99 protein-coding genes (2 of these 99 only partly in view) are annotated in these 115,343 nt (G+C 71.8%); 43 read left to right on the top strand and 56 right to left on the bottom strand.

Features of this window, described 5'->3' with window-relative positions; all coding sequences use genetic code 11:
• The 12 genes from QEZ54_RS05435 to QEZ54_RS05380 all read right to left on the bottom strand — a co-directional run.
• Positions 1-317, bottom strand: the 5' portion of a protein-coding gene (locus tag QEZ54_RS05435; RefSeq protein ID WP_281303338.1) for a hypothetical protein. Its footprint begins 169 nt before the window's first position; the window shows 317 of its 486 coding nt (coding positions 1-317); it begins with the start codon at positions 315-317; the stop codon falls past the left edge of the window.
• 199 nt (positions 318-516) lie between these two features.
• Positions 517-1,596 carry a hypothetical protein gene (locus QEZ54_RS05430; protein ID WP_281303337.1) on the bottom strand — a complete coding sequence of 360 codons (1,080 nt, stop codon included), beginning with the start codon at positions 1,594-1,596 and terminating at the stop codon, positions 517-519.
• Positions 1,593-1,916 (bottom strand): PadR family transcriptional regulator, encoded by a 324-nt coding sequence (locus QEZ54_RS05425; RefSeq protein WP_281303336.1) that lies wholly within the window; start codon positions 1,914-1,916, stop codon positions 1,593-1,595. Before QEZ54_RS05425 ends, QEZ54_RS05430 begins: the two co-directional genes overlap by 4 nt.
• 79 nt (positions 1,917-1,995) lie before the next feature.
• Positions 1,996-2,901, bottom strand: coding sequence for a Ppx/GppA phosphatase family protein (locus tag QEZ54_RS05420; protein ID WP_281303335.1), 906 nt, complete (start codon positions 2,899-2,901; stop codon positions 1,996-1,998).
• An 83-nt stretch (positions 2,902-2,984) separates the two neighbouring features.
• Positions 2,985-3,488, bottom strand: coding sequence for an amino-acid N-acetyltransferase (locus tag QEZ54_RS05415; RefSeq protein WP_281303334.1), 504 nt, complete (start codon positions 3,486-3,488; stop codon positions 2,985-2,987).
• Between the two features lie 14 nt (positions 3,489-3,502).
• Complete coding sequence (locus QEZ54_RS05410) at positions 3,503-4,027, bottom strand: DUF501 domain-containing protein (protein WP_281303333.1); 525 nt, start codon at positions 4,025-4,027, stop codon at positions 3,503-3,505.
• Between the two features lie 104 nt (positions 4,028-4,131).
• Positions 4,132-4,650 carry a septum formation initiator family protein gene (locus QEZ54_RS05405; RefSeq protein ID WP_281303332.1) on the bottom strand — a complete coding sequence of 173 codons (519 nt, stop codon included), beginning with the start codon at positions 4,648-4,650 and terminating at the stop codon, positions 4,132-4,134.
• Between the two features lie 203 nt (positions 4,651-4,853).
• Positions 4,854-6,146 carry a phosphopyruvate hydratase gene (gene eno / locus QEZ54_RS05400; RefSeq protein ID WP_281303331.1) on the bottom strand — a complete coding sequence of 431 codons (1,293 nt, stop codon included), beginning with the start codon at positions 6,144-6,146 and terminating at the stop codon, positions 4,854-4,856.
• Between the two features lie 150 nt (positions 6,147-6,296).
• Positions 6,297-6,890, bottom strand: coding sequence for a hypothetical protein (locus QEZ54_RS05395; RefSeq protein WP_281303330.1), 594 nt, complete (start codon positions 6,888-6,890; stop codon positions 6,297-6,299).
• A 143-nt stretch (positions 6,891-7,033) separates the two neighbouring features.
• A complete protein-coding gene (locus QEZ54_RS05390) occupies positions 7,034-8,650 on the bottom strand; it encodes a DUF885 domain-containing protein (protein WP_281303329.1) in 1,617 nt (538 codons plus the stop codon).
• Between the two features lie 166 nt (positions 8,651-8,816).
• Positions 8,817-9,770 carry a MazG family protein gene (locus tag QEZ54_RS05385; protein WP_281303328.1) on the bottom strand — a complete coding sequence of 318 codons (954 nt, stop codon included), beginning with the start codon at positions 9,768-9,770 and terminating at the stop codon, positions 8,817-8,819.
• Positions 9,767-10,432 (bottom strand): hypothetical protein, encoded by a 666-nt coding sequence (locus QEZ54_RS05380; protein WP_281303327.1) that lies wholly within the window; start codon positions 10,430-10,432, stop codon positions 9,767-9,769. Before QEZ54_RS05380 ends, QEZ54_RS05385 begins: the two co-directional genes overlap by 4 nt.
• A gap of 124 nt (positions 10,433-10,556) precedes the next feature.
• On the opposite strand from QEZ54_RS05380, the gene QEZ54_RS05375 reads away from it, so the two are divergent.
• Positions 10,557-11,729: a hypothetical protein gene (locus QEZ54_RS05375; RefSeq protein ID WP_281303326.1), complete on the top strand. Its 1,173-nt coding sequence runs from the start codon at positions 10,557-10,559 to the stop codon at positions 11,727-11,729.
• A 216-nt stretch (positions 11,730-11,945) separates the two neighbouring features.
• Here the strand turns inward: QEZ54_RS05375 and QEZ54_RS05370 are convergent, their stop codons facing one another.
• Together QEZ54_RS05370 and mfd are read right to left on the bottom strand one after the other, a co-directional pair.
• Positions 11,946-12,428, bottom strand: a complete 483-nt coding sequence (locus QEZ54_RS05370) for a methylated-DNA--[protein]-cysteine S-methyltransferase (protein ID WP_281303325.1) — start codon at positions 12,426-12,428, stop codon at positions 11,946-11,948.
• Entirely contained in the window at positions 12,425-15,997 is a 3,573-nt protein-coding gene (mfd, locus tag QEZ54_RS05365) for a transcription-repair coupling factor (RefSeq protein ID WP_281303324.1), read from the bottom strand. The genes QEZ54_RS05370 and mfd overlap by 4 nt, the downstream gene beginning before the upstream one ends.
• A 350-nt stretch (positions 15,998-16,347) precedes the next feature.
• Between mfd and ppc the strand changes: the two genes are divergently transcribed.
• A complete protein-coding gene (gene ppc / locus QEZ54_RS05360) occupies positions 16,348-19,149 on the top strand; it encodes a phosphoenolpyruvate carboxylase (RefSeq protein WP_281303554.1) in 2,802 nt (933 codons plus the stop codon).
• 177 nt (positions 19,150-19,326) lie between these two features.
• The gene (gene cysC / locus QEZ54_RS05355) at positions 19,327-20,844 is read left to right on the top strand and encodes an adenylyl-sulfate kinase (protein WP_281303323.1); all 1,518 of its coding nucleotides are present in this window, start codon (positions 19,327-19,329) and stop codon (positions 20,842-20,844) included.
• Here the strand turns inward: cysC and QEZ54_RS05350 are convergent.
• Entirely contained in the window at positions 20,841-23,435 is a 2,595-nt protein-coding gene (locus QEZ54_RS05350) for a hypothetical protein (protein ID WP_281303322.1), read from the bottom strand. The genes cysC and QEZ54_RS05350 overlap by 4 nt on opposite strands.
• Before the next feature lie 263 nt (positions 23,436-23,698).
• Here QEZ54_RS05350 and QEZ54_RS05345 point away from each other — a divergent pair, with 263 nt between their 5' ends.
• The 7 genes from QEZ54_RS05345 (at position 23,699) to QEZ54_RS05315 (ending at position 32,340) form a co-directional block, all read left to right on the top strand.
• Positions 23,699-25,381 carry a lipopolysaccharide biosynthesis protein gene (locus tag QEZ54_RS05345; protein ID WP_281303321.1) on the top strand — a complete coding sequence of 561 codons (1,683 nt, stop codon included), beginning with the start codon at positions 23,699-23,701 and terminating at the stop codon, positions 25,379-25,381.
• Positions 25,378-26,757: an O-antigen ligase family protein gene (locus tag QEZ54_RS05340; protein ID WP_281303320.1), complete on the top strand. Its 1,380-nt coding sequence runs from the start codon at positions 25,378-25,380 to the stop codon at positions 26,755-26,757. The genes QEZ54_RS05345 and QEZ54_RS05340 overlap by 4 nt, the downstream gene beginning before the upstream one ends.
• Positions 26,758-26,883: 126 nt before the next feature.
• Positions 26,884-28,140: a hypothetical protein gene (locus QEZ54_RS05335; RefSeq protein WP_281303319.1), complete on the top strand. Its 1,257-nt coding sequence runs from the start codon at positions 26,884-26,886 to the stop codon at positions 28,138-28,140.
• Between the two features lie 31 nt (positions 28,141-28,171).
• A complete protein-coding gene (locus QEZ54_RS05330) occupies positions 28,172-29,044 on the top strand; it encodes a sulfotransferase domain-containing protein (protein WP_281303318.1) in 873 nt (290 codons plus the stop codon).
• Positions 29,041-30,624: an MATE family efflux transporter gene (locus tag QEZ54_RS05325; RefSeq protein ID WP_281303317.1), complete on the top strand. Its 1,584-nt coding sequence runs from the start codon at positions 29,041-29,043 to the stop codon at positions 30,622-30,624. The genes QEZ54_RS05330 and QEZ54_RS05325 overlap by 4 nt, the downstream gene beginning before the upstream one ends.
• 19 nt (positions 30,625-30,643) lie before the next feature.
• Positions 30,644-31,396, top strand: a complete 753-nt coding sequence (locus QEZ54_RS05320; RefSeq protein ID WP_281303316.1) for an SAM-dependent methyltransferase — start codon at positions 30,644-30,646, stop codon at positions 31,394-31,396.
• Positions 31,396-32,340: a glycosyl hydrolase gene (locus tag QEZ54_RS05315; RefSeq protein WP_281303315.1), complete on the top strand. Its 945-nt coding sequence runs from the start codon at positions 31,396-31,398 to the stop codon at positions 32,338-32,340. The genes QEZ54_RS05320 and QEZ54_RS05315 overlap by 1 nt, the downstream gene beginning before the upstream one ends.
• A 186-nt stretch (positions 32,341-32,526) precedes the next feature.
• Here the strand turns inward: QEZ54_RS05315 and QEZ54_RS05310 are convergent, their stop codons facing one another.
• Both QEZ54_RS05310 and QEZ54_RS05305 read right to left on the bottom strand, forming a co-directional pair.
• Entirely contained in the window at positions 32,527-32,760 is a 234-nt protein-coding gene (locus tag QEZ54_RS05310; protein ID WP_281303314.1) for a DUF397 domain-containing protein, read from the bottom strand.
• A 450-nt stretch (positions 32,761-33,210) separates the two neighbouring features.
• Positions 33,211-33,987, bottom strand: a complete 777-nt coding sequence (locus tag QEZ54_RS05305) for a WecB/TagA/CpsF family glycosyltransferase (RefSeq protein ID WP_281303313.1) — start codon at positions 33,985-33,987, stop codon at positions 33,211-33,213.
• Between the two features lie 121 nt (positions 33,988-34,108).
• Between QEZ54_RS05305 and QEZ54_RS05300 the strand changes: the two genes are divergently transcribed.
• The 6 genes from QEZ54_RS05300 (at position 34,109) to QEZ54_RS05275 (ending at position 40,175) form a co-directional block, all read left to right on the top strand.
• Positions 34,109-35,107, top strand: a complete 999-nt coding sequence (locus QEZ54_RS05300; RefSeq protein ID WP_281303312.1) for a sulfotransferase domain-containing protein — start codon at positions 34,109-34,111, stop codon at positions 35,105-35,107.
• The gene (locus QEZ54_RS05295; protein ID WP_281303311.1) at positions 35,104-36,123 is read left to right on the top strand and encodes a glycosyltransferase family 2 protein; all 1,020 of its coding nucleotides are present in this window, start codon (positions 35,104-35,106) and stop codon (positions 36,121-36,123) included. Before QEZ54_RS05300 ends, QEZ54_RS05295 begins: the two co-directional genes overlap by 4 nt.
• An 82-nt stretch (positions 36,124-36,205) precedes the next feature.
• Positions 36,206-36,964 (top strand): DeoR/GlpR family DNA-binding transcription regulator, encoded by a 759-nt coding sequence (locus QEZ54_RS05290; RefSeq protein WP_281303310.1) that lies wholly within the window; start codon positions 36,206-36,208, stop codon positions 36,962-36,964.
• Positions 36,965-36,974: 10 nt separating this feature from the next.
• Positions 36,975-38,006, top strand: a complete 1,032-nt coding sequence (galT, locus tag QEZ54_RS05285; RefSeq protein ID WP_281303309.1) for a galactose-1-phosphate uridylyltransferase — start codon at positions 36,975-36,977, stop codon at positions 38,004-38,006.
• A 10-nt stretch (positions 38,007-38,016) separates the two neighbouring features.
• Complete coding sequence (locus QEZ54_RS05280; protein ID WP_281303308.1) at positions 38,017-38,856, top strand: alpha/beta hydrolase; 840 nt, start codon at positions 38,017-38,019, stop codon at positions 38,854-38,856.
• Positions 38,853-40,175 (top strand): hypothetical protein, encoded by a 1,323-nt coding sequence (locus tag QEZ54_RS05275; protein WP_281303307.1) that lies wholly within the window; start codon positions 38,853-38,855, stop codon positions 40,173-40,175. Before QEZ54_RS05280 ends, QEZ54_RS05275 begins: the two co-directional genes overlap by 4 nt.
• Before the next feature lie 281 nt (positions 40,176-40,456).
• On the opposite strand, the gene QEZ54_RS05270 is transcribed toward QEZ54_RS05275, so the two are convergent.
• On the bottom strand, positions 40,457-41,674 hold the full coding sequence (locus tag QEZ54_RS05270) for an NADP-dependent isocitrate dehydrogenase (RefSeq protein WP_281303306.1): 1,218 nt from the start codon (positions 41,672-41,674) through the stop codon (positions 40,457-40,459).
• A 205-nt stretch (positions 41,675-41,879) separates the two neighbouring features.
• Here QEZ54_RS05270 and QEZ54_RS05265 point away from each other — a divergent pair, with 205 nt between their 5' ends.
• Positions 41,880-43,862: an SPFH domain-containing protein gene (locus QEZ54_RS05265; protein WP_281303305.1), complete on the top strand. Its 1,983-nt coding sequence runs from the start codon at positions 41,880-41,882 to the stop codon at positions 43,860-43,862.
• Between the two features lie 40 nt (positions 43,863-43,902).
• On the opposite strand, the gene QEZ54_RS05260 is transcribed toward QEZ54_RS05265, so the two are convergent.
• Positions 43,903-44,577 (bottom strand): uracil-DNA glycosylase, encoded by a 675-nt coding sequence (locus QEZ54_RS05260; RefSeq protein ID WP_281303304.1) that lies wholly within the window; start codon positions 44,575-44,577, stop codon positions 43,903-43,905.
• A gap of 86 nt (positions 44,578-44,663) precedes the next feature.
• Here QEZ54_RS05260 and QEZ54_RS05255 point away from each other — a divergent pair, with 86 nt between their 5' ends.
• Complete coding sequence (locus tag QEZ54_RS05255) at positions 44,664-45,128, top strand: MSMEG_6728 family protein (RefSeq protein WP_281303553.1); 465 nt, start codon at positions 44,664-44,666, stop codon at positions 45,126-45,128.
• Between the two features lie 45 nt (positions 45,129-45,173).
• Here the strand turns inward: QEZ54_RS05255 and mdh are convergent, their stop codons facing one another.
• Together mdh and QEZ54_RS05245 are read right to left on the bottom strand one after the other, a co-directional pair.
• Positions 45,174-46,124 (bottom strand): malate dehydrogenase, encoded by a 951-nt coding sequence (mdh, locus tag QEZ54_RS05250; protein WP_281303303.1) that lies wholly within the window; start codon positions 46,122-46,124, stop codon positions 45,174-45,176.
• A gap of 125 nt (positions 46,125-46,249) precedes the next feature.
• Positions 46,250-47,113 (bottom strand): bifunctional methylenetetrahydrofolate dehydrogenase/methenyltetrahydrofolate cyclohydrolase, encoded by an 864-nt coding sequence (locus QEZ54_RS05245; RefSeq protein ID WP_281303302.1) that lies wholly within the window; start codon positions 47,111-47,113, stop codon positions 46,250-46,252.
• Positions 47,114-47,739: 626 nt separating this feature from the next.
• On the opposite strand from QEZ54_RS05245, the gene QEZ54_RS05240 reads away from it, so the two are divergent.
• From QEZ54_RS05240 to QEZ54_RS05220, 5 genes are all read left to right on the top strand, one after another.
• The gene (locus QEZ54_RS05240; protein ID WP_281303301.1) at positions 47,740-49,368 is read left to right on the top strand and encodes an ABC transporter substrate-binding protein; all 1,629 of its coding nucleotides are present in this window, start codon (positions 47,740-47,742) and stop codon (positions 49,366-49,368) included.
• Between the two features lie 148 nt (positions 49,369-49,516).
• Positions 49,517-50,446, top strand: coding sequence for an ABC transporter permease (locus tag QEZ54_RS05235; protein WP_281303300.1), 930 nt, complete (start codon positions 49,517-49,519; stop codon positions 50,444-50,446).
• Positions 50,447-50,456: 10 nt separating this feature from the next.
• On the top strand, positions 50,457-51,440 hold the full coding sequence (locus QEZ54_RS05230; protein ID WP_281303299.1) for an ABC transporter permease: 984 nt from the start codon (positions 50,457-50,459) through the stop codon (positions 51,438-51,440).
• Positions 51,441-51,445: 5 nt separating this feature from the next.
• Positions 51,446-52,474 carry an ABC transporter ATP-binding protein gene (locus QEZ54_RS05225; protein WP_281303298.1) on the top strand — a complete coding sequence of 343 codons (1,029 nt, stop codon included), beginning with the start codon at positions 51,446-51,448 and terminating at the stop codon, positions 52,472-52,474.
• A complete protein-coding gene (locus tag QEZ54_RS05220) occupies positions 52,458-53,501 on the top strand; it encodes a dipeptide ABC transporter ATP-binding protein (RefSeq protein ID WP_281303297.1) in 1,044 nt (347 codons plus the stop codon). The genes QEZ54_RS05225 and QEZ54_RS05220 overlap by 17 nt, the downstream gene beginning before the upstream one ends.
• Before the next feature lie 149 nt (positions 53,502-53,650).
• Here the strand turns inward: QEZ54_RS05220 and purH are convergent, their stop codons facing one another.
• Together purH and purN are read right to left on the bottom strand one after the other, a co-directional pair.
• Positions 53,651-55,246: a bifunctional phosphoribosylaminoimidazolecarboxamide formyltransferase/IMP cyclohydrolase gene (gene purH / locus QEZ54_RS05215; RefSeq protein ID WP_281303296.1), complete on the bottom strand. Its 1,596-nt coding sequence runs from the start codon at positions 55,244-55,246 to the stop codon at positions 53,651-53,653.
• Complete coding sequence (gene purN, locus QEZ54_RS05210; protein ID WP_281303295.1) at positions 55,243-55,848, bottom strand: phosphoribosylglycinamide formyltransferase; 606 nt, start codon at positions 55,846-55,848, stop codon at positions 55,243-55,245. The genes purH and purN overlap by 4 nt, the downstream gene beginning before the upstream one ends.
• A gap of 201 nt (positions 55,849-56,049) precedes the next feature.
• Between purN and QEZ54_RS05205 the strand changes: the two genes are divergently transcribed.
• Complete coding sequence (locus QEZ54_RS05205) at positions 56,050-56,997, top strand: DUF4190 domain-containing protein (RefSeq protein ID WP_281303294.1); 948 nt, start codon at positions 56,050-56,052, stop codon at positions 56,995-56,997.
• Positions 56,998-57,138: 141 nt separating this feature from the next.
• Complete coding sequence (locus QEZ54_RS05200) at positions 57,139-57,417, top strand: CD225/dispanin family protein (protein WP_281303293.1); 279 nt, start codon at positions 57,139-57,141, stop codon at positions 57,415-57,417.
• A gap of 72 nt (positions 57,418-57,489) precedes the next feature.
• Here QEZ54_RS05200 and QEZ54_RS05195 read toward each other — a convergent pair whose 3' ends face one another.
• On the bottom strand, positions 57,490-59,142 hold the full coding sequence (locus tag QEZ54_RS05195; protein WP_281303292.1) for a DUF6350 family protein: 1,653 nt from the start codon (positions 59,140-59,142) through the stop codon (positions 57,490-57,492).
• Positions 59,143-59,404: 262 nt separating this feature from the next.
• Here QEZ54_RS05195 and QEZ54_RS05190 point away from each other — a divergent pair, with 262 nt between their 5' ends.
• Both QEZ54_RS05190 and QEZ54_RS05185 read left to right on the top strand, forming a co-directional pair.
• Positions 59,405-59,653 (top strand): hypothetical protein, encoded by a 249-nt coding sequence (locus QEZ54_RS05190; protein ID WP_348650517.1) that lies wholly within the window; start codon positions 59,405-59,407, stop codon positions 59,651-59,653.
• Between the two features lie 18 nt (positions 59,654-59,671).
• The gene (locus QEZ54_RS05185; protein WP_281303290.1) at positions 59,672-60,040 is read left to right on the top strand and encodes a DUF4190 domain-containing protein; all 369 of its coding nucleotides are present in this window, start codon (positions 59,672-59,674) and stop codon (positions 60,038-60,040) included.
• Positions 60,041-60,101: 61 nt separating this feature from the next.
• Here the strand turns inward: QEZ54_RS05185 and sucD are convergent, their stop codons facing one another.
• From sucD to QEZ54_RS05165, 4 genes are all read right to left on the bottom strand, one after another.
• The gene (gene sucD, locus QEZ54_RS05180) at positions 60,102-60,989 is read right to left on the bottom strand and encodes a succinate--CoA ligase subunit alpha (RefSeq protein WP_281303289.1); all 888 of its coding nucleotides are present in this window, start codon (positions 60,987-60,989) and stop codon (positions 60,102-60,104) included.
• A gap of 7 nt (positions 60,990-60,996) precedes the next feature.
• Positions 60,997-62,175 (bottom strand): ADP-forming succinate--CoA ligase subunit beta, encoded by a 1,179-nt coding sequence (gene sucC, locus QEZ54_RS05175; protein WP_281303288.1) that lies wholly within the window; start codon positions 62,173-62,175, stop codon positions 60,997-60,999.
• A gap of 178 nt (positions 62,176-62,353) precedes the next feature.
• Entirely contained in the window at positions 62,354-63,037 is a 684-nt protein-coding gene (locus tag QEZ54_RS05170; RefSeq protein ID WP_281303287.1) for a hypothetical protein, read from the bottom strand.
• Between the two features lie 279 nt (positions 63,038-63,316).
• Positions 63,317-63,724 (bottom strand): cobalamin B12-binding domain-containing protein, encoded by a 408-nt coding sequence (locus tag QEZ54_RS05165; protein ID WP_281303286.1) that lies wholly within the window; start codon positions 63,722-63,724, stop codon positions 63,317-63,319.
• 345 nt (positions 63,725-64,069) lie between these two features.
• Here QEZ54_RS05165 and QEZ54_RS05160 point away from each other — a divergent pair, with 345 nt between their 5' ends.
• Both QEZ54_RS05160 and QEZ54_RS05155 read left to right on the top strand, forming a co-directional pair.
• Positions 64,070-64,762: a M23 family metallopeptidase gene (locus QEZ54_RS05160; RefSeq protein WP_281303285.1), complete on the top strand. Its 693-nt coding sequence runs from the start codon at positions 64,070-64,072 to the stop codon at positions 64,760-64,762.
• 291 nt (positions 64,763-65,053) lie between these two features.
• Complete coding sequence (locus tag QEZ54_RS05155; protein WP_281303284.1) at positions 65,054-65,821, top strand: M23 family metallopeptidase; 768 nt, start codon at positions 65,054-65,056, stop codon at positions 65,819-65,821.
• 122 nt (positions 65,822-65,943) lie between these two features.
• Here the strand turns inward: QEZ54_RS05155 and pcrA are convergent, their stop codons facing one another.
• Positions 65,944-68,328, bottom strand: coding sequence for a DNA helicase PcrA (gene pcrA, locus QEZ54_RS05150; protein WP_281303283.1), 2,385 nt, complete (start codon positions 68,326-68,328; stop codon positions 65,944-65,946).
• A 159-nt stretch (positions 68,329-68,487) separates the two neighbouring features.
• Between pcrA and QEZ54_RS05145 the strand changes: the two genes are divergently transcribed.
• Both QEZ54_RS05145 and QEZ54_RS05140 read left to right on the top strand, forming a co-directional pair.
• A complete protein-coding gene (locus QEZ54_RS05145) occupies positions 68,488-70,335 on the top strand; it encodes a bifunctional metallophosphatase/5'-nucleotidase (RefSeq protein ID WP_281303282.1) in 1,848 nt (615 codons plus the stop codon).
• A gap of 234 nt (positions 70,336-70,569) precedes the next feature.
• Positions 70,570-70,854, top strand: coding sequence for a chorismate mutase (locus tag QEZ54_RS05140; protein WP_281303281.1), 285 nt, complete (start codon positions 70,570-70,572; stop codon positions 70,852-70,854).
• A gap of 983 nt (positions 70,855-71,837) precedes the next feature.
• Here the strand turns inward: QEZ54_RS05140 and QEZ54_RS05135 are convergent.
• The 7 genes from QEZ54_RS05135 to QEZ54_RS05105 form a co-directional block, all read right to left on the bottom strand.
• Entirely contained in the window at positions 71,838-72,848 is a 1,011-nt protein-coding gene (locus QEZ54_RS05135; protein ID WP_281303280.1) for a dipeptide ABC transporter ATP-binding protein, read from the bottom strand.
• Complete coding sequence (locus tag QEZ54_RS05130) at positions 72,841-73,875, bottom strand: ABC transporter ATP-binding protein (protein ID WP_281303279.1); 1,035 nt, start codon at positions 73,873-73,875, stop codon at positions 72,841-72,843. The genes QEZ54_RS05135 and QEZ54_RS05130 overlap by 8 nt, the downstream gene beginning before the upstream one ends.
• Before the next feature lie 4 nt (positions 73,876-73,879).
• Complete coding sequence (locus tag QEZ54_RS05125; RefSeq protein WP_281303278.1) at positions 73,880-74,857, bottom strand: ABC transporter permease; 978 nt, start codon at positions 74,855-74,857, stop codon at positions 73,880-73,882.
• Entirely contained in the window at positions 74,850-75,884 is a 1,035-nt protein-coding gene (locus QEZ54_RS05120; RefSeq protein WP_281303277.1) for an ABC transporter permease, read from the bottom strand. The genes QEZ54_RS05125 and QEZ54_RS05120 overlap by 8 nt, the downstream gene beginning before the upstream one ends.
• A 96-nt stretch (positions 75,885-75,980) precedes the next feature.
• A complete protein-coding gene (locus QEZ54_RS05115) occupies positions 75,981-77,609 on the bottom strand; it encodes an ABC transporter substrate-binding protein (RefSeq protein WP_281303276.1) in 1,629 nt (542 codons plus the stop codon).
• Between the two features lie 250 nt (positions 77,610-77,859).
• Positions 77,860-78,507 (bottom strand): response regulator transcription factor, encoded by a 648-nt coding sequence (locus QEZ54_RS05110; protein WP_217395104.1) that lies wholly within the window; start codon positions 78,505-78,507, stop codon positions 77,860-77,862.
• Positions 78,508-78,515: 8 nt separating this feature from the next.
• Positions 78,516-79,742, bottom strand: a complete 1,227-nt coding sequence (locus QEZ54_RS05105; RefSeq protein ID WP_281303552.1) for an ATP-binding protein — start codon at positions 79,740-79,742, stop codon at positions 78,516-78,518.
• A 146-nt stretch (positions 79,743-79,888) separates the two neighbouring features.
• Here QEZ54_RS05105 and QEZ54_RS05100 point away from each other — a divergent pair, with 146 nt between their 5' ends.
• From QEZ54_RS05100 to QEZ54_RS05090, 3 genes are all read left to right on the top strand, one after another.
• On the top strand, positions 79,889-81,232 hold the full coding sequence (locus tag QEZ54_RS05100) for a PspC domain-containing protein (protein ID WP_281303275.1): 1,344 nt from the start codon (positions 79,889-79,891) through the stop codon (positions 81,230-81,232).
• Positions 81,229-81,459 carry a hypothetical protein gene (locus tag QEZ54_RS05095; RefSeq protein ID WP_281303274.1) on the top strand — a complete coding sequence of 77 codons (231 nt, stop codon included), beginning with the start codon at positions 81,229-81,231 and terminating at the stop codon, positions 81,457-81,459. Before QEZ54_RS05100 ends, QEZ54_RS05095 begins: the two co-directional genes overlap by 4 nt.
• 101 nt (positions 81,460-81,560) lie before the next feature.
• The gene (locus QEZ54_RS05090; RefSeq protein ID WP_281303273.1) at positions 81,561-82,808 is read left to right on the top strand and encodes a phosphatidylserine decarboxylase; all 1,248 of its coding nucleotides are present in this window, start codon (positions 81,561-81,563) and stop codon (positions 82,806-82,808) included.
• Between the two features lie 180 nt (positions 82,809-82,988).
• On the opposite strand, the gene QEZ54_RS05085 is transcribed toward QEZ54_RS05090, so the two are convergent.
• The 8 genes from QEZ54_RS05085 to QEZ54_RS05050 form a co-directional block, all read right to left on the bottom strand.
• Entirely contained in the window at positions 82,989-83,882 is an 894-nt protein-coding gene (locus QEZ54_RS05085) for a CDP-alcohol phosphatidyltransferase family protein (protein ID WP_281303551.1), read from the bottom strand.
• Positions 83,883-84,180: 298 nt separating this feature from the next.
• Positions 84,181-85,107, bottom strand: coding sequence for an NUDIX domain-containing protein (locus QEZ54_RS05080; RefSeq protein WP_281303272.1), 927 nt, complete (start codon positions 85,105-85,107; stop codon positions 84,181-84,183).
• Between the two features lie 22 nt (positions 85,108-85,129).
• The gene (locus tag QEZ54_RS05075; RefSeq protein WP_281303271.1) at positions 85,130-86,095 is read right to left on the bottom strand and encodes an NUDIX domain-containing protein; all 966 of its coding nucleotides are present in this window, start codon (positions 86,093-86,095) and stop codon (positions 85,130-85,132) included.
• A gap of 198 nt (positions 86,096-86,293) precedes the next feature.
• Positions 86,294-87,847, bottom strand: coding sequence for a glutamine-hydrolyzing GMP synthase (gene guaA / locus QEZ54_RS05070; RefSeq protein WP_281303270.1), 1,554 nt, complete (start codon positions 87,845-87,847; stop codon positions 86,294-86,296).
• A 27-nt stretch (positions 87,848-87,874) separates the two neighbouring features.
• A complete protein-coding gene (locus QEZ54_RS05065) occupies positions 87,875-88,660 on the bottom strand; it encodes a DUF3152 domain-containing protein (RefSeq protein ID WP_281303269.1) in 786 nt (261 codons plus the stop codon).
• 72 nt (positions 88,661-88,732) lie between these two features.
• Entirely contained in the window at positions 88,733-90,382 is a 1,650-nt protein-coding gene (locus QEZ54_RS05060; RefSeq protein ID WP_281303268.1) for a GMC family oxidoreductase, read from the bottom strand.
• 127 nt (positions 90,383-90,509) lie between these two features.
• Complete coding sequence (locus tag QEZ54_RS05055; RefSeq protein ID WP_281303267.1) at positions 90,510-91,952, bottom strand: M1 family metallopeptidase; 1,443 nt, start codon at positions 91,950-91,952, stop codon at positions 90,510-90,512.
• Between the two features lie 214 nt (positions 91,953-92,166).
• Complete coding sequence (locus QEZ54_RS05050) at positions 92,167-93,318, bottom strand: GuaB3 family IMP dehydrogenase-related protein (protein ID WP_281303266.1); 1,152 nt, start codon at positions 93,316-93,318, stop codon at positions 92,167-92,169.
• A 274-nt stretch (positions 93,319-93,592) separates the two neighbouring features.
• Here QEZ54_RS05050 and QEZ54_RS05045 point away from each other — a divergent pair, with 274 nt between their 5' ends.
• Positions 93,593-93,970: a DUF5319 domain-containing protein gene (locus QEZ54_RS05045; protein ID WP_217395120.1), complete on the top strand. Its 378-nt coding sequence runs from the start codon at positions 93,593-93,595 to the stop codon at positions 93,968-93,970.
• Between the two features lie 76 nt (positions 93,971-94,046).
• On the opposite strand, the gene QEZ54_RS05040 is transcribed toward QEZ54_RS05045, so the two are convergent.
• Entirely contained in the window at positions 94,047-94,811 is a 765-nt protein-coding gene (locus QEZ54_RS05040; protein WP_281303265.1) for a helix-turn-helix transcriptional regulator, read from the bottom strand.
• Positions 94,812-95,012: 201 nt separating this feature from the next.
• Between QEZ54_RS05040 and QEZ54_RS05035 the strand changes: the two genes are divergently transcribed.
• Positions 95,013-95,384 carry a WhiB family transcriptional regulator gene (locus QEZ54_RS05035; protein WP_281303264.1) on the top strand — a complete coding sequence of 124 codons (372 nt, stop codon included), beginning with the start codon at positions 95,013-95,015 and terminating at the stop codon, positions 95,382-95,384.
• On the opposite strand, the gene QEZ54_RS05030 is transcribed toward QEZ54_RS05035, so the two are convergent.
• From QEZ54_RS05030 to groES, 3 genes are all read right to left on the bottom strand, one after another.
• Complete coding sequence (locus tag QEZ54_RS05030) at positions 95,365-96,858, bottom strand: molybdopterin-dependent oxidoreductase (RefSeq protein ID WP_281303550.1); 1,494 nt, start codon at positions 96,856-96,858, stop codon at positions 95,365-95,367. The two genes, QEZ54_RS05035 and QEZ54_RS05030, sit on opposite strands and share 20 nt — an antisense overlap.
• A gap of 208 nt (positions 96,859-97,066) precedes the next feature.
• A complete protein-coding gene (groL, locus tag QEZ54_RS05025; protein ID WP_281303263.1) occupies positions 97,067-98,704 on the bottom strand; it encodes a chaperonin GroEL in 1,638 nt (545 codons plus the stop codon).
• A gap of 65 nt (positions 98,705-98,769) precedes the next feature.
• Positions 98,770-99,084, bottom strand: coding sequence for a co-chaperone GroES (groES, locus tag QEZ54_RS05020; RefSeq protein WP_203692166.1), 315 nt, complete (start codon positions 99,082-99,084; stop codon positions 98,770-98,772).
• A gap of 305 nt (positions 99,085-99,389) precedes the next feature.
• Here groES and QEZ54_RS05015 point away from each other — a divergent pair, with 305 nt between their 5' ends.
• From QEZ54_RS05015 to QEZ54_RS04985, 7 genes are all read left to right on the top strand, one after another.
• Positions 99,390-100,244 carry a hypothetical protein gene (locus QEZ54_RS05015; RefSeq protein ID WP_281303262.1) on the top strand — a complete coding sequence of 285 codons (855 nt, stop codon included), beginning with the start codon at positions 99,390-99,392 and terminating at the stop codon, positions 100,242-100,244.
• 3 nt (positions 100,245-100,247) lie between these two features.
• Positions 100,248-101,411: a methyltransferase domain-containing protein gene (locus tag QEZ54_RS05010; RefSeq protein WP_281303261.1), complete on the top strand. Its 1,164-nt coding sequence runs from the start codon at positions 100,248-100,250 to the stop codon at positions 101,409-101,411.
• A gap of 362 nt (positions 101,412-101,773) precedes the next feature.
• A complete protein-coding gene (gene ybaK, locus QEZ54_RS05005; protein WP_281303260.1) occupies positions 101,774-102,253 on the top strand; it encodes a Cys-tRNA(Pro) deacylase in 480 nt (159 codons plus the stop codon).
• A gap of 353 nt (positions 102,254-102,606) precedes the next feature.
• Complete coding sequence (locus QEZ54_RS05000) at positions 102,607-103,698, top strand: substrate-binding domain-containing protein (protein WP_281303259.1); 1,092 nt, start codon at positions 102,607-102,609, stop codon at positions 103,696-103,698.
• A gap of 117 nt (positions 103,699-103,815) precedes the next feature.
• Complete coding sequence (locus tag QEZ54_RS04995) at positions 103,816-104,586, top strand: ATP-binding cassette domain-containing protein (protein ID WP_281303258.1); 771 nt, start codon at positions 103,816-103,818, stop codon at positions 104,584-104,586.
• Positions 104,583-105,842: an ABC transporter permease gene (locus tag QEZ54_RS04990; RefSeq protein WP_281303257.1), complete on the top strand. Its 1,260-nt coding sequence runs from the start codon at positions 104,583-104,585 to the stop codon at positions 105,840-105,842. The genes QEZ54_RS04995 and QEZ54_RS04990 overlap by 4 nt, the downstream gene beginning before the upstream one ends.
• A 28-nt stretch (positions 105,843-105,870) precedes the next feature.
• On the top strand, positions 105,871-107,055 hold the full coding sequence (locus QEZ54_RS04985; RefSeq protein WP_281303256.1) for an ROK family protein: 1,185 nt from the start codon (positions 105,871-105,873) through the stop codon (positions 107,053-107,055).
• Between the two features lie 190 nt (positions 107,056-107,245).
• On the opposite strand, the gene QEZ54_RS04980 is transcribed toward QEZ54_RS04985, so the two are convergent.
• The 8 genes from QEZ54_RS04980 to tsaB form a co-directional block, all read right to left on the bottom strand.
• Positions 107,246-108,985 carry an ABC transporter ATP-binding protein gene (locus QEZ54_RS04980; protein ID WP_281303255.1) on the bottom strand — a complete coding sequence of 580 codons (1,740 nt, stop codon included), beginning with the start codon at positions 108,983-108,985 and terminating at the stop codon, positions 107,246-107,248.
• The gene (locus QEZ54_RS04975; RefSeq protein WP_281303254.1) at positions 108,985-110,694 is read right to left on the bottom strand and encodes an ABC transporter ATP-binding protein; all 1,710 of its coding nucleotides are present in this window, start codon (positions 110,692-110,694) and stop codon (positions 108,985-108,987) included. Before QEZ54_RS04975 ends, QEZ54_RS04980 begins: the two co-directional genes overlap by 1 nt.
• Positions 110,695-110,790: 96 nt before the next feature.
• Positions 110,791-111,477, bottom strand: coding sequence for an HAD-IA family hydrolase (locus QEZ54_RS04970; RefSeq protein ID WP_281303253.1), 687 nt, complete (start codon positions 111,475-111,477; stop codon positions 110,791-110,793).
• 71 nt (positions 111,478-111,548) lie between these two features.
• Positions 111,549-113,171 (bottom strand): alkaline phosphatase D family protein, encoded by a 1,623-nt coding sequence (locus tag QEZ54_RS04965; RefSeq protein ID WP_281303252.1) that lies wholly within the window; start codon positions 113,169-113,171, stop codon positions 111,549-111,551.
• A gap of 56 nt (positions 113,172-113,227) precedes the next feature.
• Entirely contained in the window at positions 113,228-113,482 is a 255-nt protein-coding gene (locus tag QEZ54_RS04960) for a hypothetical protein (RefSeq protein WP_281303549.1), read from the bottom strand.
• 26 nt (positions 113,483-113,508) lie between these two features.
• Positions 113,509-114,558: a tRNA (adenosine(37)-N6)-threonylcarbamoyltransferase complex transferase subunit TsaD gene (gene tsaD / locus QEZ54_RS04955; protein ID WP_281303251.1), complete on the bottom strand. Its 1,050-nt coding sequence runs from the start codon at positions 114,556-114,558 to the stop codon at positions 113,509-113,511.
• 2 nt (positions 114,559-114,560) lie between these two features.
• Positions 114,561-115,001 (bottom strand): ribosomal protein S18-alanine N-acetyltransferase, encoded by a 441-nt coding sequence (gene rimI, locus QEZ54_RS04950; RefSeq protein ID WP_281303250.1) that lies wholly within the window; start codon positions 114,999-115,001, stop codon positions 114,561-114,563.
• A protein-coding gene (gene tsaB, locus QEZ54_RS04945; protein ID WP_281303249.1) for a tRNA (adenosine(37)-N6)-threonylcarbamoyltransferase complex dimerization subunit type 1 TsaB crosses the window boundary here: on the bottom strand, positions 114,998-115,343 show its 3' end. 368 nt of this gene lie beyond the right edge of the window; 346 of the gene's 714 nt are visible here — the last part of the coding sequence; the start codon falls outside the window, past its right edge; its stop codon occupies positions 114,998-115,000. The genes rimI and tsaB overlap by 4 nt, the downstream gene beginning before the upstream one ends.

Genomic DNA, 115,343 nt, shown 5'->3' with positions numbered 1-115,343 from the left:
GCGCAGTCCACGACCTTGGCGTCATCGACGTTCTTGTAGCTGTTGAGGCAGTCGCCGACCTCGGCGGTCTGCACGGCGCCGGTGAGGTTGTCCCAGATGCTGCCCAGGCCCCAGCCGGCCCCGAACTTGCAGAGAAGGATGATCGCGCCGACCAGGATCACACCGAGGATGCCGGCGATCTTGCCGCCCTTCTTGGGCTCCTCGGCGACCGGCGGAACGGCCGGGACCGGCGCGACACCCTCGCCGGCAGCCGGCGCCTGGTAGGCCGGGGGCTCCGAGGCCGAGGGCTGCTGGTTGGGGTTGTCCTGCTCGCTCATGTGCTTCTTCCTCCAGGGGTGCGCCCGCTGGCGCACATCGGCCCCCGCAGGCGAAGAGTTCTCACGCTGGCGCGGAGACCGGCACACCTTAGCGTTTGCTGTACGCGTTGGGAAAACCGGATTTGCCGATCATCCGAAGGTCCAGCAACTGGGACGCGAGCAGGACTTATATTGATACGCCCCGCTCGCGTCCGATCGCTCAGCGTGTCGAGGAGGGCCGGGGCGTCGGCGTGCCGGCGGCCCCGGCAGTCGCCGTCGGCGCGGCGGTCGCCGTCGCTGCGGGCGTCGCCGTCGGCTTCGCCCACGGCAGCGGCTGGGGCTGCCCCGGCAGCCAGCCGACCGGCGGCACGGAGCCGTCCTCGCAGGACGGGTAGTCGACCCGCCAGGCGAGCCGGCTGTAGTCGCCGACGTCGTAGTAGTCCTCGGGGTGCCAGGTCACGACGGTGCGCTGGTCGCCGCCGAGCCCCATCTGGTACAAGGCCGCATTGGGGTTGGCCCGCAGCTGGGCGCAGTCGCCGAGCAGCACCGGGTCGCCGTTCTGGTCGATCAGGCGCACTCCCGGGATGACCTGCCCGTCCGGGCCGACCGCCCAGACGTCGCGGATGTGGGCGTACGGGTTGCTGTAGTCGGCCATCGGCTGGTAGTCGCGGCCGCTGAGCTCGCCGTCGGCGATGCCGTAGTACACGAACCCGAACCCGGCCAGGAACAGCGACACGGCCAGCAGCGCCAGCCGCGCCGGACGCCGCCGCACCCGGCCGCCGCGGCCCAGCCGGACCGAGGCGATCACGCAGCCGGCCAGCAGGAGCAGTCCGATGACCACCTCGCCGCCCACGCGCGGCACCAGGCCGAACCGGGACCCGGTGCCGAGCTGGGCCAGGAAGACGGCCGCCAGCCAGCCGCGCAGCACCCACCAGGCCGGGCGCAGCAGCCGCAGGAACTCGGCCAGCCGCTCGTAGCCGAGCACCGGCCCGAGCCTGCCGTCGAGTCCGCGCAGCCGCCGGCGCGCCCCCGCCACCAGGCGGGACGCGCGCAGCGCGGCGCCACTGGGACCCCCCGTGTGTCCCAGTGAGGCGCGCAGCTCCGCCGCGTACGCCGTCGGGGCGCCCAGGCGGTCCGCGAGGTCTGCGCCGCCGCCCTCCGCCTCGATCTCGGCGGCCACCTCGGCCAGGTGCGCGGGCAGGTCCTCCAGCAGTTCCGCGCGCGCCTGCTCGGGCAGGTCGGCCAGGGCCGCGCCTACCGCGGCGACGTATCTGTCGAGGTCAGCCTGTTCGATGGTCATGCCGGCTCCCGTAGCAGCGACTCCATGGTGGACGCGAACTCGCGCCAGACCTCGCCGCCCTGCTTGAGCTGGGACCGGCCGGCCGGGTTGAGCGCGTAGTACTTGCGGTGCGGTCCCTCTTCGGACGGCACCACGTAGGTGTTGAGGTAGCCCGCGGCGAACAGGCGGCGCAGGGTGCCGTAGACCGACGCGTCGCCGATCTCGGAGAGCCCGGCGGTGCGCAGGCGGCGCAGGATGTCGTACCCGTAGGCGTCGTCCTCGCGCAGCACCGCGAGCACGGCGAGGTCGAGCACGCCCTTCAGGAGCTGCGTGGTATCCACGCACTGAACAGTACTGTCTTATGCGCAGTAGTGCAACGAGGTGCCGCCCGGGCGCCCTCGGCACCGCGTGGACCTGCGGTTACGCCGGGTCGGCCAGCGAGGTGGCGATGCCGTCGAGGATGTCGTGCTCCGACACCACCAGCTCCGCGCTGCCGGTATGCCGCATGATCTGCCGCAGGATCAGCACCCCGGCTCCGATCACGTCGACCCGGCCCGGGTGGATCGCCTTGATCGCGGCGCGCCCGGCGTGGTCCAGCGAGGTCAGCCGCTGCGCGATCTCCTCGACGGCGGCCAGCGGCACCACCGCGTGGTGGGTGAGCTCCGGCCGGTACGACTCCAGCCCCAGCGCGATGCCCGCCACCGTGGTCACCGTGCCCGCGACGCCGACCAGCGTGACCGGCCCGGTCCCGACGACCCCCAGCGCGTGCCGCACCGCCGCGTCGATGTCGGCCGTCGCCGCGGCCAGCTCATCGGCGGTCGGCGGATCCGTGCGCAGGTGACGCTCGGTCATCCGGACCGAACCGATGTCCATGCTGATGGCGGCCAGCACCTCGCGGGTGCCCCGGACGAACTCGGTCGAACCGCCGCCGATGTCGATGACCAGGCGCTCGCCGCCGTCAGGCAGCCCGTCGACCGCACCCCGGAACGACAGCGCCGCCTCCTCGTCCCCGCTGATCACCTCGGCGGGGCGGCCCAGCGTGGCGCGCACCATCTCGTGGAAGTCGGCGGCGTTGGCCGAGTCGCGCGTGGCGCTGGTGGCGACCATGCGTACGCGGTCCACGTCATGGCGCTTGATCAGCTCGACGTACTCGGCCAGCGCGACCCGGGTGCGCTCGATCGCGGCGGGGTCGAGGCGGCCGGTGCGGTCCACCCCGGCGCCCAGCCGCACGATGTGCATCTCGCGTTCGAGGTCGCGGCCGTCGTCGGTGATCAGCAGGCGGATCGAGTTGGTGCCGCAGTCGATGGCGGCGACAGGGTTCCCCACGCCGCTCACCCTACGCCCGCAAGGAAGGGCCCCTTGTTATCGCTTTCCGTAGCAGAAGGGCCCCTTCTTAACGCGGGGCCGGCTCAGAGGTGCACGAGCATGCGGGTGTTGCCGAGGGTGTTCGGCTTGACCCGCTCCAAGCCCAGGAACTCCGCCACACCCTCGTCGTACGAGCGCAGCAGCTGCTCGTACACCGGGGGCGGGACCGGGGCGCCGTCGATCTCGGCGAAGCCGAACGAGCCGAAGAACGCGGTCTCGAAGGTGAGCACGAAGATGCGCCGCACGCCCAGCTCGCGGGCGTCGTCCAGGAGCGACGCCACGATGCGGTGGCCGATGCGCTGCCCCCGGCAGGTGGAGTCCACGGCGACCGTGCGGATCTCGGCCAGGTCCTCCCAGAGCACGTGCAGCGCGCCGCAGCCGACCACGGTGCCGTCCTCGCGCACCGCGACCCGGAACTCCTGCACGTCCTCGTAGATCGCGACGGTGGCCTTGCTCAGCAGCCGCCGCTCCCCGCTGTACGTGTCGATCAGCCGCCGGATGCCGCGCACGTCGGCGGTACGCGCCTTACGAACCTCGATCTCACCCAACGCCGCCTGCCCCCTCACTCGGTCTCGACGCAAGGACCGGCCGTCCACCACGGCTCGACCAGCGCGATCACCTCGTCGCCGAACGGGTTCACCCCCGGGCCGACCGCCAGCGCGTGCCCCAGGTGCACATGCAGGCACTTGACCCGGTCGGGCATGCCCCCGGCCGACACGCCCTCGATCTCGGCCACGTGGCCGACCGCCTCCCGGCGGGCCAGGTACTCCTCGTGCGCGCGCAGGTAGTCGGCGCGCAGCTGCGGGTCGTTGCGCAGCTGGTCGTTCATCTCGCGCATCAGCCCCGACGACTCCAGCCTGCTGCACTCCGCGGTCGCCCGGGGGCAGGTCAGGTAGAACAGCGTCGGGAAGGGGGTGCCGTCGGGCAGTCGGGGCACCGTCTCCACCACGTCGGGCTTGCCGCACGGGCACCGGTGCGCCACCATCGCGGTGCCGCGCGTCGGGCGGCCCAGCTGCGCGCGTACGGCGTCGAGGTCGGCCTGCTCGGCCGGTTCCCGCACCGGTGGCGGCACCAGCTCGCGTTCCATGTCAGCCTCCTGTGGCTCGGTGGACGTATCGATGGTTCAGGCGGCTGCGGGCACGGCGCGCGGACTCACTCCATCAGCTGACGAGGAGAGCGCACGGTGGAGTGCTACGGGGCGGCCGGGTCCAGGCGGGACCAGACGCTGCCGTACCAGGTGGTCGGCTGCGGCGGCGGCGCGGGCTGCCGCCCGGCGTCATGGTCGGCGGCGTGCTCGTCCCAGACCGGCACGAGCGGCGTCTGCCCGGGGTGGACCCAGAAGAACCGGCGCCGCACCTGCGCCTTGATGTACTCGTCGTCTTTCCACTTCTCGGCCTGGCGCTCCAGCCCCGTGATCCGGTCGGCCTGCTCCAGCTGCGACTGCTGCAGCGCGTCGATCTCGGCGAGCTGGGTCAGGTAGACCCGCACCGGGTAGGCGTAGCCCAGGGCGAGCACGGCCAGCACGATCAGCAGCACGGTGGCCCGGCCGGTCAGCCCGTTCGGGTTCGGGGCGGTGGTCCGCTTCGCGGCACCCGCCGCGGCGGCCCGCCGGGCGGCCGCGGGGCGGCTCAGGGAGCGGTCGCCTTCGCGGACCGCGCGCGCACCCGCGCTGCCGCGGGCGCCGCGGGCACCGTCCCGGGGCCGCCGCACCGGTCCCTGCCCGCCAGGCTGTCGCCGCTGCACCACCCCTCCCGTCCCGCGGATGACCCTCCCGCGATGGTCGAAGCCCCCTCCAAACCGTTGCCACGGCTGAAAGGAGCTTCGACCACATGCTAGGCGCTACCGCGCCTTCGCGTCATATTCCGACGTCAAACCGCAGATGAGTCCTTTTCAACGGCCCGCCGGAACGATCCTTACTTCCCGGCGCTGTACCGCGGGAAGGCGCCCGCACCGGCGTAGCGGGCCGCGTCGGCCAGCTCCTCCTCGATGCGCAGCAGCTGGTTGTACTTCGCGACCCGGTCCGACCGCGCCGGGGCACCGGTCTTGATCTGGCCGCAGCCCATCGCCACCGCGAGGTCGGCGATGGTGGTGTCCTCGGTCTCGCCCGAGCGGTGGCTCATCATGGTGCGGAAGCCCGCCCGGTGGGCCAGCTCGACCGCGTCGGTGGTCTCGGTCAGCGAACCGATCTGGTTCACCTTGACCAGCACCGCGTTGGCGGCGCCCTCGGCGATGCCGCGGGCGATGCGGGTCGGGTTGGTGACGAACAGGTCGTCGCCGACGATCTGGATCTTGTTGCCGAGCTGCGCGGTCAGCGCGGTCCAGCCGGCCCAGTCGTCCTCGGCCAGCGGGTCCTCGATCGACACGATCGGGTACGACTCCGCCAGCTTCGCGTAGTACGCGATCATCTCGTCGCGCGACTTCGGCGTGCCCTCGAAGGTGTACGACCCCGACACCTCGTCGTAGAACTCGGTCGCCGCCACGTCCATCGCCAGCACGATGTCGGTGCCCAGGGTGTAGCCCGCCGCCTGCACCGCCTCGGCGATCAGGTCGAGCGCCGCCGCGTTGGTGGGCAGGTTCGGGGCGAAGCCGCCCTCGTCGCCCAGGCCGGTGGACAGGCCCTTCTTCTTCAGCACGCTCTTGAGCGCGTGGTACACCTCGGCGCCGGAGCGCAGCGCCTCGCGGAAGCTCGGCGCGCCGATCGGGGCGATCATGAACTCCTGCACGTCGACGTTGGAGTCGGCGTGCGCGCCACCGTTGAGGATGTTCATCATCGGCACCGGCAGCAGGTGGGCGTTCGGTCCGCCGACGTAGCGGAACAGGCTCAGCTCCGCGCTCTTGGCGGCGGCCTTCGCCACGGCCAGCGACACGCCCAGGATGGCGTTGGCGCCGAGCACGGACTTGTCCGGGGTGCCGTCCAGCTCCAGCATCTTCTGGTCGATGAGGCGCTGCTCGCTGGCCTCGTACCCGATCAGCTGGTCGACGATCTGGTCCTCGATGTTGGCGACCGCCTTCTCGACGCCCTTGCCGAGGTAGCGCTGCTTGTCGCCGTCCCGCAGCTCCAACGCCTCGTAGGCGCCGGTCGAGGCGCCGGAGGGCACCGCGGCGCGGGCGATGGTGCCGTCGTCGAGACCCACCTCCACCTCGACGGTCGGATTGCCGCGGGAGTCGAGGATCTCCCGGGCGACGAAGCCTTCAATGGTGGCCACGTGTGCTCCCTCATTCGTGTGCGCGCCGGGGCCGAACGTGCCCTCGCTGGCACCTCCGCCGGACGCGTCCGGCTCTACGTGGGCAGCCTAACGAGTGCCCGGACCCGCCGCGCCACGTCCCCGCCGGGTTGAACGCTCGCTAAGGGCAGGTCACGGCTTCGGCGTGGCGTTCGGCCTGCGATCCACCACGCGCGCGCCGCTCGGCACCGCGAACGCGTCGGCGGGCGGGGCCGCCGACAGGCGCAGCAGCGCCTGATCGATCTCCACCCCGTCGAGCACCCCGGTGAAGCTGGCCAGCACCCCGTCGGACGTGACGCAGACGGTGAACCCGGCCGCGGCGGTCTCGATCAGCCCCGACACCTCCAGGCAGGTCGCCTGCCGCCCGGCCACGGTCGTGTCGTGCGCCTCGACGGTCGCCTGGGTCTGCACCTCGACCACGCCCAGCAGCTCGTCCAGCACCGGGGCGGTGACCAGCCCGTGCTTGACCAGTTCGGTGTACGGCGCCAGCCCCAGCGGGCCCGGCTTGGGCACCGGCCGGATCTGGCAGCGGGCCGGGCGCACCGCGGTCACGCACGAGGTCAGCCCGTCGGCGGCGGCCACCAGCCGGCCGCCCGGGTAGCCGTACGCCGCCTGGCTGGGCCGGGCATGCTGCGAGATCTCGCCCCGCACCCCCTCGTCGAGCAGGTACTCCGCGTGGTAGGTCCGCTCGCCCGCGCGGTGCACCTGGGCGATCATGTCGCTCACCAGGCGGCCGCGATCCATCGGCGCGCCGCCATCGGGGATCACCTGGCAACCCGTCGTGAGCAGCACTGACGCGCACATGAGGGAGGCGAGGGCGGCACGCATGCCGGACAGCCTCCCCCATCGGCCCGACCTCGCGCAAACCCCTACAGGCCGAGCAGGGTGCGCAGGTGGCGCGGCGGCGGGCAGCCGAACGACAGCATCCGGTCGTGCCAGTCGCGTACGCCGACACCGGCCGGGCGCGCCCGTCCGATCTCCGACACCTCCGCCCAGCCCACGAAGTACGTCGACAGCTGCGCCGAGCTGAGCAGTGACCGGCGCCACTTGCCCGCCGCCTCGCCGTCCTCCTGGAAGCCCTGCTCCAGCATCAGCGCCATGCCGTCGGCCTCGGACAGGTCCTCGCAGTGCACGAGCTGGTCCAGGATCGCGTTGATGCTCATCCGCAGCTGCATCTTGAGCTGCTGGGCGCGCACCGCCAGGCCGCCGTAGCCGTTGGCCACCATCAGCTCCTCGGCGTACACCGCCCAGCCCTCGGTGAACGTGCCCGAGTGGCCCAGGGCCCGGACCCGGGTGCTGCCCCGGTACCGGCGGGCGTGCGCGAGCTGGAGGAAGTGCCCCGGCATCGCCTCGTGCACGGTCAAGTTCTTGATCGAGTGGTGGTTGTACTCGCGGTAGAACGAGCGCACCCGCTCCGGCGACCAGCCCGCCGGGGTCGGCGAGATGCAGTAGAACGTCGGCAGCTCGGCGGTCTCCAGCTTGCCCGGCGGGTCGCAGTACGCCACCGCCACGCCGCGGGCGAACTCCGGCATCTCCTCGATCACCAGCGGATCGTCGATGAGAGTGACCAGGTCGTGCTCGCGTACGAACGCGGTCGTCTCGGTGACCGCCGCCCGCGCCGCGGCCAGCACCGTCGTGTCGTCGGGGTGGCTGTCGGCCAGCCGGTCCAGCGCCCGGCGCACCGTGGCGTCGTCGGCCGCGCCGCCCTCCAGCGCCACCGCCACCTCGCGCAGCTCCTCGGTGACCCGGCGCAGGTTCTCCTGCGCCCGCTTGAGCACCTCGGCCGCGCTCAGCTCGGTGTCCAGGGCGTACCAGAGCTTGGCCTCCCACAGGCGGCGCCCCAGTCGGGGGCTGCGGCCCTCACCCTGCTCGGCCTGCCGCGCGCACCAGGCCGAGAAGTCGTCCAGCGCCAGCACCGCGGTCGCCGCCAGCGGCTGCACCTGGTCGGCCAGCCCCGGCTCCTCGGCCAGCAGCCGCGGCAGCTCGGCGCGGACCAGCGCGGCCGTGCCCGCGAACTGGCCGGCCGCGGTCTCCAGGTGGATCCGCGGGCAGTCGCGCAGCACGCCGCGCGCGGTCGCCAGCATGTCCGGCACCTGCGCCAGCCGTCCGGCCAGCGCGTGCAGCCGCTGCTCGGCGGGGGCGAACGGCCGGGCCAGCAGGGCGTGCAGCAGCGCGCCCGGGTTGTACCGCAGCGGGCTCCACTGGTGCGTCTTCAGCTCGGTCAGCTCGAACAGCTGCCGGTCGACCAGGGCGCTGAGGATGGCGTGGTCGACCCGCTCGGCCTCGTCGAGGTCGTCGGCGTCCACCTGGGACAGGGCTCCGGCCGCGTCGCGCAGCATGTTCACGTCGGCGGTGACGCCGTCGGGCGACAGGTCCGGCAGCCGGTCGTCGAACCGGTGGTCCCCCGCGTCGGCGGCCAGTTCCGGGGACGATTCCAGCAGCGCATCGGCGATGTGCTCAGCCAGCGGCGCGAACTCCAGCGTCATGCGCCCAGACGTTACCCTGCCACCCGCCCTGTCCACCGCATCGCGGCCCCCACCTTTTTATAGACGTTGGCCTATGACGAAGAAAAAACGTAGATCATCTTCTACGTAATAGGCCAACGTCCATGGACGAACGGAGCACCGAGGTGCGCGTCGCCGGTCGACCGGGTCAGGCAGACGGATCGAGGGACTCGGCGTAGCGGTGCAGTTCCGCGCGTAGGGCCGCTTCCGGGTCGGGGTCCGGCCCGGCCCCGGCGACCAGCGCCAGCAGCCGCCCGCCCAGCGTGTCCGAGGGCCGCGGCTCGGGCAGGCCATGGCGGCGCGCCTTGACCAGCAGCTTCGCCGCGAGCGCCAACGCCGGCAGCGACCAGCTCACGCCCTCGATCGGCGACCGCCGGACCCGCTCCTGGCTCTTGACCAGCTCCCAGTTGGCGATGATCTCGTCGATGTCGGCGACCGGCGTGTCGGCGAACACGTGCGGGTTGCGGCGGATCATCTTCGCCACGTAGTCGCCCGCGACGTCGTCGACGTCCCAGCGCTCGTCCTCGGGCAGCTCCTGGGCCAGCTGGGCGTGGAAGAGCACCTGCAGCAGCACGTCGCCCATCTCGTCGCGCAGGGCGGCGTGGTCGCCCGCGACGATCGCGTCGTACGCCTCGTACGCCTCTTCCAGGAGGTACTTGGCCAGGGTGCGGTGGGTCTGCTCGCGGCGCCACGGGTCCTGCGCCTGGAGCCGGTCGGTGACGGCGACCGCGTCGAGCAGGCGGGCACCGCGCGGGTCCCAGGAGCCGTACATCAGCTCCAGCTCGGCCAGGCCCGGTTCGCGAGCCAGGCGCAGCCCCAGCTCGCGGGCCAGGTGCTCGTCGCCGGCGGGGCCGGACAGCCACACCACGGTGCCGTCGGGGGCGGCCAGCGCGGCGTCCAGCAGGTCCTGGGCCACGGGCCGGTCGAGCACGCGCACGTCCGCGCCGTTGGCGCGCAGCGCGGCCACCGCCTCGCCGTCGGCGGGCGCGAGCACCGGGTGCGCGCGGACGAGATCCCAGGCGGGCGCGGTGAGCAGGCCCGCCGGGATGCGCGGAGAGGTGACGAGCAGGACGATCCGGCGTACGGGTGCGGCCGCCGTCACTGCGGCAGCGCCTCCGGGCTCGGCTCGGCGATCCGGTCCACCACCGCTTCGGAGGCGGGCTGACCGAGGATCGCGCTGATCGCCGGGCCCTGCTGGAACGACAGCAGCGGGAACTGCAGCGAGCGGTAGCGGGGGTTGACCGACACGTCGGCGGCCTTGGCCGCGTCGGTCAGCACCTTGCGCTTGCCCAGCGCCGTGGCGACCTCGCCGCCCGCGCCGAGCCGGTCCTTGAGCTTCTCGAACGACTGCTCCGGGTCGGCGGGCACGATCGCACCGACGGCCACGCCGTTGTCGTACACCTCGCGCAGGTCGGCCTCGGTGGGCTGGACCGGCGCGGCCTGCAGCGACTCGTTGCAGGTCTGCACCCGCTGGCTGATCGTCCCCAGGTCCTCCGGGCCGGCCGGGGCGGGCGCCGCGGCCTTGTTGACCCGCTGGCAGAGCTGGTCGAGCACGAGCAGCTGCACCACCTGGGTGCGGTTGGGCAGGCTGGACGGGTCCGCACCCGCGCCCTGCTGCTTCTTCAGATCGTCGAGCAGCTGCGTCACCTGAGCCTCGGTGAACTGCCGGTCACCGACGTACGCGGCGACGTCCGGGTTCGAACGGCAGGCGGCCAGGGCCAGCAGAGCGGTCGCGATTCCGGCGGCGGCGGTCAGACGGCGCACGAGGTCCTCCTGTGACGGGCGTACGGTCCCAACTCTCTCACGGGTGCGGGATCCGGGAGATCTCAGGGTGGATTCAGGTGTTCGGGGGGTCCGAAAGTAGTCCTGACACGGCAGAATTCCGGCCGTGACGACGCAGACGCTTCCTCGATCCCCCGAGGCCTGGGTGGGGATCGTACGCTCCGGACCCGCCCCGGATCAGGCCCCGGCCGTGGTCACCGCCGTCTACCGGCTGTGGCTGCTCGCATTCACGCTGAAGATGCTGGGCTCGACCTGGGACATGTCCTGGCACTTCAAGTGGCTGCGCGACGACTTCGCCCCGCCGCACCTGCTCAACACCGCCGGCACGGTGCTGGTGGTGGCGCTGGTGCTGTTCCAGGCGTACCACAGCGTCGGGGTGGACGCCCCGGCCAAGCGCCTCATGATCGGCGGCACGGCCACCTTCCTGGTGGCCATCCCCATCGACATCCTCAACCACCGCATCAACGGCCTGGACATCACCGCCTGGAGCGCCAGCCACGCGCTGCTGTACATCGGCACGGCGTTCATGCTGCTCGGCGCCGCCCGCGGCTACTGGATCTCCACCCCTCCCAGCCGCGCGCGCATCGTCGTCAGCGCCGTGCTCTGGGGCTTCTTCCTGGAGAACGTCCTGTTCCCGAACCAGCACCAGGAGTACGGCGTGCTGTCGCTGCAGTCCTGGGAAGCGGGCACGCCGACCGCCGAGCCGAGCCTGCTCGAGTTCGCGGCGGGCCAGATCGGGCGCGCCGTCGACCACATCGCCGTGCAGGGCTTCGCGCTGCCGGTCGACTCCTGGGTGTACCCGTCCTGGCTGGCCGGGGCGGCGCTGCTGACCCTGGTCGCGGCCCGGCTGTTCGTCGGCGCCCGCTGGACCGCGACCGCCATCGCCGCAGGCTACCTCGGCTACCGCCTGTTCGCCTGGATGCTGCTGGCCGGCACCGGCTTCCCGAAGTCGATCCCGCCGCTGCTGCTGCTCGCGGGCGCGATCGCCATCGACGTGGTGTTCCTGGCCCTGCCCACCACCGCCGCCCCGGTCGTCACCCCACTGGACGGCGTGGTGACCGCCCGCCCGGCCACCGCCCCGGGCACCGGCCGCGCGCTGCTGGTCGCCGTGTTCGGCGCGGCGCTGGCCACCGCGTCGCTGGCGGGCGCGGCCTGGCTGCAGGACTTCTTCATCGGCGCCCCGCCGATCGACTACCCGGCCTTCGTCTGGGGCGGCCTCGTCCTGGCCGCCGGGTGGGCCGTCCTCGCCCTGGCCACCCGCCCCCGCCACACCGCCTGACCGCTTCGCCACGCCGCGATGGCCGCCGCCCCGCCCGGGACGGCGGCCATCGCCGTCTCCACCGACAGCGCCCCGACCTCACCCACCGCGCCCGAGTCCCCCGAGGCGCCCCCAGGCCCTCGACGGCGCCGACTTAGCATTGACGGTGGCCTATCTAGAGCACGATTCTCGCGATTTCGTCCTCTGGATAGGCCAGCGTCAATTCAAGAACGGGGGTCAGGCGAGCCAGTCGTGCTCCATGCGGACGCGGGCTTCGAGTTCCAGGAGCTGGCGCTTGCGGGGCAGGCCCCCGCCGAAGCCGACCAGCTTGCCGCCCGCGCCGACCACCCGGTGGCACGGCACCACCACCGCGACCGGGTTGCGGTTGCAGGCCACGCCGACCGCCCGCGCCGCGTCCGGCTCCCCGATCGCGCGGGCCACCTCCCCGTACGTCAGCGTCTCGCCGTACGGGATGCGCGACAGCTGCGCCCACACCGCCCGTTCGAAGTCGCTGCCGCGCCGGACCGACACCGGCAGCGTGAACTCGACCAGCTCCCCGGCGAAGTACGCGTGCAGCTGCCCGGCGACCGCGTCCAGCCGCCGGTCGGCGTCCACGACCACGTCCAGCTTGCCGAACTGCAGCGCGCACAGCCCGAGGTCGTCGACCGCGCAGCTCAGCGGGCCGATCGGCGTGTCCACCACGGTCCAGCGCACGGTCATGAGCCGAGCACGTCCTTGAGCAGCTGCACGCACCAGTCGAGCAGCTGCTGGTCGCGCAGCGGCTCGCCGCCGACCCGGCGGTTGGTCGGCACGGGCACGCTGACCTGCCCCGCGACCTGCTTGTACACGGCGTCGGGGTGGTACCGCTTGAGCCGCAGCTGGCGGGAGTCGGGCAGTTCGAGCGGGCTGAACCGGATGTGCCGGCCCTGCATCGAGATCTCGGTCAGGCCGTACTGCCGCACGGCCAGGCGCAGCTTGGCGACCGCGACCAGGTTCGCCACCGGGGCGGGCGGCTCGCCGTAGCGGTCGGTCAGCTCGGCCACCACCTCCTGCAGCGCCACCTCGTCGCGGGCCGAGGCCAGCTTGCGGTAGATCTCCAGGCGCAGCCGCTCGGAGTCGATGTAGTCGTGCGGCAGGTGCGCGTCGACCGGCAGGTCGATCTTGACTTCGGCCGCCTCCTCCTCGCCCTTGCCGCCGCCCTTGAACTGCTGCACCGCCTCGCCGACCATGCGCACGTACAGGTCGAAGCCGACGCCCTCGATGTGGCCGGACTGCTCGCCGCCGAGCAGGTTGCCCGCGCCCCGGATCTCCAGGTCCTTCATCGCCACGTACATGCCCGCGCCGAGCTCGGTGTGCTGGGCGATGGTGGCCAGGCGCTCGTGCGCCTGCTCGGTGAGCGGCTTCTCCGGCGGGTAGAGGAAGTAGGCGTAGGCGCGCTCGCGGCCCCGGCCGACCCGGCCCCGGATCTGGTGCAGCTGGGCCAGGCCGAGCAGGTCGGCCCGCTCCAGGATCAGGGTGTTGGCGTTCGGGATGTCGATGCCGGACTCGATGATGGTGGTGGCGACCAGGACGTCGTACTCCTTCTCCCAGAAGCCGACCATCACCTTCTCCAGCGCGTCCTCGCCCATCTGGCCGTGCGCGGCGACCACGCGCGCCTCGGGCACCAGCTCGCGCAGGCGCCGCACCGCCTTGTCGATCGTCTCGACCCGGTTGTGCAGGTAGAAGACCTGGCCGTCGCGCAGCAGCTCGCGGTGGATCGCGGCGGCGACCTGCTTGTCGTCGTACGCCCCGACGTAGGTGAGCACCGGGTGGCGCTCCTCCGGCGGCGTCGTGATCTGGGACATCTCGCGGATGCCGGTGATCGACATCTCCAGGGTGCGCGGGATCGGCGTCGCCGACATGCTCAGCATGTCGACGTTGGTGCGCATCTCCTTCAGGCGCTCCTTGTGCTCGACGCCGAACCGCTGCTCCTCGTCGACGATGACCAGCCCGAGCTTGCTGAACCGGGTGCTCTTCTGGATCAGCCGGTGGGTGCCGATGACGATGTCGGCGCGGCCGTCGGCCGTCATCGCCAGCGTCTCCTCGGCCTCCTTCGGGGTGGCGAAGCGCGACAGCTGCCGCAGCACCACCGGGAACTGCGCCATCCGGTCGGAGAACGTGTTGTAGTGCTGCTGGGCCAGCAGCGTCGTCGGGACGAGCACGGCGACCTGCTTGCCGTCCTGCACCGCCTTGAACGCCGCCCGTACCGCGATCTCGGTCTTGCCGTAGCCGACGTCGCCGCAGATCAGCCGGTCCATCGGGGCCGTCTTCTCCATGTCGGCCTTGACCTCTTCGATCGCCGACAGCTGGTCCGGCGTCTCCTGGTACGGGAACGCGTCCTCCAGCTCGCGCTGCCAGGGCGTGTCGGGGCCGAACGCGTGGCCGGGCGCGGCCTGGCGCGCGGCGTACAGCTGGATCAGCTGCGCGGCGATCTCCTTGACCGCCTTGCGGGCGCGCGCCTTGGCCTTCTGCCAGTCCGCGCCGCCCATCTTGTGCAGGGTCGGCTGCTCGCCGCCGACGTAGCGCGACAGCTGGTCCAGGGCGTCGGTGGGCACGAACAGGCGGTCGCCGGGCTGGCCGCGCTTGCTGGAGGCGTACTCGATGACCAGGTACTCCCGGTCGGCGCCGTTGACCTTGCGCTGCACCAGCTCGACGTACTTGCCGATGCCGTGCTGCTCGTGCACCACGAAGTCGCCCGCGCGCAGCTCCAGCGGGTCGATGGTGTTGCGCCGGCGCGAGGGCATCCGGCCCAGCTCGCGGGTGGCGCTGCCGCGCCCGCCGGAGATCTCCGACCCGGTGACCACGGCCAGCTTCGCACCCGGTGCGACCAGGCCCTGCCGCAGCGGGCCGCAGGAGACGAGCACCTGGTTCGGCGGCGGGACGTCGGCGATCTCGTCGACCAGCACCGCGCCCAGGCCCGCGTCGCGCAGCACCTCGACGGAGCGGTTGGCCGGGCCGTGGCCCTCGAAGACCAGCGCCACCCGCCACCCCTCGGCCAGCCAGCCGCGCAGGTCGGCGAGCACCTTCGCGGTGTCGCCGTGGTACAGCTGCGGCTGGGTGGCGGCCCAGGTCAGCACGGTGGCGGTGTCCGGGGCGACGTGCACCTCGGGCGCGTCCAGCCACGGCTCGTCGGCCGCCCCGGCCGGGCGCTCGGTCTCCACCAGGCCGAACGGGGACACCGTCCACCAGGGCAGGCCCAGGTCGGCGGCGTGCTGCCGTACCTCGGCGAGGGTCTTGAAGGCGGCGGCGCCGAGGTCGATCGGGGCCTTGCCGCCGACGGCGGCCGCGGCCCAGCTCGCCTCCAGGAACTCCGCCGAGGTCCGGACCAGGTCGTGGGCGCGGGTGCGGATCCGCTCCGGATCCGCCAGCAGCACCAGCGTCTCCGCCGGTACGCAGTCCAGCAGCAGCTGCATGCTGTCGCCGCCCGCGTGCAGCGCCGGGGACAGCGACTCCATGCCCTCGACCGGGATGCCCTCGGCGAGCTTGGTCAGCATCTCCTCCAGCGCCGGGTGGTCGGCGGCCAGCCGCGCCGCGCGGGCCCGCACGTCCGGGGTGAGCAGCAGCTCGCGGCACGGCGGCGCCCACAGCCGGTCGACCTTGTCGATGGTCCGCTGGTCGGCCACCGCGAAGGTGCGGATCTCCTCCACCTCGTCGCCCCAGAACTCGACCCGGGACGGGTGCTCGTCGGTGGGCGGGAAGACGTCGAGGATGCCGCCGCGCACCGCGAACTCGCCGCGCTTGGTCACCAGGTCGACGCGGGCGTACGCGAGGTCGTGCAGGGTGTGGGTCAGCTCGTCCAGCGGCGCCGAGTCGCCGGGGCGCAGGTCGATCGGGTTCAGGTCGCCCAGGCCCTTGAGCTGCGGCTGAAGTGCGCTGCGGACCGGCGCGACGACGATGCGCAGCGGTCCGGCGTCCGCGGGGTGGGCCAGGCGGCGCAGCACGGCCAGGCGGCGGCCGACGGTGTCCGAGCGCGGCGACAGGCGCTCGTGCGGCAGCGTCTCCCAGGCCGGGTAGACCGCGACGGTGTCCCGGTCGACGAACGCGCCGAGCGCGTCGGCCAGGTCCTCGGCCTCGCGGCTGGTCGCGGTGACCACCAGCAGCGGGCGCGCGGCCGCGGCCGCGGCGACCAGGAACGGCCGGGCCGAGGCGGGCGCGGTCAGGTCCAGCTCCGGTTCGGTCCGGGCCAGTTGTGCGGTACGGGCCAGCGCCGGGTCGGTGAGAGCGGCTTCGAGCAGTCCGGTGAGGTTCACGGGTACGCCTTCCACGTTCGGCCACGCCGAATCGCCCCGCAGCCAGAAAGGTGCGGGGTCCTGCGCCCACCCTACTCCGCCCCCTCGTCCCCCTCCTTCCCTTTCCTACCCGCGCGCCACCCGCAGCTTTGGTGCGGTTTCGGAGAAACTGCAGGTATCGAGGCCGGTATTCGTGCACTTTCCCGGAAACTGCACGAAGCGCGTGGCCTCACGAGGCGTGATCGCGGAATGTGGGATGGTCCGCGTCACAGCGCCGATCAGGGCCGCTGCGGGCTAGAGTTCAGGTCGGACAGCGTCGTCCTTCACTGCACGAAGAGGGACATGACGCGGAAGGACCAGCGGTGACTGAGCTGACCTACGATCCGGAACTCGACGCCGCCGGTGAGGCCGCCGACGTCGCCGACGCCGCGCTCCGCGCCGACATCCGCCGCCTGGGCACCCTGCTGGGCCAGACGCTGGCCCGTCAGGAGGGCCGCGGCCTGCTCGACCTGGTCGAAGAGGTGCGCGCGCTGGTGCGCAGCGACGCCGAATCCGCCGCGATCAAGCTCGGCGCGCTCGACGTCTCCACCGCCACCCTGCTGGCCCGCGCCTTCTCCACCTACTTCCACCTGGCCAACATCACCGAGCAGGTGCACCGGGCCCGCGAACTGCGCCGCCGCCGCGCCGTGCACGGCGGCTGGCTCGACGGGGCGGCGAAGCTGATCGCCGAGCGCAACGTGCCGGCCAGCGAGATCGCCGCCGCCGCGCGCCGCCTGGCGATCCGGCCGGTGTTCACCGCGCACCCCACCGAGGCCGCGCGCCGGTCCATCCTGACCAAGCTGCGCGCCATCGCCGACGAGCTCGACGCCGAGTACGCGGCCAACGCCCTCTACGGCGAGTCGTCGCTGCGCGACAACCGGCTGGCCGAGGTGCTGGACCTGCTGTGGCAGACCGACGAGCTGCGGCTGGACCGGCCCGACCCGACCGACGAGGCCCGCAACGCCGTCTACTACCTGCGCGACCTGTACGACGACGCCGCCCCCCGGGTGCTGGACGACCTGGCCGAGACGCTGAAGCGGCTCGGTGTCGAGACCGCGCCGACCTCGCGCCCGCTCACGTTCGGCACCTGGATCGGCGGCGACCGCGACGGCAACCCGTACGTAACGCCGACGGTCACCCGCGACGTGCTCCTGCTCCAGCACGAGCACGGCATCCGCGCGGTCGAGGCGGCGCTGGAGGACCTGATCAACGAGGTGTCGGTGTCGCGCCGCATGCGCGGGGTGTCGCTGGACCTGTCCGCGAGCCTGGCCAAGGACCTGGACGCGCTGCCGGAGGTGACCGACCGGTTCCGCCGCGTCAACGCCGAGGAGCCGTACCGGCTGAAGGCGCGCTGCATCCGCGCCAAGCTGGCCAACACCCGGGCCCGGCTGGCGGCCGGCACCGCGCACGTGTCCGGCCGCGACTACCGGGGCACCCGCGAGCTGATCGCCGATCTGGAGCTGATGCGCGCGTCGCTGGCCCGCAACGCCGGGCAGCTGACCGCGGTGGGCCGCCTGGCCTCGGCGATCCGGACCGTGAGCGCGTTCGGGCTGCACCTGGCCGTGATGGACGTGCGCGAGCACGCCGACGCGCACCACGCGGTGCTGGCGCAGCTCTACGCGCAGGTCGGCGAGGTCAGCAACTACGCCATGCTGGGGCGGCAGGAGCGCATCGCGCTGCTGGCCAAGGAGCTGACCGGGCGGCGGCCGCTGTCCAGCGCGGACAGCCCGCTGACCGACGCGGCCCGCAAGACGTTCGACGTGTTCGGCACGATCCGCTCGGCGCAGGAGCTGTTCGGCGAGGACGTCGTGGAGTCGTACATCATCTCGATGACGCGGGGCGTCGACGACGTGCTGGCGGCGGCGGTGCTGGGGCGCGAGGCGGGTCTGGTCGACCCGAACGCGCCGCGCGCCTCCATCGGGTTCGTGCCGCTGCTGGAGACCGTCGCCGAGCTGCAGGCCGGTGGCCAGATCCTGGACGAGCTGCTCAGCCTCGCGCCGTACCGGGCGATCGTGCGGGCGCGCGGGGACGTGCAGGAGGTGATGCTGGGCTACTCCGACTCCAACAAGGAGGCCGGCATCACCACCAGCCAGTGGGCCATCCACAAGGCGCAGCGCTCGCTGCGCGACATCGCCGCCAAGCACGGCGTGCGGCTGCGGCTGTTCCACGGCCGGGGCGGCACCGTCGGCCGGGGCGGCGGCCCCACCCACGAGGCGATCCTGGCCCAGCCGTACGGCACGCTCGACGGTGCCATCAAGGTCACCGAGCAGGGCGAGGTCATCTCCGACAAGTACACGCTGCCCGCGCTGGCCCGGGAGAACCTGGAGCTGACCGTGGCGGCGGTGCTCCAGGCGACGCTGCTGCACACCGCGCCCCGCCAGCCCGAGGAGGCGCTGGCCGAGTGGGACGCGGCGATGAGCACCGTCTCCGACGCCGCCTTCGGCAAGTACCGCGAGCTGGTCGAGAACGAGCAGCTGCCGGAGTACTTCTGGGCGGCGACGCCGACGGAGCTGCTCGGCGCCCTCAACATCGGCTCCCGCCCGGCCAAGCGGCCGGACTCCGGCGCGGGCCTGGGCGGCCTGCGGGCCATCCCGTGGGTGTTCGGCTGGACCCAGACCCGGCAGATCGTGCCCGGGTGGTTCGGCGTCGGCACCGGCCTGGCCGCCGCGCGCGAGGCGGGGCTGTCGGACCGGCTGCGCGAGATGCACGAGCGCTGGCACTTCTTCCGCACGTTCCTGTCCAACGTCGAGATGATGCTGGCCAAGACCGACCTCACCATCGCCCGGGGCTACGTGCAGACGCTGGTCCCCGAGCCGCTGCGGCACATCTTCGGCACGATCGAGGAGGAGTACGAGCGCAGCGTCGCCGAGGTGCTCGCCATCACCGGCGAACCCGCCCTGCTCGACGCCCAGCCGGTGCTCCGGCGCACCCTGGCCGTGCGCGACACCTACCTGGAGCCGCTGCACCACCTCCAGGTGGCGATGCTGCGCCAGTACCGCGACGCCGGGATGGCCGGGCGGGCGATCGCGACCGCCCCGGGCAGCCGCCGGGCCCCCACCACCGACCCGACCCTGGAGCGGGCGCTGCTGACGACCGTCAACGGCATCGCCGCCGGCATGCGCAACACCGGCTGACCTGCGTTTTGAGTCCGCTCAGGCGACTCACACGGTTCTCCCAGCGGGTGCACTCGACCGGGGTGCGTCCTGCTGCCACACTTGTCACCTGTCGGTCACGGAGGGGCGCTAGTCTCGCGACGACGCGAGTGGCGCGAAGGAGTGGACCGGCCGGAAGTCGGGGAGGCAGGAGCGATCGTGAGCGAGCGGAGCGAGCGAGTGGTGAGCGACGAGGCGTTGCGGGGCGCACCGTCGTGGACCCCGAACCCGACGGAGCTGTCCGATCTGGAGCTGCTGCTCAGCGGGGCGTACGCGCCGCTGGGCGGGTTCCTCGGCCGCGACGACCTGCGTTCGGTGGCGGCTACGGCGCGCCTGGGCGACGGGCGGCCCTGGCCGCTGCCGGTCAAGCTGGAGGTGCCCGCGGGCATGCTCGACGGCATCGACGTCGCCGACCGGCCCCCGCTGCTGCTGACCGACCCCGAGGGCGCCCCGGTGGCGCGCCTGGACGTGACGGAGGTGTGGCCCGCCCGCGAGGGCTGGGTCGGGGTGGCCGGGCCGGTCACCCGCACCGGTGACGGCGGCCGTGCCCCGTTCGCGCGCCTGCGCGTGCCCACCGAGCGGGTGCACGGGCTGATCACCGCCCCGCGCGTGCTCGGCTTCTTCGCCGACCGCCCGCTGCACCGCCCGCAGCTGGCCCAGCTCAACCACGCCGCCCGGCAGCTCAACGCGCAGCTGCTGGTGCTGGTCCCGGTCGGCGCGCCCGGCCCGGACGGGCTGACCGCCGAGGCGCTGGTGCGCTGCGTGCTGGCCGCCCGGGACCGGATGCACGACCCGATCATCGTGGCCGTGCCCCTGGTCGACCGGGGCAACGAGATCACCGACGCCCTGGTCCGCGCCAAGGTCGCCGCGGCGTACGGGGTGACCCACCTGCTCGGCACGCCCGGTGCGATGACCGGCGCCGGCCCGCGCGTGCTCATCCCGCGCGAGCTGGTGTACGACAGCCGCGACGGCCAGTGGCGCGACCGCGACGAGGTGCCCGAGCGGTTCGAGCGGATCGCGCTCACCGACGAGGAGATCGCCGGCCTGCTCGACGACGGCCTGCCGCTGCCGGAGTGGCACACCCCGCCCGCGGTCGCCCGCGAGCTGACCCGCTCCCGGCCGCCGCGCCGCCAGCGGGGCCTGGTCCTGTTCTTCACCGGCTTCAGCGGCTCCGGCAAGTCCACGGTGGCGCGCGGGGTCGCCGACGCGCTGCTGGAGACGGGCGAGCGCAGCCTCACCGTGCTCGACGGCGACGTGGTGCGCCGCGAACTGTCGGCCGGGCTGGGATTCAGCAAGGCCGACCGCGACCTGAACATCCGCCGCATCGGCTGGGTCGCCGCCGAGGTGGCCCGGCACGGCGGCCTGGCCGTGGCCTGCCCGATCGCGCCGTACGCCAGCGCCCGCGCCACGGTGCGGAGGATGGCGGTGGCCGCCGGGGCCGACTTCGTGCTGGTCTACGTCGCCACCCCGCTGGAGGTGTGCGAGCAGCGCGACCGCAAGGGCCTCTACGCCCGCGCCCGCGCCGGGCAGCTCACCGGCATGACCGGCATCGACGACCCGTACGAGGTGCCGACCGACGCCGAACTGGTCCTCGACACCTCGGCCGGCACCATCGAAGACGCCGTCGGCGAGGTACTCGCGTACCTCGCCGACGAAGGCTGGATCAATCCCCGCTAGCGCCGGCGGCCCAGCGGGAGGGTGTCGATGTCGAAGGCCGGGTGCTGGCTGAACCGCTGGAACGAGGCCAGCCCGGCCGGGGTGTCGTCGATCATCGAGCTGCGCCCCTCGGCGCTGGGCGACTCGAAGTAGACCAGCGCCTTCAGCCGCGGGAACGACTCCAGCTGCAGCCGGGCCGAGTCGAAGAACTCCGACTGGTGCAGCGGGTTGCGGGCGGAGTGCCACACCCCCCACTCGCCCAGCATCAGCGGCTTGTCCGGGAAGGACGTCGCGGCCCAGTTGTAGAAGCCGGGCCAGTCCTTGCGGCTGCCGGAGACCCGGTTCATCATCTCGGCGAAGTCGCCGTAGCCGTAGCCGGGCTCGCTGTAGGCGTAGGTGTCCCAGGCCACCCAGTCGACCACGTCGTCGCCGGGGTACAGCTGCTCGAACCAGCCCTTCACGTTCCACGGCACGAAGGCCATGTAGCACATCACCGAGACCAGGTTGGACACGCCGCGCTGGCGCAGACCGGTCACCACCTGCCGGAACGCGGCGGCGTAGTCCAGGGCGGTCATGCCCGACCCGGGCCGGTTGACCACGTCGTTCTCGGGCTCGTGGTTCATCGTGAAGAAGAACGGCTCGGTCAGCGAGCTCTTGATGTGGGCGGCAAGCCGGTCGAGGTAGGCCTCGGTGCCCCGGTCGCCCGCGGCGATCTGGGCCCAGTTCGCCTGCTGCGGCTTCCAGTTGAGGAACAGGATCCGCCGCTGCTGCGGGTCCTTGGTGATGGACAGCTCCTCCGCGGTCGGGAACAGCTCGGTGCCCCGGTGGTACGCGTGGTAGATGACCTGGCGGCGGTCGGTGCGGCGCTCGAACTCGTACAGGGCCTCGATGCGGTTCTGCCGGGTGTGGGCGCCGGCGGCGACCCCCCACAGCGCGCCGCAGGTGGGCACCAGGTTCGCCCCGATCACGCAGTCCGCCGGCAGTTCCGGCCCGGTCGACGGGCTGGGCCCGGTGCTCGGCCCGGTGCTGGGTCCGGCGCTCGGCTCAGCACTCGGCTGCGGCTCGGCGCTCGGTTCCGCGCTGGGCTCGGGCGCGGTGCTCGGCTCGGGCTCGACGCTGGGCTCGGGACCCGGCTCAGTGCCGGGGTCGGTGCTCGGCTCGGCGCTGGGCTGCGGGTCGAGGGTGGGATCCGGACTGGGCTCGGCGCTCGGCTGAGGTTCGACGCTCGGCTGAGGTTCGACGCTAGGCGCAGGCTCGATGCTCGGCTCAGGTTCGATGCTCGGCTCAGGCTCGGTGCTCGGCGCGGGCTCGGTGCTGGGCTGAGGTTCGATGCTCGGCACGGGGTCGACACTCGGCACGGGGTCGACGCTGGGCAGGGGCTCGGCGGACGGGTCCGTGCCGGGGTCGGCCGGCGAGGGCAGGTCGGTCGGGCTGGGGCCCGAGGAGGGCTCCTCGCCGGTCGTCGGCTCGTCCGTCGGCCACGGGTCGACCACCGGCGACGCGGACGGCCACGGGTCCACGCTGGGCGAGGCGGACGGCCACGGGTCGGCGCTGGGCGAGGCGGACGGCCAGGGCTGCTCGCTGGGCGAGTAGGACGAGTCCGGCCACGGGGTGACGCTGGGCGCGGTCGACGGCTCGGGCAGGTCGACCGGGCCGACCGAGGTGGACGGGTCGGGAAGGGGGCTCGGCTCCGGGCTGGGCTCGGCCGAATCGGACGGCGCGGGCCAGGTGCCGGCGCTCGGCTCGGTCGAGACGGCCGGGCTGGGCTCCGGCTCCTGCGCGGGCCCCTCGGGCGACTCGCTCGGCTCCGGGCTGCCCGGGACCGGTTCGCTGCTGCTGGTCTGATCGTCGCTCGGCGACGGGTCGGCCGGCGACGGGTCGGCCGGGTCCGGCGTCAGGGTGGGCGTCCCGATCGGATCGGCGGCCGGTGTCGTCGTGGCGGTGCCGCCGGGCTGCGCGCTCGCGGCGGCCGTGGCGGAAGCGGTCGCCGTGGGCGACGGTACCCCGGGCAGCGTGCTGCCCGTGCTGGGCAGGGCGTTCCACTCGAAGGTGATCGTGGGCGGGCCGGTGCTGGTGGCACCTGCCTCCGCCGCGACGAAGTAGGCCAGCTGGTTGCCGGTCGGCGCGGTCACCGCGAAGGCGTACCAGCCGGAGCCGTTGACGACCCGGGTGATGTCGAAGGCGACGGCGCGGTCGTAGCGGCCGGGCGTGACCGAGGAGACGACGTTGCCCAGGCGCGGCGCGGTGGCGGCGGTGAGCGTGCTCTGGCGCCACCGGGTGTCGGGCACCTGGGTCAGCTCGACCACGCGCGGCAGCGTGCCGCTGTGGCGGCCGAGCCACAGCCAGATCCGGTCGGGGCGCCGCCCCTCGGGCAGCTGCACGTGGAACTTCAGGTAGCTGACCGCCGCTCCGCCCTTGTAGCCGCCCGCGGTGAGGTAGACCTGGCGGCCGGCACCGGCGGTGGGCGCGGTGCTCAGGGTGTACGCGTCCTCGGTGACCGAGACGCGGGCAGGCGGCGGGGTCAGCGCCCCGCCCAGCAGTCCGAGCAGGACCGCCGAAGCCAGAACCGACATGCTGACGGTGATCGCGATGCCGACGCGGGTCTTGCTCATCGCTCGCCCCTTCCCCCGAAGCCCCCGGTACGCGAGCTGGATTTATGTCCAGTTGTGCGTATCCTCGAGGGCATCATATCCGTTTAGGAAGGTTTGGGAGCTTTTTGGCGTCAAAGCAGCGCTGAGATATTTCATCCCTATATAGCGTTCTAGCTGCGATAACGCATGTTTGTCAGTTTATCGGACCTTGTGCGCAGTTACGTCGCTGCACCCGGACCGTTGACCCCACCGGACGTCATACCGCCGCCAGAAGGGCCCACGCCGTGGAAGCGACTTACGCCGGGTCACCCCCCTCGTCGTACGACATGAGCGACTACCTCGGCCTGCTGCGCCGCCACTGGTGGATCGCGGTGGTGCTCACCGCGCTGGGGGTGGCCGCGGGCGCCGCCTACAACCAGTCGCTGCCGCGCGAGTACGTGTCGGCCGCCTCGGTGCTGGTCCGGCCCGCCGGGCTGGACGCCAACGTCTCCGGCGGCCGTACCCGCGACGAGATCAACCTGGACACCGAGGCGCAGCTGCTGCGCTCGACGCCGGTCGTGGCCGGGGCAGCCAAGCTGCTGAACCGCCAGGACGTCGACGTGCTCGGCGCGTCGGTCTCGGTCGAGGTGCCGCCGAACACGTCGGTGCTGCAGGTCGAGTACACCGCGGGCGACCCGCTGGAGGCGCAGGCGGGTGCCCACGCGTTCGCGCAGTCCTACCTGGCCAACCGGGAGGGCAACGCCAAGGCCGAGCTGACCCGGCAGGCCGACGCGCTGCGGGCCAAGCTCAAGGAGCTGAGCGACGACCTCACCGACATCAACGGCAAGCTGAGCGGGCTGCACTCCAACAGCAGCGCGTACGCCTCGCTGGACAGCCAGCGCGACACCACGGTGAACCAGATCAACCAGCTCAACAACAGGGTCAACGCGCTGGCCACCGAGACGGTCAACGCGGGCGTGATCATCCAGGAGGCGCGGGTGCCCAGCCGCCCGGTCAAGCCGAACCCGGCCGTCAACTACGCCGCGGGCGCCCTGCTGGGGCTGCTCGCCGGGCTGGGCCTGGCCGCGCTGCGCCAGCGGCTGGACCGGCGCGTGCACGGCGGCCGCGACCTGGTCCGGGCCGGGATCGACGTGCTGGGCACGGTGTCGGGCAAGGGCAAGAGCTGCACCGAGGTGTTCACCCCGTTCAGCCCCGGCGGGCGGGCCTTCAACCGGCTGCGCAACGAGGTGGTCGCCGCGCTCAAGCCGGGCGAGCAGGTCGTGGTGGTGACCGGGGCCAGCCGCGGCCCGGCCGCGACGCTGGTGGCGGCGAACCTGGCCGCGGCGCTGTCGCGGACGGGGGCCGAGGTGGTACTGATCGGAGCGCAGGTGCCCGACACGCTGGCCGAGAGCGCGCCGCTGGCGCAGCTGCTCGGGGTCGCCCCGACGCCGGGCCTGTCCGACCTGCTCGCGGGCCGGGTCAACCTGGCCGAGGCGACGCAGCGCGCGGCGCGTACCCCCTCGCTGCACGTCATCACCACCGGCGGCACCGCCACCGCCGCGGGCATGCTGCAGTCGCACGCCCTGCGCGACATCGTGGCGACGCTGCGGGCCCACGCCGACTACCTGGTCATCGAGGCCCCGTCGACCGCGGCCAGCGCCGACGCGCAGAGCCTGGCCAGCCTCGCCGACGCGGCGATCGTCGCGGTCGAGCTGCGGCGCACCCGCCGCCCGCAGCTGTCCGACGCGGCCGAGCAGCTGCGCCGGGTCGGCACGGTGCTGCTGGGCGGCGTGGTCATGCCGAAGCTGGCGCACCGCGCCCGCCGCAAGCCCGCCGCCACGCCCGAGCCCGCGCTGGTCGAGACCGCCGCGCCCGAGCCGGACCCGCACACCAACGGCCACAAGCCGCGCGGCGAGGACCAGACCATCATGCTCGCCCCGGTCGACGCCTCCGAGCTGGCCGAGCTGGACGAGGCGCACCCCCGGTGACCGCCCTGGCCCCGGTCACCGCACTGCCCGCCGGTCCCCCGCCCGCGCGCACCGGGTTCCGGTCGCTGCTGGGGCCCGGCTGGCCGCTCACGCTGCTGCTGGCGCTGTATCCGCTGTGGTGGGCGCTGGGCCTGGGCGTGCTGATCTTCCCGATGGCCGCCGTACCGATGGCGGTGCAGCTGTGGCGCCGCCACACCTCGGGCCGACCGGTGCGGCTGCCGCCCGGCTTCTGGCTGTGGCTGTCGTTCTGCGCGACGGTCGTGGCCGGGCTGGCGGTGCTGGACGTCGATCCGGAGGGGACCGTCGTCGCCGGGTTCGGCGACCGGATCACCGCGGTGGCGTTCCGCCTGATCCAGTACGCCGCCCTGACCGTCCTGCTGGTCTACGCCGGGAACCTGTCCACCGCCGTGCTGACCCAGCGGCGGCTGGTGAACCTGCTGGGCTGGCTGTTCGCGGTGACCGTCGCGGGCGGGCTGCTGGGCACGTTCGCGGGGTCGTTCGAGTTCACCTCGCCGTTCGAGCTGCTGCTGCCCGACGGCGTACGCGGCAAGAGCTTCGTGAAGTCGCTGGTCCACCCGTACGCGGCGCAGATCATGGACCTGGTCGGCGACCCGCTGCCCCGCCCGGCCGCGCCGTGGGGCTACACCAACACCTGGGGCAACAACTTCTGCCTGCTGGTGGTGTGGTTCGTGGTGGCCGTGTTCGCGTACCGGACCTCGGTGCGCACCCGGGTGCTGGCGGTGGCCACGCTGGTGCTGTCGGTCATCCCGGTGGTCCACTCGCTCAACCGCGGCCTGTGGATCGGTCTGGGCGTCGCGGCGGTGTTCGTCGCGGTCCGCCAGGCGCTGGCCGGACGCGTCCGCGCGCTCGTGGCGCTGGGCGTAGTCGGCGCCGGGCTGGTGGTGGCGCTGGCCGCCACCCCGCTGGGCGGCGTGGTCGAGCGGCGGATGGACAACGGCAAGTCCAACGGCGTCCGCATGTTCCTCACCGAGCGGGCGCTGGCCGGGTTCGCCGAGTCGCCGGTGCTCGGCTTCGGCTCGACCCGCAACACCGTGGGCGGCCGCAACTCGATCACCGTCGGCGAGTCAGCGGCGTGCGAGCGCTGCGGCAACTTCACCGTGGGCGGCAACGGCCAGCTGTGGCAGCTGCTGTTCGCGCACGGGCTGGCGGGCACGGTCACCTACTTCGGGTTCTTCGGGTTCGCGCTGTGGCGGTTCCGGCGCGACCGGTCCCCGATCGGGTTGGCGGCCACGGCCGCGATCACCGGCTCGTTCGTGGCCGCGCTCTGGTACAACTCCCTGGTCACGCCGCTGGCGTTCACCTTCCTCGGGTACGTGCTGCTGTGGCGCAACGAGCAGACCCGCTCGGCCGCCTGACCCGGCCGTCCTTTTCGCGCCCCGATTCCCCGCACCGATCCCCGGGCTCCTCCGTTGAGCCCGGAGGACATAACGGACAAAATCGGGAGGATTCGGCGTGGGCGAGCAGAACCTGAGGTCGGCCGCATGAGCCCGATCAGCACCGCCCCGGCCCAGCTCACCCGGTCCGACGCGCAGCTGCGCGGGCAGTTCCTGCGCGAGGTGCTGCAGCTGCTCTACCCGCAGTGCTCCAGCACCGGCGCCCCCGGCACCCGCGTCGCGGAGTACGTCGTGATCCCCGACGCGCGCCGGCCCAAGCTGCTGGTGCCGCTGGGCTCGCGCCGCGTCGCGGCCGCCGCGGTGCGCCGCTTCGCCGAGCCGCAGAGCCGCCTGGCCAAGTTCAAGCGCGACGCCGTCGCCATGGCGCTGCAGTCCGGTGCCTGGCCCGCGGTGCTGCGCGACCGGGTCCGGCTGACCAGCCCGGCCGGGGGCGGCGACACCATCGACGCGTTCCTGCGCCAGGCGCTGGGCACCGACGTACGCGTCAGCATCCACATCGGACCCGCGCGGGCCAACCGCAAGCCGGTGCTGCAGCTGATCAGCCCGGACGGGCAGACTATCGGCTTCGCCAAGCTCGGCGTCGGCCCGCTCACCCGGCGGCTGGTGCGCGCCGAGACCGCCGCGCTGTCCGCGCTGTCGCACGTGCAGCTGTCCGAGGTGACCGTGCCGAGCATCCTGCACGCCGGGCAGTGGCGCGGCACCCAGGTGCTGGTGCAGTCGGCGCTGCCGGTGTGGCAGCCGCGCGCCGTGCTCACCCCGGCCCGGCTGCAGCGGGCGATGGCCGAGGTCGCCGCCGCGTGCGGGTTGACCCAGGGCTGGCTGGCCACCAGCCCGTACTGGGCGGACCTGCGCAACCGGCTGTGCCAGCTGGAGGCCGACACCGCCGCCGCCGACCGGGCCGCCCCGGAGGTGGCCCAGCTGTCGCAGGCGGCCCGCTTCCTGGTCGAGCGCTGCTCCGAGCTGAGCCTGCGCTACGGCGCCTGGCACGGCGACTGGGCGCCGTGGAACATGGCCAACCTCAACGACTCGCTGCTGGTCTGGGACTGGGAGCGGTTCACCCCCGGGGTGCCGCTGGGCTTCGACGCCGTCCACTACGACCTGCAGCGGCAGCTCCAGGACGGGACCGACCCGCAGACCGCGGTCGAGGGCACGGTACGCCGCGCGCCCGCCCTGCTGGAGCCGTTCGAGGTGGTGCCCGGCAGCGCCGAGGTGGTGGCCCTGCTGTACCTGGCCGACCTGGCCACCCGGTACCTCAGCGACCGGCAGGCCGAGGCGGGCGCCCGGCTGGGGGTGCTGGGGACGTGGCTGCTGCCCGTACTCATCCGCAAGGTCGCCCACCTGTGACCCGTCGCCTGGACCGCCCGAGGAGGCAGCAGTGAAGTCGACGCACGTGCCGGAGTCGGTGAAGAAGGTCGTCCACCTCGGCTCCCGGTCGGTCGGGTGGCTGACCTCGGGCGCGCGGATGCTGCCCTCGTTCCTGATCTGCGGCGGCCAGCGCTGCGGCACCACCTCGCTGTACCGCGCCATGGCCGCCCACCCGGCCGTGCTCAAGGCGGTGCTGCACAAGGGCGTGCACTACTTCGACACCAGCTACCACCGGGGGCTGGCCTGGTACCAGGGGCACTTCCCGCTGCGGCGCACCGCCACCCGGGTGGAGCGCGAGCTGGGCGTGCCGGTGCAGACCTTCGAGTCCAGCCCGTACTACCTGTACCACCCGCACGCGGCCGGGCGCATCGCCCGCGACCTGCCCGGTGTGAAGCTGATCGTGCTGGTCCGCGACCCGGTCGAGCGCGCCTACTCCCAGCACGCGCACGAGCTGGCCCGCGGCTTCGAGACCACGGCCGACTTCGCCGCCGCGCTGGACCTGGAGCCCGCGCGGCTGCGCGGGCAGCGCGAGCGGATGCTCGCCGACCAGCACGCGTACTCGTTCTCGCACCAGCACCACGGCTACCGCGCCCGCGGCGAGTACGCCGTCTACCTGCGGCGGCTCGTGCGGGAGGTGCCGCGCGAGCGGATCCTGGTGCTGGAGAGCGAGCGGTTCTTCACCGACCCGGCCGCCGCGTACGACCAGGTGCTCGACTTCCTCGGGCTGCCGCTGCTGGGCTACCCCGACTTCGGGCAGCACAACGCCCGGCCGCGCACGGCGCCGATGCCCGCCCGGCTGCGTACCGAACTGCGCGCCCACTACGCCCCGCACGACGCCGAGCTGGCGCAGTGGCTGGGCCACACCCCGAGCTGGCGCGAGTGACCGGCCAGCTGCTGGCTCCCGCGCCCACCACGGCGCCGGAGCCCGCCGGGGTCTCCGGCGTCGCCCGGGGCGGCCTGGCCAACCTGGCCGGGGCGGCGCTGGCCGGGGTCGCCGGGGTCGGCGTGACCTGGCTGGTCGCGCGGGGCCTCGGCCCCGACTCGGCCGGCTCGTTCTTCGCCGCCACGTCGGCGTTCGTGCTGGTCGGCGGGGTGGCCCGGCTCGGCACCTCGACCGCGCTGGTCTACTGGCCGGCCCGGCTGCGGGCCCAGGGGCGGCCCGAGCTGATCGGCGCGTGCCTGCGCGCCGGGCTGGTGCCGGTCGCCGTGCTGGGCACGATCCTGGCGGCGGGGGTATGGCTGACCGCCGCGCACTTCGTCCCCGAGTACGCCGCCCCGCTCTCGGCGCTGGCCGTGTTCATGCCGCTGGCGGCGCTGACCGACGCGCTGCTGGCGGCCACCCGCGGCTACCGCGAGATGCGGCCGACGGTGCTGCTCGACAAGATCCTGCGCCCGGCGATGCAGCTGTGCGGCGTCGGCGCGCTGGCCGTGCTCGCGGTGTCCGGCGGGGCGGTGCTGTCCACCTCCACCTGGGCGCTGGCCTGGGTGCTGCCGTACGCGCCGGTGGTGCTGCTCGCGGCGTACCTGGTGTGGCGGCGCTGGCAGCGCGAACCGCTGCTGGACCGGCGCGAGCGGCTGGCCGCCCGGATCGAGGGGCGCAGCGTAACCTCGGCGTTCTGGCGCTACACGGCGCCCCGCGCGCTGGCCAACTCGGCGCAGACCGCGCTGCAGCGGGTGGACGTGCTGATGGTCGCCGGGCTGGCCGGGCTGGCACCCGCCGCGGCGTACGCGGTGGCCGGGCGGTTCATCGTGCTCGGGCAGCTGGCCAACGGCTCGATCGCGCAGGCGGTGCAGCCGAGGCTGGCCGAGACCCTGTCCGTCGGCGACCGGGCCGGGGCCAAGCGGCTCTACCAGACCGCGACGGCGTGGCTGGTGCTCATCTGCTGGCCGCTGCACCTGCTGGTGTGGGACTACGCCGACGTCTACCTGAGCGTCTTCGGCGGCTCGTACGTCTCGGCCGCTCCGGCGGTGCGGGTGCTCGCGGTGGCGATGCTGATCGGCACCGGCTGCGGCATGGTCGACATGGTGCTGTCGATGGCCGGGCGGACCACCTGGAACCTCGCCAACGTACTGCTGGCGCTGGCCGTCATGGTCGCCATCGACCTGTACACCATCCCCCGGCTCGGCGTGCTCGGCGCCGCCTACGGCCTGGCCGCCGCGGTGGCGGTCAACAACCTGGTGCCGCTGGCGCAGCTCGCGGGCGCCCTGGGCCTGCACCCGTTCGGTGGCGCCACCCGCACCGCGATGGGGCTGGCCCTGGCCAGCTTCGGCCTGCTGCCCTGGCTGGCCCGGCTGGCGCTGCCCGCCACCGCGCTGGGCACCGGCGCGACGCTGGCCCTGGCCACCGGTGTGTACGTCGGCGGCCTGCGCACCTTCCGGGACCGGCTGGGGCTCGCCGCCCTGCTCAAGGCCGCCCGGCCCACGACCACCCCCGGCAAGCGCCGGGGCCAGCCAACCCGCTAGAAGATAGGACCCGCACCGCATGCGCGCCGACTACACCGAGATCTTCCAGGACGAGGCGACGGTCGAGAAGTACGAGCACGTCGTATACGCCCCGGACAGCTACGCCTCGGCGATCAATCGACGCCAACGCGCCTACCTGCGCAGACTCGCCAAACGCGCGTTCCCCTACCGGCGCCCGGTGCAGCACGACTTCGCCTGCGGCACCGGCCGCGCCATCCGCATCCTGCACGGCCTGGTCCGCGGCGCCCACGGGTACGACACCTCGGCGGCGATGCTGGCCAAGGCCGAGGAGGTCGGCTCGTACGCGGAGCTGCACCTGGTCGAGTCCGCCGGCGAGGTGCCCGACCCGCAGCCCACCGAGGCCCCCGCGCTGGTCACCATCTTCCGGCTGCTGCTCAACGTCGAGCCCGAGGTGCGCGAGCGGGCCATCGCGTTCTCGGCCAAGGTGCTGCCCAACTACGACGCGGGCCTGCTCGTGGTGGAGAACCACGGCAACCGGCACTCGCTGCGGCACCTGCGCCACCACCGCCACGCCGGCTCGCCCTGGTTCGCCGAACTCGACCACACCGAGGTCGCCGAACTGCTGGACCGGCACGGCTTCACCGTCGTCGAGCGGCGCGGCTTCGCCCTGTTCACCCAGGGCTGGTACGGCCGCCCGTGGCTGCGCGGCCTGGCCCGCGTCCTCGACGACGTGTGCGCCCGCACCGGCTGGGGCGGCCGCTGGGCGGTGAACGTGCTGTACGTCGCCCGTCGCACCCGGGCGCACGACTGATGCTCCGCCTGCTGCGCGCCGCCGCCGCGATCGCGGCCGCGCTGACCCTCGCCACCTGCGGCACGACCACCCCGGTCCCGCCGCGCATCGCGACGGACACCGGCCTCGCCACCGGCCCCGTGCCGGTCCCGCGCGGCGGCGCGCTGGTGGGCGCCTGGGTACGCCCCGACAGCCTCACCCAGGCGGGCCGCTTCGCGGCCGTGCAGGACTTCGAGCAGCAGCTCGGCCGACGGCTGGACATCGTCAACACGTACCGGCGCATGCACGAGGAGATCGGGACCGTCTCGGACCGGCGGTTCCGCGACGCCGGGGCCACCCTGATGCTGAGCTGGACCGGCGCCGACAGCGCCGAGGTGCTGACCGGGCAGCACGACGCGGCGATCCGCGAGCGGGCCCGCCAGGTCCGCGACCTCGACGCCCCGGTGCTGCTGCGGCTGCGCTGGGAGATGGACCGCCCCAACCTGGTCGTCGAGGTCGGCTCGCCGCACGAGTTCGTCGCCGCCTGGCGCCGCACCCGGGAGCTGTTCGCCGCCGAGGGCGTCACCAACGCCGCCTGGGTCTGGTGCCCGACCGTCGAGGGCTTCGCCTCCGGCCGCGCCCCCGCCTACTACCCCGGCGACGACCAGGTCGACTGGACCTGCGTCGACGCCTACGCCGGCACCGCCCTGACCCCCATGGCCGACCTCCTCGAACCCTTCCTCCGCTGGGCCGCCGCCCACCCGAGACCCATCATGATCGGCGAGTACGGCGTAGCCCGCGCCTGGTCCCCCACCCAACGCGCCACCTGGCTCACCGAGGCAGCGGCAGTCTTCACCGCCAACCCCCAGATCCGCGCCACCCTGTACTTCGAGTCCGACCCCGACGACCGCCAACCCACCGGCCAGTTCTCCCTCCGCCACGACCCCCTCCCCCTCACCGCCCTCCGCCAGTCCATGTCCCGTTGATCATGAACCTATGGACGTGCCCGACGGCGTGTCCCCACCCTGGCACCGTGATCACCTAGCGGGCGGCAGTGGCAGTGGCAGTGGCGGCGCGGCGGGCGGCGCGGCTCGACGGCGGCGGTGTGGGCGCATGGGCAGCGTGAATGATCGCCGGGGGTACGGCGGGGCCTTTGCGGTTGACGGGTGGCGTCAGGCGTCGGCGGAGACGCGGTCGCCGCGTTGTGCGATCAGGTCGAGGTCGCCCGATTTCACGGCGTCGAGGAAGGACTGCCAGGAGTCGCGGGAGAAGGCCAGCATCGGGCCGTCGGGGTTGCCGGAATCGCGCACGGCAACCGTGTCAGCCCCGAACAGGACCTCCACACACTGCCCGCCACCTGCATCGCTGCGGCCGCCATCGGCCCAGCTGGCATCGACGTTGCTCACCACCGCAGGATAAGACGCGCCAAGGACGAAGGCACCTGACCGCTGGCGATTCCCCCGTTCGGGGCACGCGACAAGGATCTCCGATCGACACATCCCCGTCGTGCACCGTGCAGTTTCGGGGAAACTGCGGGAATCTTGGCCGTATTTCGTGCACTTTCCCCGAAACTGCCGCCACGCCACCGCCCCGCGGGCGGGCGGGCGGGCGGGCTGACGGGCGGGCAGGGAGCTGCTCGGTGGCGTGCGGCGCGGCGCGGCGGCCGAGCGAGGGCCCCAACCGCGACCGGAACCACCGATCTTCCGCAGGAGATCAGCGCTTCGGGTCATAACGTCGGCTTGAAGCGCGCACAGTGACACCAGACAGTGATCTTCCGCTGGAAGCGGCCGCGAATAGCGATCTTGGACTGGAAGCGCGCCCCGAGGGGCCCGCCTGCGGCGCGGCGGGCGGATCGGTTACCGGCGGCGCAGGGCGGCGCCGGCGAGGAGGCGTACGGCGTAGGGCATGTCGCGGACCAGGTAGCGGCCGGCCAGCCGGCCCGGCTCCTGGGCGAGCCGGTGGGCCCACTCCAGGCCGCTGCGCTGCATCCACCCCGGCGCCCGGTGCAGCTCCCCCGCCACGAACCCGACCGCCGCCCCGCACCCGAGGAACCAGGTGAAGGGCAGCTCCGCCCGCAGATCCGCGATCACCCGCTCCTGCTTCGGGAACCCGAGCCCCACGAACACCAGGTCCGGCTTGGCCTCGATGACGTCGGTGTACACCCGCGCGCAGCCGTCCGGGTCCAGGTCGAATCCGAACGGCGGCGCGACGTGCCCCGCGATCCGAAGCCCGGGGCAGGCGGAAGCGAGCACCGAGGCGGCCTTCACCGCGCCGTCCATGCCGCCGTCGGAGCGGGGCGGGGAGCCGCCGAGCACGTACACGGAGCGTCCGGCGCGGCCGAGGGCCGCCGACAGGCTCCAGATGAGGCCGGAGCCGGTCACCCGTTCGGGTAGCGGGCTGCGGCCGATCCTGCTGGCCCAGACCAGGGGCATGCCGTCGGCGACGATGATGCTGGCGTCGTCGAGGAAGCCCCGCACCTCGGCGGCGCGCAGGCCGCGGCCGGTGGCCAGGCGCATGATGTCGACGTTCGGCGTGATGATGCGGCCGCCTTCGCCGCGTTCGAGTGCTGCCAGTACGCGGTCGGCGACGGCCTCCTCGGTCACGGCGTCGAACCAGGTCCCGGCGAGGTGCACGCGGCGGCCATAGACAGTCCCCGTAAAAGCCACGAAATGGACAATACAGACCTACACCGTAGTTGCCTCGTTATGCCCCGTGAGCGCGTCGCGACCCGGCGACGCGGCCAGTGGGGGACGGATGACGACGACCAGGGTGCTCTTCCTAGGCGGACTCGGCCGCAGCGGTACGACGCTGATCGAGCGGGTGCTCGGTGAACTGCCCGGGGTCTGCGCGCTGGGCGAGATCGTCCACCTGTGGCAGCGCGACCTGCGCGACGACGAGCGCTGCGGCTGCGGGCAGCGCTTCTCCGGCTGCGACTTCTGGCAGCGCGTGGGCATCTCCGCCTTCGGCGGCTGGCACCGCGTCGACGTGCACCGCATCCTCGCGCTGCGCGACCTGGTCGAGCGGACCCGGCACATCCCGCGGCTGGCCGGGTCGAGCCGGTTCGCCGGGGAGTTCACCACGCTGGTCGCCGAGTACGCGGGCTACTACGCGAAGATCTACGCCGCCGCGGCCCGGGTCTCCGGCGCCAACATCGTGATCGACTCGTCCAAGCACAGCGCGCTGGCGCACTGCCTGCGCCACTGCGACGAGGTGGACCTGCGGGTGCTGCACGTGGTGCGGGACGCGCGCGGGGTGGCGTACTCGTGGACCAAGAAGGTGGCGCGGCCGGAGGCCGACGGCACCGACGACATGACCCGCTACGCCCCGGCGCGCAGCGCCCTGCTGTGGAACGCGCACAACGCCGCGTTCGGGCTGCTGCGGCGGCGCGGGGTCGCGGTGCGGCGGCTGCGGTACGAGGACTTCCTGGCCGACCCCGTCGGCAGCGTGCGCCGGGTGGCCGCGTTCGCCGGGCTCGATCCGTCGGTGATGGACCTGAGCTTCCTGGACCACGAATCGGTAGAGCTGACCAGCGCGCACAGCGCGGCGGGCAACCCGATGCGGTTCACCACCGGCCGGGTGCTGCTGCGGCGCGACGACGCCTGGCGCGACAGCCTGCTGCCCCGGCAGCGGGCCCTGGTCGGCGCGGTCTGCGCCCCGCTGCTCAAGGCGTACGGCTACCCCCTGGGCAGCGCGCCGCTGCCGGGCGCGCGCCGTGGCAACTCCGAATACACCAGCACAGGAGCGCGACGATGAAGACGAAGGCCAACGCCGGACGGTTCCGCGACACCAGGCCGGCCGCCCCGGGCGCCGCACCGGGCTGGGCGCCGGTGCCGCAGCAGACCCCGATCCCGCGCGACTGGCCCACGGTCGGCGTGGTCATCCCGACCCGCGACCGCCCCGAGCTGCTGCGCCGCACCCTGGCCGCGGTACGCGCGCAGGACTACCCGGGCCGGCTGCGCGTCATCGTGGTGTTCGACCAGGCCGAGCCCGACTGGCGGCTGGCCGACGACGCCGACCACCCGGTGATGGTGCTGGCCAACTGGCGCCAGCCCGGCCTGGCCGGGGCGCGCAACACCGGCATCATGGCGCTGGACACCGAGCTGGTCGCGTTCTGCGACGACGACGACGTGTGGCACCCGTCGAAGCTGCGGCGGCAGGTCGACGCGCTGGTGCGTACGCCCGGGGCGGAGTTCGCGACGTGCGCCGTGGAGGTCGAGTTCGAGCAGCAGGTGCACCCCCGCCTGGCCGGGACCGACTCGGTCACCGTCGAGCAGCTGTCCCGCTCGCGCATGTCGATGCTGCACTCGTCGGGCTTCCTGGCGCTGCGCGAGGCGCTGCTGGAGGACGGGGTGATCGGCCAGGTCGCCGAGGACGCCCCGGGCAGCCAGAACGAGGACTGGGACCTGCTGCTGCGGGCCGCCCGGCGGCACCCGATCGTGCACGTGGACGAGCCGCTGGTGCGGGTGCTGTGGGGACGCAGCAGCTTCTACGCGTACGAGTACACGACGAAGATCTCCTCGCTGCGCTGGATGATGGCGCGCCACCCGGAGATCTCCGGCTGCCGGCCGGGGGCCGCCCGGGTCTACGGGCAGCTGGCGTGCTGGTCGGCGGCGGCGGGCGACCGCAAGCAGGCCTGGCGCTGGACCCGCGAGACGGTGCGCAACAACTGGCGCGAGCCGCGCGCCGCGATCGCGCTGGCCGCCATCGCGGGTGCGGTGAAGGTGGAGACGGTGCTGACCGCGCTGCACCGCCGGGGGCACGGCATCTGAGCACCGCTCACCATTGCCCGTGCGCACTGACGTACGATACGGTGTTGAACCTTGTTGGAAGTTGGTGAATTCGGGAGGCAGAGTGCTCGCGCCGCAGCGCCAGCAGGCGATCCTCGCGCAGGTCCGCCGGGCCGGCGGCGTACGCGTGGCCGACCTCGTCGCCGAGCTCGGCGTCTCCGACATGACCATCCGCCGCGACCTGGAGGTCCTGGCCGAGCGCGGCCTGGTGCTCAAGGTGCACGGCGGGGCGACCGCGCCCCCGTCCGGCGTCGCCGACGAGCCCGGCTTCGCCGCCAAGGCCGAGCGCCAGCGCGCGGAGAAGGCCGCCCTGGCCGAGGCCGCCGCCGCGCACGTGCAGCCCGGCAGCGCCGTCGCGCTGTCGGCGGGCACCACCACGGTGCGCATCGCCCAGCGCCTGGTCGACGTGCCGGGGCTGACCGTGGTCACCAACTCGATCCCGGTCGCCGACGTGTTCTACCGCTCCGGCCGTCCAGACCAGACGGTGGTGCTCACCGGCGGCACCCGTACCCCCTCCGATGCCCTGGTCGGCCCGATCGCCATCGCCGCGCTGCACGACCTGCACGTCGACCAGCTGTTCCTCGGGGTGCACGGAATGAGCGTCGAGGCCGGGCTGACCACCCCGAACCTGCTCGAAGCAGAGACCGACCGGGCGCTGATCCGCGCCACCCGCCGCCTGATCGTGGTGGCCGACCACACCAAGTGGGACACCCTCGGCATCGCCTCGATCGCGTCACTGCCCGCGGCGCACCTGCTCATCACCGACGCCGAACCCCCCGAGGGGGTACGGGAGCTGTGCGCCGTCGAACTGACCGACCAGTAGTGAGAGAGCCGTGAAGCGAACCTCCGTCACCATGGCCGACGGCCGTGAACTCATCTACTTCGACGAGCGCGACGACGCGGTCCGCGCCACCGTCGACCAGCGCGAACTGCCCCCGCCGCCACCCCCGGCCCAGCTGCGCTTCGACGCGCTGACCGACGAGTGGGTCGCCGTCGCCGCGCACCGGCAGGGGCGGCCGCTGCTGCCCTCGACCGCCGAGTGCCCGCTGTGCCCGTCGACCGAGCAGTTCCAGACCGAGGTGCCCGCCGACGACTACGACGTGGTGGTGTTCGAGAACCGGTTCCCCTCCTTCTCCGGCGAGTCCGGCCGCTGCGAGGTCGTCTGCTTCTCCCCCGACCACGACGCGTCCTTCCGCGAACTGCCCGTCTCCCGCGTACGCACCCTGCTCAGCGTGCTGGCCGACCGCACCGCCGAGCTGTCCGCCCTGGGCGGGGTCGAGCAGGTGTTCTGCTTCGAGAACCGGGGCGTCGAGATCGGCGTGACGCTGCACCACCCGCACGGCCAGATCTACGGCTACCCGTACGTCACCCCGGTGACCAGACGGTACCTCGACGCCGCCCGCCGCCACCGGGACCTGGGCACCGGCACCAACCTCTACGCCGACCTCCTGGCCGCCGAACGCTCCTCCGGCGAGCGGGTGGTGGCGGCCAACGAGTTCTGGACCGCCTTCGTCCCGTACGCCGCCCGCTGGCCGTACGAGATCCACATCGCGCCGAACCGCCAGGTGCCCGACCTCGCCGCGCTCACCGAGACCGAACTCGACGCGGGCGCGCCCCTGTGGTCCGAGGTGGCCCGCCGCCTGGACGGCCTGTTCGACCTGCCCATGCCGTACGTCGCGGGCTGGCACCAGGCGCCCGTGCGGACCGACCGCGAGCTGGGCTACCTGCACCTGCGCATCTTCAGCAGCCGCCGCGCCCCCGGCAAGCTGAAATACCTGGCCGGGTCCGAGTCCTCGATGGGCGCGTGGGTGAACGACATCGCGCCGGAGCAGGCGGCTGCTGCGCTACGGGCTGTGAACCTCTAGATTCGTACATGTGAACGACATCGAGGTCGAGGTCGAACCCGGCGTAGTGCTGCGGCTGCGCCACCGAGACGGCTCCGGTGAGCCGTTTCTACTGGTACACGGGCTGTCCTCCAACGCCCGGCTGTGGGACGAGGTGGCCGGCCACCTCGCCGCGGCCGGGCATCCGAGCTGGTCGGTGGATCTGCGCGGGCACGGCGAGTCCGACGCGCCCGAGCACGGATACGACACCGGCACCGCCGCCGACGACCTCGCCGCGATCATCGCGGCGCTCGGGCTGGCCCGGCCCGTCGTCGTCGGACAGTCCTGGGGCGGCAACGTGGTGGTGCGCCTGGCCGCCAAGCACCCGCACCTGCCGGGCTCGCTCGGCCTGGTCGACGGCGGCTGGATCGACCTGCCCGCGATGTTCCCCGACTGGGCGGCCTGCGAGGCGGCCCTGCGCCCCGGCGACATCGACGGCCGCCCCGCCGCCGACCTGCGCGGCTGGCTGGAGTCGAGCCACCCGGACTGGTCGGCCACCGCGAAGGCGGCCACCCTGGCCAACCTGCGCGTCGAGGCCGACGGCACCATGTGGCGGCGCCTGACCATCCCGCACCACCTGCGCATCCTGCGCTCGATGTGGGACGAGCCCGCCGGCGCCGACCTGCCCCTGGTCACCGTCCCCGCGCTGCTGCTGCCCGCGCGCGGCCCCGACGACGAGCGCGCCGACCAGATCCGCTCGGCCGCCGCCGCCCTGCCCCACGCCCGCATCAGCTGGTACCCCGACTCCGACCACGACCTGCACGCCCAGCACCCGGCCCGGGTCGCCGCCGACCTGCTCACCCTGGTCCCCGGCGCGGAGGCGGCGGCATGACCCGGCTGCTGGTGGTCATGGGCTCCGGCGAGACCACCCCCACGATGATCAAACCGCACCGCGCCCTGTTCGCCGCACTGCCGCCGGACGGCCGGGCCGTCCTGCTCGACACGCCGTACGGGTTCCAGCTCAACGCCGACGAGATCAGCGCCCGCGCGGTCGGCTACTTCGCGCAGAGCGTCGGGCAGACCGTCGAGGTCGTCACCTGGCGCCGCACCCCCGAGCCCGGACTCGACCGGGAACGCGCCCTCACCGACCTGCGCGGCGCGAGCTGGATCTTCGCCGGGCCGGGCTCGCCCTCGTACGCCCTGCGCCAGTGGCGCGACACCGACCTGCCCGCGGTGCTGCCCCGAGCCGACGTGCTCGTCTTCGCCAGCGCCGCCGCGCTCACCCTCGGCTCGCACACCATCCCCGTGTACGAGATCTACAAAGCCGGCGCCGAACCCCACTGGCTCCCCGGCCTGAACCTGTTCCAGCAGCTCACCGGCGTGCCAGCGGTCGTCATCCCGCACTACGACAACGCCGAGGGCGGCCACCACGACACCCGCTACTGCTACCTCGGCGAGCCCCGCCTGCGCCTGCTCGAACGCGAACTGCCCGACGACCACGTGATCGTCGGGGTCGACGAGCACACCGCCCTGATCTGCGACCTCGACCAGCGCACCGCCACCGTCACCGGCAACGGCCGGCTGACCCTGCGCCGCCGCGGCGAAAGCACCACCTACCCCTCCGGCACCACCCTCCCCCTCCCCTTCCCCGAAGAAAGGAAGGGCCCCTTCTTATCGCTTCCCGTAGCAGAAGGGACCCTTCTTAACGCCGAATCCGCTGGAGCGGCGGGGCAGGCGGGGCAGGCGGGGGAAGTGGGGCAGGCGGGGGAGGTCGGCGGGTCGGCGGGTGGTGACGGGGGCGGTCAACGCGGTGCGCGGCACACGCCGACGAGCCTGCGGGAGGCGGCCGACGAGGTGGACGTGCGGTTCGGGGCGGCGCTGGCCGCCCGGGACGTGGACGGCTGCGTCGCGGCGGCCCTCGAACTGGAGCAGGTGATCACCGACTGGACGGCTGACACCAACGTCTCCGCCGACGGCGACCACGCGCGCGGCCTGCTGCGCGGCATGGTGGTGCGGCTGGGCCAGCTGGCGGGCAGCGCCGACCCGACTTCGCTGCTCACCCCGCTGGTCGACGCCCTGCTCGCGGTACGCCGATCCGCCCGCGAACGCCGCGACTGGCCCGCCGCCGACCAGGTCCGCGACGCCCTCGCCGCCGCCCGCATCGAGGTCCGCGACACCCCCGACGGCCCCGTCTGGCTCCCACCCTCCTGACCCGCCCCGCGCGCCGCGCCGCGCCGCGCCGCCGCGCCGCGGGGGCGGGGGCGGCGCGCGTTGGTGCAGTTTCGGGGAAAGTGCACGAAACGGGGCCAAGATTCGTGCACTTTCCCCGAAACTGCATGGTCGTGGCGGGGCGCGCGCGGCAGATGGGCGCCCGTATGAAAAAGACCAGACCCGCACGGGCGCGGGTCTGGTCTTTGGGAAGGGACTTTCAGGCGGGATTATTCCGTTTTATGCCCTGTCCAACGACGCCAGACAGGGCAGGAAACGCCTGATCAGGCCGCGAGCTTGCGGGCCAGCGCCGTGTCCAGGGTGTTCATGAACTCCTCGGTGGTCTGCCACGGCGCGTCGCGCGAGATCAGCAGCGAGAGGTCCTTGGTCATCGCGCCGCCCTCGACGGTCTCGATGATGACCTGCTCCAGCGTGTTCGCGAAGTCGGTCACCGCCGGGGTGCCGTCCAGCTTGCCGCGGTGGGCCAGGCCCCGGGTCCAGGCGAAGATCGACGCGATCGGGTTGGTCGACGTCTTCTCGCCCTTCTGCCACTGGCGATAGTGCCGGGTGACCGTGCCGTGCGCGGCCTCGGCCTCGACGGTACGGCCGTCGGGCGTCATCAGCACGGAGGTCATCAGGCCCAGCGAGCCGAAGCCCTGCGCCACGATGTCGGACTGCACGTCACCGTCGTAGTTCTTGCAGGCCCAGACGTACCCGCCCTCCCACTTGAGCGCGGCGGCGACCATGTCGTCGATCAGCCGGTGCTCGTAGGTCAGGCCCTTGGCCTCGAACTCCGCCTTGAACTCGGACTCGAAGATCTCGGCGAAGATGTCCTTGAACCGGCCGTCGTACGCCTTGAGGATCGTGTTCTTGGTCGACAGGTAGACCGGGTACTCGCGCAGCAGGCCGTAGCTGAACGACGCCCGCGCGAAGTCGCGGATCGAGTCGTCGTAGTTGTACATGCCCATGGCCACGCCACCGCCGGGGAAGTCGGCGATGTTGAACTCCATCGGCTCGCTGCCGTCGGCCGGGGTGTAGGTGACGGTCACCTTGCCGGGGCCGGGCACCACGAAGTCGGTGGCCTTGTACTGGTCACCGTGGGCGTGGCGGCCGACGACGATCGGCTTGGTCCAGCCCGGCACGAGCCGCGGCACGTTGCTCATGATGATCGGCTCGCGGAAGATGACGCCGCCGAGGATGTTGCGGATGGTGCCGTTGGGCGACTTCCACATCTTCTTCAGGCCGAACTCGGCGACCCGGGCCTCGTCCGGGGTGATGGTGGCGCACTTGACGCCCACGCCGTGCCGCTTGATCGCGTTCGCCGCGTCGATCGTCACCTGGTCGTCGGTGGCGTCGCGGTGCTCCATGCCGAGGTCGTAGTACTCCAGCTCCACGTCGAGGTAGGGCAGGATCAGCTGCTCGCGGATCTGCTTCCAGATGATCCGGGTCATCTCGTCGCCGTCGAGCTCGACGACGGGGTTGTTTACCTTGATCTTCGCCATCTCGCAGGCGCTCCTCTTACCTTCGGGCGTCCGGCGGCAGGGCGCCGGGCGGCGGTCGCACGACTTAGCAGTACGAGCGTACTGCCGTACCGACCTGCCGCAACCCCGGGGTGGCCCACGCCTCACCGATGTCCGGTTCGGCGCCTTGCCGCCGGGGTCTACGCTCCGGCCGACCCGAGCCCGACTCATCCGAGGAGATGAGGACATGGACAGCGACCCGCTGCCATTCCTGCCGGCGCTCACCACCCTGGTGATCGTCGGCGTACTGCTGCTCATCGTCATGCTCAAGTCCACCCACAGGATCGGGCCCACCGAGGTCGGCCTGGTCACCAAGCGGGTCGGCCGCAAGCTCGCCGACGACAACCCGGTCGCGTTCGCCGGGGAGGCCGGCTACCAGGCCGACCTGCTCATGCCCGGCCAGCGCTTCAAGCTGTGGCCGGTCTACTCGGTCACCAAGTTCCCCTGGGTGCAGGTGCCCGCCGGGGAGATCGGCGTGGTGATCGCCCAGGTCGGCGCGGCGCTGCCGATCGGCGCTAAGAGCGCCCGCTACCGTCCCGAGTTCGGCAACTTCTCCGGCCTGCGCGGGTTCGTCACCGCCGGCGGCGAGAAGGGTGTGCAGCGGCCGGTGCTGCCGCCCGGCACCCTGGTCCCGATCCACCCGGTCGCCTTCCTGGTCATCACGGCCCGCTCGGTGTTCGGCGTACCGGTGGCGCCGGAGTTGCAGGCCCTGGCCGCGAGCAAGAAGCTGACCCCCGCCGCGTTCGGGCTTACGGCCGAGCGGTTGAAGGTGGTGGTGATCTCGCCGCACGGCGACAAGGACATGATCGGCCTGGTCACGGTGCTGGAGGGCGAGCCGCTGCCCTCCGGTGACCTGGCCAGCCGCCTGGGCGGGTTCCATGACATCGCCGCCATGGAGGAGCACCCGGAGACCAGCGACGCCGAGATCATGGACGTGCTGCTGGGCTCGAAGAACGAGGTGCACAACAACTACCAGGACTTCCAGGCGTTCCTGGACGCGGGCGGCCGGATCGGCCTGCAGCACGATCCGCTGCTGTACGGCGCGTACCTGCTCAACCCGTTCCTGGTGCTGGTCGAGATGGTGCCGATGCTGGTGGTCAACCAGGGCCAGGTGGCCGTGGTCAAGGGGTTCGTGGGCCTGCCCACGCTGGACACCTCCGGCACCGACTTCAAGTTCGGCAGCATCGTGCGGCCGGGCCACCGGGGCATCTGGCAGGAGCCGCTGCGCACCGGCAAGTACGCGATCAACCCGCGCATCTACGCCGCCGAGCTGGTGCCGACCTTCATCCTGACGCTGAACTGGGCGCACCACATGTCGACCGCGCACGACCTCGACGCGCGGCTGGAGCCGATCATCGGCAAGAGCCGCGAGGGGTTCGTGTTCCGGATCGACCTGCAGGTGCAGATCCATGTCTCCGACGGCCGCGCGCCGCGGGTCATCTCCATGGTCGGCACGATGCTGAACCTGGTGAACGAGGTGCTGCAGTCGGCGGTGGGCAACCACTTCCGCAACACGCTGCAGGCCCTGGAGGCGATCAAGTTCATCGAGACCCGGCACGAGGTGCAGCAGGCCGCGTACGCGGCGATCACGCAGTACCTGGCCGGGTACGACGTGGAGACCCGGGGCGTCTACATCCAGGACGTGGTGTTCCCGCCGGAGCTGGTCGAGGTGCTGACGCACCGCGAGATCGCCAACCAGCAGCGGGCCACCTACGAGGAGCAGCAGCGGGCCGAGACGGTGCGCGTGCAGATGGAGAAGGCCCGGGGCACCGCCGACATGCAGGCCGAGCTCGCCTCGGCGGCGGTCTCGGTGGAGATCAGCGGCAACAAGGCGAAGGCCCGAGAGGCGGAGGCGGGCGGTCAGGCCGCGTACGTGCGGCTCACCGGCCAGGCCGAGGCCGACCGGGCCCAGGCGGTCGGCCTGGCCGAGGCGAAGGCGACCGAGGCGCTGGGGCTGGCCCGCGCGGCCGGTTTCCAGGCGCAGCGCGACGCCATCGGCGAGCTGCCGACCGCGCTGGTCGCGCTGGCCAACGCCATCGCCGAAGGAAAGATCAACATCATGCCGGAGGTACTGGTCACCGGCGGCTCCAGCCTCGACGGCCTGGCCGCCACGCTGATGCGGGCCCTGCACGACGGCAGGATCCCGCTCCAGCGGACCGAGCCGGAGTGAACCGAGGCGGGGGCGGTCCGCTGGGCCGCCCCCGCCATCGTCAGCCCCAGTTGATCTCGCCCCGCCCGGCCTCGGCCAGGGCGGTCTTGATCTGCGAGAACGGCTTGCTGCCCAGGAACCCCTTCTGGTTCATCGGGCTCGGGTGACCGGCCTCCAGCACCGTGTGCTGCGGGTTGCGCACCAGCGCCGCCTTCTTACGCGCGTACGACCCCCAGAGCACGAACACCACCCGGTACGGCGAGTCGTTGACGGCCTTGATCGCGGCGTCGGTGAACTGCTCCCAGCCCTGGTTGGCGTGGGTGGCAGGGGTGCCTGAGCGGACGGTCATGACCGCGTTGAGCAGGAGCACGCCCTGCGCCGCCCAGCCGGTCAGGTCGCCGTTGGACGGCGGGTTCACGCCCAGGTCGTCCTTGAGCTCCTTGTAGACGTTGCGCAGGCTCGGCGGCACCGGCACGCCGGGGCGGACGCTGAAGCTCAGCCCGTGCGCCTGGCCGGGCTTGAAGTAGGGGTCCTGCCCCAGGATCAGCACCCGGGTGTGCGCCGGGGAGGTCAGCCGGAACGCGGTGAACAGGTCCTCGACGGGCGGGAAGACCGGGCCGGCGGCGTACTCGGCCTCGACGAAGGCGGAGAGCTTCGCGGTGGCGTCGAGGTCCAGATGCGGCTTCATCACGTCGCGCCACTCGGCGGGCAACAGTTCGAGCAGGTCCAATGCCATGCCGGTCACCCTAGTGCCCTGGTGTGACACGTCCACCGCAGCCCCTGCGGGCGTTTGCCCGCCCGCCGTACCGGGTATCGCACGGCGTGCAGACGTTCCTGCCGTACCCGGACTTCGCGGCCAGTGCGGCGGCGCTGGACCCCAGGCGGCTGGGCAAGCAGCGGGTCGAGACGATCCAGGTGCTGCGCGGCCTGGTCGTGCCCGGCTACGGCTGGCGCCACCACCCGGCCGTGAAGATGTGGACCGGGTACGAGGAGGCGCTGGTCCGGTACGGACTGGAGATCTGCGGCAGTTGGCGCGCCACCGACCGCGCCGACACCTGCGCCGCGACCCTGGGCACCGACCTGGCCGCCGCCCGCGGCATCCGCGCGGTACGCGACCAGGACACGCTCGCCGCCGCGGGTGAACTGCCGCCCTGGCTGGGCGATCCGGCCTTCCACGCGAGTCACCGCGCCGCGCTGCTGCGCAAGGACCCGGAGTTCTACCGCCCGCTCTTCGGCGACCAGCCGGACGACCTGCCCTACATATGGCCCGCCTCCGATCGCGCCTGAGACGCGAAAGGTCCCGCCCGAGCGGGCGGGACCTTTCGGTGCGGGTCAGAGCCCGGCTACGTCGGCCTGCTTGGCGCGGACGGCCTCGGCGGCCTCCTTCAGACCGGCCAGCTCCGACTCGCTGAGGTCGGTCAGCACGATGTTCTTGGCGCCGGTGGCGCCGATCGCGGCCTCGACACCCAGGTAGACGCCGGAGATGCCGTACTCGCCGTCGACCCAGGCGCAGACCGGCATGACCTCGCCGGAGTCCTCCGCCACGGCCTTGGCCATGCGGGCGGCGGCCGCCGACGGCGCGTAGTACGCCGAACCCGTCTTGAGCAGCGCCACGACCTCGGCACCACCGTTGCGGGTACGGGTGACCAGCTCCTCGATCTTCTCGGCGGGCAGCAGGTCGGACAGCGGCTTGCCGTCGACGGTGCAGCGCGACGGGACCGGCACCATGGTGTCGCCGTGCGAGCCCAGGGTCAGCGTCTTTACCGAGCCGACCGGAACCTTCAGCTCCTCGGCCACGAAGTGGGTGAAGCGCGCGGTGTCGAGCATGCCGGCCTGGCCGATGACCCGGTTCTTCGGGAACTGGGTGGCCAGCTGGGCCAGCGCGGTCATCTCGTCCAGCGGGTTGGACACCACGATGACGATGGCGTTCGGCGCGTGCTTGGCGACCTGCTCGGCCACCCCGCGCACGATCTTGGCGTTGACCTCGAGCAGGTCCATGCGGCTCATGCCCGGCTTGCGCGGCAGGCCAGCGGTGATCACGACGATGTCAGAGCCCGCGATCGCCTCGTAGCCCGAGCCGTCGACGCCGGTGGTGGCACCGATCACCTTGGTCTCGAAGCCCTCGATGGACCGCGACTGGTTGAGGTCCAGGGCCAGGCCCTCCGGCTTGCCCTCGATGATGTCGGTCAGCACGACGGTCTCGAAGACGTCGTACTCGGCGAGCCGCTGCGCGGTGGTCGAGCCGTAGAAACCGGCGCCGACGACGGTGACCTTCTTGCCCATTGGCACATACTCCCTGCTGGTGGACGTCTGGTGGTGACCAGCGCGGTCCTGTGACGAAGGTGTAACGATTCCGCACCATAGCCCGAGGCGTCTATGCGAAGCCTGCTGGGTGCGGCGGGTGTGGCCTAGCGCGCCGCCTCGGCCCGCTCGACCACGTTGGTCAGCAGCATCGCCCTGGTCATGGGCCCGACGCCGCCGGGGTTGGGCGACACGAACCCGGCCACCCCGGCCACGTCCGGGTGTACGTCACCCACGATGTGCTTCTTCCCGTCGGCGCCCTCGACCCGCGACACGCCCACGTCGAGCACGGCCGCGCCCGGCTTGACCATGTCGGCGGTGACGATGCCGGGCACCCCGGCCGCCGCGATGACGATGTCGGCCCGGCGTACGTGCCCGGCCAGGTCCTTGGTGCCGGTGTGGCACAGCGTCGCGGTGGCGTTCTCGGTGCGCCGGGTCAGCAGCAGGCCCATCGGGCGGCCCACGGTGACGCCGCGACCGATCACGACGACCTCGGCCCCGGCGATCGGCACGTGGTAGCGGCGCAGCAGCTCGATGATGCCGCGCGGCGTGCACGGCAGCGGCGCCGGCACGCCCAGCACCAGGCGGCCCAGGTTGACCGGGTGCAGGCCGTCGGCGTCCTTGTCCGGGTCGATCAGCTCCAGCACCCGCTGCTCGTCCAGGCCCCTGGGCAGGGGCAACTGGACGATGTAGCCGGTGCAGGCCGGGTCGGCGTTGAGCTCGGCGACGGCGCGCTCGACATCGGACTGGGTCGCGTCGGCGGGCAGGTCGCGGCGCAGCGAGGCGATGCCCACCTCGGCGCAGTCGCGGTGCTTGCCGTTGACGTACCAGTGCGAGCCCGGATCGTCGCCGACCAGCACGGTGCCCAGGCCGGGGACGACGCCCCGCGCCGCCAGCTTCGCGACCCGTTCTTTCAGGTCGGCCTTGATCGCCGCCGCGGTCTCGGTGCCGTTGAGGATCGTCGCCGTCATACCGCCGATCCTCCCACCTCCCCGATCCCCCCGAACCGGGACATGCCCACTCACGCTCCCTCGCCCGCCGCCCGCCCTCGAATTGACGCTGGCCTATCCAGAGGACCGTTTCCGGATTCTCGTGCTCTAGATAGGCCACCGTCGAAGGCAGGCAGGGCGTGACGACCCCGGCAAGGTGGGCAAAGGCGAGAAGCGGGCAGCGGTACGGCGAAAACCGGCGCTGAAGTTGATCTATGAAATGCCAGTTGACCTGGTCATATAACCGTGGGTAACAGTGTGATAGATCACCCTGTGGCCTTGGTGGCAGGATCTTCCATCATCTGGGACGACTTTCGAGGGCAAACCGGGCAGTGATCGTGTCCACCATGTGACCGCAGTCTGTCGCCCCGGTCACGTCCCAGATCGGGCATAATCCCCGATAACACTACATTTGGCAGGCCGTCTCCTAATACCAAATCAGCAGGCAGATCCGCAAGTGGTCCACTCGTAGACTGTTGCGAATCTGCAACCCGCGGGTTTGGTGCCGGGCCGAGCTTCGTCCTACCTTTGCCGGACGTTGCACTGCGTGACAACGGCAGGTCAGCCTGCCGTCGATGCATGTGGGACGTAGGAGATGAGGAGGCTCAATGCAGGTCCGTAGGCTCGCGGCCTGGGCCGCTCTCCCGCTCGCTGTCACTCTGGGCCTGACGGCCTGTGGCAAGAGCGGTGGCAGCGACACGGGTAGCACCAACCCCAACGGTGTCGTGTCGGTCGGAATCGCCGAACCGAAGCACCTGATCCCCACCAACACCGCGGAGACGAGTGGCTCCCAGGTGCTGGCGGCGCTGTTCGCTCCCCTGGTGGACTTCGACGAGGCCAACAAGCCGTACGAGGTCGCCGCGCAGGAGATCAGCACGACTGACAACAAGACCTGGACGATCAAGCTGAAGGACGGCTGGACGTTCCACAACGGCGAGCCGGTCACCGCCGACAACTACATCAACGCCTGGAACTACGGCGCCTACGCCCCGAACGCCCAGGACAACAACTACTTCTTCGACAAGATCGAGGGCTACGCGGCGCTGAACCCGGCGGACGCGACGACCACCCCCGCCGCGTCGACCCTGTCCGGCCTCAAGAAGGTCGACGACAAGACGTTCACGGTGACCCTGAACGCGCCGTTCAGCGAGTTCAAGTCGCTGCTGGGCTACACCGCGTTCTACCCCCTGCCGAAGGCCGCGTTCACCGACGTCGCCGCCAGCCCGCTGGTCCTCAACAAGGACTTCGAGCAGGCCCCCGTCGGCAACGGCCCCTTCAAGATCAAGGGTGCCTGGAACCACGACTCGGGCATCGAGGTCGAGAAGTACGACGCCTTCGCCGGCACCAAGCCGAGCATCGGCGGCGCGAACTTCAAGATCTACCAGAACGACGCCGCCGAGTACGCGGACCTGCAGGCCAACAACCTGGACGTGATCAAGCAGATCCCGACCGACAGCCTGCCGACCGTCCAGGGCGACCTGGGCGACCGCTACCAGACCAGCCCGGCCTCGACCCTGCAGGTGCTGGCGTTCCCGACCTTCGACCCGCGCTTCAGCAAGGCCGAGGTCCGCAAGGCCATCTCGATGGCGATCGACCGCGAGGAGATCGTCAACAAGGTGTTCCAGGGCTCGCAGCGGGCCGCGTACTCGTTCGTGTCGCCGGTCGTCGCGGGCTACCGCGACAAGACCTGCGGTGCGGCCTGCGAGTTCAACCCGACCGAGGCCAAGAAGCAGTACGAGGCTGCCGGCGGCCCCAAGTCGCTGAACATCACGTACAACGCTGACGGCGGTCACCAGGCGTGGGTCGACGCGACCTGCAACCAGCTGAAGACCAACCTGGGCGTCGACTGCGTCGGCACCCCGGAGCCGAAGTTCGCCGACCTGCTCACCAAGGCCAAGGCGAAGAAGGACGTCGGCATGTTCCGCATGGGCTGGGTCATGGACTACCCGTCCATGGAGAACTACCTCGGCCCGCTGTACTCGACCAACGGCTCGTCGAACTACTACGGCTACAGCAACCCCACCTTCGACAACCTGCTGAAGGAGGGCTCGGCCGCGGCGACCCAGGACGAGGCGATCAAGAAGTACCAGGCCGCCGAGGACCTGCTCGCGCAGGACCTGCCGGTGCTGCCGCTGCGCTTCGGCCAGAACAGCTTCGGTCACTCGACCAAGGTCAAGGACGTTTCGATCGACCTGTTCAACCGGGTCGACCTGAACAAGATCCAGTACGTCGGCTGACGTCAGCGATTGACCTTGGGGGTGGTGCCGATCCGGAGGGATCGGCACCACCCCCAACGCTGAAACCCCCACGTCGATCGCAGCCCCGTGGTACGAACAATGCGACTATTCGTACCGAATTGTGCTGCCCGGTGAGAGAAGAACGACGATGTTCCGCTACATAGTGCGGCGCCTGCTACAGATGATCCTGGTCTTCATCGGGACCACCTTCATCGTCTTCACCCTGATGTTCGCGGGCGGTGAAGGCGACCCGATCCAGAACCTGGCCGGCGAGCGCCCCGTCAGCGCGATCCAGCGCGCCCAGCTCGAACAGCAGTTCCACTTCAACGATCCGTTCCTCACGCGCTACTGGCACTACCTGACCGATCTGCTCAACCTGGACCTGGGCACCTCGCTGACCGGCCGCCCGGTGTGGGACCTGATCACGGAGCGGTTCCCGACCACGCTCATGCTGGCCAGCATCGCGATCCTGGTGACCATCGTGTTCGGCATCACCGCCGGCGTGATCGCGGGCATCCGCCGCGGCGGCATCTTCGACAACATCACGCTGGTGGTCACCCTGATCATCATCGGTATCCCCACCGTGGTGCTCGCCCCCATCGGCCAGCTGCTGTTCGGCATCAAGTGGCCGATCTTCCCGGCCACCGCCAACAACCCCGCCACGTGGTACGAGCTGCTGCTGCCCGGCATCATCCTGGGCATGCTGTCCGTCGCCACGGCGATGCGGCTCACCCGTGCCTCGGTCAGCGAGAACCTGCGCGCCGACTTCGTCCGGACCGCGCGGTCCAAGGGCATCCCGCGCCGCCGCGTGATCGGCGTGCACGTGCTGCGCAACTCGCTCATCCCGATCGTCACCTTCATCGGTGTCGAGCTCGGCTCGCTGATGGGCGGCGCGATCATCACCGAGCGCATCTTCAACATCACCGGCATCGGCAACCTGCTCTACAAGAGCCTCAGCCTGGGCGACGCCCCGGTCGTCGTGGGCACCGTGAGCGTGCTGGTCGTGGTGTTCCTCATCGCCAACCTGATCGTGGACCTGCTGTACGCGGTGCTCGATCCGCGGATCCGGTACGAGTAGGCGGAAGACAATGAGTGAGTTCGAGAACGTGGCAGCCACCGAGCTGCACACCGCCACCCCCGGCCCGGCCGGTGAGCCCGGCGCCCCCGGCCAGCCGAAGACCCTCGAGACCAGCAAGGCGCGCAGCGCCACCGCCGACGCGTGGCACGACCTGAGCCGCCGCCCGCTGTTCTGGATCGCCGTGCTGATCGGCCTGGTGGCCCTGGTGATGGCGTGCTTCCCGTCGCTGTTCACCAGCAGCGACCCCACCGCGCGGGACTTCTGCGCGCTGTCGCGCCAGAACGCCGGCGCCAGCGGCCAGGCCATCTTCGGGTACGACTTCCAGGGCTGCGACGTCTACACCCAGGCCGTGTACGGCGCCCGCAACTCGCTGGTGATCGGCTTCTTCGCCGCCCTGTTCGCCGGGGTGCTGGCCGTCATCGCCGGTCTGACCTCCGGCTTCTTCGGCGGCTGGATCGACGCGGTCGTCTCCCGCGTCACCGACATCGTGCTGGGCCTGCCGCTGATCCTGGCCGGCCTCGTGATCATGAAGCGGGTCGACAACGCCGGCGGCGACAACACCGCCCGCATCATCGCGTTCGTGCTCATCCTGGGCGGCCTGGGCTGGACCACCGCCGCCCGCGTGGTGCGCTCCTCGGTCATCTCGGCCAAGCAGCAGGACTACGTCCAGGCGGCCCGGATGCTGGGCGCGGGCAACAGCCGCATCATGTGGCGGCACATCCTGCCCAACGCGCTGGCGCCGTTCCTCGTGGTCATCACGATCGCGCTGGGCTCGTTCATCGCGGCCGAGGCATCGCTGTCCTTCCTCGGCGTCGGGCTCAAGCCCCCGGCGCAGTCCTGGGGCCAGCAGATCTCGCAGGCGTCAGCGATCGGCCGGGTCCGCACGAACCCGATCCCGCTGATCGTCCCGTCCACCTTCCTCGCGCTCACGGTGCTCGCCTTCATCATCCTCGGCGACAAGATCCGCGAAGCGTTCGACCCGAAGCTGCGGTGATCCACATGACTGACATCCAGGTACAGCCGGGCCACGTGCCCACCGGGCACGCTCTGCTCGAGGTCAAGAACCTCTTCGTCGAGTTCCACACCCGCGACGGCGTCGCCCGGGTCATCAACGGGGTGTCGTACCACCTGAACCCCGGTGAGACGCTGGCGGTGCTGGGCGAGTCGGGCTCGGGCAAGTCGGTGACCGCGCAGGCGATCATGGGCATCCTCGACATGCCACCCGCGAAGATCCCCGGCGGCGAGATCCTCTACAAGGGCGAGAACCTGCTCACCATGTCGGAGGAGAAGCGTCGCCAGGTGCGCGGCAAGGAGATCTCGATGATCTTCCAGGACGCGCTCTCGGCCCTGAACCCGGTGTTCCCGGTCGGCTGGCAGATCTCGGAGACCCTGCGCACCCGCGCGGGCATGTCGAAGAAGGACGCCCTGGCCCGCGCGGTCGAGCTGATGGACCTGGTCAAGATCCCGGCCGCCAAGGCCCGGATCAAGGACTACCCGCACCAGTTCTCCGGCGGCATGCGCCAGCGCGTCATGATCGCGATGGCGCTGGCGATGGACCCGAAGGTGCTCATCGCCGACGAGCCCACCACCGCGCTGGACGTCACCGTGCAGGCCCAGATCATGGACCTGCTCGGCGACCTGCGCCGCGACCTCAACATGGGCATGATCCTGATCACGCACGACCTGGGCGTGGTCGCCGACGTCGCGGACCGGATCGCGGTCATGTACGCCGGCCGGATCGTCGAGCACGCCAACGTGCACGAGCTCTACAAGCACCCGGCGCACCCGTACACCGAGGGCCTGCTCGACTCGATCCCGCGGCTGGACTCCAAGGGCACCGAGCTCGCCACGATCAAGGGCCTGCCGCCGAACCTGCTGCGTCCGCCGACCGGCTGCGCGTTCCACCCCCGGTGCCGGTACGCCAAGGACGTGTGCCGCACCGACGTGCCCGCCTCGCTGAACCTCGGCAACGGCCGTACCAGCGCCTGCCACTTCGCTAAGGAGATGCTCGATGGCACACTCCGTTGAGAACATCACCCCGGCGGCGCGCCCGGCCGGTGAGCCGATCCTGCGGGTCGAGAACCTGGTCAAGCACTTCCCGATCACCCAGGGCATCCTCTTCAAGAAGAAGATCGGCGCCGTCAAGGCGGTCGACGGGGTCAGCTTCGAGCTGCACCGCGGCGAGACGCTGGGCATCGTCGGCGAGTCCGGCTGCGGCAAGTCGACGCTGGCCAAGCTGCTGATGCGGCTTGAGACGCCGACCGGCGGCCGGGCCCTGCTCAACGGCAAGGACATCTTCAAGATGGGCGGCGGCGAGCTGCGCCGCCTGCGCCGCAACGTGCAGATGGTGATGCAGGACCCGTACACCTCGCTGAACCCGCGGATGACCGTCGGCGACATCATCGGCGAGCCGTACGAGATCCACAGCGACGTGGCCCCCAAGGGCGACCGGCAGCGCCGCGTACAGGAGCTGCTGGAGCTCGTGGGCCTCAACCCCGAGCACGTCAACCGCTACCCGCACCAGTTCTCCGGCGGCCAGCGCCAGCGCATCGGCATCGCCCGCGCGCTCGCGCTCAAGCCCGAGGTCATCGTCTGCGACGAGCCGGTGTCGGCGCTGGACGTGTCGATCCAGGCGCAGGTCATCAACCTGCTGGAGGGCCTGCAGCGGGAGCTGAACCTGTCCTACATCTTCATCGCGCACGACCTGTCCGTGGTGCGGCACATCTCCGACCGGGTCGGCGTGATGTACCTGGGCAAGATGGTGGAGATCGGCTCGGACGCGGAGATCTACGAGCGGCCGACGCACCCGTACACCCAGGCGCTGCTGTCGGCGGTGCCGGTGCCGGACCCGGACGCCCGCGCCCACCGCGACGTCATCCGGCTCACCGGCGACGTACCGTCGCCGGCCAACCCGCCGTCGGGCTGCCGCTTCCGCACCCGCTGCTGGAAGGCGCAGGAGCGCTGCTCGGTGGAGGAGCCGCTGCTCATCCGCCGCGCGGTCGACCCGCACCCGAGTGCCTGCCACTTCGCGGAGCTGCGCAACCCGGTCGCCTGACGGCCGCCGAAAGCGATCGGCGCCCCCGCCCGGAACCCCTGTGAGGTGGGGTCCTGAGCGGGGGCGCCGATCTTTGTTCGTGCACTTTCGGGGAGAGTGCTGGAATCACGACCTGGATTCCAGCACTCTCCCCGAAACTGTCGGAACTGTCAGTGGGCGAAGTGGCGGGAGCCGGTGAAGTAGAGGGAGATGCCGGCCGCCTTGGCGGCGTCGATGACCTCCTGGTCGCGGACCGAGCCGCCCGGCTCGACCACGGCGGTGACGCCCGCGTCGAGCAGCACCTGCAGGCCGTCGGCGAACGGGAAGAACGCGTCCGACGCGGCCACCGAGCCCTTGGCCCGGTCCCCGGCGCGGGTGACCGCCAGCTTGCACGAGTCGACCCGGTTCACCTGGCCCATGCCCACGCCCACGCTGGCACCGTCCTTGGCCAGCAGGATCGCGTTGGACTTGACCGCGCGCACCGCGCCCCACGCGAACTCGAGGTCGTCGAGCACGTCAGCAGCGGCGGGCTCGCCCGCGACCAGGGTCCAGTTCTCGACGCTGTCGCCCTCGGAGTTGAAGCTGTCCCGGGTCTGCACCAGGATGCCGCCCGAGATCTGCCGCATCTCGGTCGGGCCCGGCCGGTGCGCCGGGGCGACCAGGACGCGCAGGTTCTTGCGCCCGGCCAGGATCTCCACCGCGCCCTCGGCGTACGCGGGGGCGACCACGACCTCGGTGAAGATCTCCGCGATCTGGCGGGCCAGCTCGACGGTGACCTCGCTGTTGACGGCGATGACGCCGCCGAAGGCCGAGACCGGGTCGCAGGCGTGCGCCTTGGCGTGCGCGTCGGCGGCCGAGACGGTGCTGACCGCGATGCCGCACGGGTTGGCGTGCTTGATCACCGCGACCGCGTGCACGCCGTCGAAGTCGTGCACCGCGCGCCAGGCGGCGTCGGTGTCGACGTAGTTGTTGTACGACATCTCCTTGCCGTTGAGCTGCTCCGCGCGCGCCAGACCCGCCGCCGAGGCCGGGTCGATGTAGAGCGCCGCCGCCTGGTGCGGGTTCTCGCCGTAGCGCAGCACGTCCTTGCGCCACACGCCCAGGCCCGCGTACTCCGGCCAGCACTGCGCGCCGGGGGCCAGCGACTCCAGCTCCACCAGCTCCTGGGCGCACCAGTTGGCCACGGCCACGTCGTAGTCGGCGATGTCGGCGAAGGCCCGCGCGGCCAGCGCCCGGCGCTCGCCGAGGGTGAAGCCGCCCTTCTCCAGCGCGGCCGCGATCAGGGCGTACTCGTTCGGGGAGGTGACCACCGCGACGTTGGCGTGGTTCTTGGCCGCCGCGCGGACCATGGCCGGGCCGCCGATGTCGATCTGCTCCACGCACTCCTCCAGCGAGGCGCCCGAGGAGACGGTCTGCGAGAACGGGTACAGGTTGGAGATGAGCAGGTCGAAGGGCTCGACGCCGAGCTCGGCGAGCTGGTCGCGGTGGCTGTCCAGGCGCAGGTCGGCGAGCAGCCCGGCGTGCACCTTCGGGTGCAGCGTCTTGACCCGCCCGTCCAGGCACTCCGGGAAGCCGGTCAGCTCCTCGACCCGGGTCACCGGCGCGCCCATGGTCTCGATGCGCTGCGCGGTCGAGCCGGTCGACACGATCTCGACGCCGTGCCGGCGCAGCACCGCTGCCAGCGACTCGAGGCCCGTCTTGTCGTACACGCTGACCAGCGCCCTGCGGATCGGCTTGCGCTCGCCACCGGCGGCCTGCTCGCTCATCCGACTATCACCTTTCTGCCGTTGATGGTCCAACCGGCACGGGCCATCCGGCCGACGTAGTCGACCAGCTGCGCGCGCTCGGCGTCTTTGATGCGCTCGGAGAGGGTGTCCTCGGTGTCGTCGTCGAGCACCGGCACCGCCACCTGGGCGATGATCGCCCCGGTGTCCATTCCGCCGTCCACGAAGTGGAGGGTCGCCCCGGCGACCTTCACGCCGTAGGCGAGGGCGTCGCGGGGGCCGTGGATGCCTGGGAACGACGGGAGCAGCGCGTTGTGGGTGTTGATGTAGCGCCCCTCGAACCGGTCCAGGAACGTCTTGCCGACCAGTTTGAGGAACCCCGCCCCGATCACGAGGTCGGGCCGGTGCTCGGCGGTGAGCGCGGTGAAGGTTTCGTCCCACTCGTCGCGGGAAGCGAAGTCGGGGACGCGGGCGACGTATGAGGGGACTCCGGCGGCCTGGGCGCGGGTGAGGCCGGCGATGCCGTGCCGGTCGGCGCCGACGGCCACGACGGTCGCACCGTACGCGGGGTCGGTGCAGGCGTCGAGCAGGGCTTGCAGATTCGTACCGGAGCCGGAGACCAGGACGACGAGGCGAGCGGTCACAGCAGCACCCTATCGGGCTGGCGGAGCCGCCTTCGCGGCGGGTATGGCACTGATTTACGGCGTTTTGCCCGACTAACTGACTGATAAAGCGGATATTGAGGACAGAACTGCATTCCAGGGCGCGTCGAACCCGGCGCCGAGCCACTGCGACACCACCGCGGTGCCGGACCGGCGCGTGCTGCCGAACGCGAGGAGCCGACCTTGACGCAACCGCCGCCGCCCCCGGACACGCCGGAGGAGCCGCACCACCCGTACGAGCCGCCGGTGCGGCATGACCAACCCGGCTCCCCGGACGTGCCGCCCCCACCCGGCGAGCCGGTGCCGCCGCCGCCCCAGGCGCCCGACGTGCCGCCGCCGCCCCAGACGCCCGACGTGCCGCCGCCGCCCCAGACGCCCGACGTGCCGGAGGCGCCCGAGACGCCCGGGGGCACGCCGGAGCCGCCGCCGTGGCCGCCGCTGCATGACGCGACGGAGAGCTCGTTCGAGCCGCCCGCGGCCGAGCCGTACCACCCGCCGCCGGTGCTGAGCGACCCCACGGCCCCGCCGCCGCCCGAGCCGCCCGCCCCGCCGCCGCCCGTGCCGTCGGTGCCCGAGCCGCCGCCGAGCCCGGTCGCGGCCGAGCCGCCGTCGACCGGCTCGGACTGGTCGGCGCCGAGCGGCGACAACCCGTACGCGAGCGGGCCGCCGTCGTACGAGCCGCCCGGCCCGCCCGCCGTGCCGCCACCGCCGCCACCGGTCACCGAGCCGTACCGCAGCCCCGGCACCACCTACGGCGAGCCCCTCCCGGCGCCGCCGCCACCGCCGCCGCTCGGCCACGGGGCGCCGCCACCGCCGCTCGGGCCCGGCCAGGGCACCGTCTACCAGCGCGCGGGCGGGGCCCAGAACAACCTGCTCGGCTGGATCGGCCTGGTCTGCGGCGTGCTGAGCGGCGGTTGCTGCTGCTGCCCCTGGATCAGCGGGCTGCCGCTGATCGGCGGCATCCCGGCCATCATCCTGGGCTACCTGCACCTGTCCCGGGTGAAGAAGGGCCAGGCCTCGATGAGCTGGCTGGGCTGGGTCGCGATCGCGCTGGGCGTGCTCGCCATCATCGGCGCCATCTGCGGACTCACCACCCACTGGACCGACCGGATCTACGACCAGTACCGCTGAGCCGCCGCGACGCGTGCCCGGTGGGCCGGCCCGGACAGGGCCGTCCCACCGGGCACGGCCCGTTCAGCGGCCCCATAGACTCCGCTGGTCCGAACACGGCCCGGCGGCACGGGCCGCCGCGACGACCCCTCGGAGTCTGCTTTGGGCCACGACTGGCAGCAACCGCTGGTCGACAACAACAGGACGATGTCGGTCGTCGGCATCCTGCTGTTCCCCCCGCTGGGGCTGCTGGCACTGGTCAGCGCCAACCGGGTCAATCCGCTGCTGCGGCAGGGCGAGTTCGCACAGGCGCAGGCCGCGGTCGCCACGTCCCGCACGTGGTCCCGGCTCGCGGTGCTCGTCGGCCTGGCGGTGTGGACGATCGGCTGCGCGTGCTGCACCGTGCTCGCGGTGAAGCTGGGCATCCGCGTCTTCGAGTGACGGCCGGGACGCGACCGGTGTCGCTCGGCAGCCGTGTCTTCGAGACGCGGTCTGGAAACGACTCTCGGACCGTCAGTCCTGGACGGAAGCGGTCCGCTTCGCACCCGGCCGGGCCGTGAACGCCCAGACGCCCGCCACCGCGAGCAGGCTGCCGAGGGTCACCACCAGCGCACCCATGCCGGCCATGGGCCAGATCGCGGGGCCGAAGCGCAGCGCGCCGCTGGTGGTGCGCAGCACCCCGCCGGAGGCGTAGCCGACCGCCGCGCACAGCAGCCCGGCCACCACCCCGCCGACCGCCGCCGACCCGGCCAGGCGCAGCCAGTTCGGCTGCGGCAGCACCACGTCGCCCTGGCGGGTACGCCGGGGACGCAGCCGCCGGTGCGCCAGCAGCACCATCGCCAGCGCCCCGCCGAGCAGCGGCAGGACCGTCAGCAGCCAGCCGACCCCACGCAGCGGTGCCTGCGGCACCCCGGCGAACACCGGCAGCCCGGTCCGGGGCAGCGTGCCCGCCTCGAAGCCCGGCCCCAGCAGGTATGACGCCGCCCAGGCGGACAGGTTCGGCCCGTACGCCAGGCAGAGCAGGACCGCGCCGATCTGCCCGAGCACGCCGCCCGGGAACTCCGCGAGCCGGTGCGAAGCCTCGGCCCCGTTCACCGCCACGGCCAGGCCGACCGCCCCGGCGCCGACCCCCATGACGAGCAGCGTCGCGACCAAGCCGACCCGGATCCCGTCGCGCAGCAGCAGCGGCGTCTGCCGGGCCAGCCGCCGCACCACCCCGCCGCTGCGGGCCGCGCCCAGACCGGCCGCGGCCAGGCCCAGCACGGCGAAGTTCAGCGCCGCCCGCCAGGGCGTCACCAGGATGCCCGGACCGTCCACCAGCGCCGCCGCACCGACGCCGAGCCCGCAGTACACGGCGGTGACGGCCCCGGCGGCCAGGGCGGCGTGCCGGATCGACCCGCTGCCCTGCGCGCCCAGCGCGCGTACGGTGTGCACCGCGGCGCGGCTGAGCCGCCACAGCGCCACCGCGGTGAGCAGCAGCGGCGGCAGGTCGAGGGTGGCCAGGTGCTCGTTGAGCGGGCCGGTCAGCGGCACGCCGTGCCCCAGCAGCCAGCCGGCCAGCGCCACCCGCGCGGACAGGCCGAGCGCGACCGGCCCCTCCATGGCGCGGGCGCCGACGGTCAGCAGCAGCAGCGGCAGGACGGTCTGCAGCGCGGCCCAGACGGTGTTGACCAGTGCGGCGACCGGCAGCGGAGCGCCTTTCGGGCGCAGCACGCCCGTCGGCCGCCCGCGCGAGAGCAGCACGGTCTCCCGGTGGGCCAGGTCGTCGCGCGGGGGCAGCAGCACCGTCTCGCGAGTGGCCAGATGCCCCGGGGTCAGCAGCACGGTGTCGTGCGTGGCGACGTCGTGCCCGGAGTCCGAGTCGGGCCGCGCGTCCTCGGGGCGGGCCAGTTCCAGCAGCACGGTCTCCTGCGCGGCCGGCTCGGCCGCGGCTTCGGGCGCGCCTGCTCGCGGCGCGGCACCGGCCGGTGGCTCGTCCTGGCCGCTCTCGGGTTCGGACGGGTCGGACCGCGGCACGTCGGCTCCGACGGGCGTGCCGTCTGCCATCGGGCTGCCGGCAGTCACCACCTCAGCCGTCACGCCGTCAGCAGCCGCGTCGGCATCGGATGCGCCGTCGGCGTCCGGAGCGCGCCCGCCGGGCACCGCGGGACGCAGTCGGGTCGGCACGCGCCCAGCCTCGTCCGGCCGCCGGACCGGCGACTCGTCGAGGGGCCCATCATGTTCCGCCATCAGGCGATACCTAACCACAAACGAGGCGTGATGACCACGATCCCTACCCCGTGGCCATTTCGACCCGATATGCGAGTTAGGAGGGTTACGCTGCGATCAGGTCCCTACCGAGGGAGGCACCGTGACCTACACACCGCCGCCGCCGAGCGTGCCGCCGCCACCTCCACCACCGCCCGTGCCGCCACCGCCGCCACCCAACCTGCCGCCCAATCCGGTGGCCCCGGGCGGCCAGGACAAGGCCAGGATCTTCGGCATCATCGGCATCGTCACGGCCATCTGCTGCACCGGCGTGCTCGGCATCATCTTCGGCGCGCTGTCGGTGCGCGAGGCCAAGCGGACCGGCACCTCGGCCGTACTCGGCTGGATCGCCATCGTGCTCGGCGTGCTCGGCCTCTGCAAGGACGTCTGGGTGATCCGCTACGGCCCGTTCAGCAACCAGAAGATGTAGTCCCGATCGGGGGAAGCGATGACGAACGAACCCGTGCCGCCGCACGAGCCGGTGCCGCCGGTGCCCCCACCGCCGCCACCACCGCCTCCGGTGCATCCGGGCCCGTCACCGTACGGGGTGGGACCGCCGCCGGCGGGCAAGGACAACACGGTGCTGTTCGGCATCATCGGCATCGTGGCCGCCGTCGCCTGCTGCCCGCCGCTGGGCATCCTGTTCGGCTGGCTGTCCATGAAGGAGGCCCGCAAGCACGGCCAGGAGGAGACCCTCGGCAAGGTCGGCTTCTGGCTGGGCATCGCCTTCACCGTGCTGTGGCTGCTCGGCTGGATCCTGGCCTGCGCGCTCGGCGGACTCGGCGGAATGATGGGCGGCCACCGCTACGACTACTGACGGCGTACGCACGAAAGGGGCGCCACCCGCACGGGTGGCGCCCCTTTCTCGTCTGCCGGGCTCAGCGGCCCTGCATGACCTCGCGCATCAGGCGCGCGGTCTCCGACGGCGTCTTGCCGACCTTGACCCCGGCCGCCTCCAGCGCCGTCTTCTTCGCGTCGGCGGTGCCGGACGAGCCGGAGATGATCGCGCCGGCGTGGCCCATGGTCTTGCCGGGCGGGGCGGTGAAGCCCGCGATGTAGCCGACCACCGGCTTGGTCACGTTGGCCTTGATGAACTCGGCCGCGCGCTCCTCGGCGTCGCCGCCGATCTCACCGATCATGACGATGGCCTCGGTCTCCGGGTCGTCCTGGAAGGCCGCGAGCGCGTCGATGTGGGTGGTGCCGATGATCGGGTCGCCGCCGATGCCCACGGCGGTGGAGAAGCCGATGTCGCGCAGCTCGTACATGAGCTGGTAGGTCAGCGTGCCCGACTTCGAGACCAGGCCGATGCGGCCCGAGCCGCTGATGTCGGCTGGGATGATGCCGGCGTTGCTGGCACCCGGCGAGGCGATGCCGGGGCAGTTCGGCCCGATGATCCGGGTCTTGTTGCCGGTCGCCACGGCGTGCGCCCAGAACGCGGCGGTGTCGTGCACCGGCACGCCCTCGGTGATCACGACGGCCAGGCCGATACCCGCGTCGATCGCCTCGACGACCGCCTGCTTGGTGAAGGCCGGGGGTACGAAGATGACGGTGACGTCGGCACCGGTGGCGTCCATCGCCTCGGCGACCGTGCCGAACACCGGCACCTCGTGGCCGTCGAACTCGACGGTGGTGCCCGCCTTGCGCGGGTTCACGCCGCCGACGATGTTCGTGCCGGCCGCCAGCATGCGGCGGGTGTGCTTGGAGCCCTCAGAGCCGGTCACGCCCTGGACGATGACCTTCGAGTCCTTGGTGAGCCAGATAGCCATGTCTCAGTCACTTCCCAGCCGCAGCGAGCTCGGCGGCGCGCTTGGCGGCGCCGTCCATGGTGTCGACCCGCTCCACGAGCGGGTTGCCGGCGCCGTCGAGGATGGCCCGACCGGCCTCGGCGTTGTTGCCGTCCAGCCGCACGACCAGCGGCTTGGTGACCTGCTCGCCCCGGCCCTCCAGCATGGCCAGCGCCTGGATGATGCCGTTGGCGACCGCGTCGCAGGCGGTGATGCCGCCGAAGACGTTGACGAAGACGCTCTTCACGGCCGGGTCGGACAGCACGATCTCCAGACCGTTCGCCATCACCTCGGCCGACGCGCCGCCGCCGATGTCGAGGAAGTTCGCGGGCTTGACCCCGCCGAACTCCTCACCGGCGTAGGCGACCACGTCCAGGGTCGACATGACCAGGCCCGCGCCGTTGCCGATGATGCCGACCTCGCCGTCGAGCTTGACGTAGTTGAGGTCCTTGGCCTTGGCGGCCTGCTCCAGCGGGTCGACCGCGGCCTTGTCCTCCAGCGCCTCGTGGTCGGCGTGGCGGAACCCGGCGTTCTCGTCCAGGGTCACCTTGGCGTCCAGGCACAGCACCCGGCCGTCGCCCACCTTCGCCAGCGGGTTGACCTCGACCAGCGTCGCGTCCTCGGCGACGAACGTCTGCCACAGCTTCACCGCGATGTCGACGACCTGGTCGGCGACCTCGGCCGGGAAGTGGCCGGCCGTGACGATCTCGCGGGCCAGGGCCTCGTCGACGCCGCGGTTGGCGTCGATGGCCACCTTCGCGACCTTCTCCGGCTGCTCCTCGGCGACGGTCTCGATCTCCATGCCGCCGGCCACGCTGGCGATGCACAGGAAGGTGCGGTTCGCCCGGTCCAGCAGGTAGGAGAAGTAGTACTCCTCGACGATGTCGGCGGTCTCGGCCAGCATCACCTTGTGGACCGTGTGGCCCTTGATGTCCATGCCGAGGATGTCGTTCGCGCGCGCGTAGGCCTCGTCGGCGCCGTCGGCCAGCTTCACGCCGCCGGCCTTGCCGCGGCCGCCGACCTTCACCTGCGCCTTGACCACCACACGGCCGCCGAGCCGCTCGGCGATGGCGCGGGCCTCCTCAGGGGTCTCGGCGACGCCACCGGCGAGCACGGGCAGGCCGTGCTTCTCGAAGACATCGCGCCCCTGGTACTCGTACAGGTCCACCGATACCTCTTCGCTGTCCAGCCCACCGCGTCGGCGGCGGGACACCCGGCACGACGCGTAGGGACCATTGCCCATCCTCCGCTGGATGGGCCTTCCGCGCAGCCTAACGGTCCCTCAGCGCAGGGTATCGGCACGACCGCCCGGTGTGCCCAACTGCACACCGGGCGACGACCACCGGCTATGCCAGCTCGATCGGGCAGCGGCCCGCCGCCTGGTACTGCAGCCCGAGCAGCAGCTCCTGCGGGCTCTGCGCCACCCCGCCCACCGGCACGTGGACGTTGGTGCCGAGCTTGCGCATGCGCAGCTTCTGCGCGATCGCCACCCCGGCCCGCTGATCCACACCGCGTGCCTGCTGCTTGAGCTTGAACTGGTCCTCGATGCGCGCGTCTCGCGGCTTGACGATCAACTGCGGCCCACGCCACCGCCGCACGGCCACGGTCTCGATCGTGGCCCAGGGCAGGTGCAACGCCCGGTCCTTGTCGCCGTTCGGGCGGACGAACACGCCATGGGCGTCAGCGGCCAGCAGGACCGGCCTGCGCATCAGCCACCAGGTGGTGACCGGCGTCGAGAGCAGGAAGAACAGTGCCATCGCGAGGGTCACCCAGCCGAGCACGTGCGAGTCCCAGTCGCCTCGGTTGCTGTGCACGATCTCATCGGGGCCGGTGATGAAGTAGAGGGCGCCGACCAGGAAGAGCAGGCCGAAGACGTACAACATGATGATTTCGGCGCGGCGGTGACGCAACGCGTGGCCCCAGCCCGAGGTCAGCCGGACCTCGAACGGAAGCCCGGCGGGGATCGCCTTGTGCAGGGTGGGGAAGTCGGCGGTGCCTGGCTGGCCGGCCGCCGTGTCAGGGGAGGTCATGAGGGGGGAACGTAGCAGCCCGTCACCCGTTTCGGTGACCCGCCGGATGCCCGTAACCCCCCGCGGAAACCCTCGTTGAGTCTGATGTCGGAGCGCTGAACCGAAAGGCCAGGCGGGAAGACACAAACGGCCGATGCCCTGTCGGTCGAGGGGTGGCGGCGGGGCGTCGTGCATAGAGGAGCCGGGCGTGTGAGGGGTGCGTCCGGCTCCTCCCCTATTCGTTTGACCGTATATAGAGGCGCCCGCTCCGGCGGGCGCCTCTATATACGTGTACGCCGGTCAGGCGGGCTGCGACGTCGCCACGTTCGCGCGCACCCAGTCGACGATCGAGTGCGTCGTCGCGCCGGGGGTGAACACCTTGGCCACGCCCAGCCGCTCCAGCTCGGGGATGTCCGCCTCGGGGATGATGCCGCCGCCGAACACCACCATGTCGTCGGCGCCGCGCTCGCGCAGCAGCTCGACCACCCGGGGGAACAGCGTCATGTGCGCGCCGGACAGCACGGACAGGCCGACCGCGTCCGCGTCCTCCTGGATCGCGGTCTCCACGATCTGCTCGGCCGTCTGGTGCAGGCCGGTGTAGATGACCTCCATACCCGCGTCGCGCAGGGCCCTGGCCACCACTTTCGCGCCGCGGTCGTGCCCGTCGAGGCCGGGCTTGGCCACGACCACGCGAATACGAGTGCCCATCAGTGCTCACCTCTCGCCGTACTGACCTTAACGAACGGTAACCCACCCGCCGACGGTCACCACCAGCGGTCGCCTCACATCGCACTGCGACACCTGTATATACCCGCTGCCCAACCAGTGATCACTGAGAGTGATCACTGGAAATCTGGATGAATAGGGACATAAACGGGATATTCGGGCCGGACAGTCGCACTGATAGCTAAGGGATGACGGACAGGAGCTTGTGCCCACCCCTACGGGTTCGTTAAGTTGTCCCGCAGTGCCATCCAAAAGAGGGTGACAGAGCGTCGCGATCCGGCGGCGCCACCGATGACGGAGGCGTTACAGGTGCAGTACCGGCCAGAGGTGTCGACTGAGAGCGACCGCTACCGCGGCCGCCGCAGGGTGGCCACGCCGCCCCGCAGCAGGTACGCGGCCGTCATCACCACCGCGTTCGTCGGCGCGGGAATCGTGGCCTTCGGTGCCGGAGCCGGCATCTCGGACGCCAAGACCGACGCCCTCAGCGGTGACACCACCGCCATCACCGAGTCGAGCAGCGCCCGCGCGGAGGCCGCCGACCGGGCCAGCCGCGGCGACGACCGCACGCTCAGCACCTCGATCACCGCAGCGCCGAACGCCTGGCTGCTCCCCTTCCACAACTTCCGCATCACCTCCGGGTTCGCGATGCGCTGGGGGAAGATGCACAAGGGTGTCGACCTGGCACTCAGCGAGGGCACGCCGTTCGGGGCGGTGCACGACGGGACCGTCATCCTCGCCGGCTGGAACGGCGGCTACGGCTACTGCGTGATCATCGACCACGGCAACGGCCTCAAGACGGTGTACGGCCACTCCAGCAAGCTGCTGGTCAAGGTCGGCCAGAAGGTCAAGGCGGGCCAGATCATCGCCCTCGGCGGCAACACCGGCCACTCCTTCGGCTCGCACCTGCACCTGGAGATCCACGTGAACGACGTGGCCCAGAACCCGATTCCGTGGTTCAAACAGCACGGTGTCGATCTCGAACTCGAAATTGAGCAGGCCTTCGACGGCTCCGTCGGCTGATTCCATTCTTCCGAACCGCCCGCATCATTCTGATGCGGGCGGTTTTGTCTGATTCGCCATTACGCACCGCTACGACGCCCCCGCCCCGCGTCACGAAATCGGGCCTTCTGGGTGACCGAGGTCACTTCGTCGAAATGGGACTCCACGTGCGCCTAGGCCGCACAACCGGACAGAACACTCGCCCGAAAACCGCCCGCGTATCCGAATCGGGCTCATGGCCCGCTTGGTGACCCCCGTTCTGACCAGGCAACATGGCTCCCGTCAACGGAGACACCAACGGAGGTTCCCCTCGTGCAGAGCAGCACCGAGATCTTCAAGACCGGCCGCGAGAAGCTGGTCGCCGTACGCGACCGGGTCCGGGCCGGGCTGAAGGGCCGCACCCGTGAGGTCACCGCCATCGCGGTTCTGGCAGGTGTGGCGTCGGTCGGCTTCGTCGCCGCCAACATCGACAACGCCCCCAGCAAGTCGCTGACCACCGTCGCGGCTGAGGCCACCGCCAAGCGGGAGGCTGTCGCCGAGCGGGCTGACCGCTCCACCCGCAGCACCAAGAGCACCAAGAGCAGCACCCCCGCCAAGAGCAAGGCGAAGCAGGCCGCCCCGGCCAAGGCCAAGCAGGCTGCCCCGGCGAAGGCCAAAGCCGCCGCGCCCAAGGCCAAGGCCATGTGGAGCAGCCCCATGCAGGGCTCCCCGGTCAGCTCCTGCTTCGGCCCCCGCTGGGGCACGATGCACAAGGGCGTCGACTTCGCCATGCCGGAGAACACCGCCATCCGCGCCGTCGGCCCCGGCACCGTCTTCGCGGCGGGCTGGGTCTACACCGGGTACGGCATCTCGGTCGTGGTCGACCACGGCAACGGCTACTACACCCACTACGCCCACATGAACCGCGAGGCGGTGCAGGTCGGCGACACGGTCAAGGCCGGCGACATCCTCGGGTACGAGGGCTCCACCGGTGACTCCACCGGCCCCCACCTGCACTTCGAGGTGCACCAGGGCAGCATGTGGAACCAGGTCGACCCCGCCCCGTGGCTGAAGGCCCGCGGTATCGACACCGGCTGCTGACAGCCCACCGACCCGCCCATCCCCAGCACCACCCCATCCCCCCAAGAACGTGTGGCCCGGATCCCCCGATCCGGGCCACACGTCTTTCCGCATGTCTTTCGCGTCGCGGTGGAGAGCCGCGGTCAGATCTTCTCGATCGGCGCGTGCCGGACCACCAGCCACAGCACCTGGTCGCCGAAGTCGACCTGCGCCTGCGCCCGCGCGCCGACCCCCTGCACCGCGAGCACCCGGCCCAGGCCGTACCGCTGGTGGTTGACGCGGTCGCCCGCCGACAGCGCCGGAGCCGACGCCAGGTCGCTGGCGGTGGCGAGCTTGCTCGGGTCCACGCCGATCCGGCTGGCCAGCGCCGCCGCGCGGCTGGTGCCGCCGACGAAGCTGCCCGAAGACCGCTCCTGGCTGCGCTCGCGGCCGCCGATGCCGCCCCGGTCGCCGCCCCACGAGCTGACCGAGTCCGCGGTGCGCTTCCAGTCGAGCAGCTCCGGCGGCAGCTCCTCCAGGAACCGCGACGCCGGGTTGTACTGCGGCTGGCCCCAGGCCGAACGGGTCACCGCGCGGGACAGGTAGAGCCGGTGCCGGGCGCGGGTGATGCCGACATAGGCCAACCGCCGCTCCTCCTCCAGCTCCTTGACCTCGCCAAGCGAGCGCAGGTGCGGGAAGACGCCGTCCTCCAGGCCGGTCAGGAACACCACCGGGAACTCCAGCCCCTTGGCGGTGTGCAGCGTCATCATCGTGACCACGCCCTGGTGGTCCGGATCGTCGGACGGAACCTGGTCGGCGTCGGCGACCAGCGCCACCTGCTCCAGGAACCCGGCCAGGGTCGGGGTCTCGTCGGCGGCGGCGGTGCGCTCGGCGTACTCCCGGGCGACGCTGACGAGCTCCTGCAGGTTCTCCACCCGGCCCTCGTCCTGCGGGTCCAGGCTCGCCTCCAGCTCGGCCAGCAGGCCCGACCGGGACAGGATCAGCTCCAGCACGGCTTCCGGCGGCGCCTCGCGGGACAGCTCGCGCGCCTCGTCCAGCATCGCCAGGAAGTCGTTGATCGAGTTGACCGCGCGGGTGGCGATGCCGGGGGCCTCCGCGGCCCGGCGCAGCGCCGCCCCGAACGAGACGCGCTCGCGCGCCGCCAGCGCCTCCACCACCGCCTCGGCCCGGTCGCCCAGGCCGCGCTTGGGGGTGTTGAGGACGCGCCGCATGCTGACGGTGTCGTCCTCGTTGGCGATCGCGCGCAGGTAGGCCAGCGCGTCGCGGACCTCCTTGCGCTCGTAGAAGCGCACCCCGCCGACGACCTTGTACGGCAGCCCGAGCCGGATGAAGATGTCCTCGAACACCCGGGACTGCGCGTTCGTACGGTAGAAGACCGCCACGTCGCCCGGCCGGGCCGCGTTCGCGTCGCACAGCCGGTCGATCTCGCGGGCCACCCAGTCGGCCTCGGCGTGCTCGTTGTCGGCCACGTAACCGGTGATCCGCTCGCCGGCGCCCTGGTCGCTCCAGAGCCGCTTGGGCTTGCGGTCGGCGTTGCGGTCGATCACCGCGTTGGCCGCGCTCAGGATGGTCTGGGTGGAGCGGTAGTTCTGCTCCAGCAGGATCGTGGTGGCCTGCGGGTAGTCACGCTCGAACTCCAGGATGTTGCGGATGGTCGCACCCCGGAAGGCGTAGATCGACTGGTCCGCGTCACCGACCACGCACAGCTCGCCGGTGTCCCCCACCAGCTCCTTGACCAGCATGTACTGCGCGTGGTTGGTGTCCTGGTACTCGTCGACCAGCACGTGCTTGAACCGGCGCCGGTACTTCTCGGCGACCTCCGGCTTGGCCTGGAGCAGGTGCACCGTACGCATGATGATGTCGTCGAAGTCGAGCGCGTGCGCCTGCTGGAGCCGCTGCTGGTAGAGCGTGTAGGCCTCGGCCAGCACCCGCTGGGCCGGACCGCTCGCCACGAACGCCTCCGGGTCGATCAGCTCGTTCTTCAGGTTCGACACCTGCGCGGCCAGGCTCCGCGGCGGGTAGCGCTTCGGATCCAGGTCGAGCTCGCGCGAGACCAGCTGCATCAACCGCCGCGAGTCGTCCGCGTCGTAGATCGAGAAGGACGACTTCAGCCCGGCGTGCTCGTGCTCGGTGCGCAGGATGCGCAGGCAGGCCGAGTGGAAGGTGGAGACCCACATCATCCGGGCCCGGTTGCCGACCTGGTGCGCGACGCGCTCGCGCAGCTCGCCGGCCGCCTTGTTGGTGAACGTGATCGCGAGGATCTCGCCCGGGTGCACGTCCCGGGCGGCCAGCAGGTACGCGATGCGCTGGGTCAGCACCCGGGTCTTGCCCGAGCCCGCACCGGCGACGATCAGCAGCGGGCCGCCCGCGTGCACCACCGCGGCGCGCTGGGGTTCGTTGAGTCCGTCCAGCAGCTTCGCGACCCGGGCGTGGTCGCCGCCGCGGGCCCCCTGCTCGGACGCGGGCAGGCCGCCACGCGGCCCGGGTGCGGACGGTGTGGCATCGGGGAGGTCGAAGAGAGCATGCATCGTCTCGTGAGTCTATGCGTCCCGGCTGACAGCACCTCGCGCTGACCGCCCGGTCACCCAAACATCACCGGGCACTGGTGGCGCGAGCGCGCGGACTACCCCAGGATGTGCATAGCCAGTCGCGCATAGGAGCGCGACGCAGACAATGGAGGCCTCTTTATGAGTCACCCCCGCCATCGGGGCTGGACGAGCGCGCTGCGGGTGCTGGCCGCCCCGGCGCTCGCGGTGGCCGTCGTCGCGGCGATCTCGCCGACCGGCGGATCCAGCGCTGACACCACGCCCGCCGCGTGGACCCCCCTCACCCCGGTCTCGCTCACGCTGACCGAGCCGCAGGCGGCCACCCGTACCGCCAACGGCGCACTGCTGGCCTTCAACGACTTCCACGGCGCCATCGACCCGCCCACCGGCAGCGGCGGCCTGGTCGTCGGCAACCCGGCCGGCGGGGTCGAGTACCTCGCCACCTGGGTCAAGAAGCTGCGGGCCGAGAACGTCGCCGCCGGACGCGACGTGGTCACCGTCGGCGCGGGCGACATGGTGGGCGCCAGCCCGCTGGTCAGCGCCGCGTTCCACGACGAGCCCACGATCGAGCTGCTCAGCGAGCTCGGTCTGGAGATCACCTCGGTCGGCAACCACGAGTTCGACGAGGGCGTGATCGAGCTCAAGCGGCTGCAGAACGGCGGCTGCCACCCCGTCGACGGCTGCGTGGACGGCGACGGCTTCGACGGAGCCGAGTTCACGTACCTGGCCGCCAACGTGGTGGACAAGCGCACGCACCTGCCGGTGCTGCCCCCGGTCAGCGTGAAGATCATCGACGGGGTGCCGGTCGGCTTCGTCGGCATGACCCTGGAGGCCACGCCGACCATCGTCAACCCGGCAGGCATCACCTCGGTCGAGTTCAAGGACGAGATCCAGACCGCCAACCTGTGGGGCGGCATCCTGCGCCTGCTCGGCGTCAAGGCCCAGGTGCTGCTGATCCACGAGGGCGGCCTGCAGGGCCCGACCGGCGACATCTCCACCTGCGCGGCGTTCGCGGGCGCGATCACCCCGATCGTGGCCGGGCTGCGCGACGAGTTCGGCGTCGTGGTCTCCGGCCACACGCACCGGTTCTACTCCTGCTCGCTGCCGAACGCGACCGGCAAGCCGGTCGTGGTCACCAGCGCGGGCACCAACGGCACCCTGGTCACCGACATCACCATGACGATGGACCGCCACACCCGCACGTTCAGCTCCATCGCGGCGCGCAACGTGATCGTCGAGAACGGCGTACGCAACGCCGACGGCACCTGGCAGACCAGCGCCCCGGGCGTGTACGTGCGCAACCCCGCCCTGATCGACCCGGCCGCCAAGGTGATCGCGGACAAGTACCGCACCGCGGTCGCGCCGCTGGCCAACCGGGTCGTCGGCAGCATCACCGCCGATATCCCCCGCGACGCCAAGCCCAGTGGCGAGAGCCCCCTGGGCGACGTCATCGCCGACGCCCAGCTCGCCTGGACCTCCTCGGCCGGTGCGCAGCTGGCGCTGATGAACCCCGGCGGCATCCGGGCCGCGCTGAGCTACACCAACTCCCCCGGTGGCGAGGCACCCGGCCAGGTCACCTACGGCGAGGCGTTCACGGTGCAGCCGTTCAACAACCTCGTGGTGACCCAGTCGCTGACCGGAGCGCAGCTCAAAGAGGTGCTGGAGCAGCAGTTCACCGGCTACCTCGGGCAGACGACGACCAAGTTCCTGCAGGTGTCGGCGGGCTTCACCTACTCGTACAACACCACGCTGCCGCTCGGCTCGCGGGTGTCGAACCTGGCGCTCAACGGCACCCCGATCGACCCGGCCGCGACATACCTGGTGACGACCAACGACTTCCTGGCCAACGGCGGCGACGGCTTCACCGCGCTGACCGGCGGCACGGGTCGGGTCACCGCGCCCGGCTTCGACGTCGACGCGCTGGTCGCGCACCTGGCGACCGGCCCGATCGCACCGGGTACCGCCGACCGCATCACCAAGCTCGGCTGAGCAGGACGGCTCTCACATGATGGTCGGCTCGATTGCGTCGGCGGGCATCCGTGGCATACTTGGCGACGTGATCAAGCAGGCGTTCTACTTTACCTATGGCTCCGGAGCCCCGGCAGCCGTAGGTCGCGCCTGACTGAGCAGCAGACCTGACGAAAAGCCCCGGGCTCGACGAGCCCGGGGCTTTTCTTCTGCCCGGGGCACCCGACGAGCGACGATCCCACCGAGGAGTAACTCATGAGTGCCATCGCCCAGCAGACCGGCACCGCAGCGCCGGAGGCCGCCGCCGAGATCACGTCGATGCGGGAGCGCATCGACGCCATCGACGCCGCGCTCATCGCACTGTGGCAGGAGCGCGCCGCGATCTCGCAGCAGGTCGGCCGGGTCCGGGTCGCCTCGGGCGGCACGCGGCTGGTCCTCAGCCGCGAACGCGAGATCATGGACCGTTTCCGCGCCGAGCTCGGTACGGACGGCGCCCAGCTCGCCCTGCTCCTCCTCCGCGCCGGCCGCGGCCCACTCTGACCCGCAGCCCCACCCCGGCCCACCCCACCGCCGCCCACCCCACCGCCATCGACACCGCTCCGTCCGTCGCCGGCCGGGGCACTCCTACTCCGTCCGTCGCCGGCTACCGCACTCCGCACGGTCGCGCCTTCCGCGACGCATCGACACTGGCCTACCTAGAGGACGGGCATAGATGATCCGCCCTCCAGGTAGGCTGGTGTCGGCCGGGCTGGATCCGGGCCAAATCGCTCTCCGCTCCCGGATTTCGGACCCGCGATCGCCCTAGATCGCCGATTGCGGTCACTCTCGGTGCATCGACCCATGGGGATGCCTGGCTTACTCCCGCATCGCGGGACAGCCCGCCTCGAAGATCACCGCTTCAGGTCAGTCCCCTGCCCGCCCCTCGCGGAAAACGCCAGGTTGTGACCGTAAGAGCTGATCTCCAGCCGAAGATCAGCTCTTACGGTCAGAGGCTCCGCCCCAGGGCCACCTTCTGACCGCAAACCGCGATCTTCCGCCACCCCATGCCCCCCAGGCCCCGCAGGCCCGCCAGCCCCGCTGAAGATCATCACTTGCGGTCAGAAGCTCCGGCCAAGCGCGACCTTCTGACCGCTGACCGCAATCTTTCGCCGCCGCCCCATGCCCACACGGGCCCGCGAGGCGCAAACCGCCCGCTCGGACGCGGCGGGCGCAGGCCGGACGCGGCGGACCCGGCGGACGCGGCGGACGCGGCGGACGCGGCGGACGCGGCGGACGCGGCGGACGCGGCGGACCCGGCGAATCCGGCGAATCCGGCGGACGAGGAAGGCCCGGAGGGGCGGGCACGGAAAGCGCTGAAGGCGCGGGGCGGTGGCGGGGTGGGGTAGGTGGTGGGGTGGGAAGTAAGCACAGGGCACCGCTCGCGTCGCGTGCGGTGCCCTGCTCTATGTTGACCCGGTGGCGGACGGTCTGGCCGGAGGCTCAACCAACCCGACCGTTCGCCACCGGGAGTCACTCCACCCGGATCACTGGGTGGCGTGGACCACGTCCCGCACCTCCGCGAAGTGGCAGGCGCTCGGGTGCGCCGACTTCGCCGAGATCTGCAGCAGCGGCTCCTGGGTGGCGCAGATGTCCTGCACCTTCCAGCACCGGGTGCGGAAGCGGCAGCCCGAGGGCGGGTTGGCCGGTGACGGCACGTCGCCCTCCAGCACGATCTGGTCCCGGTGCCCGCGCAGTGTCGGGTCCGGCACCGGCACCGCCGACAGCAGCGCCTGCGTGTACGGGTGGGTCGGCTGGTCGTAGATCTGCACGTCCGTGCCGGACTCGACCACCTTGCCGAGGTACATCACGGCCACGCGGTCGGCGATGTGGCGCACCACTGACAGGTCATGGGCGATGAAGATGTACGACAGCCCCATCTCCTTCTGCAGCTCGTCCAGCAGGTTCATGACCTGGGCCTGGATCGAGATGTCGAGCGCGGAGACCGGCTCGTCGCAGAGGATGATCTCCGGCTTGAGCGCGAGCGCGCGGGCGATGCCGATGCGCTGGCGCTGGCCGCCGGAGAACTGGTGCGGGTAGCGGTTGATGTGCTCGGGGTTCAGACCCACCAGTTCGAGCAGTTCCTGGACCCGGCGCCGACGGTCGCCCTTGGGCGCGACGTCGGTGTGGATCTCGTACGGCTCACCGATGATGTCGCCGACCGTCATGCGCGGGTTCAGCGACGTGTACGGGTCCTGCATCACGAGCTGGATGTTGCGCCGAGCCCGCCGTATCGCCTCGCCGCTGAGCTTCGAGGTGTCCTGGCCGCGGACGACGATGGATCCGCTGGTGGGCTTCTCCAGGCCGACCAGCAGCTTGGCCAGGGTGGACTTGCCGCAGCCCGACTCGCCCACCACGCCGAGGGTCTCGCCCCGGTGCAGCTGCAGGTTGATCCCGTCGACCGCCCGTACCGCGCCGATCTTGGTCTTGAAGAGGATGCCCCTGGTCAACGGGAAGTGCTTGACCAGGTCGCGGGTTTCGAGCACGACGTCACTCACCGCGGACCTCCTTCCAGAAGTGGCAGGCACTGGCGATGCCGGGCTGGATCTGGTGCAGCGGCGGCACCGGGTCGGCCTTGCAGACGTCCTGCGTGTACCGGCACCGGGGGTTGAACGCGCAACCGGCCGGGATCCGGGTCAGGTTCGGCGGCAGGCCCTTGATCACGTTCAGCTGCTGCCCCTTGAGGTCGACCCGGGGGATCGACTCGAGCAGCGCCTTGGTGTACGGGTGGGACGGCTTGGCGTAGATGTCGTACACCGGCGCCTTCTCCACGATCCGGCCCGCGTACATGACGTTGATGCGGTCCGCCACGTCGGCGACCACACCCATGTCGTGGGTGATCAGGATCAGGCCCATGTTGCGCTCCCGCTGCAGCTCGCCCAGCAGGCCCATGATCTGCGCCTGGACGGTGACGTCCAGTGCGGTCGTGGGCTCGTCGGCGATGAGCAGCTCCGGGTCGAGCGCCAGCGCCATCGCGATCATCACGCGCTGGCGCATACCGCCCGAGAACTGGTGCGGGAAGTCGTTCACCCGCTGCCTCGCCGCCGGGATCTTGACCAGATCCAGCAGCTCGATGGAGCGCTTCTTGGCGTCCGCCCGGGACATGCCGCGGTGCTTGCGGAACAGCTCCGCCAGCTGGAACCCGACCGTGAAGACCGGGTTCAGCGCCGACAGCGCGTCCTGGAAGATCATCGCGATCTTGTTGGCCCGGACCAGTCGGCGCTCCTCGTCGGTGCGCTTGAGCAGGTCCACGCCGCGGTACCGGATCTCGCCGCCGGTGATGAAACCGGGCGGGCTGTCCAGGATGCCCATGATCGCCTGCGCGGTCACTGACTTGCCGCAGCCGGACTCGCCCAGGATCGCCAGCGTCTCGCCCGAGTTGACCTCGAACGACACTCCGTTGATCGCCTTGGCGACGCCGACCCGGGTGCGGAACTCCACCCGGAGGTCCTCCACCTGCAGCAGCGGCGCGCTCTGCTCGGTCCCGCGCAGGGCGGGGCTGAAGTCGACCGAAACCTCAGTCATGTTCTCACCTCAGCTTCGGGTCGAGAGCGTCGCGGAGCGCGTCGCCCATCAGGATGAACGAGAGCACCGTGCCCACCAGGAACCCGCACGGGACGAGCACGAGGTACGGGTACTCGAAGAAGTACTGGATGTGCCCCGCGATCATGACGCCCCAGGAGACGGCCGGCGCCTGCAGGCCGGCGCCGAGGAAGGTCAGCGTCGCCTCTGCCGCGATGAACGAGCCCAGCGCGATGGTGGCCACCACGATCACCGGAGCGATCGCGTTCGGCAGGATGTGCCGGAACATGATCCGCGAATTGGTCGCACCCAGCGCCTTCGCCGCGTGGACGAAGTCGAGGTTCTTGGCGGCCAGCACGCTGCCGCGCATGATCCGGGTGACGCCGACCCAGCCGAGGATCACCAGCACGATCGCGATGACGACCACCTGGCTGTTCTGGCTACGGGTCATCAGCTCGCTCTTGCGCATCACGGTGAGGAACACCAGCGCACCCAGCAGGTACGGCAGCGAGTAGATCATGTCCGCGATACGGGAGACGATCGCGTCGACCCAGCCGCCGAAGAAGCCCGACAGCACGCCCAGGGTCACGCCCAGGAAGGTGATGCCGATGGTCGCCAGCAGTGCGATGAGCAGCGAGGGCCGCACGCCGTACACGATGTGCGACCAGTAGTCGCAGCCGTTCACGCTGGTGCCGAGCAGGTGGTCGCCGGTGAACGGCGGGAGCTTGGACTGCTTGATGTCGCAGATCGCAGGGTCCCGGCTGGTCCACAACCAGGGCACGATCGCCATCGAGACCATCAGCAGGATGTACCCGAGGGAGATCATGAACGCCGGATTGCGGACGAGTTCGCGCCCGGCGTCCGACCACAGGCTGGCGTTGCGCTCCTTGGCGGGGGCGGTGTTCGAGTCCTTGGCGGGCGCCGGGGCGGTCGACGTGGTCGGCGCTCCGGCGACGGTCTCGGTCGCGGCGTTGATGTCACTCATAGCGGATCCTCGGGTCGAGCACGGCGTAGAGCAGGTCCACCAGCAGGGTGATGGTGAGGTACGCCAGCACCAGCATGGTCGTGATGCCGATCAGCACCATCGATTCGCCCTGGAAGATTGCCTTGCCGATCTGGTTGCCGACGCCGGGCACGTTGAAGATGCCCTCGGTGATGATCGCGCCGGTCAGGTAGACCGCGACCGACAGACCCAGGTTCGTGACGACCGGGATCAGCGAGTTGCGCAGCGTGTGCACGCCGATGACCCGCTTGCCCGTCAGGCCCTTGGCCCGCGCGGTGCGCACGAAGTCGGCCCGCAGGTTCTCCTGGACGCTCGTGCGGGTCAGGCGCGCGGTGGCGGCCAGGCCCAGCAGACCGAGCACCACACCGGGAATCACCAGGCTGGCGAACGGATAGTCGATTTTGTACGCCGCACCGAACAGACCCCGCGAGATGACTTCGGGGACCCACTCCTGCGTTCGCAGCCAGTTGCCGAACTTGACGCTGACGAACAGCTGGACCAGGAGGCCGAGCACGAAGACGGGGACCGAGATCACCAGCACGGTGCCGATCTTCACGACGTAGTCCATGAAGCCGCCGCTGCGCTTGCCGGCCAGCACACCGGCGATGATGCCGATGATGGCCTCGACCAGGAAGGCGATCAGGGTGATCTTGAGGGTGTACGGGAGAGCCGTCGAGACGATGTCGGTCACCTCGCGGAACCGCAGGTTGGTACCGAAGTCCCCCTGCAGGTAGCCGCTGAAGGTCCCGTTCCTCGGCGCCAGGCCGAGGCGCTGCCAGAAGAGCTCGAGACAGGGGTTCCCGGGCGACTTCAGGCAGGGATCGTCCAGCCCGAGCTTGCGGGTGATGGCCTCGACAGTCGCGGGCGATGGGGTGCGATCGCCGAAGAGCGCGCGAACCGGGTTACCGGTGAGCTGCATGCCCACCGAGGTCAGGTAGTGAAGGAGGAACAACGTTCCTAGGACCGTGGGAATGAACTGCAGCAAGCGTCGAATGACGTAGCGTCCCACCTCTGGTCCTCCTCTCGGAGCCATCGGGGCGGTGGGGAACCGGTCCGGTTCCCCACCGCCCCGCGTGAGTGTGGATCAGATCAAGCGATCAGGAGATCACTTGGCGGGGTTGAGGACGATCTTGTCGTACTCGACACCGGAGATGGGGTTGAAGACGAAGGTCTTGACGTTCTCGCTGTACACGTCGGAGACCATGCCGAACCACATCGGGATGACCGGCAGGTCGTCGACGATGATGTCCTCGGCCTTCTGGTACGCCTTCACGCCCTCTTCCTGCGTCTTGGCAGCGTTACCCTCGTCGACAGCCGCGTCGAAGGCCGGGTTGGTGTAACCGCTGGCGTTCGAGGAACCCTTGGTGTAGTACAGCGGCGCGAGGTAGGTCTCGAACCACGGGTAGTCCGGGCCCCAGCCGAGACGGAACGGGCCGGTGAACTGGTGGGCGTCGCCCTTGGCCAGGTACTCCGGGAACTGGAGGGTGGTGTTGAGCTCGTAGTCGATGCCCAGGTCCTTCTTCCAGCCGTCGCCGACCGCCTGCATCCACTTCTCGTGGCCCGCACCGGCGTTCGCCCACAGGGTGATCTTGCCACCCTTCCAGCCGCCAGCCGCCTCCAGGACCTGCTTGGCCTTGGCCGGGTCGTACTTGCAGTTCGGGCAGGCGCCGTCACGGTAGCCGAGGAAGTTCGGGCTCACAACACCCTGCGCGGCCGAGAAGCGGCCGTCGAACACCGCGTCGATGATCGCCTGACGGTCGATCGCCAGCGACAGAGCCTGACGGATCTGCTTGTTCTGGAAACGCGCGTCGTTCAGCGGCATGCCGACGTAGGTGAAGGTGTTGCTCGGCTTCTGGAAGAAGCGCTCGCCGTACTGCTGCTTGGCGGCCTTGACCTCAGCGGACGGGACGGACTCGAAGATGTCCAGCTCGCCGGCCTTGAAGTCGGCGTAGCCCGTCTCCTGCTTGTCGTAGATCTTGAAGGTCAGGGTGTCGGCCTTGCCCTTCGAGGCGGTGTAAGCGTCGTTGCGCGACAGCTTCACCTGGACGTTGTGCTCCCAGGAGCCCTCGATCTTGTAGGGGCCGTTGCCGATCGGCTTCTCGGTGCAGCCCTTGACGTCCGCGAGGCACGCCTTGGCGACCGGGAAGAAGCCGGAGTAGCCGACCTGCGCCGGGAAGCCCGAGAAGGGCTTCTTCAGGGTGACCTCGAAGCTCGTGTCGTCGAGCTTCTTCAGACCCGACAGGGTCTTCGCGGCCGGCTCCGGCGCCGTCTTCGGGCCGTCACCGTCCGGGTCGGTCGCCTGCAGCTCGTCGTAGCCGGCGATGCTCGACAGGAAGTACGAGTTGGTCGCGGCGTTCGGGCCGTACGCGGTGAAGTTCCACGCGTCGATGAAGCTGTCCGCGGTCACCGCCTCGTCGTTGGTGAACTTGAAGCCGGACTTGAGCTTGATCGTCCAGACCTTGTTGTCCGTCGAGGTGATCGAGTCCGCGATCACGTTGACCGGCGCACCCTTGGCGTCGTACTCCACCAGGCCCTTGTACAGCTGGCGGATGATGACGATCGACGGGTTGTCGTCGGCCATCGGCGGGAACAGGCTCGCCGGCTCGGACGCGTAGATCCGGAGCTCGCCACCGACATCGGTCGGCGTCTCGGCATCGGGGGTGCTGGTGCAACCAGCGGCAATCAGCGCGACAGCGGCGGTAGCCACCGCTGCCTTAAGGGATTTCCCGCGCATTCGTGTGCCTCCTCAGGCGCTCACGAGGGGGTGTGAGGTGGCCACACTTTCGCACCCCTCGACACACGCCGGGAAGGCCCTGATACCAACCCGTTACCGAGACGGGACGACGCCGATACCGCGTCAAGCAACTTTCTTGATCGAAGTAAAACGCTCTGAACAGCGGCGATTCAGCAGGTCGGCGTGGGTGTTGATCGTGAATCGAAACATGGAGGTAACTGGCATCTCACAGATTGGGCGATACAGAGCGTCACACAAGACGTCGATCCGCCGCCCAACGCGACAATTCGTACCGGTTGGACATCTGCAGCTTGCGCAGCACGTTGGAGACGTGGGTCTCCACGGTCTTGATCGAGATGAACAGCTCCTTGGCGATCTCCTTGTACGCGTACCCCCGCGCCAGCAGCCGCAGCACCTCGCGCTCGCGGTTGGTCAGCTGGTCCAGCTCCGGGTCGGCCACCGGCGCGTCGGGGCGCGCCGCGAAGGCGTCGAGCACGAACCCGGCCAGCCGCGGCGAGAAGACCGCGTCGCCGTCGGCCACCCGCCGGATCGCGTCGACCAGGTCGTCCGGTGAGATCGTCTTGGTGACGTAACCCCTGGCCCCGGCCCGGATCAGGCCGATCACGTCCTCGGCCGCGTCCGAGACCGACAGGGCCAGGAAGCGGACCTGCGGCTGCGTCTTGCGCACCGCCTCCAGCACCGCGCGACCACCGCCGTCGGGCATGTGCACGTCCAGCAGCACGACGTCGGGCACCGTCGACCCGATCATCGAGACCGCCTGGGCCACGGTCGCCGCCTCACCCACCACGTCGACGTGGGCGCCCAGCTCGGCCCGCACCCCCGCCCGGAACATGCCGTGGTCGTCGACCAGGAAGACCCGCAGCCGCTGCTCGCTCATATATATCCCTACTCCTCTTTCAAGGACGTGACGGCCAGGCTCAACCGGACCTCGGTGCCCTCGCCGACCGTGCTGCGGATCTCGGCCTGGCCGCCGTGGCGGGCCATCCGTCCGATGATCGATCCTCGTACACCGTGGCGCCGCTCCTCCACCGCGGTGGGGTCGAAGCCCGTGCCCCGGTCGCGCACGAACACGCTCAGCATCGTGGGCTCCGCCTCGGCGTACAGCGAGACGGTCTTGACCTGGGCATGGCGCGCCGCGTTGACCAGCGCCTCGCGCGCCGCCGCGACCAGCGCCGCGACCCGCTCGTCGACCTTGCGGTCGCCCACCACGACCGCCTCCACGGCGATCCCGTAGGTGTCCTCGACCTCCGCCGCCGCCTGCTGCAGCGCCGCCGCGAAGTGCTCGGTCGGCGAGCCGGTGGGCTGGTAGAGCCAGTTGCGCAGGCTGCGCTCCTGGCCGCGGGCCAGCCGGACCACGGCCGCCTGGTCGGCGGCGTTGCGCTGGATCAGCGCCAGGGTGTGCAGCACCTGGTCGTGGACCATGGCGGCCAGCTCGGCGCGCTCCTGCTCGCGGATGCGGCCCTCGCGCTCCGAGCGCAGCGCGGCCAGCATCCGCCACAGCAGCGGCGCGGCCACCAGGCCCACACCCGCCAGCGCCACCAGCGCGAACGCCACCGCGATCCACAGGTCGCCCCAGCTGATCGCGCCCAGGGTCTGCGGGGAGTAGATGACGATGATGCCGATCATGCCGACCGCGACCAGCACGCCGCCGCCGAGGAAGCGCAGCAGGTACATCCGGCGGTCACCGTCAGTGACCGCCGCCAGCCAGGGCGCGTTCGGCGAGGCGTCGCTCCAGCGCTGCCGCCGGTCCGGGTCGGCCTGGTGCCAGATGATGCCCGCGCCGACCGCGACCAGCGCCACCAGCCAGCCGACGGACATGCCGATGCCGCCGTCGCGGTTGATCAGCAGGCTGATCGTCATCAGCGCGAACCCGGCCAGCACGAACGGCACCAGGCGGATCAGCGGACGGCGGGGGCCGGCGTCCGCGCCCGCGGGCAGCACCGCCCAGAACACCGCGTACAGCAGCGCGCCCAGGCCGTTGACGGGCAGCATGAGCAGGAAGATGATCCGGACCAGGGTCGGCGACAGGCGCACGTGCGCGGCGATGCCCCCGGCGACCCCCGCGACCAGCCGGTCGGAGCGGGAGCGGGTCAGCCGGGGGGTCTCGGGCACGGAGGTCGACACGTGATCGATCGTGTCACGGCGGGCGCGCGGGCGCCCACGGGTGAGACCCCCAGATACTGTGACGTCCTTTCTCAGGGTGGGCTCAGGGTCCGGTCCGGAGGCGGGTCGGGCCTGCTCAGCCTCACTATCGACGTATGAACGATGAGACCGCGACTCCCCCTCGTGGTGACGGCTCCGGCGACGACGGCGCGACGCAGCCGCCCCCGGCCGCCACCGCCCCGCCGACCGGCCAGGCCCCGCCCGGCCCGGGCGCGGCACCGTACGTCTCCTGGGCGGCCGGATACGACCTGATCCGGCCCCGGCACGGCCGCTACCTGGCGGGCGTGTGCGGGGCGCTGGGCCGGGCCACCAAGACCGACCCGCTGCTGTGGCGGGTGCTGATCGGCGTGCTGTCGATCTTCGGCATCGGCATCATCGTGTACCTCGCGGTGTGGCTGCTCACCCCGGCCGAGGGCGACACCGCCTCCCCGCTGGAGGCGCTGTTCGGCCGGGGCTACTCGACCACCTCCTCCACGCTGACCCTGGTGCTCGGGGTGGTGGCGGTGTTCGTGCTCGGCGGGGTGACCAACAGCTTCGAGATGGCCGTCATCGCGGCGATCGGGCTGGTGGTGGCCGCGCTGGTGGTCAGCCGGAGCAACGGCGGCCGCGCGCCGCGCCCGCAGCCGGGCGTCACCTACCTGCCCCCGCAGTACGCCGCCGGGCCGCAGCCCGCGCCGGAGTACGCCGCGGCGGCGACCGTGCCCGGCCCGGCGCCGGTCACGGCGGTGCTGCCGGGCGAGCCGACGGGTTACCGCCCGCCGTTCGCCCCGCACGGGCCGTACGCCCCGGCACCGCCGCCGCCCCCGCCGCCAGCGGCACCGGTCAAGCCGCGGCCGGAGCCCTCCCGGCTGGGTCGGCTGATCTTCGGGGTGGTGCTGATCGCCCTCGGCCTGCTGGCCATGGTCGACATGACCGGGATCTCGATCCCGGGCACCGTGTACGTGGCCACCGCGCTGGCCGTGGTGGGCGTGGGCCTGGTCATCGGGGCGTGGTTCGGCCGCGCCCGCGGCTGGATCCTGCTGGGCATCCTGCTGGGCCTGGCCCTGCCGATGGCCAACGCGGGCGACGACTGGGACCGGGTCCGCAGCCAGGCCGGCAACGTCACCTGGGCGCCGACCACCATGGACGACCTGGCCGACCGGTACGAGCACCGCTTCGGCCAGGCCACGCTCGACCTGACCCAGCTGCCGCTGGCCGGGCGCGACACCCGCGTCCGGGCCCAGATCACCGCCGGCGACCTGCGCATCATCGTCCCGGACGGGATCGACGTCACCGTCAACAGCGACGTCAACCTGGGCAACGCCAACGTCTTCGGCCGGGAGCTCAACGGGGCGGGCGTCACGGACACCCAGTCCGACTTCGGGGCCGACGGCCCCGGCGGCGGCACCCTGCGCATCGACCTCGACGTCAACGCCGGCAACGCGGAGGTGACCCGATGAAGTCGCACCGTACCGACACGGTCTCGCTCTTCTTCGGCCTGCTGTTCCTGTTCGTCGCGGGAGCCTTCCTGGCCCGCCGCCTGATCCACGTGGACCTGCCCCCGCTGGGCTGGTTCGTGGCGGCCGGCCTGATCATCTTCGGCGTGATGGGCGTGCTCGGGGCGCTGACCCCGCGCAAGCGGGCCGAGGTTCCCGCAGCTGACAAGGCTGTCGACGGCGACATCTGAGCCGAACCGATCCTCTCCCCTCACCGGTCGAAACGTGCCGGTGAGGGGAGCTTGTCTATGCTGACCGGTGAAACACCCGGTCGAAGACGAGGAGCCGATCCATGAGCCAGTACCAGCCTGACCGACCCGCCCTCGGACCGCTCGGCCAGATCCGCATCGGTGACCGCGCCGCGCGCACCCTCACCGCCGAGCTGGCGCGCCACGGCGGCCCCAAGACCGCGCTGCTGGTGGGCGCGAGCGCCGACTCGCTGGTGCTGGCCGAGGCGCTGGACGCGCTGCTGCCCGGCGACCGGCTGACCGTGGTCGCCGCCGACGACTCCGTGGCCGGGCACCTGTCCACCCTGGGCAGCTTCCTGGCCGAGCGGGTGCAGGTCGTGTCGGACCTCAGCGCCGCCGAGCCCGCCGACCTGGTCATCGTGGCCGAGCCGGTGGTCGGCTCCGGCGAGGAGGCCCGCACCACCGTCGAGCGCCTGAGCAAGTTCGTGGGCGAGGGCGGCCTGCTGATCATCGCCGCGGTGGCGCTGCCCGGCCTGTCCGGCGGGGCCAACGACGAGCTGGACCGCATCGCCGCCCGCCAGGGCGTCGGCTCCGACCTGGTGCTGCGCAACACCCCGCCGGTGCGGGTGCACCGACTGCGCTTCACCGACGTCGACGCGAGCGTCGCGGCCAAGCTCAGCCCGGCCTTCCGCCCCTCCAGCGTCCCGCTGTACGGCGGCATGAACATCGACTCCAACGGCGTCGCCGCGGCCGGTATCGCGCTGGGTGCCGCCGCCGTGCTCAAGGCCGTCCGCCCGAAGTCGAAGGCGTGGCTGGCGCCGGCCCTGCTGGCCGCCCCGGTGGCCGCGTTCTTCCGCGACCCGGAGCGCGACGTCCCGGCCGACCCGACCGCGGTCGTGGCCGCCAGCGACGGCAAGGTCCTCAGCGTGGAGCACATCTACGACGAGCGCTTCGCCGACGAGGAGTTCCTGCGCATCGCGGTGTTCCTGTCCGTGTTCGACGTGCACGTCAACCGGGCGCCGGTCGCGGGCAAGGTCGTCGACTACTTCGTCGAGGACGGCGGCTACGCGGCGGCGATGAAGCCGGAGGCGGAGCACAACGTGGCGGCGTACACGGTGCTGGAGACGCCCGACCGCAGCCGGGTCGTGGTGGCCCAGCGCACCGGCCTGATCGCGCGCCGGATCGTGCAGCGGGCGCCGATCGGCGCGCTGCTGGCCAAGGGCGAGCGGTTCGGCCTGATCCGGTTCGGGTCGCGCACCGACGTGTACCTGCCCGCCGACCGCGCCGAGGCCCTGGTCGCCCCCGGTGACCGGGTGACCGGCGCCTCGACGGTGATCGCGCGCCTGCGCTGAACTGGGCGACACTCCGCCTTAAATTGACGCTGGCCTATCCAGAGGACGACTTTCCGAAATCCGTCTTCTAGATAGGCCAGCGTCAATGCTAGGCCGGGTGGTAGCGAAGCAACTGCGGACGTCGACGAAACAGCGCCGCCCCGGTCCAGTGGACCGGGGCGGCGCTTTCGTATCGGCTGATCAGGCCACGCGAGCGGTGTGGCGCTGGCGGGCCCACAGCAGCGGGCCGCTGGCGAGGTACACCAGGACCAGCAGGCCGAAGGTGACCAGCGGGTTCCACACCAGGCCGACCAGCGGCAGGATGAACAGCGTCGGCGGCAGCTTGACCACCTTCGCCAGCTTGGCGTACGGGAAGCTGGAGACCATCGCCAGGGCCAGCAGCACCACCCCGGAGAGCAGCGCCGCGGCGGGCAGCGAGCTGCCCAGGCTGGTGGACTTCAGCAGCACCGTCACCGCGAGCACGGTCGCGGCCATGGTGGTCGGCACGCCGCAGAAGAACCGGCCGTCCTTCGGCGAGACGTTGAACCTGGCCAGGCGGATCGCCGCGCAGCAGGCGACGAGCGCGCAGCCGGCGATGAGCACCGGCGTGGGCACCGCGCCCTTCAGCGCGGAGTAGATGACCACCGGCGCGGCGATGCCGAACGAGGTCATGTCACCCAGGGAGTCCATCTGGACGCCGAACGGGCTGGCCACGCCGAACTTGCGGGCCAGGGCCCCGTCGAGGCCGTCGAAGGTGATGCAGGCGAGCAGGCAGAGCGCGCCGTACATCGGCTTGGCTCCCATGATCGCGAGGAAGATCGCGGTCATGCCGAGCATCAGGCTGCTCAGCGTGCAGGCCTGCACCAGGGCGAACTTTATGCGCCGGTCGAGCGTGCGCTCGCCGGGCAGCAGCGGGATCGTCGTCGGGGTCGGCGGCTCGGCGGTCTCGGTGACGGCTGCGGCCTCGATGGCGCGCAGCTCGACCGGGTCCAGGCCGGGCAGGTTGGGGCTCGTCGCAGCGGAGTGTTCAGTCCTGCGCAGTCGTCCCACCGGCACCAGCAGCATCTGCCGGGCGAAGGAGCTGCCTGCGCGCAGCCGACCGGTCCACTGCCGGCCCGCTGGACGCGGACTGTCCGTCAAGCGACGCCGACGCCATAAGGCTCTCGGCACGTGTCGTCCCTCCATGGCCGGTACGGTTCCTTTCCGCCGCCTCAGCGGACCGTCCGGCTTTTGCGGCCTACACCATCGCACACCCGTGTGTGCCTTGGCGATACCCGCCGGGTCGAAATCTCCACCCATTGGGTCACTGAAGGGGCAAATCGGCCCCTAGGCCACGAAGCATCCCGGGGGCTGTCTGTCTCGGTCCGTCGGCCAGTCTACCCGACCGTCGAATTCACCTGATATGACGCAATTCTCGGTTTGCCATGTCCGTGAGCCGGACACCGCCCAGCTCGGCGGGGTGGAACCAGGCCGCGTCACAGGTCGAGCCGCTCACCTCGGTGACCACCGGCACAGTCGGGTCCGCGACGGTGACCCGGAAGACGGCGCGGACCACGTACCAGTCCAGCGGCACGCCCTCGGGGCCGACCGCGGCCGGGTTGTGGCTCGAGCCCACCTCGACCAGCTCGGTCACCTCGCCGACCTGGCCCGTCTCCTCGTAGATCTCGCGCAGCAGGCCGACGTGCGGCTGCTCGCCGAAGTCGGTGCCGCCGCCGGGCAGGTGCCAGTGGCCCGCGCCGGGGTAGCCGGGCGAGGTCAGCGACAGCAGCACCCGGCCGGCCGGGTCCGTGACGATGCCGTACGCCCCGAAGCGCATCACCCGGTTCGACTGCCGCACCAGCCGCCCGTCGGCGGAAAGCTCGCCGGACTCGTCGGCGGCCGGGGGCGCCGGGCCGTCGCCCACCGGCTCGGGCAGGCCCAGGGTCCGGGCCACGAACGGGATCACCGGCAGCTCCGCCAGGCGCGCCGGCTCGACCCAGGCGGGCAGGTCGCTGGTGCCGGCGGTCTCCACGGTCAGCTCGCCGCCGACCACCTCGACGTCGTAGACGACCCGGTCGTGGTGCAGCAGCACCCCCCGCCACGGCATGTCGACCAGGTCGGACGAGACGCCGTGCAGACCGGTGATCCGCACGGTGAGGCCGGTCTCCTCCAGGAACTCGCGCGCCAGCCCGGCGGCCGGGTCCTCGCCGTGGTTCAGGCCGCCCCCGGGCAGGAACCACCGCCCGGGGTGGTTCGACCTGGCCGACGAGCGGACCAGCAGCAGCCGGCCCTGCTCGTCGCGGGCGATGCCGTACGCCCCGATCCTGCGCCTTCTCTCCATGGCCGTCAGGCTAGGCGACGGCTCACACCTGCCGGGGCATGCGGGGCAGCGCGGCGGCCCGCAGTGCCTCCGCGGTGACCTCGGTGACGTCGTCGGGGCCCAGCTCACCGAGCTCGCCGGGGGTGACCCAGCGGGCCTCGGCGGTGGAGCCGCCCTGGTCGTACACCTTCGGCCGGGTGGCCCGGTCGACGCGCACCCGGTAGAAGGCGCGCACGCCGTGCCAGTCGATCGGGTAGCCCTCGGGGCCCAGCGACGCCGCGTCGCGGTGGCTGGCCACGCCCAGCAACTCGCCCAGCCGCCCGCGCTGGCCGGTCTCCTCGACAAGTTCGCGGATGAGCGCCGTGCCGGGCTGCTCGCCGAAGTCGGTGCCGCCGCCGGGCAGGTGCCACAGGCCCGCGCCGGGGTAGTTGGGCGCGATGCGGGTCAGCAGCACGCGCTGCTGCCGGTCGGTGACCACCGCGTACGCCGCGAAGCGCTGCGCGCGGTGCAGCCCGTCGGCGCCGGGCACGGCGTGGAACGACGGGAAGTCGGGCACCTCGTCGGGCACCTCGTCGGCGGCCAGCGCGGACAGCCCCAGCGCGGCCGCCGTGAACGGCCGCAGCGGCAGTTTCGCGCAGTCGTCCGGATCCAGCCAGGCCACCAGGTCGGTGGGCTGGTCGATCCGCTCGCGCAGCGCTCCGCCGCGCACCCGCGCGGCGTAGATGACGCGGTCGGTGTGGATGGTCACGCCGCGGTGCGGCAGTGCCCGCATGTCGGCGAGCACGTCGCGCAGCCCGGTGACGGCGACGCTCAGACCGGTCTCGGCGGCTGTCTCCCTGACAACGGTGTCGTTGGGGTGCTCGCCGTGGTCCACCGCCCCTCCGGGGAGGGACCAGATGCCCGGGGTGCCGGACTGCTCGGATGCCCGGACCAGAAGCACCTGGCCGGACTCATTGGTGATGACGGCATAAGCGGCGATCCGCCGCAGTGCCTCGAGCGCGGTGGTCACGAGAAGTCATTCTCCCCTGCCGCGAAGATCACGACAAGATGTCCGAATTATAAGTACCTTCACGTTCCATTGATGCCATTGATCACCTTTGTGGTTCGGCGTCCCAGCTCAGGCCCCGCAAATCGGCGCTGAAACGGATCTTGAGAGACCGCACGCAAAGAGTTGAGCCCCGGCGGAAGGCCGGGGCTCGACGTTCACTCACTCCCACTCGATGGTGCCCGGGGGCTTGCTCGTCACGTCGAGCACGACCCGGTTGACCTCGGGAACCTCGTTGGTGATGCGGGTCGAGATCCGGGCCAGCAGGTCGTACGGCAGGCGGGACCAGTCGGCCGTCATGGCGTCCTCGGAGGAGACCGGGCGCAGCACCACCGGGTGGCCGTACGTGCGGCCGTCGCCCTGCACACCCACCGAGCGCACGTCGGCCAGCAGCACCACCGGGAACTGCCACACGTCGCGGTCCAGCCCGGAGGCGGTGAGCTCCTGGCGGGCGACCAGGTCGGCGGCGCGCAGGATGCCGAGGTTGTGCTCGTTGACCTCGCCGATGATGCGGATGGCCAGGCCCGGACCCGGGAACGGGTGCCGCCAGACCATCTCCTCGGGCAGGCCGAGGCTGGCGCCCAGCGCCCGGACCTCGTCCTTGAACAGCGTGCGCAGGGGCTCGACCAGGTCGAACTTGAGGTCGTCGGGCAGGCCGCCGACGTTGTGGTGGCTCTTGATGTTGGCGGTGCCGGTGCCGCCGCCCGACTCGACCACATCCGGGTAGAGCGTGCCCTGGACCAGGAAGCGGACGTCGCCGCCGGCCGCCACCTCGCGCGCGGCCGCCTCGAACACGCGGATGAACTCACGGCCGATGATCTTGCGCTTGGTCTCCGGGTCGGTCACCCCGGCCAGCGCGCCGAGGAACCGGTCGGCCGCGTCCACGACCTTCAGCTTGATGCCGGTGGCGGCGACGTAGTCCCGCTCCACCTGCTCGGCCTCGCCCGCGCGCAGCAGGCCGTGGTCGACGAAGACGCAGGTCAGCTGGTCGCCGACGGCCTTGTGCACCAGTGCCGCGGCCACCGCCGAGTCGACGCCGCCGGACAGGCCGCAGATCACCTCGGCGTCGCCGACCTGGGCGCGGATCGCGGCCACCTGGTCGTCGATCACGTTGCTCATGGTCCAGGTCGGCGCGATCCCGGCCACCTCGTGCAGGAACCGCTCCAGCAGCCGCTGCCCGTACGGCGTGTGCGCGACCTCGGGGTGGAACTGCACCCCGGCGAAGCCGCGCGAGGTGTCCTCGAACGCGGCGACCGGCGCGCCCGCCGAGGCGGCGGTGACGGTGAACCCGGCCGGGGCGACGCTGACGCAGTCGCCGTGGCTCATCCACACGTCCTGCCGGGCGGGCAGGCCCGCGAACAGCACGCCCGCGTCGGGCTGCGCCTCGACCGAGGTGCCGCCGAACTCGCGCAGGCCGGTGTGGCTGACCGTGCCGCCCAGCGCCGCGGCCATGGCCTGGAAGCCGTAGCAGATGCCGAAGACCGGCACGCCCGCCTCGAACAGGGCCGCGTCGACCTGCGGGGCGCCGGGCTCGTACACGCTCGACGGGCCGCCGGACAGGATGATCGCGGCCGGATTCCGGCGCATCATCTCCTCGACCGGCATCGAATGCGGCACGATCTCCGAGTAGACGTGCGCCTCGCGCACCCGCCGGGCTATCAGCTGGGCGTACTGGGCTCCGAAGTCAACCACCAGGACGGGGCGCGGCGTAGTCATGACCTCAACCTTAACGTGGCGCCCAGGTCAACCCACGTAGTGGACCCCGTCGGGGTACGGGTACGGATTGGCCTTGCAGCCCTGCAGCGACTTGGTCTGCTGCTGCATCACGGGCGCGGTCCTGCCGGCGCCGGGGCAGAAGACATGGCCGTGGCCGAGATAGTGACCAGTCTCATGGTTGACCACCATGTTGCGGTACACGTCGAGGTCGGTGAACCCGGTCGCGCCGTTGGTCCAGCGGTACAGGTTGATCATGACGTTGTTGCCGTACTGGCAGGAGAAGATGCCCGCGGTGTCCAGCCCGGCGGTGCCGCACATCCGGTCCATGGTGTCCGGCGTGGCCAGCCGGATGTAGAAGTTCGGGCTCGTCCCCGTGGTGACCCGCTTGAACCGCCACTTCTTCGACGCGATCCAGCTGTGCGGATCGGCCAGGATCAGGTCCACCGCCGCGGCGAAGGAGTCCGGGTCGAACGCGGTGATCCCGTTCTCCACCTGCACGTGGTACGTCCGCAGCGTGCCCGCGGTGCCGACCACGCCGGTGCCGCCCGCGGCGGTCCGGAACGTGCCCGCGCCGTGCTTGAGCACGTTGCCGTTGCGGACCGGCTTCGGCGAGGCCGACGGCTTCACCGACGGCGACGGCTTGGGCGCGGGCGACGGCACCGCCGACGGCGACGCGGCCGCCGACTCCAGCACCGCCGACGGGGACGGCGCCGCCTCGAACCTCGGGTGCGGCTGCTCGCCGCACCCGGCCGCCAGCAGTGACAACACCAGCGCGACCGTCGCGACACGAGCCCGCGAGAACGTCCTCCCCATGCCGAACACCTTAAGCGGTCGGCAGTTCGCCCGTACGGTGGTAGTCGCGAGCCGGTCTCACCTGCCCGCCGGTCATCCGGCGACCGTCCGGTACGGCTCCCCCGGCGCGGGCCGCCGGTCGGCCCCGCCCTTCACCGGCCACGCCGCCATCGCCCGCTCCGCCTGCGCGGTGATCGTCAGCGACGGGTTCACCCCGAGGTTCGCGCAGACCGCGGCGCCGTCGACGACGTGCAGGCCCGGGTGTCCGAAGACGCGGTGGTACGGGTCCACGACACCACTGTCCGCGTCCGCCCCGATCACCGCCCCACCCAGGATGTGCGCGGTCAGCGGGATGTCCAGCACCTCCGGCAGCGCCCCGCCCGGCAGCCCGCCGATCTCCTCGGCCAGCAGCCGTACCGCCTCGTTGCCCGCCGGGATCCAGGTCGGGTTCGGGGCGCCGTGCCCCAGCGTCGAGCGCAGCCCGCCCCGGCGCCAGCGCACCGTCAGCGAGTTGTCCAGCGACTGCATCACCAGCGCGATGATGGTCCGGTCCGACCAGCCCCGCACCGACACCGCCCGCAGGTACGGCAGCGGCCAGCGGAGCATCTCCCGCAGCCAGCGCCGCCCTCGACCCGGCCCGCCGTCGGTCAGCGCCGACTGCAGCAGCCCCATCGCGTTGGAGCCCCGGCCGTAGCGCACCGGCTCGATGTGGGTCCGCCCGTCCGGATGGAACGAACTGGTGATCGCCACGCCCTCGGTGAAGCGCGGCTTCCGCTTGCGGGCCTGGCCGGGCAGCATCGTCGCGCCTACCAGCGACTCCGAGTTGGTCCGGGTCAGCGCGCCCAGCCGGGCCGACAGCCGGGGCAGGACCCCCTGCTCCTTCATCGCGTGCAGCAGCCGCTGCGTGCCGAGCGCACCCGCCGCGAACACCACCTGGTCGGCCTCGATCACCGCCCCCGCGGGCGAGCGCCGGCGCCTGGCCAGCAGTGCGCCGGTCCGCGCGGTCTCGACCGTGTAGCCGCCGCCCTCGCGCGGGCGTACGGCGGTGACGGTGGTCAGCGGGAAGACCTGCGCCCCCGCCTTCTCGGCCAGCCACAGGTAGTTCTTGACCAGCGTGTTCTTAGCGTTGTGGCGGCAGCCGGTCATGCACTCGCCGCAGTGCAGGCAGCCCGCCCGCGCGGGCCCCTGCCCGCCGAAGTACGGGTCCGGCACGGTGGTGCCCGGCATGCCCAGGAACACGCCGACCGGGGTGGCGTGGAAGGTGTCGCCGACGCCCATCCGCTCGGCCACCCGGCGGAACGCCTCGTCGGCCGGGGTGGTGCGGTCGTACGTGGTCACCCCGAGCATCCGCTCGGCCGTCTCGTAGTGCGGGGCCAGCTCGGCCTGCCAGTCGGTGATGTCGCGCCACTGCGGATCGCGGTAGAAGTCCGGCAGCGGGCGGTAGAGCGTGTTGGCGTACACCAGCGATCCGCCGCCGACCCCGGCGCCGGACAGCACCAGCACGCCCGCGCCGCGCTCACCCTTGTCCGGCCGCAGCAGCGTGATCCGCTGGATGCCGTAGCAGCCCAGCGCGGGCGCCCACAGGAACCTGCGCACCCGCCAGCTCGTCTTCGGGAAGTCCCGGTCGGCGAAGCGGCGGCCCGCCTCCAGCACCGCGACCGAGTACCCCTTCTCGGCCAGCCGGAGCGCGGCCACACTCCCGCCGAAACCCGACCCGATCACCACCACGTCGTAGCGCGCCATGCGCGCATTATTACCCGCGAGTAAGCCTTGCGCCAGGGGGTGGCTTTCCGTGCAGTTTCGGGGAAAGTGCAGGAATCATGGCCCGCATTCGTGCACTTTCCCTGAAACTGCCGTCAGCCCGGCGCGGTCACTTCTCCGGGCGCTCGGTCTGGAAGAGCCAGGCGTCGAAGAGGGCGTGGAGGTCCTGGCCGCTGACGCGCTCGGCCAGGGCGATGAACTGCTCGGTGGTGACGTTGCCGTCCTTCTTCTCCGCGGTCCACGTCTTCAGGATGGTGAAGAACTTCTCGTCGCCGACCTGCTCGCGCAGCGCGTGCAGGGTCATCCCGCCACGCTGGTAGACGCTGCCGGAGAACAGGTTGTCCTTGCCGGGCTCGCCGGGCGCGACGCGCCAGATCTGGTTGCCCTCGTCCTCGTACCGCCGGTCGAACTCGTCCTGGATCGTGGTCTGGCCGATGTGCTCGCCCCACATCCACTGGGCGTACGTCGCGAAGCCCTCGTTGAGCCAGATGTTGCGCCAGGTGTCGACCGAGACGCTGTCGCCGAACCACTGGTGCGCCAGCTCGTGCGCGACCACGACGGTGTTCTGCCCCCGGCTCCAGAACGCGTCCGAGTACACCGGCCGGGTCTGCGTCTCCAGGGCGTAGCCGACCCGGTCGTCGTGGATGACGATGCCGCCGTACGCGTCGAACGGGTACGGCCCGAAACTCTGCTCCAGGAAGTCGATGATCTCCGGGGTCTGCGCCACCGCCGTGTCGACGTCTCCGCGCGGGATGCTGCTGGAGACCGCCGTCAGCACCGGCTTGCCCTTGTGCTCGCCCTGCACCACCCGGTACCTGCCGATCACGAACATCGACAGGTACGACGCCATCGGCGAGTTGACCTGCCAGTTCCAGGTCGTCCAGCCCGCGTCGTCCTTCTTGCCGCGCAGGATGCCGTTGCTCAGCGCCGACAGCCCCTTCGGCACCGTCAGCGCGATCGTGTATGTGGCCTTGTCGCGCGGGTGGTCGTTGACCGGATACCAGGTGGTGGCCGACTCGGGCTCGCCGATGACGAAGGCGCCGTCACTGGTGGACAGGACCCCGGTGGCGCCCAGTTCGGGGCCGGTGATCGGGGTCGGGACGCCGCCGTAGGCGACCACGGTGACGAACTTCTGCCCGGCCGGGATGGCGGCGGGCACGGAGATGATCAGCTCGTCCTGCTTGCGGGCGGTGGTGGCCGCCTTGCCGTCGACCGTGACCTCGTCGACGGTGAGCCCGTGCAGGTCGAGATGGTAGCGGGTGAGCGCCTCGGTGGCGGTGGCGGTCACGGTGGCCACGCCGGTGAGGCGGTCGGTGGCGGGGTCGTACTTGACCTTGAGGTCGTATGACGAGACGTCGTAGCCGCTGTTGCCGTAGCCCGGGTAGTAGGGGTCGCCGGCGCTGCCCAGGTCGGCCACCGCCGCCGGTGCCGCCGACGGTTCGGGGAAGCCGCCGTCCGGGCCCGTGAACAGCGGCTCCTTGGTCGCCGTGCAGCCCGCGGCGAGCAGTACGGCCGCCCCTGCGGCAGCGGCGATCCCGGCGCGCTTGGTCATGGGCCCTCCCAGTGTCACGACTTACCCAGACTCTATGACCTCCTGGCCCCGACCTGCGTTGCCACCGTAAAGGTCACGACTCGGCACCGCCCCAGCCCTCGGCCGCCGCCCAGCCGCCGAGGCCGAAGCGAAGATCGCCGCCTGCGGTCGGAAACTGCGCTTGATCCGCGGTTTCCGACCGCCGACGGCGATCTCGAAGCTAGCCCCGTGACAGTCAGGGGCGGTCCAGCATCAGGCCGACCTTCTGGAACTCCTTCAGGTCGCGGTAGCCGCACTTGGCCATCGCGCGCTTGAGGCCGCCGAACAGGTTGAGCAGGCCGTCGGGGTCGGCGGCGGGCCCGAACAGCACCTCCTCCAGCGTGCCCATCGGCTCGGCGGTGAAGCCGATCGAGCCGCGCGGCAGCTTCGGGTGGCTGGCCGACGGGTGCCACCACAGGCCGCCGCCGGGCGCCCCCTCGGCCAGCGACAGCGGCGCGCCGAGCATGACCGCGTCGGCGCCGCAGCCCAGGGCCTTGGCGACGTCGCCGGAGGTGTGCAGGTCGCCGTCGGCGATGAGGTGCACGTACCGGCCGCCGGTCTCGTCGAGGTAGTCGCGGCGGGCCGCGGCGGCGTCGGCGATCGCGGTCGCCATCGGCACCCGGATGCCCAGCACGGTGTCCGTGGTGGACAGGTGGTCGGCGCCGATGCCGACGATGACCCCGGCCGCGCCGGTGCGCATCAGGTGCAGCGCGGTCTGGTAGTTGGTGCAGCCGCCGACGATGACCGGCAGGTCCAGGTCGGCGATGAACTCCTTGAGGTTCAGCGGCTCGTCGACGGTCGACACGTGCTCGGCCGAGACGATGGTGCCCTGGATGACCAGCAGGTCCACGCCGGAGTCGAGGATGACCGGGGCCAGCGCGAGGGTGTGCTGCGGCGACACGCGCACCGCGACGGTGACGCCGCCGCCGGCCTTCGCGGCCAGGTCGCGCATCTCGCGGACCCGCTCGGCGATCAGCTCCGGCTTGATCGGCTCGGCGGCGTAGAGCGCCTGGAGCCGCCCGGTCATGTTGTCGTCGTCGCCCTCGCGCGCGGCGTGCGCGAGCTCGGCCAGCAGCTTGCTCGGGTCCTCGTACCGGGTCCACAGGCCCTCGACGTTGAGGATGCCCAGACCGCCGAGCCGCCCGAGCGCGACCGCGTTGGCGGGGCTCATGGTGGCGTCGGACGGGTGGGCCACGCACGGGATGCCGAAGCGGTACGCGTCGAGCTGCCAGTTCGTGGACACGTCGTCCACGTCCCGGGTGCGGCGTGTGGGCACGATGGCGATGTCATCGAGGTGGTAGCCGCGCTGCGCGGTCTTGCCCAGGCCGATCTCGACGATGTCTCGCACGGGTATCTCCTCCGCGGTTCCAGTTGACCAAACGCTACCGCGAGGCCGGTACGCCGGGCACGAGCAGGACGGTCGTCACCGGTGCGGCCTTGGAGTCTCGCGGGCACGTCCTGTTCCCCGGCGCGCCGCCCGGAAAACGGGCGATCGCGGGGCAACGTGACGACCTGCATGCTACCGCCGCACTGACCTGCGCCGGGACAGCCGGTGCGGGCTGTCGGGAAGCGGGCCTGTGTCTGCGCCCCCACTCCCGCGTACGGGAGACTAACGTGAAGGGGTGCACGACGAGCCCATTGATCCGTTCCACGGCGACCCGGCCGACCCCACCGCGGGTCTGGACGACCCCGAGGGTGACGCGTACGGCGAACTCTCGACGCAGGAACGCGCCGACCTCCTGGCCGACCTGGCCGAGCTGGAGGTCTACCAGGTGCTGCTGTCCCCGAAGGGTATCCGGGGGCTCGTCGTCGACTGCGAGGACTGCCGCGAACCGCACTACTTCGACTGGGACCTGCTGCGGGGCAACCTGCGGCACCTGCTCGACTCGGGCCGGCCGCGGGTGCACGAGCCCGCCTACGATCCGGACCCGGACCACTACGTGACCTGGGAGTACGCGCGCGGCTACGCCGACGCGGTCGACGACATGGTCGAGGACTGAGAGACCACCTGCTGGGAATCCACCCGCCGGCCGGTTTAGGCGGGGCGGCGGCGGGTAGCGCAGCGGGGTGGAGTCCCTAGAACACCAGTCCGGCCCGGAAGCCCGCCGCCACCGCGTGAGCGCGGTCGCGCGCGCCCAGCTTGCGGAACAGCCGGCGGGCGTGGGTCTTCACGGTGTCCTCGGAGACGAACAGGTCGCGGCCGATCTCGGCGTTGCTCTGGCCGTCGGCCATACCCCGCAGGACCTGCAGTTCGCGCTCGGTCAGGGTGACCGAGCGGGCGGGGCGCAGCGGCTGGCCCACCGGCTCGGCGGGCAGGTCGCCACGCTGGGCGGGCACGACCGCGGCGGCCGGGGTGCCGCCCTGCCGTCCGAGGGTCGCCACCCCCGGACCGGCCGCGAGCGGTCGGGCCGCGGGCCTGGCGGCGCCCGCCATCACTCCGGCGACGGCGGGCCGCACCGCTTCGGTACGCGCCGCCGGTCTGCTGACCAGCAGCAGCGCCTTGGCGGCGGTGCTGACCGGGTCCGGATCGGTGCCGCCGATCAGCCCTCGGGCCCCGGCCCGGATGGCTGCCTGCGCGGCGGCCGGTTCCTCCGGACCGAACAGCACCAGCTGCGCGTGCGGCACCGCGGCGAGCACCTTGCGGGTGAAGCCGACGGTGTCGGGGCGGGTGAGCGCGGTGTCGGCCAGCACGATCCCGGCCGGGAACGTGGCCAACTGCGCTATCGCCTCGACGGCGCTGGTCGCGGTACGCACCCCCGCGGCTATCCCGAGCCTCTCGGCGCAGGTCGCGATCGTGGCCGCGGCCGTGGTGGTGCGGACGCAAACGAGGACGGTCTGCACGGTGATCCCCCTCTCTCCTGCGAAGAAGACCACGAGACACCCAGATCATTACGCACTTTCCGGGGATTCCGTCGAAAACTCTGTCCAGCACTACCTGATCATCCACTCGATGGCGACAAGTGGACGTACGCGGAGTAACGTGCTGACGTTGTCCCAAATCTCTTCGCTTGACCTCAAGCCTCCCATCCCCTAGGAGGTCAGATGGCCCACTTCCACAGACTCCCCGGTCCGATAGCCGACGTTTGGGATTGGCAGCACCACGGAGCGTGCAGAGGCCGTGACAGCTTGCAGTTCTTCCACCCTGATGGTGAGCGGGGCTCATCTAGAGGGCGCCGCGAGACCGCCGCGAAGAAGGTCTGCGGCTCCTGCCCCGTGCGCGCCGAGTGCGCCGCGCACGCCCTCACCACCCGCGAGCCGTACGGCGTGTGGGGCGGTTTCACCGAGCACGAGCGGCACCGCCTGCTGCAGATCGGCTGGCGTGACTCCGTCGACCGCTGCGGTGCCCGCGTCGACGTCAAGCGGCTGGAGGCTCGCCTCGACCGCGAGCCCGAGCTCAGCGCACCTGCACGCTGATCGTGTGCCAGCCCTGCGCGCCGTCGGGGAACGGATCGGCCCCCTGCTCGGGCTGCAGCGCCCCGGTCGCGTCGGCTGCCCGCACCGAGATGGTGTGACTGCCGGGCGTCGCCTGCCACGGGATCGTCCACTGCCGCCAGGTGTCGGGACCGACCGTTCCGGCCAGCGTCGCGGGCTGCCAGGGACCCTCGTCCACGCGCACCTCGACCACGGACACGCCCCGGTGCTGCGCCCAGGCCACCCCGGCGATCACCGTGTCGCCGGGTGAGACTGTGCCGAACGCCTTGGGCGCGTCGATCCGCGACTCGGTCTTGATCGGCCCCTGCGCCGCCCAGCCCTTGCGCACCCAGTACGCGTCGAAGTCGGCGAACGAGCTGAGCTCCATCTCGGTGATCCACTTGCAGGCGCTGACGTAGCCGTAGAGGCCCGGCACCACCATGCGGACCGGGAAGCCGTGGTCGACCGGCAGCGGCTCGCCGTTCATGGCGAACGCCAGGATCGCGTCGCGGCCGTCGCGCAGCACCGAGGTGGGGGTGCCGCAGGTCCAGCCGTCGACCGAGCGGCTGACCACCTGGTCCGCGCCGTCGAGCGGGCCGGCCTCCTCCAGCAGGTCCTTGACCGGCACGCCGAGCCAGCGGGCGTTGCCGATCAGGTCGCCGCCGACCTCGTTGGAGACGCAGGCCAGCGTGACGTACCGCTCGACGGTCGGGCGGGCCATCAGCTCGCGCAGCGTCAGCTCCATCGGCCGGGCCACCCGCCCGTGGATCCGCAGCCGCCACGACTCCGGGTCCACCTGCGGCACGACCAGCGCGGTGTCGATCCGGTAGAAGGAGTCATCGGCGGTGACGTAGGTCGACAGCCCGGACACGGGCGGATCGACCGTCGCGGGCAGGGCCGGGGCCGGGCTGCCCGGTGTCGGCAGGGCGAGCTGCTCCCGTGCCGCCTGCACGTCGCGGCGCGACGACAGCGACCGGCCAAGGAAGCCGGCGACCGCCGCGCCACCCGCGCCGAGCAGCGCGAACCGCAGGAAGCGCCGGCGGGCGTCGGCGTCGGAGCCGTCCGCGCCGACCGGTTCGGCCGCGCGCAGCAGCCAGTGCAGCACCGCGATCGCGGCGGCGGACCCGACCACTGTGGGCAGCAGGGCCAGCGGGCCCGCGTTCGGGCGGGTCACCGCGGCGGCCACACCGACGAGGGCGAACAGGCCGATGCCCGCGACGCCCCAGCGGAAGTCGCGCCGCGCGAGCAGGCCCACCACGGCCGCGAAGGCGATCAGCAGGAGCACGGTGCCCGTGAGCAGGGCGATCTTGTCGTACACGCCGAAGAGCTGGATCGCGACGTGCTTGACGGCCTCCGGCGTGGCGTCGATGACCGCCCCGCCCACCGCGATCAGCGGCGAGGTCCGCGGCCCGGTGAACACCGCGACCAGCTCCGCCACGCCCAGCGCCACCGCCGCCGAGACCACGCCCGCGGCCATCGCCCGCACCCGAGTAATCACGCCCCCAGTCTGCGCGCCACCGCGCCGACTCACCATGACCGCAGGCATTACCGATCACTTACCGCCGGCCCGCCGCCGCACCCCGGTCGGCTCGCCCCGCAAGCCGAACGTCGGGCGTGAAGAAGGGCCCCTTCTACATCGCATTGCGATAAGAAGGGGCCCTTCCTTACCCCCGGAGGGGGCGTGCTCAGTGCGAGTGCCCACCCGGGCCGTGCGAGTGCCCGTGCCCGCCGTTGCCGGCCGGCTCGGCCTTCGCCGGCTTCTCGACCACCAGCGACTCGGTGGTCAGCAGCAGGCCCGCGATGGACGCGGCGTTGATCGCGGCGTTGCGGGTGACCTTGACCGGGTCCACGATGCCGGACTTGGCCAGGTCGACGTACTCGCCCTTGGCCGCGTCGAGGCCGTGGCCCCAGTCGCTGCCCTGGACCTTCTGCACCACGACGTAGCCGTCGTGGCCGGCGTTCTGGGCGATCCAGCGCAGCGGCTCGACCAGCGCCTTGCGCACGATCGACACACCGGTCTTCTCGTCGCCGGTCAGGCCGAGGTCGCCGTCGAGCACCGCGGTGATCTGGGCCAGCGCGGCACCGCCACCGGGGACGATGCCCTCCTCGACGGCGGCGCGGGTCGCGGCGATCGCGTCCTCGATGCGGTGCTTGCGCTCCTTCATCTCGACCTCGGTCGCGGCGCCGACCTTGACGACGGCGATGCCGCCGGAGAGCTTGGCCAGGCGCTCGCCCAGCTTCTCCTTGTCCCAGTCGGAGTCCGAGGCCTCGATCTCCTTGCGGATCTGCCCGACGCGGGCGTCGACCTCGCTCTGCTTGCCCACACCGTCGATGACGGTGGTGGTGTCCTTGGTGATCACCACGCGGCGGGCCTGGCCCAGCACCTCGATGCCGACGGCGTCGAGCTTGTAGCCGAGCTCCGGCGCGACCAGCTCGCCACCGGTCAGCACCGCGAGGTCCTGCAGCATCGCCTTGCGGCGGTCGCCGAACCCGGGCGCCTTGACCGCGGCGACCTTGATGGTCTTGCGGATCGAGTTGACCACCAGGGTGCTCAGCGCCTGGCCGTCGACGTCCTCGGCCACCAGCAGCAGCGGCTTGCCGGTCTGCAGGACCTTCTCCAGCAGCGGCAGCAGCTCCTCGATCGAGGAGATCTTGCTGGTGGTGATCAGGATGTACGGGTCGTCCAGCACCGCCTCGCCCGACTCGGCGTCGGTGACGAAGTGGGGCGAGATGAAGCCCTTGTCGAACTGCATGCCCTCGGTGACGTCGAGCTCGGTGGTCATGGTCGAGCCCTCTTCGACGGTGATGACACCGTCGCGGCCGACCTTGTCCATCGCCTCGGCGATGAGCTCACCGATGGTGCGGTCCTGGGCGGAGATGGTGGCGACGTGCGCGATGTCGGACTTGTCCGCGATCGCCACGGCCTTGCCGAGCAGGGCGTCACTGACCTTGGTGACAGCCTGGTCGATGCCGCGCTTGAGCCCGGCCGGGTTGGCACCGGCGGTCACGTTGCGCAGGCCCTCGCGCACCATCGCCTGGGCGAGCACGGTGGCGGTGGTGGTCCCGTCGCCGGCGACGTCGTTGGTCTTGGTCGCCACCTCCTTGACCAGCTGCGCACCGAGGTTCTCGTATGGGTTGGTGAGCTCGATCTCCTTGGCGATGGTGACACCGTCGTTGGTGATCGTGGGCGCGCCGAACTTCTTGTCCAGCACCACGTTGCGGCCCTTCGGGCCCAGCGTGACCTTGACCGCGTCGGCGAGCGTGTTGACCCCGTGCTCCAGCAGGTGGCGGGCGTCGTCAGAGAAGCTGAGGATCTTAGGCATTCATCGTCTCCTTAACGTGACGATGCCCCGGCCACCCTCGCGGGCGAGCCGGGGCATCGCTGAGATCACTTCTCGACGACCGCGAGGACGTCGCGGGCGGAGAGCAGCAGGTACTCCTCGCCGGCGTACTTGACCTCGGTGCCGCCGTACTTCGAGTAGATGACCTTGTCACCCACCTTGACGTCGACCGGGATGCGGTTGCCCTTGTCGTCGACGCGGCCGGGGCCGACAGCGAGGACGGTGCCCTCCTGCGGCTTCTCCTTGGCCGTGTCGGGGATCACGAGGCCCGACGCGGTGGTGGTCTCAGCCTCGTTCGCCTGGACCAGGATCCGGTCCTCGAGCGGCTTGATCGCAACCTTCGTCGCGGTAGTCACGAGCATACCCTCCTGGGGTATAGCCCGGGTCTCGCACCACGAGACCCAGGTATTTGTCTGCTGGGTTGTCACCGCCCCACGGGTGGCGTCGTCGCGGGTGTCGCCACCGGCAGGGCGGTAGTGCGTTAGCACTCTGGCAGCCAGGGTGCTAACTCGAACATTATGTCGCCGCTAGCACTCAGTCAAGGAGAGTGCTAGTCGCCACGTCGGCCAACTTACTCCGTCGAGCGCGTTAACGCGGGGATTCCGGCCACATCGCGGCACGTCCGAGGGGCCGCGGCGGCTCGCCGGGATCACGTAGGGTGCGGCACATGCACGCCGCATACACCCTTCCCGGCGACGCCGTCTTCCCCGAGGGCATCACCACCGCCCCCGGCGGCGCCTTCTACGTCGGCAGCAGCCGCGACGGCACGATCTACCGGGGCAGCCTGGACCGCCCTGACACCGAGGTATGGCTGCCGGCCGGCACCGACGGGCGCACCCGCGTGCTCGGGCTGACCGTGCACGCCGGGGCGCGCCTGGTGGTCTGCGGCGGCGCCACCGGCCGCCTGTACGTCTACGACCTGCAGACCGCCGCCCTGGTCGCCCAGCGCGCGGTGCCGTCGGAGAATCCGCTGCTCAACGACGTATGGGTGATCGGCGACACCGCGTACGCCACCGACTCGCACACACCGGTGGTGTGGCGGCTCACGCTGGGCGACAGCGACGCGGCGACCGGCGAGTTCGAGGTGTTCGCCCGGGTCGAGGGCGCGGGCGAGCTGCCGTACCTCAACGGGATCACCGCCACGCCCGACGGCAGCGCGCTGCTGGTCGGGGCGCAGGGCGACGACAGCCTGTGGCGCGTGGACCTCACCACCGCCGAGGCGACCCGGATCGAGGTCGGCGCGCCGTTCGGGCCCGACGGGATGCTGCTGCTCGGCGACGCCCTGTACGGCCTGGTCAACGAGGGCACCAGCCACGCCGACGTGGTGTTCTACCTGTCCGAGGTGTGCATCGCCGCCGACGGGCGGTCGGGGACGGAGGTGCGGCGCTGGCGCGAGGACGTGTTCGCCGTGCCGACCACACTGGCGTACGCGCGCGACCGGCTGCTGCTGGTGAACTCGCAACTCAACCGCGCCGACGCCGGGGCACCGTTCCAGGTGGTCTCGGTGCCGCTGCCAGAATGAGGCGTGGATCTCGACCAGCTGGCGTCGCTGCGTACCCCCGAGGGTGAAGCGGCCCTGGCCGCCGCCGCGGCGCTGGCCGACACCGACTCGCTGGCCGCCGCCACCGCCCTGCGCGCGCACGGCTTCCCCGCCGAACTGGCCAACGCGGCGCTGACCCAGGTCGCGCTGCGGCGCAAGGCGGCGCTCAAGTTCGGCGCCCACGCCGACCGCGCCTTCCTCACCCGGGCCGGGCTGGAGCAGGCCACCCGTGCGGTCGTCGCGGTGCGCCGGGCCGCGCGGCTGGCCGACGCCGGCGTGCGGGCCCTGGCCGACCTGGGCTGCGGGCTCGGCGCCGACCTGCGCGCGGTGACGGCCGCGGGCATCCGGGGGTACGGCGTCGACGCCGACCCGGTGACCGCCGCCTGTGCCGCCCTCAACGCCCCCGACGCCCACGTGACCTGCGGCGACGCCCGCGACTTCGACCTGAGCACGGTGGACGCCGCGTTCTGCGACCCGGCCCGGCGCAGCGGCGGGCGGCGCGTGTTCCGGCCCGAGGACTACTCGCCGCCGTGGGACTGGGTGGCGGCGCTGCCGCAGCGGGTGCCGCACACGGTGCTCAAGCTCGCCCCCGGCATCGACCAGGAGCTGCTGCCGCCCGGCGCCGAGCTGGAGCTGGTCTCCGTCGACGGCGACGTGGTCGAGGCGGCCGCCTGGTGCGGCCCGCTGGCCTGGGTGCCGCGCCGCGCCACCGTCCTGCGCGCCGGCACCGCCCACGAACTCACCGGCAGCGGCACCGAGACGGCCCCGGTCGGCGGCGTCGGCGCGTACGTCACCGACCCCGACGGCGCCGTAGTCCGCGCCCACCTGGTCGCCGAGTTCGCCGCCGCCCACGACGGCCGCCTAGCCGACCCCTCCATCGCCTACGTCTACACCGACCGCCCCGTGACCTCCCCCTTCGGCCGCTGCTTCGCGATCGACGAGGCCATCCCGTTCTCCCTGAAGCGCCTGCGCGCCGCCCTGCGCGACCGCCAGGTGGGCCGCCTGGAGATCCTCAAACGCGGCTCCGCCCTCGACGTCGAGCAACTCCGCCGCGACCTGCGCCTCTCCGGCCCCAACCCCGCCTCCCTCCTCCTCACCCGCACCCCCGCCGGCCCCCTCGCCCTCCTAACCCACCCGGCCACCCCCTGACCCCCCACCCCACGCCCCCTGAAACGTTGATCATGAACTTATGGACGTGATCGACGGCGTATCCCCACCCCGGCACCGCGATCAACCGCCGGGCCGCGTGATCACCCGCCGGGCCGCTCGATTACCCGCGGCGCCGGACGTGGGCGGTGGGCGCCGGACGTGGGCGGTGGTGCAGTTTCGGGGAAGGTGCGGGAATCTTGAGGTCGATTGCTGCACTTTCCCCGAAACTGCAGCAGCGGCTCGGCTCGGCGCGGCGGGCGAGCGCGGGCGCGGGCGCGGCGGGCGAGCGCGGGCGCGGGCGCGGCGGGCGAGCGCGGGCGCGGTGGTGGAGGCGGGCCGGACGCGGCGTAGCATCGGCGGGCGTGGGTGGTCAGGGGACTCCGGCGACGGCGCTGCTCGCCAAGCAGAAGGTGGCGCACACGCTGCACACGTACGACGTGTCGGCCGACTCCCCCAACTACGGCGCGCTGGTCGCCGAGGCGCTCGGCGCCGATCCGGCGCGGGTGTTCAAGACGCTGGTGACCGAGGTCGACGGCGTGCTGACCGTGGCCGTGGTGCCGGTCACCGGCGAGATCGACCTCAAGGCGCTCGCGGCGGCCGCGGGCGGCAAGCGGGCCGCGATGGCCGACCGCGATCTGGCCGAGAAGACCACCGGGTACGTGCGCGGCGGCATCAGCCCGCTCGGGCAGCGCAAGCGCCTGCCGACGGTGATCGACGAGTCGGCGACGGACAGCGACACGATGTATGTTTCCGCAGGTAAGAGGGGTCTTCAGCTCCGGCTGGCCCCCGCCGACCTGATCCGGCTCACCGCCGCAGTCCTCGCCCCCATCGCCCGTTCCTGACCCGATCCGCACCCGTTCCACCGCCGTCCCGGCATCTGGACGCACTTGTCCTGACGCTGGGTGATTCGTCCTGCCCGGACGCTTTCACGAGCCCCGACGATGCCGTGGTTACGGGCACGTTGCTGAATTGTTATTGCCAACAACAAACCCGAGGCTTGCGCGAACGCATTTGTTCGCCATACGTTGTCGCACACAACAAAAACCGTGTGACCGGCCTCACGCACTGCCTATACGGGCGAACCGAACCCTGGATTCGCCGCCGCGACCCTCCCCCGGACCCCGGATCCGGAGAGTCGCTCGCTCCACCTACACCCCGAGTAACAACCCCTGAATCCGAGAGGATTTGAGCAACGATGCGCAAAGGGATCCTGGCTCTGGCCACGTCCGGCCTGCTGGCTGTGACCGGCCTCGCCGCCTGTGCCGAGGACAAGGGCGCCGACACCGGCGCCCCCAAGACGCCGAAGATCGGCGTCATCCTGCCCGACAGCAAGTCCTCGGCCCGCTGGGAGACCGCGGACCGCAAGTACCTCGAGGCGGCCTTCAAGGCTGCCGGCGTTCAGGCCGACATCCAGAACGCGCAGGGTGACAAGACCAACTTCCAGACCATCGCCGACCAGATGATCACCAACGGCGCGACCGTGCTGATGATCGTCAACCTGGACTCGGGCACCGGCAAGGCCGTGCTGGACAAGGCCAAGGCGCAGAACATCCCGACCATCGACTACGACCGCCTGACCCTGGGCGGCTCCGCGTCGTACTACGTCAGCTTCGACAACAAGGCCGTCGGCAAGCTGCAGGGCGAGGGCCTGGTCAAGTGCCTGACCGAGCAGGGCGTCAAGAACCCGGCGATCGCGCAGCTGAACGGCTCGCCGACCGACAACAACGCCACCCTGTTCAAGGCCGGCGCCGTTGAGGTGCTGCAGGCGAAGTATGACGCCAAGGAGTACACCCTCGCCGCGGACCAGGCCGTGCCGGACTGGGACAACGCGCAGGCTGGCGTGATCTTCGAGCAGCAGTTCACGCAGGCGAACGGCAAGATCAACGGCGTGCTCGCCGCCAACGACGGCCTCGGCAACGCGGCCATCACCGTGCTGAAGAAGAACAAGGTCAACGGCAAGGTCCCGGTCACCGGCCAGGACGCCACCGTGCAGGGTCTGCAGAACATCCTCGCGGGCGACCAGTGCATGACCGTCTACAAGGCCGTCAAGCAGGAGGCCGACGCGGCCGCCGCGCTGGCGATCTCGCTGGCCAAGGGCGAGACCAAGACCACCGACCAGACCACCAAGGACTCCGAGTCCGGCCGTGACGTCCCGTCGGTGCTGCTGGTGCCCCAGGCGATCTTCTTCAACAACGTCAAGGACGTCGTCACCGACGGCTACGTGACCAAGGACGAGCTGTGCACCGCCGACTTCGCGGCCAAGTGCACCGAGGCCGGCATCAGCTGACCTCCCGGCTGCCGACGTGGTCCCCGGACGCCACCTCCACGGTGTCCGGGGACCACGTCCCTGTGGTGAGGCAGCCCGCAAGCGAACCGCAGTGACCCCCTCGAACGGAGCGCCCGCATGGGAACCCCTCTACTCGAACTGCGTGGAATCAACAAGAGCTTCGGCCCGGTGCAGGTGCTCCGGAACGTCGACTTCTCGGTCCACCCAGGCGAGGTAACCGCACTCGTCGGCGACAACGGCGCCGGCAAGTCGACGCTGGTGAAGTGCATCGGCGGCATCTACTCGACCGACTCGGGCGAGTACCTGATGGACGGCAAGCCGGTCCATGTGCACAGCCCCCGCGACGCCGCCCACCTGGGCGTCGAGATCGTCTATCAGGACCTGGCGCTCTGCGACAACCTCGACATCGTGCAGAACATGTTCCTGGGGCGCGAGCGCCGCAGCGGCATCATCCTGGACGAGCCGAGCATGGAGGAGCTGGCCGCGAAGACGCTGGCCGGCCTGTCGGTGCGTACCGTCAAGTCGGTGCGGCAGCTGGTGTCGAGCCTGTCCGGCGGCCAGCGGCAGACCGTGGCCATCGCCAAGGCCGTGCTCTGGAACAGCAAGCTGGTGATCCTCGACGAGCCCACCGCCGCGCTCGGCGTCGCCCAGACCGCCCAGGTGCTGGAGCTGGTCCGCCGCCTGGCCGACAACGGCCTGGCCGTCGTCCTGATCTCGCACAACATGAACGACGTCTTCGCCGTCTCCGACCGCATCGCCGCGCTCTACCTGGGGCAGATGGCGGCGCAGGTCAAGACGACGGACGTGACCCACGCGCAGGTGGTCGAGCTGATCACCTCCGGCCGCAGCGGCTCGCTCGGCCTCGTCGAGGAAGGAGCGGTGGCATGAGCGCCGTAACTGCCACCAGCAACGCCCCGGCCGAGCAGGCGCCGGTCGCCGAGGAGAAGGCGGGCGTGTGGTCGTACGCCAAGGACTACGGCCGCCGCCTGCGCGGCGGTGAGCTGGGCTCCCTGCCCGCCGTCGGCGGTCTGGTGGTGCTGTGCCTGGTCTTCGCGATCGCCCGGCCGCGCTTCTTCACCCCGATCAACTTCGCCAACCTGCTGACCCAGGCCGCGCCGCTCATGATGATCGCGATGGGCCTGGTCTTCGTGCTGCTGCTGGGCGAGATCGACCTGAGCGCCGGCTTCGCCTCCGGCGTCTGCGCCGCGGTGCTGGCCAAGGCGCTGGCCGAGTGGGGCATGCCCTGGTACGTCGCGATCCTGATGGCGATCGCCACCGGCATCGTGATCGGGGCGATCATCGGCTTCCTGGTCGCCAAGATCGGCATTCCGTCGTTCGTGGTGACGCTGGCCGGCTTCCTGGTGTTCCAGGGCGTGGTGCTGACCCTGCTCAAGGAGGGCACCAACATCTCGATCCGGGACACGGTGATCCTGGGCATCCAGAAGTCGACCATGAGCGAGGCGATGGGCTGGGCCTTCGCCGCCATCGTCATCCTCGGATACGCGGCTGTGCAGCTGTACTCGCTGGTCAACCGCCGTAAGCGAGGGCTGGTCACGGTGCCGTGGCAGATCGTGGCGCTGCGCGTCGGCGGTCTGGCCGCCCTGACGATCTACGCGGTCGACACGCTGAACGTGAACCGTGCGGTGGCCCTCGGTGACCTGCGCGGCGTGCCCAACGTGGTGCCGGTGATCGCCTCCATCCTGGTGATCTGGACCTTCGTGCTGCGCCGTACCAAGTTCGGCCGGCACATCTACGCCGTCGGCGGCAACCGCGAGGCGGCCCGTCGCGCCGGTATCAACGTGGACCTGATCCGCATCTCCGCGTTCGTCATCTGCTCGGCCATGGCCGCCGTCGGCGGTATCGTCGCGGCCAGCGAGGCGGCCTCGGTCGACCCGAACACCGGCGGCTCGACCGTGCTGCTGTACGCGGTCGGCGCGGCGGTCATCGGCGGCACCAGCCTCTTCGGCGGCAAGGGCCGCGTCATCGACGCCGTGCTCGGCGCCCTCGTGATCGCGGTGATCATCAATGGCATGGGTCTGGTCGACTGGAAGGCCGGTGTGAAGTTCATAATCACCGGCGGGGTGCTACTGCTCGCTGCGGGCGTGGACGCGCTCACCCGCCGCCGCGCGGCGGCCAGCCGCTGACCTGAACTGCATGGCCAACGGGAGAAACATGCGAGCGGGACCTAGCCAGGAGGAGATCCGGCGGCAGAACCTGGGCGCGTTGCTCCGTTTCGTGCACGTACGTGGGCAGATCTCCCGAGCCGAGCTCACCTCCGAACTCGGTCTCAACCGCTCCACCATCGGCGCCCTCACCGCTGACCTGGCCGGCGTCGGCCTGGTCAGCGAGGAGGCGCCGCGGGAGACGGGGCGCGCCGGCCGGCCCTCGCTGGTGGTGCGCCCCTCCTCGGAGCTGGTCTACGTCTACGCCGCGAGCGTGGAGGTGGACCGGATCCGGGTCGCCCGGGTCGGCCTGGGCGGTGTCGTCCTCGACCAGCGGGAGGCGGCGCGCCCACGCGGCGAGGCGATCGAGGCGGTACGCCCGATCGCGGACTTCATCGCCGAGATGGCCGGCACGGTCGACGCCGAGGCCCGGTGCATCGGCGCCGGCATCGCCGTGTGCGGCCTGGTCCGCCGCGACGACGGCCTGGTCCGGCTCGGCCCGCACCTGGGCTGGCTGGACGAACCGCTCGGGCACGCCCTGCAGGACCGGGTGCCCGAGCTGCTGCCGCAGGTCACCGTCGGCAACGTGGCGGACCTGTGCGCACTGGCCGAGCACACCCGCGGCGTCGCCGTGGGCTGCGACAACATCATCTATGTGTACGGCGACGTCGGTGTGGGCGCGGGCATCATCGCCGGCGGCCGCCGCGTCACCGGCCACGGCGGCTACGGCGGCGAGGTCGGCCACATGGTCGTCAACCCGCACGGCCGCTCCTGCGGCTGCGGTTCGCGCGGCTGCTGGGAGACCGAGATCGGCGAGTACGCCCTGCTGCGTGCCGCCGGGCGGGACGGGGAGGGCCGCATCCAGGGCGCCGAGGCGATCCTGGCCGTGGTCGACGCGGCGGCCCGGGGCGACGCGACCGCGCAGGCGGCGGTGCGGCAGGTCGGCGACTGGCTGGGCTTCGGCGTGGCCAACCTCGTCAACATCTTCAACCCGGAGCTGGTGATCTTCGGCGGCACGCTGCGGGACGTGTACCTGGCCGCCGCGGCGCAGGTCCGCAGCCGCCTGAACAGCATCAGCCTGCCCGCCACCCGCGAGCACGTACGGCTGCGCACCCCGAAGCTGGGCCGCGACGCGGCCCTGATCGGCGCGGCGGAACTCGCGTTCGAGAACCTCCTGGCCGACCCCCTGGGCTGAACCGCCCCGCCCCGGCCCGCCCGCCCCGGCCCCGCCCCGCTTTAAATCGACGCTGGCCTATCTAGAACACAACTCCGCGCGAGTCGTCCTCTAGATAGGCCAGCGTCAATGCTAAGCGGGGCGGGGCCGGGGCGGGCGGGCCGGGGCGGGCGGGCGGGCCGGGGCGGGGCGGGGCGGGGCGGGGCGGGGGTTACGACTGCCAGGAGCGCCAGAGGGCGGCGTACGAGCCGCCTGCCGCGACCAGCTCGTCGTGCGAGCCCAGCTCCGCGATCCGCCCGTCCTCCACCACCGCGACCCGGTCGGCGTCGTGCGCCGAGAACAGCCGGTGCGCGATCGCCACCACCGTCCGCCCGTCCAGCACCGCCGCCAGGGAACGCTCCAGGTGCCGGGCCGCGCGCGGGTCGATCAGCGACGTCGCCTCGTCCAGCACCAGCGTGTGCGGGTCGGCCAGCACCAGCCGGGCCAGCGCCAGCTGCTGCGCCTGCGCCGGGGACACCTCGTGCCGGCCGCTGCCGACCTCGGTGTCCAGGCCGCGTGGCAGCTCGTCCACCCAGCTCTGCGCGTCGACGGCGGCCAGCGCGGCGCGGATGTCGTCGTCGGACGCCTCCGGCCGGGCCAGGGCGAGGTTGTCGCGCAGCGTACCGGTGAACACGTGGTGCTCCTGGGTGACCAGGGCGACGTGCCCGCGCAGCTGCTCCAGCGGCAGTTCGACCAGGGGCGCCCCGCCGACCGCGACGGTGCCGGTGCGCGGCGCGTCGATGCCGGCGAGCAGGCGCCCCAGCGTCGACTTGCCCGCCCCGGACGGCCCCACCACGGCCAGCCGCTCCCCCGGGGCGAGGGTCAGCTCGACCCCGTGCAGCACGTCGCGGCCCTCGGTGTAGGCGTACCGCACGTCGACGGCGGTGAGCCGCTCGGAGTCGGGGCGCGCGCCGGTGACGACGCGGTCGTCGCCGATCTCGGCCACGCCCAGCAGCCGGGCCAGCGAGGCGGCGCCGACCTGGAGTTCGTCGGCCCAGCCGAGCAGCCGGTCGATCGGCTCGATGAGCTGCTGCACCAGGAACACGGCGGTGACGACCTGGCCCAGCTCGACCCAGCCCCGCGCGTACGCCCAGCCGCCGAAGAACAGCGTGGACACCACGGGCAGGCTGAAGCCCAGGTCGACGATGGGCCAGAACACGGTGCGCAGGTTGAGGGTGGCGGTCTCGGCCTTGTACTGCTCGTGCAGGTCGCGGTCGGTGCGGCGGCGGCGCCGCGCGACCGTGCCCAGGGCCTCGGTGGTGCGGGCCCCGTCGAACGTCTCGGTCAGCCCGTCGATCACCTCGGCGGAGGCGGCGTTCTCGCGCAGGTAGGCCTTGGTGGCGCGGCGGAAGTACCAGCGGGAGGCGGCCACGATGAAGGGGACGCCGACCAGGCACGGCAGGGCCAGCACCGGTGACAGCCAGATCAGCGCGCCGGCGGTGAGCACCAGGGTGACCAGCGCGATCAGGGTCTCCGGCACGCCCCGGCGCACGCTGTGCGACAGCTGGGCGACGTCGCGGCTGGTCCGGGTCACCAGGTCGCCGGTGCCCGCGCGCTCGACGGTGGACAGCGGGATGGCCAGCACCCGGTCGACGAACTCCTCGCGCAGCTCGGCCAGCACCCGCTCGCCGAGGTTGGCCGACGAGAACGCGGCGAAGCGCACCAGCACCGCCTGCACGATCACGAAGGTGACCAGGCCGAGCGCGATGCGGTCGATGGCACCGACGCCGGTGCCCCGCTGGATCCCGTCCACCAGCCGCCCCAGCAGGTACGGCGTGACCAGGCCGGCCAGGGCGGCCAGGCCGTGCAGGCCGATGACCAGGGACAGCTGCCCGGGGTGGCGCGACATCAGCCTGCGGGCGTACCGGCGGACGGAGGCGGTGTCCGCCACGGGCAGGATGACGCGGGCCATCAGTCCACACTCCTCGTCACGACGGCCCGGTAGCGGGGCTCGTTCGCCAGCAGTTCGCGGTGGGCGCCCTCGGCGGTGACCTTGCCGTCCTCGACGAAGACGACGTGGTCGGCCCGGTCCAGCAGCAGCGGGCTGGTGCTGGCCAGCAGGGTGGTGCGCCCGGCGCGGTGGGCGCCCAGCCGCTGGGCGATGCGGGCCTCGGTGTGCGCGTCGACGGCGCTGGTCGGCTCCACCAGGATCAGGATCGGCGGGTCGGACAGCAGCGCGCGGGCCAGCCGCAGCCGCTGCTGCTGGCCGCCGGAGAACTCGCGGCCGCGCTCGGCCACGACCGAGTCCAGCCCCTCGGGCAGCGCCTCGAGGATGTCCTCGGCGCTGGCCGTGTGCAGCGCGGCGGCGACCCGGGCGTCGTCGGCGGCCCCGGGCTCGGCGCGGTGGTCGAGCTCGTCGCGCAGCACGCCGCTGAACAGGCGCGCGTTGTTGTCGGCGACCATGATGCGGGCGCGCACGTCGGCGCGGGTGGCCGCGGCCAGCGGCACGCCGACCAGCGTCACCTCGCCCTCGGTGTACCGGCCGAGGCGGTCGGCGATCTCGATGGCGTCCTCGGGGCGGTCGGCGGCCAGCACCGTCAGCGCGCCGGGACGCAGCGAGAGCCCGGACCGGACGTCGGTCAGCACGCCCGCCTCGGGCAGCACCACCGGCTGGGCCGGGTCGGCGATCTCCGGTGCCAGCTGCAGCACCTTGAGCACGCGACCGGCCGAGACGTGGCCGCGGGTCATCTTGTCCAGCACCTCGGCCAGGGTGCGCATCGGCACGACCAGGAACGCGGCGTACCCGTAGAAGCCGACCAGCTCACCGGGGGTGATCTCGCCGGTGGCGGCGTAGCGGGCGCCGAGCCAGGTGACCAGGGCCAGGAACAGTCCCGGCATCAGCACCTGGACCGCCTCCAGCAGCGAGTCGACCTTCCCGGCGCGTACCCCCGCGGCCCGCAGCTGCTGCGACTGCTCCCGGTAGCGGGCCGAGAAGACCTGCTCACCGCCGATGCCGCGCAGCACCCGCAGCCCGGCCACGATGTCGGTGGCCCGCCCGGTCAGCGCACCCTGCTGGTCCCGGTACGCCTGCTGGCGCCGGTGGATCGGCTTGATGAGCAGGCTGACCACGGCCATCTGCACCGGCACGCCGATCAGCACCACCAGGCCCAGCTTGACCGAGGAGGTCAGCAGGATGACGGTCACGACGACCAGGCTCACCACCGCCGCCGACCCGCGCGCGGTGATGTCCAGCGCGTGGCCGATGTGGCTGGTGTCGGCGGCGCCGATGGCGACGACCTCGCCGGTGGCCAGCCGCTTGGGCAGCGTGGCGCCCAGCTTGCCGGCGTGCGCGACGGTGAGCTGGACGGTGCGGAAGCTCGACGCCATCCAGTTGAACACGGCGTTTCGGTGGCGCATGATGCCCGCCGCCGCCTGCACCAGCCCCAGCAGCACGAAAGCCCCGGCCCAGCGGGCCAGGGCGGCGGTGTCGCGGCTGGTGATGCCGGCGTCGATGGCTCTGCCGATGACCATCGGGATCAGCGCCCCGGTGACCATCCAGGCGATGCCGAACATCATGCCGAAGACGACGGTGCGCCATTGCTGCTTGGCCAGCCACCACAGGTATCGGGCGGCTGACCTGCTGTCGGGGGTGCCGGGATCGCCGACTGGTAAGGAACGCATAGCGGCGATGAACTTACTCGACCGGCTCCGTCCGCGCCACCGATTATTTACCGCCTTTTGTGGACCATCCAGGCGTTTTCACCATCGGGTGACGTGTCATTCGAAGCGCCAGCCGAGCAGCTCCGCGAGGTCGCCGACGGTCGGCCCGGTCCAGGTCGGATCGGTGTCGGCGAACCTGGTGGTGCGCACGACGCGCATGCCCAGCGCCGCCGCCGCGGGCAGCTCGCCGCTGTCGCCGTCGCCGACGTACAGGCAGTCCTGGGGCGCGACGCCCAGGTCACCGCAGACCTTGAGGAAGATGGTCGGATCGGGCTTCACCACGCCCAACTCGCACGAGAACCCGGTCACCGTGAAGCGCGGCGCCAGCGGCTGGGTCGGCCACAGCGTCACCGTCTCCGCCGAGCAGTTGCTGACCAGGCCCAGCCGGTGCCCGCGCTCGCGCAGCCCGTCCAGCACCGCCAGGGTCGCGGCCGACGGCCACAGCAGCTCGCGCTGGAAGCGCATCCGGGTCACCTCCGCGAACCGCACCTGCGCGGCGGTCGGCGCGCCGCCCAGCCGGTGCGCCAGCGTACGCAGGGTCTCGCCGAGATCGCCCAGGTCGCCGCGCATGCGCTCGCGGGTGGTGCCGCGGAACAGCACCGCGAACGCCTCCGCGTCCACGCCCAGTGCCCGGCCCATCTGGCGGCTCACCTCGTCGCGCGCGTCCTGCCCCCGGTCGGGGATCAGCGTCTGGAAGAGGTCGAACAGCACCGCGCCGCGCCGCGCGTTCCGGAAGTCGAGCACGGCGCGAGGGTACCGGAGCAGGTGCCGTCCCGGGACTCCCCCGCATCGGCAGAATCCGAACTCACCGGGCCTCAGACCAGCGGCGACACCGGCTCCTCAGGCATCGGCCGCAGGTAGGACAGCCGCGGGCCCGGCACCCGGTCGGCGATGATGAACCTGGCCTTGAGCAGGGCTTCGGCATCAGGCTGGGAGACCCGGTGCAGGGTGAGGAAGTCGGCGGTCAGCTCGGCGGCGGTGAGCGTGGCCCGGACGAAGCCGCGCTGGTTGTTGTGGAACCGCAGGTGCGGATTGTTCGCGAAGAACGGGTGCGCGTCGGGTCCGGAGTCGGCCCCGTCCCCGCCGGTCGTCAGCGAGGTGGTGACCAGCTCCGAGCCGACGGCCGCGGCGTGCGGGTCGTCGAAGTCGCGCTTGATGTCGGCGGCCCAGTGCGAGTGCACGTCACCGGTGAGCACGACAGGGTTGCGCACCCGGGCCCAGCCGTCGACGACCCGGCCGCGGCAGGCGGCGTACCCGTCCCAGGCGTCCATGCTGGTGCTCTTGCTCGCGTCCGGGTTCTTGTCCCGCTGCGAGAAGAACACCTGCTGGCCCAGTACGTCCCAGCGGGCGGTGCTGCCCGCCAGGCCGTCGAGCAGCCAGCGCTCCTGCTCGAAGCCGAGCAGCGTCCGGGCCGGGTCCAGCGCCTGCGGACAGATCCGGTAGCCGCCGCCGCAGGCCTGGTCGTCGCGGAACTGCCGGGTGTCGAGCAGGTGGAACGTGGCCAGGCGGCCCCAGCCGATCCGGCGGTACAGCCGCAGCGTGCTCACGCCGAACCCGGACCTGGGCGCGGCCGCCGCCCGCAGCGGCATGTTCTCCCAGTACGCCCGCAGCGCCGCGTCCCGCCGGCTCGGGAACGCCAGGTCGGGCTTCATCGGCACCAGCCCGGCCCAGTTGTTCGCCACCTCGTGGTCGTCGGGCACCGCCAGCCACGGCGCCACCGCGTGCGCCCCCTGCAGGTCCGGATCGAGCTTGTACTGCGCGTAGCGGCGCCGGTAGTCGCCCAGCGTCCGGGTCTCGGGCGAGGTGTGGTCGCGCACGTTGCCGCTGGCCGCGTTGAAGTAGTGCGGGGCGTACTCGTAGATGTAGTCGCCCAGGTGCAGCACCAGCTCGGGTTCGGACTCGGCGACGCGGCGGTAGCCGGTGAACCAGCCGTGCTCGTACTCGGCGCAGGACATGAAGGCGAAGCCGAGCGTCCCGGGCAGCTCGGTGGGGCGCGGGGCGGTGCGGGTGCGCCCCATCGGTGAGTACCAGCCGCCGATCCGGAACCGGTAGAAGTACTCCCGGCCCGGCTCCAGGCCCGCCAGCTCCACGTGCACGCTGTGCGCCCAGGACGGATCGGCCCAGGCGGTGCCGGTGGCGACGACGCGGCTGAAGCGGTCGTCGGCGGAGACCTGCCACCGCACCTCGTACGTCTGGTCGGCCATGCCGCCGCGGCCGTCCTCGTCCAGCGGCGAGCAGGCCAGCCGGGTCCAGATGACGAACCCGTCCGGCGCCGGATCACCCGAGGCCACGCCGAGGGTGAACGGGTCGGTGCGCGGCGCCAGCGTGCTGCGGCGGATGGCGTGCGCCTTCGCGGGCACGCCGAGCAGCCCTCCTACGGCGGCGGCAGAACCCAGCAGCAGGATGGTGCGGCGCGAGGCCCGGCCCGAGGTTGACACGTGCACAGGATGGCCGGATCACGGCCCCTTGCCAAACAACACGCCGTGAGCTGCGGTTACCGGTCGACCGGGCTGAAGTCCCAGACGTGCGGCGAGCGCGCGGCCAGCCCGTCCGGCGGGGCGGCCAGGTCCATCGGCTCGCCGCGCCAGCGGGAGATCACCACCACGCGCAGATCGGTGGAGGAGAAGACCTCGCTGGCGACATGCCGGGGCTCGACCTCCAACCGCGGCACCGCCACGTCGCACACCCAGTTCAGCAGGTCGGTGAAGGTGCGCGGGTAGGCGCGCACCTCCCACATCCGCACGATCACTTCGTCGTCCCCGGCATCGGGCAAAGCTACACTCCCACGACCGTCAGCGGCATGGCGGAGTCGGCCGGGAAGTCCAGCTTGGACGGACGGGCTCCGGCGGCCACCAGATGCGAGCCGAGGGCGGCCACCATGGCCCCGTTGTCGGTGCACAGCTTCGGCCGCGGTACGCGCACGGTGATGCCGTACTTGGCGGCGCGCTCGGCCGCCATCACCTTCAGCCGCGAGTTCGCCGCCACGCCGCCGCCCAGCACCAGGGTCTCGATGCCCTCGGCCCGGCAGGCGTCGATCGCCTTCATGGTGAGCACGTCGCAGACCGCGTCCTGGAAGGCGGCGGCCACGTCGTTGACCGGCACCGGCTCGCCCGAGCGCTCCCGCGCCTCGACCCAGCGCGCGACCGCGGTCTTCAACCCCGAGAAGGAGAAGTCGAACCGGTGCTCGACCAGGTCGCGCGGGCCGGTCAGGCCGCGCGGGAAGCTGATCGACAGCGGGTCGCCGTCGCGGGCGGCGCGGTCGATCGGCGGGCCGCCGGGGAAGGGCATGCCCAGCAGCCGGGCCACCTTGTCGAACGCCTCCCCGGCCGCGTCGTCGATGGTCGCGCCCAGCGGTGTCACGCCCTTGGCCAGGTTGTCCACCCGCAGCAGTGAGGAGTGCCCGCCGGAGACCAGCAGCGCGATCGCGGGCTCGGGCAGCGGCCCGTGCTCCAGGGTGTCCACGGCGACGTGCGCGGCCAGGTGGTTCACCCCGTAGATCGGCTTCTCGGCGGCCAGCGCGAGGCCCTTGGCCCCGGCCACGCCGACCAGCAGCGCCCCGGCCAGGCCCGGCCCGGCGGTCACCGCGATGGCGTCGATGTCGGCCAGGGTCACCCCGGCCTCGTCCAGGGCCCGGTGCAGCGTCGGCACCAGCGCCTCCAGGTGCGCCCGGCTGGCCACCTCGGGCACCACGCCGCCGAAGCGGGCGTGCTCGTCCACGCTGGAGGCGAGCGCGTCGGCGAGCAGCGTGTGCCCGCGCACGATGCCGACGCCGGTCTCGTCGCAGCTGCTCTCGATGCCGAGCACCAGCGGTTCAGTAATCGTCATGCTCAGTCTTCGTCCCGTCTCATCACCAGGGCGTCGGTGTTGCTGGGCTGGTAGTAGCCGCGGCGCACCCCGATCACCTCGAAGCCGTGCCCGGCGTAGAGCCGCTGCGCCGCCGCGTTGTCGGCGGCGACCTCCAGCAGCACCTGCTTGACGTGGTGGCGGCGGCCCTCGGCCAGCAGCGCCTCCAGCAGGGCCCGGCCGATGCCGCGCCGCTGCGCGTCGCGGCGTACCGCGATGTTGTTGACCCAGCCCTCATCCTGCCCGACCGCGAGGCCGCCGTAGCCGAGCACGCTGCCGTCGTCGTCGACGGCGATCAGGTAGTGGTGGCCGTTGGCCAGCTCGTTCCAGAACATCGGCGCGGACCACTGCTCGGCGCCGAACAGGTCGCTCTCGATCGGCAGCAGCTCCTGGATCTGCCACCACCGGAGCCGGTCGATCTTCATCGGCGGCCCGCGGGGAGCTTGGCACCGGCCTCCGACTGCTCGGCGGGCGACAGCGCGGCCTTGCGGGCCGCCGGTTCGACCGCGTCCGGCCGCCGCAGATACAGCGGCGTCAGCGGCTCGGTCGGCGCCTTGGCGCGGATGCGCTCGGCGGCCAGCTCGGCCAGGGCCAGCGGATCCGGGTAGAGGGCGGCGCCGGGTGTGATCCCGAGCACGTCGGCGTAGCGCTGCGCGCCCTCGCCGACGGCGGTGGTCACGCCGTACGTGGTCAGCCGGTCGGCGATGTCGGCGGGCTTGTCGACGGCCGGGCCGGTCAGCGGGCTGCCGTCGGCGTAGACGGCCCAG

It is taken from the genome of Catellatospora sp. KI3 (assembly GCF_029948125.1).
In the GTDB taxonomy this organism is placed as follows: domain Bacteria; phylum Actinomycetota; class Actinomycetes; order Mycobacteriales; family Micromonosporaceae; genus Catellatospora.
The sequence above is the reverse complement of the archived record's forward strand: the minus strand, read 5'-3'. Positions and strand labels throughout refer to the sequence as shown.

Coding starts and splice junctions, on each gene's coding strand:
- QEZ54_RS05165 (WP_281303286.1), bottom strand. CDS start 63,724: ATGGGCACTCGTATTCGCGTGGTCGTGGCCAAGCCCGGCCTCGACGGG.
- QEZ54_RS05145 (WP_281303282.1), top strand. CDS start 68,488: ATGAGTCACCCCCGCCATCGGGGCTGGACGAGCGCGCTGCGGGTGCTG.
- QEZ54_RS05350 (WP_281303322.1), bottom strand. CDS start 23,435: ATGAGCAAGACCCGCGTCGGCATCGCGATCACCGTCAGCATGTCGGTT.
- QEZ54_RS05235 (WP_281303300.1), top strand. CDS start 49,517: ATGTTCCGCTACATAGTGCGGCGCCTGCTACAGATGATCCTGGTCTTC.
- QEZ54_RS05140 (WP_281303281.1), top strand. CDS start 70,570: ATGAGTGCCATCGCCCAGCAGACCGGCACCGCAGCGCCGGAGGCCGCC.
- QEZ54_RS05245 (WP_281303302.1), bottom strand. CDS start 47,113: ATGACGGCGACGATCCTCAACGGCACCGAGACCGCGGCGGCGATCAAG.
- QEZ54_RS05230 (WP_281303299.1), top strand. CDS start 50,457: ATGAGTGAGTTCGAGAACGTGGCAGCCACCGAGCTGCACACCGCCACC.
- QEZ54_RS05000 (WP_281303259.1), top strand. CDS start 102,607: ATGCGCAAAGGGATCCTGGCTCTGGCCACGTCCGGCCTGCTGGCTGTG.
- QEZ54_RS05090 (WP_281303273.1), top strand. CDS start 81,561: ATGAGCCAGTACCAGCCTGACCGACCCGCCCTCGGACCGCTCGGCCAG.
- QEZ54_RS05430 (WP_281303337.1), bottom strand. CDS start 1,596: ATGACCATCGAACAGGCTGACCTCGACAGATACGTCGCCGCGGTAGGC.
- pcrA (WP_281303283.1), bottom strand. CDS start 68,328: ATGCATGCTCTCTTCGACCTCCCCGATGCCACACCGTCCGCACCCGGG.
- QEZ54_RS05125 (WP_281303278.1), bottom strand. CDS start 74,857: ATGAGTGACATCAACGCCGCGACCGAGACCGTCGCCGGAGCGCCGACC.
- QEZ54_RS05130 (WP_281303279.1), bottom strand. CDS start 73,875: ATGACTGAGGTTTCGGTCGACTTCAGCCCCGCCCTGCGCGGGACCGAG.
- QEZ54_RS05225 (WP_281303298.1), top strand. CDS start 51,446: ATGACTGACATCCAGGTACAGCCGGGCCACGTGCCCACCGGGCACGCT.
- purH (WP_281303296.1), bottom strand. CDS start 55,246: ATGAGCGAGCAGGCCGCCGGTGGCGAGCGCAAGCCGATCCGCAGGGCG.
- groES (WP_203692166.1), bottom strand. CDS start 99,084: ATGCTCGTGACTACCGCGACGAAGGTTGCGATCAAGCCGCTCGAGGAC.
- QEZ54_RS05080 (WP_281303272.1), bottom strand. CDS start 85,107: ATGGAGAGAAGGCGCAGGATCGGGGCGTACGGCATCGCCCGCGACGAG.
- rimI (WP_281303250.1), bottom strand. CDS start 115,001: ATGAAGATCGACCGGCTCCGGTGGTGGCAGATCCAGGAGCTGCTGCCG.
- QEZ54_RS04995 (WP_281303258.1), top strand. CDS start 103,816: ATGGGAACCCCTCTACTCGAACTGCGTGGAATCAACAAGAGCTTCGGC.
- QEZ54_RS05110 (WP_217395104.1), bottom strand. CDS start 78,507: ATGAGCGAGCAGCGGCTGCGGGTCTTCCTGGTCGACGACCACGGCATG.
- QEZ54_RS05300 (WP_281303312.1), top strand. CDS start 34,109: ATGACGACGACCAGGGTGCTCTTCCTAGGCGGACTCGGCCGCAGCGGT.
- QEZ54_RS05035 (WP_281303264.1), top strand. CDS start 95,013: ATGGCCCACTTCCACAGACTCCCCGGTCCGATAGCCGACGTTTGGGAT.
- QEZ54_RS05065 (WP_281303269.1), bottom strand. CDS start 88,660: ATGGGGAGGACGTTCTCGCGGGCTCGTGTCGCGACGGTCGCGCTGGTG.
- tsaD (WP_281303251.1), bottom strand. CDS start 114,558: ATGACGATTACTGAACCGCTGGTGCTCGGCATCGAGAGCAGCTGCGAC.
- QEZ54_RS05260 (WP_281303304.1), bottom strand. CDS start 44,577: ATGGCATTGGACCTGCTCGAACTGTTGCCCGCCGAGTGGCGCGACGTG.
- groL (WP_281303263.1), bottom strand. CDS start 98,704: ATGCCTAAGATCCTCAGCTTCTCTGACGACGCCCGCCACCTGCTGGAG.
- QEZ54_RS05115 (WP_281303276.1), bottom strand. CDS start 77,609: ATGCGCGGGAAATCCCTTAAGGCAGCGGTGGCTACCGCCGCTGTCGCG.
- QEZ54_RS05315 (WP_281303315.1), top strand. CDS start 31,396: ATGCTCCGCCTGCTGCGCGCCGCCGCCGCGATCGCGGCCGCGCTGACC.
- QEZ54_RS05100 (WP_281303275.1), top strand. CDS start 79,889: ATGAACGATGAGACCGCGACTCCCCCTCGTGGTGACGGCTCCGGCGAC.
- QEZ54_RS05390 (WP_281303329.1), bottom strand. CDS start 8,650: ATGACGCTGGAGTTCGCGCCGCTGGCTGAGCACATCGCCGATGCGCTG.
- guaA (WP_281303270.1), bottom strand. CDS start 87,847: ATGACTACGCCGCGCCCCGTCCTGGTGGTTGACTTCGGAGCCCAGTAC.
- QEZ54_RS04990 (WP_281303257.1), top strand. CDS start 104,583: ATGAGCGCCGTAACTGCCACCAGCAACGCCCCGGCCGAGCAGGCGCCG.
- QEZ54_RS04985 (WP_281303256.1), top strand. CDS start 105,871: ATGCGAGCGGGACCTAGCCAGGAGGAGATCCGGCGGCAGAACCTGGGC.
- QEZ54_RS05060 (WP_281303268.1), bottom strand. CDS start 90,382: ATGGCGCGCTACGACGTGGTGGTGATCGGGTCGGGTTTCGGCGGGAGT.
- QEZ54_RS05055 (WP_281303267.1), bottom strand. CDS start 91,952: ATGACCAAGCGCGCCGGGATCGCCGCTGCCGCAGGGGCGGCCGTACTG.
- QEZ54_RS05320 (WP_281303316.1), top strand. CDS start 30,644: ATGCGCGCCGACTACACCGAGATCTTCCAGGACGAGGCGACGGTCGAG.
- mdh (WP_281303303.1), bottom strand. CDS start 46,124: ATGGGCAAGAAGGTCACCGTCGTCGGCGCCGGTTTCTACGGCTCGACC.
- sucD (WP_281303289.1), bottom strand. CDS start 60,989: ATGGCTATCTGGCTCACCAAGGACTCGAAGGTCATCGTCCAGGGCGTG.
- QEZ54_RS05275 (WP_281303307.1), top strand. CDS start 38,853: ATGACCCGGCTGCTGGTGGTCATGGGCTCCGGCGAGACCACCCCCACG.
- QEZ54_RS05185 (WP_281303290.1), top strand. CDS start 59,672: ATGACGAACGAACCCGTGCCGCCGCACGAGCCGGTGCCGCCGGTGCCC.
- QEZ54_RS05295 (WP_281303311.1), top strand. CDS start 35,104: ATGAAGACGAAGGCCAACGCCGGACGGTTCCGCGACACCAGGCCGGCC.
- QEZ54_RS05410 (WP_281303333.1), bottom strand. CDS start 4,027: ATGGAACGCGAGCTGGTGCCGCCACCGGTGCGGGAACCGGCCGAGCAG.
- QEZ54_RS05220 (WP_281303297.1), top strand. CDS start 52,458: ATGGCACACTCCGTTGAGAACATCACCCCGGCGGCGCGCCCGGCCGGT.
- QEZ54_RS05170 (WP_281303287.1), bottom strand. CDS start 63,037: ATGACCTCCCCTGACACGGCGGCCGGCCAGCCAGGCACCGCCGACTTC.
- QEZ54_RS05030 (WP_281303550.1), bottom strand. CDS start 96,858: ATGGCCGCGGGCGTGGTCTCGGCGGCGGTGGCGCTGGGCGTGGCGGAG.
- QEZ54_RS04980 (WP_281303255.1), bottom strand. CDS start 108,985: ATGGCCCGCGTCATCCTGCCCGTGGCGGACACCGCCTCCGTCCGCCGG.
- QEZ54_RS05265 (WP_281303305.1), top strand. CDS start 41,880: ATGGACAGCGACCCGCTGCCATTCCTGCCGGCGCTCACCACCCTGGTG.
- QEZ54_RS05370 (WP_281303325.1), bottom strand. CDS start 12,428: ATGACCGTGCGCTGGACCGTGGTGGACACGCCGATCGGCCCGCTGAGC.
- QEZ54_RS05095 (WP_281303274.1), top strand. CDS start 81,229: ATGAAGTCGCACCGTACCGACACGGTCTCGCTCTTCTTCGGCCTGCTG.
- QEZ54_RS05335 (WP_281303319.1), top strand. CDS start 26,884: ATGAGCCCGATCAGCACCGCCCCGGCCCAGCTCACCCGGTCCGACGCG.
- QEZ54_RS05240 (WP_281303301.1), top strand. CDS start 47,740: ATGCAGGTCCGTAGGCTCGCGGCCTGGGCCGCTCTCCCGCTCGCTGTC.
- QEZ54_RS05015 (WP_281303262.1), top strand. CDS start 99,390: ATGCACGCCGCATACACCCTTCCCGGCGACGCCGTCTTCCCCGAGGGC.
- QEZ54_RS04975 (WP_281303254.1), bottom strand. CDS start 110,694: ATGCGTTCCTTACCAGTCGGCGATCCCGGCACCCCCGACAGCAGGTCA.
- QEZ54_RS05270 (WP_281303306.1), bottom strand. CDS start 41,674: ATGGCGAAGATCAAGGTAAACAACCCCGTCGTCGAGCTCGACGGCGAC.